This is a genomic window from Alsobacter sp. P4_H11 (assembly GCF_056400925.1).
The window spans coordinates 449706-562048 of record NZ_JBFUKI010000001.1; the positions used below are offsets into that span (position 1 = coordinate 449706).

Genomic DNA, 112343 nt, shown 5'->3' on the forward strand with positions numbered 1-112343 from the left:
CGCCGGATCGGGCCCGCAATCAGTCGCGGTGCGGCCGGAGCGCATCGCCTTCGCGTCGGGATCGGCGGGCGTGTCCGGCCGGGTGACCATGCGGGTGTTCCAGGGGCTGCACTGGCTGCTGCAGGTCGACAGCGAGGCTGGGCCGCTCACGCTGGTGCGCCCCAATGACGGCTCGCCGGTCCCCGCCGAAGGCGAGGCGGTCGCCCTCACCTTCTCGACGCAGGACGTCGCCCTGCTGCCGGCAGGGGGCACGGCGTGAGCGAGCGTCCGAAAGCCGCGCCCTACCTGCTGGCCGGGCCGACCGCGCTGGTCTTTCTCGGGCTGGTGCTGATCCCGCTCGCCATGACGGTGCTGCTCTCCTTCTACGATTGGGGCCAGTACAAAGGCATCGTGCCGGAGTGGACGCTGAAGAACTGGCGCGAGATGGTCGCGGACGACTATTTCGCCAGCGTCTTCCTGCGCACGTTCCGCATCGCCATCCTGGTCACGCTGGCCTGCGTGGCGATCGGCGTCCCCGAGGCCTACATCCTCAACCGCCTGAGCCCGGGCTGGCGCAGCGTCTCGCTGCTCGCCATCCTGGGGCCGCTGCTCGTGTCCGTGGTGGCGCGCACGCTGGGCTGGGCGCTGCTGTTCGGCTCCACCGGCGTGGTCAACCAGGGCCTCATCAAGCTTGGCCTCATCGCTACGCCGCTGCCCTTCATGTTCACCGAGACGGGCGTGATCGTCACGCTCACGCACGTGCTCGCGCCCTTCATGGTGCTGGCCGTCTGGGCGGCGCTGCAGCGGCTCGACCCGCAGGTCGAGAACGCCGCCGGCTCGCTCGGCGCGTCGGCGTTCACCACCTGGCGGCGCGTGATCCTGCCGCAGATCGTGCCGGGCGTCCTGTCCGGCTCCGTGATCGTCTTCGCGCTCGCGGCCAGCGCCTTCGCGTCGCCCGCCATCATCGGCGGCCGGCGGCTCAAGGTCGCCGCCACGCTGGCGTATGACGAGTTCCTGAACACTCTCAACTGGCCGCTCGGCGCCGCCGTCGCCACGCTGCTGCTGGTGGCGCTGGTCGCGATCATCGTGGGCTCCAACCGGCTGATTGAGCGCCGCTACGCGCAGGTGTTCGAATGAGCCGCAACGGCGCCCTGGCGACGGCCTTCCACCTCCTGTTCGTCACCTTCATGCTGGCGCCGCTCGCCATCGTGTGCGCGGTCGCGTTCACGCCGGAGGGCTACCTGTCGCTGCCGACGCACGGCTTCAGCCTGCGCTGGTTCCGCCAGATCCTGGCCTATCCGGAATTCCTGCGGGCGTTCTGGACCAGCCTTTGGCTGGCGGCCCTGTCGTCCACCATCGCGATCGCCCTGTCGGTCCCGGCCGCGCTCGCCATCGCGCGCTACCGGTTCCCCGGCCGCGAGGCGCTGACGGCGCTGTTCCTGTCGCCCCTGATGGTGCCGCACGTGGTGCTCGGCATCGCGTTCCTGCGCTTCTTCACCCAGGTCGGGCTGGCGGGCTCCTTCACCGGGCTGGTGCTCAGCCACGTGATCGTCGTGATCCCCTTCGCGCTGCGCCTCGTCTTGGCGGCGTCCTACGGCATCGATGCGCGCATCGAGCATGCCGCCGTGTCGCTCGGCGCCGGCCCGATGACGGTGTTTCGCCGCGTCACCATCCCGCTGATCCTGCCCGGCGTCGTGTCCGGCTGGATGCTGGCCTTCATCAACTCCTTCGACGAAGTCACCATGACGGTGTTCGTCGCCTCCCCCGCCACCGTCACGCTGCCGGTGCGCATGTTCCTCTACATCCAGGACAACATCGATCCGCTGATCGCCTCCGTCTCGGCCTGCCTCATCGCCCTCACGGCCGTGATGCTGCTCGTGCTGGACCGCATCTTCGGGCTCGATCGTCTCTTTGTCGGAGCCGGAAAGGGCTGACCTGCCGTGTCCCTCACCACCCCTCAATCGGAACCTGACGTCGTCGTCATCGGCGGCGGCCTCGTCGGCGGCGCCATGGCGTATGGCCTGGCCCGCGCCGGCGCGCGGGTCTGCGTGCTCGACGAGGGCGATCTCGCCCTTCGCGCCTCGCGCGGCAACTTCGCGCTGGTCTGGGTGCAATCGAAGGGCATGGGCATGCCCGAATACGCCGCGTGGTCGAAGCGCTCGGCCGACGCCTGGCATGAGCTCGCCGGCCTGCTGCGCGAGGAGGCGGGCATCGACGTCGCCCACAGCCAGCCGGGCGGCTTCACGTTGTGCCTGTCGGACGCCGAGCTCCAGCAGCGCGTCGACGGCATGACGCGCCTGCACAACCAGATCAACATGGTGGAATACGGCTATGAGGTCCTCGACCACGCCGAAACCAAGCGCCGCCTGCCCGACATCGGCAAGGACGTGGCGGGCTCCATCTACAGCCCCATCGACGGCCACGTGAATTCGCTGCGCCTGTTCCGGGCCCTGCACGAGGCGCTCCAGCGCCGCGGCGCGGACTACCGGCCCAACTGCGCCGTGGACGCCATCACGCCCGAGAACGGGGGTTTCCGCGTCACCGGCCCGTGGGGCGAGATCCGCGCGCCCAAGGTGGTGCTGGCCGCCGGCCTCGGCAACGCCCGGCTGGCCCCCATGGTGGGGCTGAACGCGCCCGTGAAGCCCAGCAAGGGCCAGGTGATCGTCACCGAGAAGACTGCGCCCTTCCTGCACAATCCCATGGTGACGGTGCGCCAGACCGACGAGGGCGGCGTCATGATCGGCGACAGCCAGGAGGACCTCGGCTTCGACACCGTCGTCACCCAGCCCATCATCTCGCTGATGGCCGAGCGCGCCGTGCGGATGTTCCCGCGTCTCGCCGGGCTCAACGTCGTGCGCACCTGGTCGGCGCTGCGGGTCATGAGCCCGGACGGTTTCCCGATCTACGAGCAGTCCACGGCTCATCCGGGCGCCTTCGTTACGACCTGCCACTCCGGCGTGACGCTCGCCGCCAACCACGTGCTGACGCTCGCGCCCGCCATCCTGGCCGGCGCCCTGCCGGACGCCGTCGCGCCCTTCAACGCCCGGAGGTTCCATGTTCCGGCCCATGCTTGACCCCGGCGCGCCCGCCGGCGCCCAACTCCGCTTCACGTTCGACGGCGCCGCCATGACGGCCCGCGCCGGCGACACCGTCGCGGCGGCGCTGCTCGCCAACGGCGTCGCGGTGAACCGGGAGACGCCCGTGTCGGGCGCCCCGCGCGGCGCCTATTGCATGATGGGCGTCTGCTTCGAATGCCTGGTGGTGATCGACGGCGTCGGCAACCGGCAGGGCTGCCTCGTCCCGCTGGAGGACGGCATGCGCATCGAGACGCAGCACGGCGCCCGCCAGGCCGAATACAGCGAGGAGACCGAGGCATGAACCGCATCGACGACGTCGCGGGCCTGCGCGACGCTTACGACCTCGCCGTCGTGGGCGCCGGGCCGGCCGGCCTCGCGGCGGCCGCTACCGCGAGCGAGCTCGGCCTCTCGGTTCTCCTCGCCGACGAGAATCCCGCTCCCGGCGGCCAGATCTACCGCAGCGTCACCACGACCCCCGTCCAGCGCCGCGCCGTGCTGGGCGAGGACTACTGGGCCGGACAGGCCGTGGTCGATCGCTTCGGTCGCAGCGCCGCGGATTACGCCCCGCGCACAACCATTTGGACGGTTGGCCGGACCGAGCTGCTCGCCGGCGGCGACGGCTTCGAGGTCGGCCTGTCGGCCGGCGGGCAGGCCCGCCTCGTCGATGCGCGGCGCGTCATCCTGGCGACCGGCGCGCTGGAACGGCCCATGCCGATCCCCGGCTGGACGCTGCCCGGCGTCATGACGGCCGGCGCGGCCCAGATCGCGCTGAAGAGCTCCGGCCTGGTGCCTGACGGGCGCGTTGTTCTCGCCGGCTGTGGCCCCCTGCTCTATCTGCTGGCCTCGCAGCTCGAGGCCGCCGGCGCGAATATCGTCGCCGTGCTGGACACGAGCGATCGCCGCAACGCGCTGGCTGCCGCCGCCGCGGTTCCGGACTTCCTCCGGTCGCCCTATCTCGCGAAGGGCCTGCGCCTCGTGCTGAACGTCCGCCGCAAGCTGCGCTTCGTAGGCGGCGTCACCGGCCTGCGCGCCGAGGGCGACGGCCGCGTCCAGCGCGTCGTGGTGGAGCGCGGCGCCGCGCGCGAAACGCTCGCCTGCGACATGCTGCTGCTGCACCAGGGCGTGATCCCCAACCCCAACATGACCAGCGCGATCGGCTGCGAGCAGGCGTGGGATGACGAGCAGCGCTGCTGGACGCCCAAGCTCGACCCCTGGTTCGGCGCGAGCGTGCCGGGGATCGCCATCGCGGGCGACGGTGCCGGAATCGGCGGCGCCGAAAGCGCGGCGCTGCGCGGCGAGGTCGCGGCGCTGGATGCCGCGCATTGCATCGGCCGCGTCGACGAAGCCGAACGCGACCGCCGCGCCGCGCCGGTCCGCGCCGCGCTGCAAAAGTCGATGCGCGGCCGCCGTTTCCTCGACCTCATGTATCGCCCCGCCGCGCCTTTCCTGGCGCCGCAGGACCCCGCCACGATCGTCTGCCGCTGCGAGGAAGTCACGGCCGGCCAGCTCCGCGACACGACGCGCAGGCTCGGCGTCCAGGGCCCCAACCAGATGAAGACCTTCCTGCGCTGCGGCATGGGGCCCTGCCAGGGCAGGCTCTGCGGCTCCACGGTCACCGAAATCATCGCCGAGGAGCGCGGCGTCAGCCCGGCCGAAGTCGGCGCCTACCGGCTTCGCCCGCCGGTGAAGCCCATTACGCTGGGCGAACTGGCCAACCTCCCCAAGAGCGACGCCGCCGTGAAGGCGGTCTGCCGCTGATAACCCTCAAAGGACACCATCGATGACCATCAAGCGCGCCATCCGCACCCCCATCATGCACCGCGTCGTCGAGGCGAACGGCCTCGTCTTCGTCGGCGGCACGATCGCGGACGACACCACCGCCTCCATGGGCGGCCAGACCGAGCAGATCCTCGCCAAGATCGACGGCTACCTGGCCGAAGCCGGAACCGACCGCACCCGCCTCGTGGCGGCCACGATCTTCGTAACGGACCTCGGCAAGAAGAAAGAGATGGACGCCGCCTGGACGGCCTGGCTTGCGCCCGAAAACCTCCCCGTGCGCGCCACCGTCGGCGTGGCGGACCTGGGTGGCGGCGCGCTGATCGAGATCGTCGTCACGGCCGCGAAGGCGTGACTCAGGCCGGAAATCGGTCACACCCTCCCGCCATCAACCCAGTCGCCGTGGCTCAACACTCTCCGTCATCCCCGGCGGCGCGCAGCGCCGGGAAGGGGATCCAGGGGTGCGCGCCTTTGCTCTGGATTCCCTTCCCGACCTACTCCGCAGGTCGCCAGGGATGACGGCGAGGGCGGCAAACGTTCGCTGGAGGCAGCTGGTCGCATCCCCCCGTCATTGCGAGCGCCAGCGAAGCAATCCAGTCTGCCGCCGGGCCTATAGACTGGATTGCATCGCCTCCGGCTCGCAATGACGGCGAGGCCGTCTAGGCCACGGCGTTAAGCCGCCCGCCGAAGCGCTTGCCCGAACAGTCCCACCGTCGCTTCACCGTCATCCACGGGCGTGACCCGGGGGTCCACGCGCCGGGCTCCCGCGTGGATGGCCGGGACAAGCCCGGCCACGACGGAGAGATGCGGTACTTTTCAGCAAGCGAGAAGATCGTCCATTCTGGACCCCACCAAGCGTTGCTGGGCAGGTCTCCGAAACGACCGCCATCCAGAACGCAGCCGACCACCTGAAAGGAGGCGCCGATGGGCTCTCGCACGCTCGTGTTCTACGGATCCTACCGCTCGGACCGCGCCGGCATCCGGCTCGCCGACTACATCGTCCGGGGCCTCGCGGCGCGCGGGGGCGAGGTCGAGCTCATCGACGCCAAGGCGGTAAACCTGCCCATGCTGGATCGCATGTACAAGGAATACCCCGCCGGCGAGGCGCCGGCCGCCATGGAGGAGCTCGCCGAAAAGATCCGCGCGGCCGACGCCTTCGTGTTCGTGACCGGCGAATACAATTGGGGCGTCCAGCCGGGCCTCAAGAACCTCACGGACCACTTCCTCGAGGAGTGGTTCTGGCGCCCGGCCGCCGTCGCCAGCTATTCGGCGGGCCGCCTCTCCGGCGCGCGCTCGAACTCCGCCTGGCACGCGACCCTGTCCGAGATGGGCATGGTGGTGATCTCCAGCAGCCTCACGGTCGGGCCAATCGGCGAGACGCTGGACGCGCAGGGACAGCCCACCGGCAAAGCCGGCCAGTCGCTGGACCGCGCATTCGGGCGTTTCGCGGATGATCTCGACTGGTGGACGGAGGCGGCCCGCGCCCAGCGCGAGCGCCGCAAGCCGCCCTACTGATCCACGCCGCCGCTATAGCCTGACCGACCTCACAGATCGTCGAGCATCAGGTCCGGGTGCGTCGACAGGAGCCCCTGCGCGGTGTCGAGCACGATGCTCAGATGCTCGGCCAGCATGGCCTCCGCCCGCGCGGGATCGCGCGCCCGAACGGCGTCCAGAATGGCGCGATGCTGGGCGACCAGCAGCGCCACCGGCGTGACGTTCGGCAGGCTCAGAAAGCGGATGCGATCGAACTGCGCCTTCTGGTTTTCGACCACGGACCAGAGGTCGCCGAGCCCCAGCGCGTTCGCGATGGTGCGGTGAAACGCGTCGTCGGCGTCGGTAAAGCGCTCGGCGTCGCCGGCCGCCTCTTCCTGCGCGGCGATAGCGTCCTCCAGCACCCGCACGGTCTGGTCGGAAATCCCCTGCTCGGCCGCCTCGCGGATGATCGCGAGCTCGAGCGCATTGCGGACGAAGCGCGCGCGCTTCACGGCGCGTAGCGAAATGCGGGTCACGAACGTGCCGCGCTGCGGCAGAACCTGGATCAACCCGTCATCCACGAGGCGGACGATGGCCTCGCGCACAGGCGTCCTGCTGGTCATGAACCGCAGGCCGAGGTCCTTCTCGGAAAGCTGCTCGCCGGGGCGTAGCCGCAATCGGATGATGTCGCGCCGGATCGTCGCGTAGATCTCGGAGGCGCTGGCGGGCTCCGAGCCCGGTCGAAACAGCAGAGCCTTGCCTTGCAACGCTTTCCTCCGAACGGCCGCCGCTCACGCACGGCTTGCGCCGTATTCTTGACAGAACATGACTAGCATACAAGTATGCCGGTCGCCAGACGAACCCAGTTTCTGGGTGTCGTAGACGCTATCAAGAGCGCTGCCGAAGCCGCGCATATCCCGGGAGGATGACCTTGGCTTTCAAGATGAACCGCGCCGTCGCGCTGATCGCCCTGAGCTGGCTGGCGGCGACTCCCGCCCAGGCCCAGGAAGCCGTGCCCACCAACAGCCCGCGCGTGCAGGCCATCCAGAAAGCCGGCGCCCTGCGGGTCGGCGTGCTCGCCAATCCGCCGTGGCTGGTCGAGAACACCACCGGCGGCGGCGAGCAATGGTCCGGACCCGGCTGGACGCTCGCCAAGGAATACGCCCGCCTGCTCGGCGTGAAGCTGCAGCCCGTGCCGGTCTCGCACGAGACCAAGGTGCCGGTGCTGGCCGCCAACCAGGTCGACATGACGATCTCGCCCTTGTCGGTGACGCCGCAGCGCCTGCAGGTGATCGACTTCATCACCTACGCGTCCACCAGCCTTTGCGTGTTTGGCCGCGCCGACAATCCGAAGGTCGCCAACGCTAAGAGCATCGACGAATTCAACCAGGAAGGCGTCGTGGTCGCCTACTACACGGGCGGCGGCGAGGAGCATTGGGTGAAGACCCGCTTCCCCAAGGCCACCCTGCGCGGCGTCTCGACGGCCGGCACCGCCGCGCCGGTCGAGGAGATCATGGCCAAGCGCGCCGACATCACCCCCATCAACCGCATCCCGTGGGTGGCGTTGAACAAGAAGGTGAAGGGCCTCAAGGCCTTGCCAGAGGGCAACAACTGCCAGGACAGCAAGGAGATGGGCACCGACATCGGCTCCGCCATCGACAAGAACCAGCCGGAGTTCCTCGCCTGGCTCAAGGCCGTCGAGACCCGGATGCAGAAGGATCTCACGGCCGAGGAAACGGCCATGATCGAGAAGATGTAACCAGCCTGTTTTCGCGCCGCCGGCCCAGCGCCGGCGGCGGCTCCCCCCGGTCTGAACAGCCCCCATGGATCTCGACTTCTCCCCGCTTCTGGACAGCTGGCGCTTTCTCGCGTCCGGCCTCGGCCTGACGCTGGCGCTCTCGGCCGCCGCCGTGCTGTGCAGCTTCGCGGCCGGCTTGCTGGTGGCGCTCGGCCGGCTCTACGGGCCGCGCTGGCTCAGCGTGATCCTGGTCTTCTACATCGACTCGATGCGGGCCATCCCGGTCTTCGTCGTGCTGGTGTGGATCTACTTCGCGGTGCCGATCCTCACCGGCCACACCTTCGCGCCGTTCTGGGCGGCGCTCACCGGCATCACCATCCATGTCGCCGCCTATGTGGCCGAGGTGGTGCGCGCCGGGCTCACCTCCATCCGCCGCGGCCAGGCGCAGGCCGGCTACGCGCTCGGCATGTCCACCGCGCAGGTGCTGCGCGTGATCCTGCTGCCGCAGGCGATCGTGCGCATGATGCCGGCCTTCGGCTCCATCGTGTCGGTCACCATCAAGGACACCGCCATCGCGGCCGTGATCGCGGTGCCTGAACTGATGCGCCAGGCCGAGACGCTGGCCGGTCAGACCTACCGGCCCATCGAGATCTTCACCACCGTGATGCTGCTCTACTTCGTGATCATCTTCCCGATCACCCGGCTTATCGACCGCTTCTATGGTCGCGTCGCGCATCTGGGCCGGTCATGAACCTCGATTGGTCCATCGTCTGGAGCAGCCGCTGGCTGCTGCTGGAAGGCGCGGCCCTCACGGTGCTGCTCACCGCACTCACCATGTTGATCTCGGTGCCGGGCGGCATCGTGCTGGCGCTGATGCGCGGCTCGCGTTTCAAGCCGGTGTCGCTGTTCGCGACCGGCTTCGTCGAGCTCTTCCGCAATCTGCCGCTGCTGCTGCTGGTCTACTGGGCCTTCTACGTGATGCCGGTGCTCACCGGGCTCGCGCTGTCGCCCTTCGTCACCGGCCTCACGGCGCTCTGCCTCAACGTCTCGGCCTATAACTCCGAGACCTTCCGCTCGGGCATCGCGTCCATCCGCAAGGGCCAGGGCGAGGCCGGGCTGGCGCTGGGCATGAGCCGCTCGCAGGTGTTCCGCGAGATCATCCTGCCGCAGGCCTGGCGGCGCGTGCTGCCCGTGCTGGCCAGCACCTGGGTGTCGCTGTTCAAGGACACCTCGCTGGTGTCCGTGATCGCGGTGGGCGAGCTCGCTCACACGGCCATGCAGATCCGCTCGCAGAGCTTCCGCGTGCTGGAGATGCTCACCGCCATGGCGGCGATCTACTGGCTGATGGGCTACCCCCAGGCCAAGCTCGTCGACTGGATCCATCGCAAGTACGGAGTGCGGGAATGACCGCGGAGCCACGCAAGAACGCCGACCGCGCGCCCATGCTCGTCTACAAGGACGTGCGCAAGCGCTACGGCTCGTTCACGGCGCTGGACGGCGTCAGCCTCCATGTGAACCCCGGCGAGGTCGTGTGCCTCATCGGCCCCTCGGGCTCGGGCAAGTCGACGCTCCTGCGCTGCACCAACGGGCTCGAGACGTTGGACGGCGGCGAGGTGCTGTTCGAGGGCAAGCCCCTGCCCAAGAGCGACGTCGAGATGCGCGGCGTGCGCCAGCGCATGGGCATGGTGTTCCAGAACTTCGAGCTCTTCCCGCACAAGACCGCGCTGGAGAACGTCGCCACCGGCCTCATCACCGTCAAGAAGATGCCAGCCGAGGAAGCCAACCGCCGCGCCATGGCGCTGATGGCCAAGGTCGGCCTCGCGGACAAGACCGCCAACTACCCCTCCAACCTCTCCGGCGGCCAGCAGCAGCGCGTCGCCATCGCGCGCGCGCTCGCGATGGAGCCGCACGTGATGCTGTTCGACGAGCCGACCTCGGCGCTCGACCCCGAGACGGTGGGCGAGGTGCTGAACGTCATGCGCCAGCTCGCCCTCGAGGGCATGACGATGATCGTCGTCACCCACGAGATGAGCTTCGCGCGCCGCGTCGCCAGCTGGGTGGTGGTGTTCGAGAAGGGCAAGCTGCTGGAGGAAGGCCCTCCCGCGCAGATCTTCGATGCGCCGCTGAAGGAGCGCACGCGCGACTTCCTGAGCCATCTCGGCTGGGACGGCTGACGCCGCCCTAGTAGGTCGCCCGCCCGCCCGAGATGTCGAAGACGCCGCCCGTGGAGAACGAGCAGTCGTCCGTGCACAGCCACGCGACCAGCCGCGCCACTTCCTCCACCTCGACGAAGCGCCCGGCCGGGATGCGGCCCTCGATCTCGGCCCGGCGCTCGGGCGTCAGGAGCTTCGCCATGGCGGTCTCGGCCGCCGCCGGCGTCACCGCCGTGACGACGATCTTCTCGCGCGCGGTTTCCTTGGCGAGCGTCTTGGTGAGCGCCAGCAGCGCCGCCTTGGAGGCCGCATAGGCGCCGGCGAGCGGCATGCCCTCCTTGCCCTGGATCGACGACATGTTGACCACGTGCCCGCGCATCGGCGCGGCCTCCTGCGCCAGCATGCGCGCCACCACGGCGCGCGCGACCAGGTAGGAGCCCACGAGGTTGACCTCCAGCACGCGCCGAAAATCCGTCGGCGTCGTCTCCCAGATGGGCTTCACCTCTCCCAGCACGCCCGCATTGTTGACCAGCGCGTCGATGCGCCCGCCCTCCGCCACCGCGGCGACGGCGCGCTCCACCTGCGCGTCGTCGGTGATGTCCACCACACGGGCCGACACGCGCTGGCCGCCGAGCTCGGCGCAGGCGGCCGCGAGCGCCGCGTCCTGCAGGTCCCAGAGCTCCACCGAGGCGCCGCCAGCCAGCAGCGCCCGCGCGATGCCGACGCCGAAGCCGCCGGCGCCGCCCGTCACGATGGCGCGCTTGCCTTTCAGATCGTAGGCGTTCACCGGATCAACCCGCCGTCCAGGGCGTCTTCAACCGGCAATATTCCAGCCGGTAGATCCCCACGACCGGCGCGCCCCGCACCGCGTCGCCGAGCGCCCCGAGCGCCGCGTCCACGCCGGCCCGCACATCCGCGGGCCCGCAGCCTTCCACCAGCACGGCCCGCTCGGGCGCGGCCAGGATGTCGGTCCGGTCCCGGCTCTCCGCCGTGCGCTCGCCGCTCGCCGACGCGTCCGTTAGGCACAGATGCGCGCCCGTCACCCGCGGCATCGCGGCGACGCGCGGCAGGACCTCCTCGGCGAGCAGCCGCTCCACCTGCGCCCGCCGCTCGTCCGCGATGTCGAAGCGCAGCGTCGCCAGCATGCCGCCCTGCCCCGGGCCAAAGCTGGCGCGCACCCGCGTCAGCGCCCGGGAAGTGTTGCGGAACGCCTGCGTGGCCGATTTCGTCCACGGCGTCGGCGCGTTCAGGCGCTGGAGGTAGTCCTGCCCCACCAGCACCTGCGGGGTGTCGGTCTCGTAGAGCGTGAAGAACTCCGGCGCGGTTGCGGCGTCGTCCCGAATATAGCGTCGGCCGCGCCGGAACCCCGGCGTCCCGACGCGCTCGGGCATGTGCTCGCCCAGGTGCCAGGCGTAGAACTCGTCCCGGCCCTCCGGGGCGATGTCGTTCCAGATCAGCACCGCGCCTTCACCCGCCAGCATCGGCGTCCTCCCTCACTGGCCGTCGCGTCACGAGCCGCTCTTGGCGGCGAACTCGTTGGTGAAGAACGCGTCCGCGGCCTTGTCCGTCTGCAGGTCCTGGTACTGCTTCATCAGGTCCACGGTGTCCTGCCAGTCCTTCAGCGCGAACTGGCCCATGGGCAGGGACTTGGACGCCTCCGACGTCATCAGGCCGATGCCGGCCTTCAGCTGCGCCATCGCGAGATCGGCCTCCATGTCGGCCTTCACCTTCTGGCCGGCCTTGATCGAGGCCTCCGGCTCCTTCACGGCGGCCTGGAAGCTGCGCACGGTCGCCTTCACGAAGCGGCGCACCAGGTCCGGGTTGGATTTCAGCGTCTCCTCATTGGCCACGATGGTGAGCCCGACCGTGTTCACGCCGTTGGCCGCATAGCCGAAATCCACCAGCGGCACGCCCTGGCGCGGCAGCGTGATCGACTGGTTGTCGAGGCCGGCCATCAGGCCTTCCGCCTTCTTCTCGGCGACCGCCACCATCTTGCCCGCGCCCTCGACGCGCAGCACCTTCACCTTGGAGCCGTCGACGCCGTTGCGGGCGAACAGCGCCGGCAGGAGCTGCAGGCCGGCCTCGCCCGGCGCGCTCGCGACCGTCTTGCCCTCGAAATCCTTCAGCGTCTTGATGCCCGAATCCGCCCGCGCCGACAGCGCATAGGGCGACGAGTTCGTCACCGCCATCACGGCCCGCACCGGCGCGCCCTTGGTGACGCCCGCCACCACCGAGCCGCCATCCGCCAGCCCGAAGGTGTCGCCCTTGGCGCCCACGGTCTGCACCGCCCGCACCGAGCCCTGGCCCTCGCCGATGGTGAGGTCGATGCCCTCCTCCTTGTAGTAACCGCGCTCCACGCCGAGGTAGAACGGCGTGTGGAAGCCATACGCGATCCAGTTCAGCCGGAACGTGACCTTGTCCTGCGCGGCGGCGGGCGCGGCCGTCAGCAGCGTGGCGGCCAAAAGGCCCAGAATGGTTGAGCGCTTCATGTGATCCTCCCCTTGGTGTTGGTCACGGATTGCCGGACAGCTCCGGCTCCGTGCTTCGGCGCGAGACGTGCCACGGGATGGCGATGCGCTCCACGGCCTCCACGGCCGCATAAAGCGCCAGGCCCATGATGCTGATCACCAGGATGGTGGCGAAGGCCATGGGGGTGTCGAGATTGTTGGAATAGCCCACCAGCAGGTAGCCGAGCCCCCGGTCGGACGCGACGAACTCGGCCACCAGCGCGCCGGTCGCCGACAGCGCGGCCGACACCTTGAAGCCGGTGAACAGCGTCGGCAGCGCATGCGGCAGCTGCACCTTCCAGAAGATGCGCCCCGGCCCGGCGCCGGTCGCGCGGGCGAGATCGAGGATGTCGGTGTCCACCGAGCGGAACGCCGAAACCGCGCTCACCACGATCGGGAAGAACGAAAGCAAAAAGACCAGCAGCACCTTGGGCAGGAGCCCATAGCCGAACCAGATCAGGAACAGCGGCGCCACGGCGATCTTCGGCACGATCTGGAGGAACACGATCACCGGGTAAAGCGTCTCGCGAAACCCCTGGGAGAACGCGACCAGCAAGGCCAGCAGCACGCCCACCGCCACGGCGAGCACATAGCCGATCAGCATCGGTTGCAGCGTCGCCAGCGCCCCATCCAGCACGGTCGGCAGGCGGGCGAACATCTGCGTCATCACCACGGAAGGCTTGGGCAGGATGTAGGGCTTCACGCCCAGCGCCAGCACTGCGAGTTCCCAGACGGCGAAGATCGCCGCGAAGGTGGCGACGACTTTCCAATGGTCGAGCACGATCCGGCGCACGGCGCCCATCCGGCATCCTCCCTGCCCCGCTGTGCCGCGGGATCCATGACGGTGGCGAGTTGACGCCGACCCGTCCGACTTTCTACATTGAACATCGTTCCACAAAGAACAGGGTTCGGCAACATGCGGGTTGTAAAGTCGCAGCTGCACAGCGCGCTCGACCTGATCGAGGCGCTCTCGCGCTCGTCGGCGCCCTGCGGCGTGTCCGATCTCGCGGGCCAGCTCAACCTGCCGAAAAGCGGCGTCCACCGCCTGTTGGGCCAGCTCGTCGAAAAGGGCTGGGCCGAGCAGGACCCGGTGACCCAGCGCTATCGCCTGTCGCTGCGCTTCGCCCTGATGGGCAAGCGCATGCTGGCCGAGGCGCGGATCGAGGACATCTGCCAGCCCATCCTCGACGCCGTCGCGCGCGAAACCGGCGAGCTGGTGCGGCTGTCCTGCGTGCAGGACCGGCGTCTTGCCTGGTTGGGCTCGGCCCAGGGCGCGCCGCCCGGCCTCATGTATGCGCCGTCGATGACGGGCCGCATTCCCCTTCACGCCACCGCCAACGGCAAGGCCTGGCTCTCCACGCTGCCCGAGAAGGACGCTGTCGGCATCCTCCTGCAGGAAGGCCTGACCGACACCGGCGCGAGCGGCCCCAACGCCATCCGCGATCTCGATGGCCTCGTGAGCGACCTGCGCCGCACCCGCGAGAGCGGCTGGGCCATCGCCCTGGAGGAAGCCGAGGCCGGCATCGTCGCCATCGCGGCCCCGATCCTGCCCGATGGCGAAACCGCGATCGGGGCGGTCAGCGTCGCCGGCCCGGTGCAACGCATCCCGCCGGAGCGTCACGAGCGGCTCGCCGGACGCATCCGCGCGGCGGCGGCCGAGCTCGCCGAACGCTGGCCCATCCCCGTTCTGTCCCCCTCGGCCCGGAGAACCGCCTGATGTCGATCAGCCTGCGCAATGTCGGCAAGACCTACCGCCGCGGCGGCATGGCCACGCATGCGCTCGACCGCGTCGATCTCGACATCGCCGAAGGCGAGTTCGTCGCCATCGTGGGCCCGTCCGGCTGTGGGAAATCCACATTGCTGCGGCTCCTGTCGGGGCTGCTGCCGGCGAGCACGGGCGAGATCCTGGTGAATGGCGCGCCCGTGACGAAGCCGAGCGGCGAAATGGGCATCGTCTTCCAGGCGCCGGTGCTGCTGGATTGGCGCAGCGTGCGCGACAACCTCCTGTTCCAGGTCGAGATGCGGGGCCTCAAGAAGGCCGACTACACGGCCCGTGCGGACGATCTTCTGCGCCGCGTCGGCCTGGCCGAGTTCGCCGATCGCTACCCCTACGAGCTCTCCGGCGGCATGCGGCAGCGCTGCGCCATCGCGCGTTCGCTGATCCACGATCCCGTGATGCTGATCATGGACGAGCCTTTCGGCGCGCTCGACGCGCTGACGCGCGAGCAGATGCGGCTCGATCTCGAAGCGCTCTGGATGGCGACCCGCAAGACCGTGCTGTTCATCACGCACTCGATCGACGAGGCCGTGCTGCTGTCGGATCGCGTGGTCGTGATGAGCCCCCGCCCCGGCCGCATCGAGCGGATCATCCCGGTCGCAATGCCGCGCCCCCGGGGTCTCGAGGGCCGAAAGAGCCCCGAATTCATGCGGATCTCGGACGAGATCACCGACATCTTCCTGTCGCGCGGCGTCCTGACGGCCGGCGTCGGGGCTGGGCCGTGACCGGGCTCGACGACGAGGCGCGGCCGATCTTCGACGAGGTCGCGGCCGTGCTCGCCGGCGTCCCGCCCGAGCGTCTGGACGCCCTCGTGGAAGGGATTGCGGCCGCAAGGACCTGCGCGCTCTACGGCCAGGGCCGCACAGGGCTCGTCATGCAGGCGTTCGCGATGCGGCTGCACCACCTTGGCGTCGCCGCCCATGTGGTCGGGGCCATGAACGCCCCGCCGCTCGGGCCGGGCGACCTTTTCCTCGTCAACGCCGCCAAGGGCGACCTTCCGACCGGTCTCGCGCTGATCGCATCCGCCCGGCGCGCCGGCGCGCGCATCGCGTTGTTCACGGCGGCGGTCGACAGCGAAGCGGCGCGCGACGCCGACCATGTGATCCCGATCCCGGCCGGGATGGGCGGAGCCGCCGCCCCGTCCAACCTCGCGATGGGCGGAACCTATGAGTTCGCCTTGCTCACCGTGACGGAACTGATCGTGCTGCGGCTCATGAAGCGCCTCGGCGTCACCGAAGCCGCCATGTGGTCTCGCCACGCCAATCTGCTGTAACGGCGTCTCGGGCTTAAACAACCCTGGCCGGCTGAAGCGTCTTCACCAGAACGACAAAAGCCGTCCCGCGCCCCAGGCGAGGAATCCGACCCAGCACACCACCGCAACCACGCAGGTCCCGCCCAGCGACACGGCCACAACGGTGTCGCTCACCTCCACGGGCGGGCGGTCATCATCTTTCGCGGCGGAGAGCAGGTCGGCGCGGATCATGGCGAGATGGGCCCTGTTGAATGGGCGGGTGCTCCAATCGTGCGCCGACCCTATTAACGCAGACTTAACGAATCAACGGCGCTTCGCTGGCCCATTCGGGCTAACCCTTTCGCTCCACAGCAGGGCGTACTTAGGTTCAAAAGCAACTTTCTCGTAACTTGCATTCGGCGCCGCGACTCCGGCAATTTTAATCATGTTCGCGACAATCCAGCGTTCGGATTAATCCAGATTGAATCTGATTTGATTTCACTTCGCGTATAAAGCATGGATGTCATCGCTGAACTGAAGCGATGTTTTCGTCCCAGCGTCTTGGGGGACCTATGTGGTACCCAATACTGGATCTCCTCAGCCTCGCTATCTTTGTCGAGATCGCTGCGCGTGCGCCTCTCGTCGAGGAATGGTGACGGGCCGCTTACGCCTTAAAGGCTCGGCACGGTCGCCTTTTCCCGTGGATAACGCAGGGACGCCAACGGGAGGCCGCCCGCCCCGTTGGGCGAGCGGCGTTGTTTAACGCAGCGATTAATGAGCCGACGGGTAGTCGCTGTAGCCCTTCGGTCCCGGCGTATAGAACAGCTTGTCGTTGGGGGTCGCGAGCGGCGTCCCGTCCCGCATGCGCTCCACCAGATCGGGATTGGCGATAAAGGGCCGGCCGAACACCACGGCCTGGACGAGCCCGGACTGCAGCGCGGCTTCGCCCGTTTCGGCCGTGTAGCCGCCCGCCGCCAGCATTGGCCCCTTGATGCGGGCGCGCAGCGCCTGCAGGGCCGCGTCGGGATCCCCGGCATTGTTCAGCGCCGCCGCGAACGCGTCGGCCTTCATCACGTGCACATAGGCCATGTCGGCCGTCGGCAGCGCATCCAGGAGCGCCAGGTGCGTTTCCAGCGGGTTCGCGTCCACGAGGTCGTTGAACATGTGGCCGGGCGAGATGCGAATGCCGGTGCGGTCCGCCCCGATCGCAGCCGCGACCGCCTGAGTGGTCTCGACCACGAAGCGGATGCGCCCGCTCACCGAGGAGCCGTAGCCGTCGGTGCGCTGGTTCGTGTTGCTGCTCAGGAACTGGTTCAGCAGGTAGCCATTGGCGGCGTGCAGCTCGACGCCGTCGAAGCCGGCCGCGATCGCGTTGCGGGCCGCCTGCGCGAACTCCTCGATCAGCCCCGGCAGTTCGGCCGTCTCGAACGCGCGCGGCGCCGGATAGGGCTGCATCTGCTTCTGGTCGGTCCACATCGTGCCGGCCGGCGTGACCGCGGAAGGAGCAACCGGCTCGTCCGGGATCTGGCGGTTGAGAGGATGCGCGATCCGGCCCGCATGCATGATCTGCAGCACGATCTTGCCGCCTCGGGCATGCACGGCGTCGGTGACCTGCTTCCAGGCCGCGATCTGCTCGGGCGTATGAATGCCGGGCGTGCGGCAATAGCCCTGGCCGGCGAAGCTGGGCTGCGTGCCTTCGGCGATGATGAGGCCCGCCGAGGCGCGCTGGGCGTAGTAATCCACAACGTGGGGCTGCGGCACGCCCATGGCGTCGGCGCGCTGGCGCGTCAGCGGCGCCATCACGATGGAGTTCGCCAGGCGCAAGGCGCCGAGTTGGGTAGGGTTGAAGAGAAGAGTCATCTGGGAAATCCGGTTTCGTGAGCACGACAGCGTCACGCCCCGCATCTATGCGCTTTGCCCGGGCTTTGTAGGCCGCCGCGATGACGATGCCGTGATGGCGGCGCTTCCGCTTGGCGGCGCGAGGCGCATCAACGGACGCGTTTCCCATTTGCCCCCGGACCTGATACTAATCCCATGAGCCTTGCGGCCGACGTCTGGTCGGCAGCCTTGGCATGATTTCGAGCGTGTGCGCTTGCCAGGGCCGCCCAGGCGAACCAACCGGCCGCAGCAAGCGCCGCCACCCCGCGCATCACGCGCATGAACGATTTGGAGCACCATGACTGCCTTCAAGGCGCCGCGTCTGCAGGACCGGCTCAAGCAGGCCGATTCAGCCCGCCAGGCGGCGGCGGCCGCCTTCCGCGAGCGCGCGGCCGCGAGCGGCCCGGCGCAGGCCGAGCGGATGGAAAAGCAACGCGCCGTGACGGAGGCCCGCGAGGCCCGCGCGGCCGAGAGGGCCGCCCGCAAGGCGGTCGAACAGGCCGAGCGCCAGCAGGCCCAGGCCGCCGAGGCGGAAGCCAAGCGCGCCGCGGCCGAAGCCAAGGTTCTGGCCGACGCCGAGCAGGCTGCGGCGCAGAAGGCCGAGCGCGACCGGCGCTACGCCGCGCGCAAAGCCCGTTCGAAATGATTTCGGGGTCACGCCGGCAAGCCGAGAGAGGGATCTCATGAACACCAAGAACAGCTCCCCGCAGGACGCCAAGCAGAGGGCGGGTCGCGCCTTCGAGAAGGCCGCGCAGCGCAAGAGCGAGAGCGACGTGCGGGTCGAGGAGCAGCGCAAGGCTGATCTCTCGCTCGCCGCCAAGATTAAGGGCCTGCGCGAGCTGCGCATGCAGCGCGACGCCGCCCAGGCCGAGGAAGCCGCCAACGCTCCCCCGCCCGTGAAGGTGGTGAAGAGCCGCAAGAAGGCGCCGGTCGCCGAGTAAGGCTCCGCCGCCAGTCGGCCCCGCGCCGGCAACGCTCAAGCTCAGCCATGAAAGAAGCCGCCTCGCCAGGGCGGCTTTTTTCGTTGCCGGGCCGACACTTGCGGCCTTTTCGCCTCGCCGGCCTGGAGAGTTCAACGATCGCCGGGCGGGTAGGAACCAAGTGCCGAACTGGTTTGTTTGCAACCGTGCGCTGACGCCCGAAACGCCCTGTGCAGGACCAACCGTGCCGCAACCCTCTCCCCGTACGCCCACCGGAATCGAAGGGCTCGACGCCATCCTGGGCGGCGGCCTCACGGCGGACCGCCTCTATCTGGTGGAGGGCACTCCCGGCACCGGCAAGACCACCCTGGCCCTGCAGTTCCTGCTCGAGGGCCACCGCCTGGGCGAGCGCGGCCTCTATGTCACCCTTTCGGAAACCGCCAGCGAGCTGCGCGCCGTCGCGGTCACGCATGGCTGGGACCTTGAGGGCGTCGAGCTCGTCGAGCTCGTGCCCGAGCTGGAGCTCGACCCCGACTACGAGCAGACGCTGCTCCATCCCTCCGAGGTCGAGCTCGGCGAAACCGTGCGCGGCGTCATGGAGCGCTTCGAGCAGTTCAAGCCCAAGCGGCTCGTGCTCGACAGCCTGTCGGAGCTGCGCCTCCTCGCGCAAAACCCGCTGCGCTACCGCCGCCAGATCCTGGCGCTGAAGCAGTTCTTCGCCACCCGCTCCTGCACCGTGCTGGTGCTGGACGACCGCACCTCCCAGCCCGGCGACCTCCAGCTCCACAGCATCGCGCATGGGGTGATCTCGCTGGACCAGTCCGCCACCGGCTTCGGGGCCGAGCGGCGGCGCCTGCGCGTCATCAAGATGCGCGGCCTGAGCTACAGCGGCGGCTACCACGACTTCGCCATCCGCACCGGCGGCATGGCGGTCTATCCCCGCATGGTGGCGTCCGAGCACCCCGGCGCGGTCCCGCAGCAAAAGGTCACGACGGGCGTCCCGGCGCTCGACGACCTGCTCGGCGGCGGCCTCGTGGCCGGCACCACGACGCTGCTCAGCGGCCCCGCCGGCGTCGGCAAGACCACGGTGGCGGTGCGCTGCATGGTCTCGGCCCTGCAGCGCGGCCACAAGGCCATGTATTTCCTGTTCGACGAGCGCCTGCCCACCCTGCTGGTGCGCTCCGCCGACCTCGGCATGGACCTGCAGCCCTTTATCGACAGCGGCGCGCTCACGATCCGGCAGATCGACCCGGCCGAGCTGTCGCCGGGCGAGTTCGCGGTCTCGGTGCGCCGCTGCGTCGAGGAGAACGGCGCCAAGGTGGTGCTGGTGGACAGCCTCAACGCCTACCTGCAGGCCATGCCCGAGGAGCGGCACCTGACGCTGCAGATGCACGAGCTCCTGACCTATCTCGGCCAGCAGGGCGTGCTCACCATCATGATCCTCGGCCAGCACGGCCTCGTCGGCGACATCCGCTCCGACATCGACCTCAGCTACCTTGCCGACACCGTGCTGCTGCTGCGCTTCTTCGAGGCCGACGGCGAGGTCCGCAAGGCCATCTCGGTGATCAAGACCCGCACCACCGACCATGAGCGCACCATCCGCGAATTCGTGGTGGACCGCCGCGGCCTGAGCGTCGGCGATCCCCTGCGCCAGTTCGCGGGCGTGCTCAGCGGCGCGCCCGAATACCGCGGCGATCCAGGCCCCCTGCTCGGCCCCACCGCACAGGCGGTCGCGCACGCGCTCGGCCAGGGCGCCAACGGCGTCGACGATGAGTGACACCCGCGTTCTGGTTCTCGCCCCGATCGGCCGCGACGCCGTGGTCGCGGTGGCGCTGCTGGGCCGCAACGGCCTGCCGGCCGACGCCGTCGAGGACCTGCCCGAACTCACCCGCGAGCTCGCCCAGGGCGCGGGGGCGGCCGTAATCGCCGAGGAGGCGCTGTCGGCCGACGGCCTTGACGACCTCGTCAGCTGGCTCGATGGCCAGCCGCCCTGGTCGGACTTCCCCCTGATCGTGCTCGCCAACGGCCACAAGGGCGTGCGCTCGCCAAGAGCCTTCGAGCGGCTGGACCGGCTGCGCAACGTCGTGCTGCTGGAGCGCCCCCTTCACGCCGAGAGCATGGTGCGCGCCGTGCGCTCCGCCCTCAACGCCCGCCGCCGCCAATACGAGGCGCGCGACCACCTCGCCCGCTCGCGCGAAGAGCTGGAGCGCCTCGTGATCGAGCGCACCCGCGAGCGCGAGGAGGCCTTGGCGCTGCTGCACGAAGCCCAGAAAATGGAGACCATCGGCCAGCTCACCGGCGGCGTGGCGCATGATTTCAACAACCTGCTCACCCCCGTGATGGGCAGCCTCGACCTCCTGCGCCGCCGCCTCGGCGACGATCCCCGCTCGCAGCGCCTGATCGAGACCGCCCTGCAGGCGAGCGGCCGGGCCGCCACGCTGGTGCAGCGGCTCCTCGCCTTCGCGCGCCGGCAGGATCTCCAGCCCCGCGCCGTGGACGTCGGCGAGCTGCTCGCCGGCATGGAGGACCTCGTCCGCCGCTCTATCGGCCCCACCATCGAGGTGGTGGTGCGCGCGCAGCCCGATCTCCCCTCCGCCCGGGTCGACCCCGGCCAGCTCGAGCTCGCGATCCTCAATCTGGCGATCAACGCCCGTGACGCCATGCCGAACGGCGGCGTGCTCACCGTCGAGGCCTCGTTCTGCGCCAAGGACGACCCGCACCCGGCCCGCGTGGCCGCAGGCCCCTATGTCCGGATTTCGGTGTCGGACACCGGCGAAGGCATGGACCAGGCGACGCTGCGCCGCGCCGTGGAGCCGTTCTTCTCCACCAAGGGCCTTGGCAAGGGCACCGGCCTCGGCCTTTCCATGGTGCATGGCATGGCGGCGCAGTCTGGCGGAGACCTGCAACTCGCCAGCACTCCTTCGGTGGGCACCCGCGCCGATCTGCTGATCCCCGTGGCGGACGAAGTCGCCGCGCCCGCCGAGAAGAACCACTACGACGCGGTCGCGGCGGTCCGCCCCGGCACGGTGCTGCTGGTGGACGACGAGGACCTCGTGCGCCGCGGCACGGCAGAGATGCTGATCGACCTCGGCTATTCGGTGATCCAGGCCGGCTCGGGCGCGGAGGCGCTGCGCGTGCTGCGCGCCAAGGACACGGCCGTCGACATGCTGGTGAGCGACTACCTGATGCCGGCCATGAACGGCGCCGACCTCGTGATGGAGGCCGCCAAGCTGCGCCCCGGCATCGCGGCGTTGCTGATCACCGGCTACGCCAACCTCACCCAGGGCCTCGGCAACGAATTGCCTCGCCTCGCCAAGCCCTTCCGCCAGGCCGAACTCGCGGCCCGCATCGCCGAGCTCCTGGCCGGAAAAGCCAGCGAAGCCCCCATGGCCGCGCAGGCGAGCGCCTAGACCACCCAGCGGACGCCTCGGCCTCCCCTTCCCGGGCGACCTCCGCCGGGTTGGCGCGACCGCGCTGGAAAGCGTCGGCCTCGCGGGAGCGCGCGCCAGCCCGGCGTGGAGCATGGAGATTGGCCGTTCGCGCGTGGCGAAACTCCCCGGCCCGCGACGCGGTGCGCCTATTTATCCGTGTCGCGCCCATGCACATCCGGGTAGAAGCGGGCGGCCGCGCGAGCGGATTCGAGGTTCAGGCATGAAGTTTTCCGCCCTCACCCTTTTGCGCCAGGCGCTCAGCGGCAACACCGGCTGGCCCGAGCAATGGCGCTCCCCGGAGCCGAAGGCGAGCTACGACGCCGTGATCGTCGGCGCCGGCGGCCACGGGCTGGCGACGGCCTACTACATGGCCAAGGAACACGGCATGCGAAACATCGCCGTGGTCGAGAAGGGCTGGCTCGGCGGCGGCAACACCGGGCGCAACACCACCATCATCCGCTCCAACTATCTCTGGGAGGAGAGCCAGGGCCTTTACGAGCATTCGCTGAAGCTCTGGGAGGGCCTCTCGCAGGAGCTCAACTACAACGTCATGTACTCGCCCCGCGGCGTCATGATGCTGGCCCACAACACGCACGACGTGCAGGTCTTCAAGCGCCACGTCCACGCCAACCGGCTGCAGGGCATAGACAACGAGTGGCTGACGCCCGAGCAGGCGAAGGATTTCTGCCCGCTCCTGAACATCTCGAAGGACATCCGCTACCCCATCATGGGAGCGGCCCTGCAGCGGCGCGGTGGCACCGCCCGGCACGACGCCGTGGCGTGGGGCTACGCCCGCGGGGCGAGCGCAATGGGCGTCGACATCATCCAGAACTGCGAGGTCACGGGCATCGACCGCGACCCGAGCGGCGCGGTGTCGGGCCTCCAGACCAGCCGCGGGCCGATCAGGACGAAGCGCGTCGGCGTGGTCGCGGCCGGCCACACCAGCGTGGTGATGGGCATGGCGGGCGTGCGCATGCCGCTGGAAAGCTACCCGCTGCAGGCGCTCGTGTCGGAGCCCGTGAAGCCCGCCATGTCCTGCGTGGTGATGTCCAACACCATCCACGCCTACATGTCCCAGTCCGACAAGGGCGAGATGGTGATCGGCGCCGGCACGGACGCCTACACGTCCTATTCGCAAACCGGCGGGCTGCACATCTCCTCGCACACGTTGGACGCCATCTGCGAGCTGTTCCCGCCGGTGCGCCGCCTGCGCATGCTGCGCAACTGGGGCGGCATCGTCGACGTCACGCCGGATCGCTCGCCCATCATCGGCAAGACGCCCGTGCCGGGACTGTTCGTGAATTGCGGCTGGGGCACCGGCGGCTTCAAGGCGACGCCGGGCTCCGGCAACGTCTTCGCCCATACGGTCGCGACCGGCGAGCCTCACCCCATCAACGCCGGCTTCACGCTGGACCGTTTCCGCACCGGCCGGCTCATCGACGAAGCCGCCGCCGCCGCCGTGGCCCACTGAGGCGCACCCATGTTGCTGATCAACTGCCCCTATTGCGGCATGGACCGCCCCGAGCTGGAATTCCGCTACGGCGGCGAGGCGCACGTGGCGCGCCCGCTCGACCCCTCGTCCGTGTCCGACCAGGACTGGGCCGAGTACCTCTATTTCCGCTCCAACCCGCGCGGCGTCCACGCCGAGCGCTGGCGCCACACGTCGGGCTGCGGCCGCTTCTTCAACGCCATCCGGCACACCGTGACCGACCGCATCCTCGCCACCTACAAGGCCGGCGAGCCGAAACCCGACCTCGCCACGCTGACTGGGGAGGCCGCCCGATGAGCGCCTCTCCAAACACCTTTTTGGCCCACTTCCCCATCTCTCCGTCATCCCCGGCCGGAGCGGCGAAGCCGCGCAGGGGAAGGGGATCCAGGGCAACCGCGCCCATGGCCCCTGGGTCCCCTTCCCGACCTGCTACGCAGGTCGCCGGGGATGACGGCCGAGAGAGTGGCGCATCGTCTGTAACGAGGACCGCTGGACCGCGCGAAGCGCGCACCCTCCCCTCGAGGGGGAGGGTCGCCGCGCAGCGGCGGGGTGGGGTGCAGCCGGGCGAAAGCCGCGATAGCGCCGCCGCCCTTCTTCGGACGAGCAGCCCGTCCCCTGCGTCACCCCAACCCGCCGGCCTTCGGCCGTCGACCCTCCCCCTCAAGGGGAGGGTGAACGCGCAGCCATCCCGGCCATTCGAGAACGTGCGATGACGCAGCCTTTCCGGACCGCAGCGGGCGGCCTTGTTGATCGCGCGCGCGCAGTGCGCTTCACCTTCGACGGCAAGAGCTACACGGGCCATGCGGGCGACACGCTCGCCTCCGCGTTGCTGGCCAACGGCGTCGCCCTCATGGGGCGCTCGTTCAAGTACCATCGCCCGCGCGGCGTGCTGGGCGCGGGGGCCGAGGAGCCGAATGCGCTCGTGAGCGTGTCGCGCGGCGGCGGGCGCCATACGCCCAATCTGCGCGCCACGCAGGTGGAGCTCTATGACGGCCTCGTCGCCGAGAGCCAGAACCGCTGGCCCTCGCTGGCGTTCGACGTCGGCGAAGTGAACAATCTCGTGCCGCCGGGCGTGTTTAGCGCCGGTTTCTACTACAAGACATTCATGTCCCCGGCCGGCGCCTGGAAAGGCGTCTACGAGCCGTTCATCCGCAAGGCGGCAGGCCTCGGCGTCGTCCCGACGGCGCCGGACCCCGACCATTACACCCACCGCTACGCCTTCTGCGATGTGCTCGTGGTGGGCGCCGGCGCGGCCGGGCTCGCGGCGGCGTTGGCGGCGTCCGAAGGCGGCGCCAACGTGATCCTGTGCGACGAGAACCCCGCCATGGGCGGCGGTCTCCTCGACGAGCCTGACCTTGCCATCGACGGCCAGCCCGCGGCCGCCTGGGCGGCGCAGGCCGTCGCCACGCTGGCGACCCGGCCCAACGTCACGCTGCTCACCCGCACGCAGGCCTTCGGCTACTACGCCCAGAACTTCGTCGGCCTCGCCCAGCGCCTGACCGACCATCTCGCCGCCCTGCCCGCCCACGCGCCGCGCGAGCGGATGTGGAAGCTGCGCGCCGGCAAGGTCGTTCTGGCGACTGGCGCCATCGAGCAGCCGCTGGTGTTCCCGGACAACGACCGGCCCGGCATCATGCTGGCCGGCGCGGCCCGCACCTACCTGACCCGCTACGGCGTGAAGCCCGGCGACCACGCGGTGGTCTTCACGGTTGATGACAGCGGCTACGCGGCCGCAATCGATCTCGCCCGCGCGGGCGTTTCCATCGGGGCCATCGTGGACGTGCGTCCCGAACCCGGCGAAGCCGCCGCGCTGGCCGCCAACGCGGCGGCGCTGCGGGTGCTGAGCGGCGCCGTGATCACCGGCGCGAGCGGTCGCCTGCGGGTTTCCGCTGCGGAGATCGGCAAGCTGGCCCCGGACGGGACCGTCCGGCCCGTGGAGCGCATCAGCTGCGATTGCGTGCTGATGGCGGGCGGCTGGGTTCCGGCCGTGCACCTGTTCTCGCAGTCACGCGGCAAGCTGCGCTTCGACGAGGCCCGGGGCATCTACCTGCCGGGCGAACCCGCTCAGGCGCAGATCTCCGCCGGCGCCTGCAACGGCAGCTTCGGCATCGCGGCGGCGCTGGCCGAAGGCTCCGCCGCCGGCGCCGCCGCCCTGGACCGCGAGCCTCCCGGCTCGCATGGCTGCATGGCTTCAGGAAAGGGCGAGCCTGAAGGCTCGCAGGCCGGCTGGGTCGTCTCCGGCGATATCGCGCCGGTCGGCGGCGGCTTCCAGGGCGCGGTCCCGCATCACCGCAACCCGCAGACCGTGAAGGCCTTCGTCGACTTCCAGAACGACGTCACCGCCAAGGACATCCGGCTCGCCGTGCGCGAGGGCTTCCGCTCCATCGAGCATGTGAAGCGCTACACCACCAACGGCATGGCGACCGACCAGGGCAAGACCTCCAACATGAACGGGCTGGCGATCGCGGCCGGCGCGCTGGACAAGCCCGTGCCGCAGGTCGGCCTCACGACGTTCCGGGCGCCCTACACGCCCGTGACCTTCGGCAGCTTCGCAGGCCATTCGCGCGACCACCTGTTCGACCCCGTGCGCAAGACCGCCACGCATGCCTGGGCGCAGGCCAACGGCGCGGTATTCGAGGATGTCGGGTTGTGGAAGCGGGCCTGGTATTTCCCCAAAGCCGGCGAGGACCTGCACGCCGCGGTGGCGCGCGAGTGCCGCACGGTGCGCGAGACCGGCGGCGTTTTCGACGCCTCGACGCTGGGCAAGATCGAGATCGTCGGCCCCGACGCGGCCGAGTTCATGAACCGGCTCTACACCAACCCCTGGACCAAGCTGGAGCCCGGCCGCTGCCGCTACGGCCTGATGCTGAACGAGCAGGGCTTCGTGATCGACGACGGCGTGATCGGCCGCCTCGCGCCTGACCGCTTCCACGTCACCACCACGACGGGCGGCGCGCCGCGCGTGCTGGCCCACATGGAGGACTACCTCCAGACCGAGTTCACGGATCTCGAAGTCTGGCTCACCTCCACGACCGAGCAGTGGGCCGTGATCGCCGTGCAGGGCCCCAACGCCCGACGCGTGCTGGAGCCGCTGGTGGAGGGGATCGACATCAGCCGCGAGGCGATGCCGCATATGAGCCTGCGCGAGGGCCGCATCTGCGGCGTGCCCACGCGGCTGTTCCGCGTGAGCTTCACGGGCGAGCTCGGCTTCGAGGTCAACGTACCGGCCGACCATGGCCTCGCCGTCTGGGAGGCGATCTGGGCCGAGAGCCAGCGCCACGGCATGGCCGCCTACGGCACCGAGAGCATGCACGTGCTGCGCGCCGAGAAGGGCTACATCATCGTCGGCCAGGAGACGGACGGCACCGTCACGCCGAACGACCTCGGCCTCGACTGGGCCATCGGCAAGCTGAAGCCCGACTTCGTCGGCAAGCGCTCGCTCACCCGCCCCGACATGCTGAAACCCGACCGCAAGCAGCTCGTCGGCCTGCTCACGGCCGACCCGGCCGTCGTGCTGGAGGAAGGCGCGCAGATCACCGCCGAGGCGACGCCCATCCGCGGTCGTCCGGCGCTGGGCCACGTGACGTCGTCCTACGCGAGCCCGGCCGCCGGTCGCTCGATCGCGATGGCGATGGTGTCGGCGGGCCGGTCGCGCATGGGCGAGACGGTGTTCATTCCGATGCCGTCCGGCCCGATCGCAGCCGTGATCGCCGAGCCGATCTTCCACGACAAGGACGGGAGCCGCCTCGATGGCTGACCAGACTGCAGCCGCCCGCCGGACCTCCCCCTTCGCCGAGTTCCCGGCCGACTGGGGCCCAATGATCGGCGGCGTGCGCCTGTCGGACGGCGGCCCCGCCGCCCGCTTCGTCCTGCGCGGGTCGGAAGCCGTCGCGGCCGCCTCCGCCGCCTTCGGCGTCGCGATCCCGACCACGCCCCTGCGCGCCGCCGCGGGCGCCGGCCGCGCCGCGCTCTGGCTCGGGCCCGACGAATGGCTGCTGCTCGGCCCCGCCGCCGAGGTGGAGGCGATCGCGGCCACGCTGGGCGCGGCGCTCGCCGGCCTCCCGCACAGCCTCGTGGACGTGTCGCACCGGCAGACCGGCCTCGTGCTGGAAGGCCCCGGCGCGGCGCTCGCCCTGAACGCCGCCGTGCCGCTGGACCTGTCGCTCGCCGCGTTCCCTGTCGGCATGGCCGTGCGCACCATTTTCGAGAAGGCCGAGATCGTGCTGTGGCGCACCGATCCCGAGCGCTTCCACGTCGAGGTCTGGCGCTCCTTCGCGCCCTATGTGCGGGAGTTGCTGGACATCGTGCGCGGCGAAAACGCCGTCGCGTAGCCTACGCCGGCGCCAGCCCCGCCCAGGGCCGAGCCGCGGCGTCGCGCTGGCGGAAGGCCTCGATGGCGGGGCGCTCGGCCAGCGTCAGATCGATGTCGTCCCAGCCGTTGAGAAGCTGCGTCTTCCACACCGGGTCGATCGCGAAGGACACGACGAGGTTGCCGGCCGTCACCGTCTGCGCCGCGAGGTCGACGCGCAGCGGCCGGCCCTCCTGCACCCAGGCGGAGCCCAACAGCGCCTCGGCATCCTCCTCGGACACGCGCGCCGGCAGGAGCCCGTTCTTCACCGCGTTGGACGCAAAGATGTCGCCGAAGCTCGGCGCCAGCACGCAGCGCAGGCCGAAATCCGCCAGCGCATACACGGCCGCCTCGCGCGACGAGCCGCAGCCGAAATTGCGCCGCGCGACCAGCACGGCCGCGCCCGCCCGGCGCGGATCGTCCAGCGGGTTGGCGAGCGGCCCATCCGGCCCTGCCCGCATGTCGTGCAGCAAGAACGGCCCATACCCCTCCGAGCGCGGCCGCTTCATGAACCGCGCCGGGATCAGCTGGTCGGTGTCCACATTGGCGAGCGCCAGCGGAATGGCGGGCGTTTCCAGCGCGTCGAACGGCTTCATCCCAGTGTCTCCCGCCCGGCCAACAGCGCACGCGCATCCGTCAGCCGCCCCGTCACGGCCGCCGCCGCCACCATGGCGGGCGACATCAGGTGCGTGCGCGATCCCGGCCCCTGCCGGCCCTTGAAATTGCGGTTGGTCGTGGAGGCGCAGCGCTCGCCGGCCGGCACGATGTCGCCATTCATGCCCACGCACATGGAGCAGCCCGATTCCACCCACTCCAGCCCGGCCTCGCGGAAGATGCGGTCGAGCCCCTCCTCCTCAGCCTGGCGCTTCACAGCCGAGGATCCCGGCGACACCAGCCCGGGCGTCGCCGCCCTGCGTCCCGCCAGCACGGCCGCGGCGGCGCGCAGATCCTCGATCCGGCTGTTGGTGCAGGAGCCGATGAACACCCGGTCGATCCGGATTTCGTCCAGCCGCATGCCGGCCCGCAGGTCCATGTAGGCGAGCGCGTCGCGCACAGCCTGCGCCCGGCCCTCGTCGGCGATGCGCGCCGGGTCCGGCACGGTCGCGTCGATGGGCGCGGCATGCTCGGGGCTCACCCCCCACGTCACCGTCGGGGCGATCTCCGCGCCCGCGAACGAGGCCTCGCGGTCGAAAACCGCGTCCGGGTCGCTCGCCAGCCTGCGCCAGTCCTCGGCGGCCGCGTCGAAAGCCGCGCCCTGCGGCGCGAACGGCCGCCCGCGCAGCCACGCGAACGTGGTCTCGTCCGGCGCCACCAGCCCCAGCCGCCCGCCCGATTCGATGGAGAGATTGCACAGCGTCATGCGCCCTTCCATCGAGAGCGCCCGCACGGCCGAGCCCGCATACTCGATGGCGCAACCCTGCGCGCCGTCCGCTCCGATGCGCGCGATGATGGTGAGCGCCACATCCTTGGCGGTGATCCCGGGCCCGAGCGGCCCATCCACGCTGATGCGCATCTGCTGCGGCCGCTTCTGCCACAAGGTCTGCGTCATCAGCACATGCGCGACCTCGGACGCCCCGATGCCGAACGCGAAGGCCCCGAACGCCCCATGCGTGGAGGTATGGCTGTCGCCGCACACCACCGTCAGCCCCGGCAGCGTCAGCCCCTGCTCGGGGATCGCCACATGCACGATGCCCTGGCGCGGGTCCCGCAGCCCGATCAGCCGAACGCCATGCCGGGCCGTGTTGGCCGAGAGCTGGTCCAGCATGCGGGCGATGTCCGGATTGGCGACGCCGCCGTCCCGCCCGCGCGTCGGCGCGTAATGATCCGCGATGCCGAAGGTCAGCTCCGGATGCGCCACCCTGGCGCCGCGCTTCGCCAACTGGTCGAAGGCGTGGAAGCTGCCCTCATGCAGGAGGTGCCGGTCGATCCACAGCAGCGAGGTCCCGTCCTCGCGCGTCGTGATCGCGTGCGCGTCCCAGAGCTTGTCGATGATGGTTCGGTTTTCGGGGACGATCCGGGCCAAGGGAGCTGCCTTTTTCACCGCCATGACGCTGCCCGCCAAACGGGCTTGACGGCTCCATGTTGTATCATACTGTAGACAATTAGAAGTTCTATCGTGAGGCAATCTTGGCTGGCGTGGACGTGCCCAAGGCCCGACAGGTGTATCTGGTGCTGCGCGAGCGGATCGCCAGCGGCGGCCTGCATTCGGGCGACGTCCTGCCGGGCGAACAGGCGCTCGCGGCCGAGCACAATGTTTCGCGGATCACGGTCCGCAAGGCGCTGGCCGAGCTGGAGCGCGAGGGCATGGTGGATCGCCGCCGCGGCGCCGGCACCTTCGTGCGCCTAGCGGCCGCGCCCAAGCCCGTGGTCGCCGACATCGCGGACGTGCTCAGCAATCTCGTCGCCATGGGGCGCGGCACGGACGTGCGCCTGCTCGCCTTCGGGTATGGCGAGCCGGCCCCGGCCGTCGCCGAAGCGCTGCGGCTCGCGCCCGGCGAACGCGCGCAACGCTCCGTGCGGGTGCGCATGGTGGACGGCGAGCCTTTCTCGCACCTCACCACCCATGTGCCCGAGCGCATCGGCGTCACCTATTCGGAGGCCGAGCTCGCATCCCGCCCCCTGCTCGCCTTGCTGGAGCGCTCCGGCGTCGAGGTCGACCGCGCCACGCAGGAGATCGGCGCAGTTCTGGCGACCCCCGACGTCGCGGCGGCGCTCAATGTCGACATCGGCTCAGCCCTGATCGCGCTCACGCGCGTCGTCTACGACGCCGAGGGTCGGGGCGTGGAGCACCTGGCCGCGCTTTACCGGCCGGATCGCTACGCGTTCCGCATGGATCTGGAGCGCACCGGAGCGGACGGGGGCCGGCGCTGGTCGCCCGCCACGGGCGAAACGCAATCAACTAAGCGTGGCCAAAGCGCCCGCAAGCACGAGGGGAAGGCACAATGACGAAGCTCATCAAGGGGTTGACGCGACGCGACGCACTCAAGGCCGGGGCGGCCTTCGCCGGCGCTCTCGCGATGCCGGGCCTCGTGCGGGCGCAAGGCGCCGCCGTGAAGGTCGGCGTGCTGCAGCCGCTCACCGGCGCGCTCGCCTTCGACGGCCAGGCCGGCCAGCTCGGCGCCGAGCTCGCCATCAAGGCCATCAACGCGGCCGGCGGCGTCAAGTCGCTCGGCGGGGCCAAGCTCGAGGCCGTGATCGGCGACGCCCGCTCCACCCCGGAGGGCGGCACGAGCGAGGTCGAGCGTCTCGCCGCTGAAAACGTCAGCGCCATCGTGGGCGGCTTCGCCAGCCCCATCTGCCTCGCAGCCACGCAGGCCGCCTCGCGCTACGACCTGCCCTACATCGTCGATGTCGGTGTCAACGACCAGATCGTCAGCCGCGGCCTCAAGAACACGTTCCGCTTCGCGCCGGGCTCCTCCATCGTCAGCGCCCAGGCGCTGGACAACCTCGTGAAGCTCAACGACGCCGCCGGCAAGCCGATCAAGACCGTGCTGCTCGTGCACGAGGACGGCCTCTTCGGCTCGGGCCTCGCCAAGCTCCTGCAGGCCGAGCTGCCCAAGCGCGGCTTCGAGGTGATCGACACCATCTCGCACCCCACCCCGGCGCGCGACATGTCGAACATCGCCCTGCAGATCAAGGCCAAGAACCCGGATCTCGTGATCCCGTCGAGCTACTACGGCGAGTTTGTGCTGCTCGCCCGCACGATGCAGCAGCAGCGCATCAAGCCGAAGGGAATCTACGCGGTGCTGAACGGGGCGGCCTCCAACTACCGCTTCGTCAAGGAATTCCCGGACGCGGCGCAGTACGTCATCGACACCAACCACTGGTACGACCCGCGCAACGCCGTCGCCATCGCCCTCAAGAAGGAGGTCGACGGCATGGGCAAGTTCTTCACCTACAACGTGGCGCTGAACTACTCCGCCATGCTGCTCCTGGCCGACGCCATCGAGCGCGCCGGCTCGCCCGACCGCGCCAAGATCATCGCCGCGCTGGAGAGCTCCACGTTCGACAAGCACATCATGCCGTATGGCCCGACCAAGTTCGTGAACGGCCAGAACACGGGCGCGGCCCCGGTGAACACCCAGGTCCAGGGCGGCGACATCAAGGTGATCTTCCCCGAGAAGTTCGCCGACGCCAGGGCCGTGTTCCCGGTCCCGGCCTGAACACACCCCACCCCGTCATTGCGAGGAGCGAAGCGACGAAGCAATCCAGGCGCCGGGCGTCAAGCGGGGCGCCCAAAGGCCCAGCATCAGCTGGATTGCTTCGCTCCGCTCGCAATGACGGCGGGGTACGGCAGCCCTTGCACCTGACCCGCCGTCATCCCCGGCGACCTGCGCAGCAGGTCGGGAAGGGGATCCAGGGGCAAAGGCGCTCACTCCTGGATCCCTTTCCCGCGCCTTCGGCGCGCCGGGGATGACGGAGGGAGTTGTGCCTCTTGCGACCGAATCGATGACGGCAGTGAACCGGAAGCCGACACACAGGACACGCATGTTTTCGCCCGAGATCGTCATCGCCGCCTTGCTCAACGGCCTCCTCACGGGGGCGGTGTACGCCCTCGTGTCGGTGGCGCTGACGCTGGTTTATGGCGTGCTGCACATCATCAACTTCGCGCATGGGGCGATCCTGACGGCCGCGATGTTCGCGGCGTTCTTCGCCCATCAGGCCGGGATCGACCCGCTGATTGCGGTGCTGTTCATCGCGCCCGCGTTCTTCGCCCTCGGTTACGCGGTGCAGCGCTGGATCATCGGGCCCGCCAGCCATGGCGAGGACCGCAACATTCTCCTCGTGACGCTCGGCCTCTCTATCGTGATCGAGAACGTGCTGCTGGCCGCCTTCCGGTCCGACACGCGCAGCATCGACGTGCCCTACGGGTTCTCCTCCGTCGACCTCGGCTTCGTGTTCCTGCCCATGCCGCGCGTGATCGCGTTCGGGGTGACCTGCGTGGTCGCGGCCCTGCTCTGGGGTTTGCTCACCCGCACGGACACCGGCAAGGCGATCCGGGCCGTCGCCAAGGAAAAGCTCGGCGCGTCGCTGGTCGGCATCGACGTGACCCACATCTACGCGGTGACCTTCGGCATCGGGGCGGCCTGCCTCGCGGTGGCGGCCTGCGTGCTGCTGCCGAGCTATTACGTCAACCCGCGCGTCGGCACCGCCTATGTGCTGGTCGCCTTCACCGTGGTGGTGCTGGGCGGCATGGGCTCTGTGCCGGGCGCGCTGATCGGCGGGCTCTTCATCGGCGTCGTCGAGAGCCTGTCGGGCCTCTATTTCGGTGAGAGCCTAGGCCAGCTCGGCATTTTCCTGATCTTCATCCTGGTGCTGCTGGTGCGACCCACGGGCCTGTTCGGAGCCCGCGCATGACCGACCCAGTAAACACGAGCCCCCGTACCTCGCTGTTGGCCGCCTACGGCCCCATCGTGGCCGTCGCGCTGCTTCTGGCGATGCTGCCGCTGGCCACCACCGCCAACACGGTGCTGAACGCCATGGTGCTGGCGCTGCTGATCGCGCTCGCCGGACAGGGATGGAACATCCTGGGCGGCTATGGCGGACAGTTCTCGTTCGGCCACGCGGTGTTCTTCGGCACGGGCGCCTATGCGGTCGCGCTGCTGCAGAGCCAGCTTGGGCTGAACGCCTACCTGGCTTTCGCCGCCGCCGTGGCGATCGGCGCGGCAGTGGGGGCCGCCATCGGCTTTCTCTCCTTCCGCTCCGGCCTGCGCGGCTCTTACTTCGCCCTCGTGACGCTCGCCTTCGCGGAGGTGTTCCGCATCGTCGCCAACGCGTCGCCCTGGACGGGCGGCGCCTCCGGGGCGCTGATCAAGCTCGACATGCGGCCCGAAAACTTCCAGTTCGCCAGTCGGGCGACCTTCTTCTGGATCGCGCTCGCGCTCGTCACGGCCGCGCTGGTCGCCACCCGGATGATGGAGCGCTCGCGCTTCGGCGCCTATCTTGTCGCAATCCGCGAGAACGAGGACGCCGCCAAGGCGCTCGGCGTCAACACCTTCCGGGTGAAGCTGCAGGCCATCACGGCCTCGGCCGCCGTCACGGCGGCGGCCGGCGCCTTCTACGCGCAATACTTTCTTTTCGTGGACGCCAACATCGCCTATGGCACCTGGATCTCCGTGGAGGCGCTGCTCGTCCCCATCGTGGGCGGGCTCGGCACCGTGCTCGGACCGCTGATCGGCGCGCTGGCGCTGCATGGGCTGGCCGAGGTCACCAAGGCGCTGGCCGGGCGCCTCCCCGGCGCCGACCTGGCGCTCTATGGCGCGCTGCTGGTGCTCGCCATCGCGTTCGCGCCCAACGGCGTGCAGGGGCTGTTCAACCGGCTCAAGGGCGGCTTCTGGACCCGGAGGCCCGCATGAGCGCGCCGCTGCTCCAGGTCGAGGCCGTGTCGAAACGCTTCGGCGGGTTGCTCGCCGTCGACGCCGCCTCGCTCGTCGTGGAGGCCGGCGGCATCACCGGGCTGATCGGTCCCAACGGGGCCGGCAAGACCACGCTGTTCACGCTGGTGTCCGGCTTCGAGACGCCGACTGCAGGCCGCATCCTGTTCAAGGGGCGCGACATCGGCGCGCTCGCGCCGCACGAGCGCGCCGCGCTGGGTGTCGCCCGCACCTTCCAGATCGTGCAGCCCTTCGCGGGCCTGAGCGTGCGCGAGAACATCGCGGTCGGCGCGCATCTGCGCCACCCCCGGCGCAACGACGCGCTGGGCAAGGCCGAGGCGGTTGCGCAGCGCGTCGGCCTCGCCGACCGGCTCGACGCGCCGGCCTCCGGCCTCACCGTGGTGGGCCGCAAGCGGCTGGAGCTCGCCCGCGCGCTCGCCACCGAGCCCGAACTGCTGCTGCTCGACGAGGTGCTGGCCGGCCTCAACCCGTCCGAGGTGCGCGACATCGTCCCGATTATCCGCGACCTGCGCCACAGCGGCGTCACCATCCTGATGGTCGAGCACGTGATGCAGGCCGTGATGAGCCTTTGCGACGCCGTCTATGTGCTCGCCCAGGGCCGCATGATCGCGCAAGGCCCGCCCGCCGCCGTAACGCGCGACCCCGCCGTGATCGAGGCTTATCTCGGCCATGGCGCCGCCGCCCGCCTCGCCGCCCGGGAGGCCGCCCATGGGTGAGGCGCTGCTTTCGGTGCGCGGGCTCGTGGCCGGCTATGGCCAGACGCAGGTGCTGCGCGGGCTCGACCTCGACGTCGCGCCGGGCGAGATCGTCGCCGTGCTGGGCTCCAACGGCGTCGGCAAGACCACGCTCAACAAGGCGCTTTCGGGCGTGGTGCGCGCGCAAGCCGGCGAGATCCGCTTCGGCGGCGAGCGCATCGACGCCCTGGCGCCGCCCGCCATCGTGGCGGCCGGGCTGATCCATGTGCCCGAAGGCCGGCGCATCTTCCCGGACATGAGCGTGCAGGAAAACCTGGAGCTCGGCTCGTTTCGCCGCGGCAAGCCCAACCGGGCCGCCAACCTGGAGCGCGTCTACGCCACCTTCCCGCGCCTGCGCGAACGGCATGGCCAGAGCGCCGGCACGCTGTCTGGCGGCGAGCAGCAGATGCTCGCCATCGGCCGCGGCATGATGGGCGAGCCGCGGCTGCTGATCCTCGACGAGCCCTCGCTCGGCCTCTCGCCTCTCCTCGTGGAGGAGATGTTCGCGCTGATCGGTCGCCTCAACGCAGACGGCCTCGCGATCCTGCTGGTGGAGCAGAACGTCATGCAGTCGCTCGCCGTCGCGACCCGGGCCCATGTGCTCGAAAACGGCCGGATCGTGCTCTCCGGAACCGGAGCCGAGCTGGCGCAAAATCCTGATCTCGAAAAAGCTTACCTGGGAATGTGACCATGACGGATGAACCCGCGCCGTCCCTCAAAGGCCGGCTCGCCCGCGGCGGCATCGTGGTCGCGCCCGGCGTCTACGACGCGCTGACCGCCTCGCTGGCCGCCGACGCCGGCTTCGACGCGCTCTACCTCTCGGGCGCGGCGATCGCCTACACCAAGCTCGGCCAGCCCGACATCGGCCTCGTCTCGATGAGCGAGGTCGCCGACACGCTGGCGCATGTCTGCGAGCGGGTGCGCACGCCCGTGATCGTGGACGCCGACACCGGCTACGGCAACGCCCTCAACGTCCAGCGCACCGTGCGCCTGTTCGAGCGCGCCGGCGCGGCCGCCATCCAGCTCGAGGACCAGACCTTCCCCAAGCGCTGCGGCCACCTCGCCGACAAGGGCCTGGTGCCGACCGGCGAGATGGTCGGCAAGATCAAGGCCGCGGTGGACGCCCGCGCCTCCGCCGACACGCTGGTCATCGCCCGCACGGACGCGGTCGCGGTGGAGGGCTTCGACACCGCGATCGCACGCGCCGGAGCTTATGCTGAGGCCGGCGCCGACATGCTCTTCGTCGAAGCCCCCCGCACCCGCGACCAGCTCGGCGCCGTCACCAAGGCGCTCGGCGGCCGCGCGCCGCTCATGGCCAACATGGTGGAAGGCGGCCAGACGCCCATCCTCTCCGGCCCCGAGCTGGAGGCGCTGGGCTTCGCCCTGGTGATCTTCCCGGGAGCCATCGTGCGGGCGCTCGCCCGCGCCGCGCAGGATTTCTACGGCGTGCTGCGCCGCGACGGCACCACGGACAATTTCCGCGACCGCATGTTCGACTTCGCGGCCATCAACCGCATCGTCGGCACTGACGCTACCCTGGCCCGCGGCCGCCGCTACGAGGACCCGGCATGACGCTCGATCCCGTCACGCTCGCGGTGCTGAAGGGCCGGCTGGAGCAGATCGCCGACGAAATGGACGCGACGCTCTACCGCTCCGCCTTCAACCCCATTATCGCCGAGGCCCGCGACGCCTGCCACGGCCTCTACCACCCGCACACCGGCGCGACGCTCGTGCAGGGCACGACCGGCCTGCCGATCTTCGTCGGCGCCATGGCGTTCGCCGTGAAGGCCGTAATCGACAAGGTCGCGCGCGAGGGCGGGCTCGCCGAGGGCGACACCTTCCTGTTCAACGACCCCTATGACGGTGGCACCCACCTCAACGATTTTCGCCTCGTCCGCCCGGTGTTCCGCCGCGGCGAGCTCTTCTGCTGGCTCGCCTCCGTCGGCCACTGGCTCGATATCGGCGGCAACGTGCCGGGCGGCTTCAACGCCCGCGCCACCGAGAGCTTCCAGGAGGGCGTGCGTTTCCCCCCCGTGAAGCTCATCGCGGCCGGCCGCTTGAACCACGACATCCTCGCCATCCTGGCCGCCAACAGCCGCGTGCCGCGCTCCAACGAGGGCGACCTCAACGGCCAGCTCAACGCGCTGGATCTCGGCGAGCGCCGCCTCGCCGGCCTGCTGGACGAATATGGCGAGGACACCGTCGACGCCGCCTTCGCGGCCTTCACGGGCCGCGCCGAAGCGCTGATGCGCGAAAACATCGCGGCCCTGCCGGACGGGACGATCAGCTTCGAGGACTACCTCGACAACGACGGAGTCACGGACGAGCGCCTCACGATCGCGCTCGACCTCACGGTCGCGGGCGACCGCATGACGCTGGACTTCTCGCGCTCGTCGCCTGCCTGCGCCGGCCCGCTTAACATCGCGCGCTCCACGGCCGTCGCCTGCTGCTACGTCGCCCTGAAGCACGTGTTTCCGGACGTGCCCGCCAATGCCGGCTGCATGGCCCCGATCAGCTTCGTGATCCCGGACACGACCCTCCTCGGCGTCAGCGCCCCCAAGCCGGTGGGCGGCTACACCGAAACCATCTTGCGCGTCATCGGCGTCGTGTTCGGCGCGCTGGCCAAGATCATGCCCGACCGCGCCACGGCCGCGCCCTTCGGCACCATCAACGCGCTGTCGCTGGCGGGCCATCGCCAGAATGGCGCGCGCTGGGTCATGTTCTCGTTCTTTGGCGGCGGCCTCGGCGGCAACCCGGAGACGGACGGCCTCAACCATGGCAACAACCCGATCTCGATGGCCACCATCCCGCCGGCCGAGATCCTCGAGGCTTCCTACCCGGTGCTGTTCACCCAATGGGCGCTGCGCCCCGACAGCGCCGGCGCCGGCCTGCATCGCGGCGGCCTCGGCGCCGTCTACGAGATCGAGGCGCTGGCGCCCTCCGGAGCGGACGTGTTCCTGCTCGGCGAGCGCGGCCGCTTCGCGCCCTTTGGCGTCAATGGCGGCGGCCCGGCCGCCCTGAACCGCTTCCATTGGCAAACCGCGGACGGCGAAGCCTCCCCGCCCCTCGCCTCCAAGGTCACGGACGTCAAGATCGCCCAGGGCCAGCGCGTGCGCCTCGAAACCCCCGGCGGCGGCGGCTGGGGCGACCCCCTCGCCCGAGACCCCGCCCGCGTCGCCTACGACGTCCGCCTCGGCTACCTCTCGACCGAAGCCGCCCGCGCGGACTACCGCGTGGCCGTCTCGGAAGCCGGCGTCCTCGACGCCGACGCCACCCAAGCGCTCCGCGCCGGAAGCGCCGCATGAGCACCCTCTCTTCCCACCCCCACAAACCCCTCATCCTGAGGAGCATCGCCCCTTGGCGATGCGTCTCGAAGGACGAGGAACTCCAGAACGCACGACCCGCCAGCTTCCTGGACCCCCTCGTCCTTCGAGACGCAGGCCCAAGCGGGCCTGCTCCTCAGGATGCAGGACGTGGGTGCATGGCCAAACCTCTGCCTGACGCCTTCTCTCCTCCGTCATCCCCGGCGGCGCGAAGCGCCGGGAAGGGGATCCAGGGCCGCCGCGCCCATGGCCCCTGGATCCCCTTCCCCTCCGCGCCTGCGGCGCTTCGGCCGGGGATGACGGCGCTGTTGGCGCCAAACTCTGATCCACCGGACTGCATCGAATTCGCCAGCAAGATGCGTACGGATCTTGAAACTCGGCCATCTCCCCGCTTGCGCTCGCTCTCTCCTCCGTCATCCCCGGCGGCGCGAAGCGCCGGGAAGGGGATCCAGGGCCGCCGCGCCCATGGCCCCTGGATCCCCTTCCCCTCCGCGCCTGCGGCGCTCCGGCCGGGGATGACGGCGCTGAGAACACGAAACCTCATGGACCACGCCCGATGACCGCCACCACCACCCCGCGCGGCGCCATCGTGGGCGTCGATGTCGGCGGCACCTTCACGGATCTGTTCTATTTCGACGAGGCCGCGCGCCGCTTCGCCACCGCCAAGGCGCCGTCCAACCGGGGCGACGAAGCGGTGGGCTTCATCGAGGGGCTGAGGCGTCTCGGGCCCGTCTCCGCACTGGGCTCCATCGTGCACGGCACCACGGTGGGCACCAACGCGTTGCTGGAAAGGAAGGGCGCACGCATCGGCGTCATCACGACGCGCGGCTTTCGCGACGTTCTGGAGATGCGCCGCCGCGATCGGCCGCGCACCTGGGGCCTATGGGGCGATTTCACCCCCGTGGCCGACCGCGACATGCGCATGGAGGTCGACGAGCGCACCCTGGCGGACGGGACCATCCGCGAGGCGCTCGATCCAGCGCAAGTCCGCGACGTCGCCCGGGCGCTGCTCGCCAAGGGCGCGCAGGCGGTCGCGGTGGTGTTCATCAACGCCTACGCCAACCCGGCCAACGAGCGCGCCGCCGCAGCGGCGCTGCGCGAGATCTGGCCCAACGACGACATCTCGATCTCGTCCGAAATCCTGCCCGAGATCCGCGAATTCGAGCGCACCTCCACGACGGCGCTGAACGCCTACTTGCAGCCCGTGGTGGGCTCCTACCTCGGCAAGCTCACCGACGCGCTGGCGGCGGACGGGTTCACCGGCCAGTTCCACATCGTGCAAAGCAATGGCGGCGTGATGTCCACCGCCACGGCGCGGCGCCTGCCGGTGCGCACGGCCCTGTCCGGCCCGGCGGCGGGCGTCATCGCGGCCGCCGCCATCGCGCGCGCGGCCGGTTTCCCCAACGTCATCACGGGCGATCTCGGCGGCACCTCCTTCGACGTGTCGCTGATCGCGGGCGGCGAATCCACGTTGGCGGCGCAGACCACCATCGACTTCGGCATGGTGGTGCGCACGCCCATGATCGAGATCACCACCATCGGGGCCGGCGGCGGCTCCATCGCGCAGGTCGACAAGGGCGGCCTGTTGCAGGTCGGCCCCGAAAGCGCCGGCTCGCGCCCCGGCCCGGTCTGCTACGGCCAGGGCAACACGCGCCCCACCCTCACGGACGCCAACGTCGTGCTCGGCCGCATCAACGCCGAGCGGCCCATCGGCGGCAAGCTGGAGCGGCTCGACGTGGAGGCCGCCCGCGCGGCCATCCTGGAGCATGTCGGCGCGCCGCTCGGCCTCGGCGTCATGGAGGCGGCCGAAGCCGTGCTGCGCATCGCCAACGCCCGGCTGGCCGGCGCCATCCGGCTCGTCTCCATCGAGCGCGGGCACGATCCTGGCCGCTTCGCCATCATGCCCTTCGGCGGCGGCGGCGCGCTGCATGCCGGCGCGCTGATCGGCGAGGTCGGCCTCTCGGGGGCGGTGGTGCCGCGCTTCCCGGGCATCACCAGCGCGCTCGGCTGCGTGATCGCCGACTTGCGGCACGACCAGGTGCTCACCGTGAACCTCGACCTCGCCGGCCTCGACGCCGCCGCGCTGGACGCCCGCATGGCGCAGGCCGGGCGCGAAGCCCGCGCCGTTGTCGACGACGCCGGTATCGCGGTGGAGCGCGTCGACGTGCTCTACGAGCTCGACATGCACTACGGGGGCCAGACGCACACGGTCTCGGTCCCCCTCCCGGTCACGCTGCGCGACGGCGCGACCGGCGTGTCCGAAGCGATCGTCCGCGAGGCTTTCGAGACCGCCTACCAGAAGCAGTTCAGCCGCCTCCTGCCCGGCATCCCGGTCCGCATCGTCTCCCTGCGCACCGCCGCTGTCGGCCGGCGCCCGCCCTTCGACCTCGCCGCGCTCGCGCCCGACCCCGGTCTCACGCTGGACGCCGCCCGCCGCGGCTCCCGCCCGGTCTGGTTCGCGGGCGGCTGGCGCGACGCCGCCATCTGGTCGCGCCTCGACCTGCCGGTCGGCGCCGTGATCGAGGGCCCGGCCGTGCTGGAGCAGCCCGACGCCACCACGGTGCTCGACCCCGGCCTCAGCGCCAGGGTGGACGGGCTCGGCAACCTCATCGTCGGGAGGGGGAAACCGTTATGAATCCTGCGCCACTCTCGAAAGCCGACGGCGAAGCGATCCGCGCTAGCCTCTTTCGCATCGAGGACGAATTCAAGTGTTTGGCGGAGGTTGCCGAGCGCGTTGGCGACAAACGCCTGTTACGCGCCGTCGGGCTGGTCATGTCCAACCATATTGGCTGCCTCGACTATGAAGCCCTGCCAATCCTCATGAGGATCTGGCCGGATCTGTTCACGAAGGACACTTTCTTATTGGGCGATGGATTCGAACAATGAGCCGTGAGATCAACCCGCTCTCCTGCGCCGCCCTGCTGATCTGCGACCTGCAAAACGACTTCATCCACCCGCAGGGCGCCTATGGCCGCGCCGGCCAGACCGCCCCCGAGATCGCGGCCCTTCCGGCGCGCGTGAAGCCGCTCGCCGACCTCCTGCGCCGCGCAGGCGGCTGGATCGTCCAGACCCAGTTCACGCTCGTGCCCGCCAAGGGCGGCGAGCCCATGATCAGCCCGCATCTGCGGGAGCTTCGCCCCTTTCTGCGCAAGGGCGATTTCGAGCCCGGCGCCTGGGGCCACGCCCTGGTGGACGAACTCGCGCCGGCCGACCTCAGCGTCGAGAAGATCGCCTATTCGGCCTTCTACATGACCCGCCTCGAATGGGTGCTGCGCAAGGCCGCCATCGAGAAGCTCTATGTCTGCGGCATCGTCACCAATGGCGGCGTCGCCTCCACGGTCCGCGACGCCCATGTGCGCGACTTCGCCACCGTGGTCCTCTCCGACGGCTGCGCGGCCTTCTCGCCCGCCACCCACGACACCGCCATAGCGGCGCTCCGCCCGGTGTGCCGCGTGGCGTCGATCGCGGAAGCCATGGCGGAGCTCGGCGGAGAATGAACGCGGTTCTAAAAACGTCCAAGCATCTGAATTCAGCGCCGCAGCGCATTCCCCTCCCCCTTGTGGGGAGGGGCTAGGGGTGGGGGTCTTGCGAACGCGCGGGAAAGCCCGGCCAAACACCAAGGCCGAGACACCCCCACCCTCACTCCCTCCCCACAAGGGGGAGGGAAGCTCATCGAGCCTAGCCGCACGAAGGCAGGCAACCGCACTAGCATGGAAAGAGCCAGCCCATGAGCCGGGTTGAGCCCGCCTCCGGCGTTTCCTTTGACGCCCACGCGCCCGTGCTGATCGTCGGCGCCGGGGCGGCGGGGTTGTGCGCGGCTCTGGCCGCCACGGAGGCCGGCGCCGAGGTGGTGGTGCTGGAGCGCGATCCGCTGCCGCGCGGGTCCACGGCGCTGTCGGCAGGGCTCATCCCGGCGCCGGGCACGCGTTTCCAGCGCGATCACGGGATCACGGACAGCGCCGAGCTTTTCGCGGCCGATATCCAGCGCAAGAACGGCGGCGAGGCCGATCCCGTGGCGGTCGCAACCGTCGCGCAGGCCGCCGCGCCTGCGATCGAGTGGCTGGCGGACCGCTACGCCCTGCCCTTTTCGCTGGTGCATGATTTCGACTACCCGGGCCATTCGGCCCGCCGCATGCACGGCCTCCCGAGCCGCTCTGGCGCGGAACTGGTCGACCGCTTGCGCGAGGCCGCCGAGGCGGCCGGCGTCCCGATCCTCGCAGACGCGACCGTCACGACGCTGTTCGCCGACCCGGACGGCGCCGTGCGCGGCGTTTCGCTGGAGCGGCCGGACGGCACGACCGAGCGCATCGGCTGCGACGCCCTGGTGCTCGCCTGCAACGGCTATGGCGGCAATCCCGAGCTAGTGCGCCGCCACATCCCCGAGATGGACGGCGCGCTCTATTTCGGCCACCCCGGCAACCGCGGCGACGCGGTGCTGTGGGGCGAGGTGCTGGGCGCGGAGCTGCGCTTCCTCGGCGGCTACCAGGGGCACGGCTCGGTCGCGCACCCGCACGGCGTCCTGATCAGCTGGGCGGTCATCATGGAGGGCGGCTTCCAGGTGGACGCCGCCGGCCGGCGTTTCTCCGACGAGAGCCACGGCTATTCGGAGCAGGCCGCGACGGTCCTGCGCAAGGCCGGCGGCGTAGCGTTCGACATCTTTGACGCGCGGATCGCCGCCGTGGCGCGCCAGTTCGAGGATTTCCGCCAGGCCGAGGCCGCCGGCGCCGTGCTGGCGGGCGACACGATCGAGGAGCTCGCGGCCGTCGCGAAGCTGCCGGCGGATGCGCTTGCGGCGGAGCTGGAGGCGGTGGAGAGGCTGAAGGCGGTGGGCGGCGTCGATGCTTTCGGCCGCAGCTTCTCCGGCGTGCCGGCGCTGCGCCCGCCGTTCCGGGCCGTGCGGGTGACGGGCGCGCTGTTCCACACCCAGGGCGGCCTCGTCGTGGACGCATCGGCCCGGGTGCTGCGCCGGGAGGGAGGCGCGCTGCCGAACCTTTTCGCGGCCGGCGGCGCGGCGGCCGGCGTGTCCGGGTCAACGGCCGCCGGCTACCTGTCGGGCAACGGCCTTCTCACGGCCGTGACGCTGGGCCGGATCGCGGGCGCGACGGCGGGGCGCTTTGCGCTTGCGGCTGACGCGCCGCCGCGCCAAGGCTAGGGTCGACCATGCGCGAGCGCGCCCCGAGAGAGCCGAAGCCGATCCATGCCGGACGATATCCCATCCAGCCCGCCATCCCTGATCGCCCGGATCGATGACCTCGAGGTCCGCGCCGCCTACCAGGACCAGGTGATCGAGGACCTGAACAAGGTCGTGCTCGACCAGTGGACCGCGCTGGAGCAGATGCAGCGCCGCATGGCCGCGCTGGAGGATCGCCTGCGCGAGGTCCAGGCCAGCGTCGGCGCGGACGGGCAGGACGAGCCGCCGCCCCCGCATTATTGAGGCCGTACGCCGGGAGATCAGCATGGGACCGCTGCACGGCCTGAAGATCGTCGAGATGTCGAGCATCGGGCCTGCCCCTTATTGCGGCATGCTGCTGGCCGACATGGGCGCTGAGGTGATCCGCATCGACAGGCTGGAGGCTGCGGACCTCGGCTTTCCGGTGGAGCCGCGCTTCGACCTCCTGAACCGGGGCAAGCAGGCCGCCGCCGTGGACGTGAAATCGCCCGACGGCGCAGCGCTCGTGCTCGACCTCGTCGGCCGCGCCGACGCGCTGATCGAGGGCTTCCGGCCCGGCGTGATGGAGCGGCTTGGGCTGGGGCCGGACGCGTGCCTCGCCGCGAACCCGCGCCTCGTCTATGGCCGCATGACCGGCTGGGGCCAGACGGGGCCGCTCAGCGGCGACGTGGGCCACGACATCAACTACATCGCGCTCTCGGGCGTTCTCCATGCCATCGGGCCCGCCGAGGGGCCGCCCGTGCCGCCCCTCAACCTCGTGGGCGATTTCGGCGGCGGCGCGCTCTTCCTCGCCATGGGCATGCTGGCCGCCCTCCTGGAGGCGCGCAGCTCGGGCGTCGGCCAGGTCGTCGACGCCGCCATGGTGGACGGCGCCGCCAGCCTCATGACCATGCATCACGGCTACGTCCAGGCCGGCCTCTGGACCGACCGCCGTGGCGACTGCCCCCTCGGCGGCGCCGCCCCCTGGTACTCCACCTACGAAACCCTCGACCGCAAACACGTCGCCGTCGGGGCGATTGAGGGGAGGTTTTATCGGGCGCTGGTGCGCGGGCTCGGGCTGGAGGGCGCGGAGCTGCCGGGGCAGCATGAGCGGGCGCGCTGGGGCGAGTTGCGCGCGGCGTTCGCGGCCGTGTTCGCGACGCGCACGCGCGACGCGTGGGCGGACGCGTTTGCGGGCTCGGACGCCTGCGTGACGCCCGTGCTCGACGGCGCGGAGGCGGCGGCGCATCCGCACGCCCGGGCGCGCGACGCCTTCGTGGACGCGGGCGACGGCGTCCGCACGCCCGCGCCCGCGCCGCGCTTCAGCCGGACGCCCGGGCGCATCGCCGGTCCGCCCGCCGACGCGCGCACGCACACGCGCGAGAGCCTGCGCGCCTGGGGGCTGGCGGACGCTCGCCTGGACGCGCTCGCGGCGGCAGGCGCGATCGCGCCCTAGCGCACGGGCGCGCCCAGGTTCCCGATCAGCTGCCCGCGCGCCACATAGGCGTGCTCGGTCTGGCGCAGCACGTAGCCGGGCGTGGGCGCCCGGATGACGCGCGGCGCCGGGTCCGCGCCCGCCGTCGGGTGCACCAGCGCGACCACGTCGTCCGCGCCCACCCGCGCGCCCAGCGGCACGCGGTGCTCCACGAGCCCGGGCGCGTCCGCCACATACTGGCCCTCGGGCCCGGCCGTCACGTGCACGCCCCCGAACCGCGCGGGCGCCGGCGCCCCCGCCAGCGCGCCATACGCCCCCAGCGCGCGCCTGAGCCCCTCCTCCATGATCTCCAGCTCGGAGGTTTTGAGGCGGCCGCCGCCGCCTTCCACTTCGATGGAGGCGAGGTTCGCCTCCTTGGCGGCCCCGCAGGCGGTTTCGCGGATGCCGTCCACATGCTGGACGAACTCGTAGCCCCAGGCCTCCATGAGCGTCGTGAGCGCGGCCTCGTCGACCTTGCTGGTGGGCGTCGTGAAGCCGAACACCATCGGCACCACCGAGACGTCTCGACCGCCGGCATGGACGTCGATCAGGAGGTCCACGGCCGGAAACAGCGTGCCCGTCGCGAAGGCGGCGAGCTTCTCGGTGGGGGTGCCCTGCGGGTTGCCGGGAAACACCCGGTTCATGTTCTGGCCATCGAAGGGCGACAGCCGCTTGCCGGTCTCGGAAGCCGGGAAGTTGATGGACGGCGCAATGATGATGCGGCCGGTCACGTCCTCCGGCCGGATCGCGGCGGCGAGGCGCCGCAGCGCGATCTGCGCCTCGTACTCGTCGCCATGGACGCCGCCGAACAGCAGCACGGACGGGCCCGTCCCGTTGTTAATGCAGCACAGGACGTCGCCCGAGACGCCGTCCAGCGGGCCCACGAGGGGGCCGAGGTCGTAGAACGCCTTTCCAGGGCGGGCGGGATCGAATTCGGCGAGCATGACATGCCTTTCTGGTCGCGTTTTACCGGCCCGCGACGCTGTGCGTCGCGGGTTCGGGTCGAGTTGGCGGGTGGAAGCCGCTCAGGCGGCGCGGCTGACCTCGGCGGCCTGCAGCAGCGCGGCCGGCTTGTGGAAGCGCGTGGGCGAAAACACCTCGAGCGCCTCGGGCTTGGAACCTGTCACGATCCAGTCGGTCATCAGCTTGGTGAAGCCGAGCGAAATCGCGAAGCCATGCCCGGACCAGGCGTAGCCGTAGAGCGTGTTGGCCAGCGCCTCGGTCTGGCCGATCAGCGGGATCTGGTCCGCCGCAACGGTCTCGATCCGCGAGGCGTCGGCCTTCATGAAGGTCGAGTGGTCGATGAACGGGAAGGTCATGATCGCGTCCGTGACGTTCTGCGTCATGGAGCTCAGCGAGCCCTTCCAAAGCCCCTCGGGCGTATGCGCCACATGGGCGCCGCCCGACAGCATCAGCGTGCCGTCCGGGATCTGCTTCACGGCAAGGCGCCGGTGGGCGTGCGAGATCAGGTGGTTGATCTTCTTGTTCAGCGGGTTCGACACGTAGTGCATCTGCGGCATGAGGTTCCACACCGGGCTGAACTCGTGCGGCTTGAAGATCGGCTGCAGCAGCGTCTGCGCGCCCGCATTGGCGACGATCACCAGCCGTTCGCCGACCGGGATCACTTCGCCGCCGGCCAGCCGCACGCCGGTGGCGACGCCGCGCCCATGGAGGATCTCCTCCACCTTGGCCTGGGTGCGGATGGTCACGCCGGCCTTGGCGGCCTCCTTGGCGAATTGCTGGGTCGCGAAGGTGTGGTCGCCCACGCCGTCATTGGGGCAATACACCGCGCCGATGATCCCGGCGGCGAGCTCGGGCTCGCGCGCCAGCGTCTCGTCGCGCGACCACACCTCGGACGGGGCGCCGAGGCCGGACTGGGCGGCCGCCATGGCGTGCATGCGACCCATCACCTCGTGCTCGCGGTGGCCGTACGGGATGTCGAACACCTTGATGCCGCCGATCCGGCGATAGCCCACTCCGCCCTCGAAGGCCTGCTGGTAGTGGCTCCAGAGCTCGAGCGAGAGCGCGCAGACGGGAAGCTCGCGGAAGTCGCGGCCATTGGCGCGGACGCCGCGCTCGCCGGGACCGCCTGAGGCGCCGCCCGCGATCTCGCCGGCCTCGAGCAGCGTCACGCTCTTGCCCGCCTTGGCGAGCTGAAAGGCGAGGCTCGTTCCGTAGATGCCGCCGCCGACGATGACGATCTCGGAGGCCTGGTGTGTGCTGGACATCGGTTGGACCCTTTATGCTGAACGGGATGCCGGACGCGCCGGAAGCGCGTCGGCGAAGTGGCAGGCAGCTTGGCTGGCGCCGCCCGGCGCCGGCATGGGGGAAGGCTGGTCTTCCACGCAGCGCCGCGGCAGGCGGCCATGCGGGGTGTCGACCGCGGCGCCGGGCGAGCGCGCCGCAAGGAGCCGCGCGGCGGGGCAGCGCGTGTGGAAGCTGCACCCGGTCGGAACCGCAAGCGGGCTCGGGATGGAGCCCTCCAGCACGGCCCCGGCCGCCGCGCCGTGGTGGGAGGACGCCGCCATCAGGCTCTGCGTATAGGGGTGGCGCGGCGCGCCGCACACATCCTCGACGACGCCCTGCTCCACGAAGCGGCCGAGATACATGACGCCGACGGAGTCGGCCATGTGCTCCACCAGCCCGAGATCGTGCGTGATGATGATGAAGGTGAGCGAGAGACGCTGCTTCAGCTCCATCAAAAGGTTGATGATCTGGGCCTGAACGGAGACGTCCAGCGCGCTCACGGGCTCGTCGAGCACCAGGATCTCGGGCTCGCAGATGATGGCCCGCGCGATGGCGGCGCGCTGGCGTTGCCCGCCCGACAACTCGTGCGGGTAGCGATCGAGATGGGCGGCGTTGAGGCCCACCAGCGCCATCACGTCCGCAATCCGGGACTTGCGCGCATCGCGGCCGGGATGGAGGCCGTGCACCTGCAGGGCCTCCTCCAGCGTGTCGAACACCGTCATGCGCGGATCGAGCGAAGCGCGCGGATCCTGCAGCACGAGCTGGATCTTGCGCCGCAGCCCGCGCAGGGCTGCGCCGTCGAGCCCGGCCACCGCCGCGCCGTCCACCCGCACCTCGCCGGAGGTTGGCTGCAGAAGGCCCACCAGCAGGCGGGCGAGCGAGCTCTTGCCCGACCCGGACTCGCCCACGATCGCAAAGCAGCTGCCGCGCGGAATGCGGAACGAAACCCCGTCCACCGCCCGCGCGACCGGCGCGGGCGCTCCGCCAAACAGGGGGCGCCGCCCGACGAAGTGGCGGGAAACATCGGACACCGCAACCGCGTCGTCCGGCCGAGGCAGGTCGATGGACAATGCCGCGCTCATGCCCGGCCCTCCTCGGCGAAATGGCAGGCGACTTGGCGACCGTCGACCGGGCGCGCCGGCGGTTCGTGGGCGACGCATTCGGGACGACCGCGCGTGCGCTCGCAACGCGGCCGAAACGCGCAGCCGCCCGGCAGAGAACCCACCATGGGGGGCTCGCCCGCGATGGCGGGCAGCGGCGCGCCGCGGCGCGAGCCGCCCGGAACGGCGGAACGCAGCGCCTGGGCGTAGGGGTGGAGCGGGCTGCGCAGAACGGCCGCCGCCTCGCCGGCCTCCACCAGCGCGCCCGCATACATCACCGCAACGTCGTCGGCGAAGCGGGACACGAGGTTGAGGTCGTGGGTGACGATCAGGATCGCCATGCCGCGGCGGCGCTGGATGTCGCGCAGCAGCGCCAGGATCTGCTGCTGGATGGTGACGTCGAGCGCGCTGGTGGGCTCGTCGGCAAGCAGGAGCTGCGGGTCCTGCGCCAGCGCGATCGCGATCACGATGCGCTGCTTCATGCCGCCCGAGAACTGGTGCGGATACATGGCCAGCCGCCGCTCGGGGTCGGAGATGCCGACGTCTTCGAGAAGCGCGACGCAGCGCGCCCGCACGGCGGCGGCGTCGAGATCGGTCCCGATCCGGACGGCCTCGGAAAGCTGGGCGCCGACCGTCAGCACCGGGTTGAGCGCGCTGGCGGCGTCCTGGAACACGACGCCGATCTTGCGGCGGCGCAGCTCCATCAGGGCGGCGGGCGAGAGCCCGACCGCCGAGGAGCCGCCGACCGCGATCGAGCCTTCCACGACCGCCACCTGGGCCGGATTGGCCAGCGTCGCGATGGCGCGCAGCAGCGAGGTCTTGCCCGAACCGGATTCGCCCACCACCGCGAGCGTGCGGCCGGCCTGCAGCGTGATGTCGACACCGCGCACGACCTCCAGCAGGCCGGCGGGCGTGCGGAACGCAAGGCGCAGCCCGCGCACCGACAGGGCCGGAACGGCGTCGCCCTCCCCGGCCGCCGCGCCGAGCGGCGCGACCCTGGGGCGGCGCAGCCGGTCGAGCCAGGAGCGGCGCGGCGCGGCGCCCCGGCTGGTCGGATCGTAGACGGTGCGCAGCGCATCGCCGAGCAGGTTGAAGGCGAGCGCCGACCCGGCCAGGAACAGCCCCGGGAAAGTCGCCAGATGCGGGTGGCTGCGAATGTAGGAGCGAGCCTCGCCCAGCATTGTGCCCCATTCGGGGAATGGCGGCTGCGTGCCGAGCCCAAGGAATCCGAGGCCGGAAGCCGACAGCAGCGTCGAGGCGAACAGGAGCGTCGAGAGCGTCAGCAGCGTGCCCGAGATGTTGGGCAGCACATGGCGCAGGATGATGCGCGACGGCCGCGCCCCGAGCGAGGACAGGCCCTCCACATAGGGCTCAGCCAGGATGCTGAGCGTCACGGCCCGCGCCGTGCGGGCGAAGATCGGGATCGACACCACGCCGACCGCGATGATGACGTTCTGCGTGTTGGCGCCCAGGATGGCGACGATCGCGAGCGCGAACACGATGTCGGGGAAGCTCAGCATCACGTCGATGGCGCGCATCACCACGACGTCGAACCAGCCGCGCCGCCAGGCCGCGAGCACGCCCAGCGGCACGCCCACCAGAAACGCAAAGGCGACGCCGCCGACGCCCACCCCCAGCGTGGCGCGGGCGCCAAGGAGGATGCGGCTGAACACGTCCCGGCCGAGCTGGTCCGTGCCGAACCAATGCAGGGCGGATGGCGGCTTCAGCGTCTGGGCGAAGTTCTGCTTGAACGGATCGAGCGGCGCCAGCATGGGGCCGAACACGGCCAGCAGCAGGTAGCCGAGCACCAGCGCGAGGCCGATCGCGCCCTTGGGCTGCGAGACGATGCGGCGCAGCGTCAGCCAGCGCGAGCGCGGCGCCCGCGCCTCGGCGCGCTCGGGCGTCGCGCCCAGCGCCATGGAGTCCACCGCGGCCGTCATGCGGCCCTCCTTTCCTCGCGGGTGCGGGGATCGAGCCACTGGGTCAGCAGGTCGGTGGCGAGGTTGATGAGCACGAAGAAGATCGCGAACATCAGGATCGTGTACTGGACGACCGGGTAGTCGGCGCGCGACACGGCGTCCACCAGCAGGCGGCCGACGCCCGGAATGCCGAACACCGTCTCGGTGACCACCGAGCCGCCCAGCATGCCGCCGAACTGCACGCCCGCGACGCTGACGGCCGCGACGAGCGAGTTGCGCAGCGCGTGCGAGACGATGACGCGGGTTTCGCTGAGCCCCTTGGCGCGGGCAGTGTCGAGGTAGTCCTTGCTCATCGCCTCCAGCAGGCTGGCGGTGATCAGGCGGCTGAACATCGCGGTGGGGCGTGTTGCGACCACCAGGATGGGCAGCACGAAGTGCATGGGCGTGGACGCGCCGGCGGCCGGGACCCAGCCGAGATACACGGCGAAGAACCAGATGCAGAGGAGCCCGAGCCAGTAAATCGGCATCGAAATGCCGGTCAGCGTCAGCACGGTGATGACCGCCTCGGCGAAGCCGCCCTGGCGCAGCGCGCAGACGACGCCCGACACCGTGCCGACCACGAGCCCGAGCGCCAGGCCCCCGATGGCGACGATCAGCGTGTTCGGGAGCCGCTCGGCGAGCTCCACCGCGACCGGCCGGTGGGTGCGGAAGGAAGTCGCGATCGACGGGTCCCACAAGCCCTTCAGAAACAGGCCGTAGCGGGTCAGCAGGGGCTGGTTGAGCCCCAGAAACTCGCGGATGCTTTGCACCTCGGCGTCGGTCGCCGCCGGCCCGGCCAGCATCTGGGCCGGGTCGCCGGGGATCATGTCCATGAAGAAGAAGACCAGCAGGGACACGACGAAGAGGGTCGGAAGGGCCTGGGCCAGGCGTCGGGGGATGAACATGGCCGTCTCCGTTGCGGGAGGGCTATTTCAGGGTGACCTTGTCGAACACCAGCGTCTCGTTGGGCTGCACTTCCAGGCCCTGCACCTTGTTGGACACGCCGAGCGCCTGGGTCTGGTACCAGAGGAAGATGAAGGGCTGCTCGTTCCAGACGATCTCCTGGACCTCGCCATAGATCTCCTTCTGCTTCGCCGGATCGGTGACGCGCCGGCCCTCGGCCAGGAGGTCGTCGACCTTGGGATTGCTGTAGCCGGTGCGGTTGGCGCCGACGCCGGTCTTGAACAGACGGAACAGCGTGTAGTCCATGCCCGCGGTGGCGCGGCCCACCATGCCCATGTTGTCGGTGCGCTGGGCGGGATCGAGCCCGATCACCTTGCTCCAGGTGCCGCGGTCCACCACGTTGGCGGTGGCCTTGACGCCGATGTTCTCCAAGGAGCCCGCGATGGCCTGGCAGACCTGCGCGTCCTTGATGTAGCGCCCGTTGGGGCACGTCATGGTGAGCTGCAGAGCGCCCGGCTTGTAGCCGGCTTCGGCGAGCAGCTTTTTCGCGCCTTCGGGGTCGAACTTGATTGGCGGGAAGGTGCGGCGCAGCTCGTCCTGCGTGCCGGGGCCGACCATGCCGACGGACGGCGTGCCGAGGCCGCCCAGGATGCCCTCCGCCATGCCCTGGCGGTCGATGGCCATGTTGAGCGCCTTGCGGACCTTGGCGTCCTGGAGCGGGCCGCGCAGCACGAGCTCCATGTTGATGGAGAACATGCTCGGCGGGTTAATGACCTTGGCGGTCTTCAGGGCGTTGATGGCCGGCATGGACTCGGGCGGCACGCGCTCCACCACGTCGACGCCGCCGGTTTCCAGCAGCGCCATGCGTGCGCCGTCCTCCGGCGCGACCGTGAAGTCGATGGCCTTGAGGGTGGCCGGGTAGTCGCCCGAATAGGTCGGGTTGGGGACGAGGCGGAAGCTCTCGCCGCCGATGAACTTCTCCACCATGTAGGGGCCGCTGCCGACCGGCTTGCGGCCATATTCGGCGCCCATCTGCGCGACCGCCTTGACGTTGACGATGCTCGCGGCCGTGTTGGCCAGCAGCATCAGCACGTGGCCGTTGGGCTCGGACAGGTGGAACTCCACGGTGTCCTCGCCCACCGCCTTGGCGGAGCCCAGCGAGGCGTAGAGGCCGCGATAGATGGAGCCGACCTTCTCGTCGAGCAGCCGGTTGAAGCTGGCCGCCACCGTCTCGGCGTTGAGCGGGTCGCCATTGCTGAATTTCTTTCCGGTCTTGATCTTGACCGTGAAGACCTTGCCGTCGGCCGAGAAGCCGTAGTCGGTCGCGAGGTTCTTCTGGATGTTGTTCTTGGGGTCGAGCCGGAAGAGCCCCTCCAGCACCGCGAGATCCACCGCATTGGCGACCGGCAGGTCGTTGAAGGCGGGATCGAAAGTGGCCGGATCGGCCCCGATGGCGACCCGCAGCACGCCCTCCGGCGCCGCCATCGCGGCCGTGGAGCCCAGAACGCCCGCCACGACGGCGGCGTATCGAACAAGACGCAGCTTCTCCATAGCCGTGGTTCCCCAATGCCTGTCGGTTTCGATTGTCCGCGGGGGATCAGCACTGCGCGAACCCCGGTGAATGCCCCCGGCGGCGCGGTTCTCAGCCTGAATGGGCGCTGGGGTGGGGCCGATCGATCAGGGCCGTCTTCCAGCGACACCATCAGGAGATACGAAAGGCGCCATTGCCTCAAATCACTAATTCGCCGATCTTCATTACCTGCGGTTATGGCGAGGCGGCATGAACTACCGTCAGGTCGAGGTGTTCAAGGCCATCATGGACAGCGGCTCCGTGACGGGCGCGGCCGCGATCCTGCGCATCTCGCAGCCGGCCGTCACCCAGGCGCTGCGGCTGCTGGAGCTCGACCTGGGGCTGCAGCTCTTTATCCGCACCACCAAGGGCATCGCCGCCACCGACGAGGCCCGCGCGCTCTACGGCGAGGTGGAGCGCACCTATTTCGGCATGCAGAACCTGAAGCGCTTCGCCGGCGGCCTGCGCGACCGCAAGCAGGGGCGCGTGGTCGTCACCGTGATCCCGACGCTCAGCGTCGCTTGGCTGCCCCTGATGGCGGCGCGCTTCGCCAAGACGCATCCGGGCGTGACGCTGTCGCTCTACTCGGACAACTCCGCCGACGCGGTGCGGCTGGTGGGATCGGGCGAGATCGACATCGGCATCGCGCAGATCCGCAGCGAGGAGACCAACCTCGCCCGCCGCAAGCTCTTCGACCTGGAGGGCTTCGCGGCGCTTCCCGCCGGCCACCGCCTCGCAGCGCAGCAAAGCGTATCCCCGGCCGACCTCGCGGGCGAGCCGATCATCTCGCTCGGCCCCGCCGACGAGTTCCGCCGCCGCCTCGCCGCCGCCATGGAGGCCGCGGGCGCGCGCTACAGCTCGGTAATCGACGTCAGCCTCGGCCTCACGGTCTGCGCGATGGTGGAGCACGGGCTCGGGGTCGGCGTGGTGGATTCGGAGACCGCGCGCCTGCGGGCGGATTCGGGCGTGATCTTCCGCCCCTTCGCGCCGCGCCTGGCGGTGCCGATCTACATGTTCCGGCAGCGCCACCGACAGGCCAGCGGCGTCGCTGAGGCTTTCAGCGCCAGCCTCCAGCCGCCGCCGCCGTTCCGGCCCTGACCCGCTCAGCCGGTCAGGCGCGCGATTGCCCCCTCGAGGTCGGCGATGCCGTAGGGCTTCATCAGCAGCAGCATGCGGTCGTCCAGCACCAGCCGCTCGTCAGGCTCCAGCCCCGTGGCGACGATGATCGGCATGCGCGGATGCAGGGTGCGGACGGCTTCCAGAAACGTCTCGGCCCGGATTTCATCCGCGAGGCCGAGGTCGGAGATCACGAGGTCGATCGGCTCGCCGCGGATCACCTCCAGCGCCTCCGCGATGGTGTCCGCCTCGACAATGCGGTGGCCCAGATCCTCCAGGCTCGCCGAAATGTTCACTGCAATGTGCGGATCGTCCTCGATCACCAGGATACGCATGGCGCCGGCACTCCCAACGAGCCCGATCGTAGCATGAAGGCGCGTGGGAACGAAAAGATGCAGACTCCAGCGTCGTAACGCCGTGCGCGACGCTCACCGAAAACGTGAGCCGATCCTGAGAAGATATTGATCTGAAACGAAGTGGCGGGAGAGACGGGGCTCGAACCCGCGACCTCCGGCGTGACAGGCCGGCGCTCTAACCAACTGAGCTACTCCCCCGCGGGGCGGACCGTCGAAGTGGTCCGCTGCGGTGGCGCTGAATTACGGGACGGCCTCCCCCCTGTCAACAGGCCAGACGCGAATTTCAGCCCACCACCGGCGGCGCCGCAGCCGCGGCCGAGCCCGAGCCGTTCGGGTATAATGAATGACTTGTTGGATTTCCCGGAGTTTGCAACGCCCGCAAGGCGTTCAGGATCACGGCGACATCGATCGCCTCCTGCAGCAGCGCGCCTTGCAGCGGCGTGAGATAGCCGAGGCTGGCGGCGATCATGCCCGCCACAGACAGGCCCATGCCGACCCAGACGCTCTGCAGCGCGATTCGGCGGGCGCGGCGCCCGATGCGCACGGCGGTCGGCAGCCGGGCGAGATCGTCGACCAGGATCACGGCGTCGGCCGCTTCCGAGGCGGCCGCCGCGCCGCGCGATCCCATTGCGACGCCGACGTCGGCCGCCGCCAGCGCGGGCGCGTCGTTGACGCCGTCGCCCACCATCACGGAGACGCCGTGGGCGGCCTCCCGGCCCACTGCCGCGACCTTCTCGGCCGGGCTCGCGCCGGCCAGCACGAGATCGATCGGCAGGCCCCGCACGGCCGCCCGGGCGACAGCCTCGGCGTCTCCCGTCACCAGCACGATGCGGCGCACGCCCTCGGCCCGAAGCGCCGCCAGGGCCTCGGCGGCTTCCGGCCGCACGATGTCCTGGAGCGTGATGGCGCCCGCCATCCGGTCGCCCAGGCCCACATAGGCGGTCATGCCGCGCTCCTGCCCGTCGCGGCGCCGCTGCGTCGCCCAAGCGCTGTCACTCACGGCTCCGGCGACGTGCTCGAAGGAGCCGACCGCCACCTGCCGGTCGCCCACCCAGCCGGTCAGGCCGGCGCCATGCGTCTCCACCACGTCCCGGGGCAGCGCCAAAGCCCCCTGCCCGCGCGCATGGTCGGCGATGGAGGCCGAGACGCCATGCCCCGAGCCTTGCGCCAGGGCGCCGGCGGCGGCGAGCACCTCCTCGGCCGAATGGCGCCCGTCGGTGTCCACCGCCACCACTTTCGGGGTCCCGACGGTGAGCGTGCCGGTCTTGTCGAACAGCAGCACCCGGGCCTGCCCGAGGCGCTCCAGCACGCCGGCGTTCTTGATCAGCACGCCCGCCCGCGCGCAGCGCGACATGCCGGCCACGATCGCGACCGGAACGGCCAGGATCAGCGGGCACGGGGTCGCGACCACAAGAACGGCCAGCACGCGCAAGGCGTCGTGGCTGACGAACCACGTCGCCGCCGCCAGCCCGATCGTCAGGGCGAGAAACAGCAGCGCGTAGCGGTCGGCCAGCCGCGCCATGGGGGCGCGCGACGACTGGGCGCTCGCCACCATGCGGACGATGCCCGCATAGGCGCTCTCCGACGCGCGGCGTCGCACCTCCAGCGCGAAGGCGCCGCCCGCGTTTGAGCAGCCGCTCATGACGTCCTCGCCGGCCATGATGCGGACCGGCAGCGATTCGCCCGTCATGGCGGATTGGTCGACCAGCGCTTCGCCGGACGCCACAACGCCGTCTGCCGGCGTCACCTCTCCGGGCCGCACCAGCAGCCGGTCGCCGGGCTGGACGCTCTCCAGCGGCACGGACACGAGCTCCTCGCCCTCGTAGCGCAGGGCGGTGCGCGGCGCGCGCGCCAGAAGGGCCGTCATGTCCCGGCCGGCGCGGCGCTCCGCAAAGGCCTCCAGCATGTTGCCGCCGGCATACATTAGCGCCACCACGGCGGCGGCCAGCATCTCGCCGAGCGCGAGCGCGCCGCTCATCGACAGCGCGGCGACGATGTCGAGCCCAAACTCGCCCCGGCGCAGGCTGGACAGAATGGAGGCGACGAGCCCCGCCAGGATCACGGCCGCGCCGGCCGCCCACAGGATGGCGGCCCAGTCCGGTCGGCCCAACGCCGCGCAGCCGAGGCCCGAGCCCAGGCCCAGCAGCGCGATCGCGAACAGGAATCGTTTGAGTGTGTCGTCAGCCAAGGGCGTTCTCCGTGGCCCTTTTCTGGACCACGGGGCCGGGTGGCGCATTGTGCGGGATCAACCGAGGAAGGGCTGCCTCATATTCCGAGCGGAGCCTTATTGCGCCTCGCCCTGATCCCTGGCGACCTCCGCAGCTCGCCACTTCGCGACGCGCGAACCCATCCACCATCATAGCGAGCCGGAGGCCAAGCGCTCCAGTTTCAAAGCCGGTTCTTCAGGGTGGACTGCTTCGCTGCGCCCGCAACAACGGAAGGGTTTCACGAATCACGAGCGCTCAACGCCGTTCCGGAGAGGTCGAAGTCTTCCAGCGTCTGCATGTCGCGGCCGAACCAGGCGCGGATCCCGGCCTTGCGGCGACCGAGATAACGCGGCTCGCCGTTCTCCAGCACCATCGGCAGGTCGTGGCCGGGCACCAGGATGGTCCCGGGGCGCTCGCGCCAGCGGTCCCAGATGGCCGCGATGCTGGCCCCGCTGACGGCTGCGTCGTAGGTCATGTCGGTGTCGCCCGACAGGAGCTCGGCCCGGTTCTTGGCCGCGTCGCCGGTGAAGACCACGTCGCGCTCGGGCGTGCGCCAGTGGAACACGAGGCAGCCCGGCGTGTGGCCGGGCGCGAGGTGGGCGGTCATGCCGGGGAACACCTCGGCGCCGTCCTCCACTTTCTCGCAGGTCGGCCAGTCGTCCAGCGTGCGGACATAGAGCTCCGGCACCGGCGTCTCGCCCCAGGGCTGTTCCAGCGCCCATCCCATCTCGGCCGCGCCGACGACGATCCGGGCCTGGCGAAACAGCGTCCAGTTCACCGAGTGGTCGAAATGCGAGTGCGTCAGCAGCAGGTCGGTCACGTCGGCGGGCCGCAGCCCGCGCTGGGCGAGCTGGTCGATCACGAACTGGCGCATGCCGAAATTGCCGGCGTCCACCAGCGCGACCCGGTCGCCCGACCGGATCAGCGCCACTGTACTCCAGCCGAGCCCGCCATGGCAGGTCGACTTGCCGGGAAAGCCGCTCACCAGCAGGTCGACCGGCATCGGGGCTGAGGGGTCGATGAGGCTCATGCGATGGTCCCGCCGGATCGGTTCGTCATGGTGCGGAGGTCCGGCCGAACAGGAACTCGACCGTTTCCATCGCGTCCAGCGGCGGCAGCTCCACCACGCAGTAGTCCCCGCGCCGCTCCACCGCAATCTCGCGGTCGGCGAACACCAGGCGGGCGGTCCGCCCGGTGAAGCTTTCCGGCGCCCGGACCTCTAGCTTCAGTCCGTGCAGCGGCGTCAGTTCCTCGATGATGCGCCGCTGGCCGGTGTTGAAGCTGCCGGGGGCCGAGAAGTTCACCAGCGAGACCACGAGCCGGTCGTCGCGCTCGTGCACGGCGAGGTCCACCAGCCCGGGCCCTTGCAGGCGCGCCACGTCCTTGAAGCGCGGCGCGCTTTTCACGGCGTTGCCGATGAGGCGAAACAGGTCGCGCAGCCCATAACGGAAGCCGATCGCGTCCGGCTGCCATGGGAAGTGGATCAGCCGGCCGGACCCCACCGGACGATCAATCAGCATGGGATAGTCGGTGACGTGCTCGATCACGTTGAACTCCGGCACGCTGATGCCGCTGCCGACCTCGCCCTCCACCGGCGGGATCAGCGTGATGGGGGCCACCCTGTCGTCGGCGCCGGGCGCGCGGCTGAACACGATGTCGCCCGCCACCGGCAGGAGGTCGGTGCCGTCGAAGCCGGCCATCAGCGGGTCGGCCGGGTCGCGGATCGCCGCATAGGCGGCGCGCAGGCCCTTCCAGGCGACGCCGGTCGCGGTCACGCCGGCCAGGCGCTCCAGCAAAGGCGTGGCGTGGGGCGCGCCGAGTTCGTCCGCCTCGCCGGTGCGGAAGGTCGACACCACGAGGCCGCCCGCGCGGGCGAAGGCCTCCACCGCCTCGCAGGCGGCGGCCGACAGGCACGCCACGTTGGGCAAAACGACCGTGCTGTACCCGTTCAGCGCATCCGCCGTGATGCGATGGTCGGACAGGATGTCGAACGGGATGCGCCGATCCATCATGGCGTTGTAGGAGCCGCGGAAGTGGTCGAGATAGCGGAAGCTCGGGTCCTTGTGGCCGTAGTTGTCAAGGCTGTGGCGGGAGAACACCAGCGCGACCTCGGCGGACGAGCGGTTGCCCAGGTAGGTTTCGCGGTTGGCTTTGAAGCGCGCCATCAGGTCGCGCAGGCTGTCGAGGCCGCGCCGGTCGAAGTGGCGCTCCTGGTAGCCGGTGACGTGGATCCACGGCATCACGCCCTGGGCCATGATCTGCCCGGCCCACATCCGGTTCTCGGCCGCCGGCACCGCATAAAAGCGCCACCACGGCAGGAAGTAGCTCACCGTGATGCCGCCGCCCTTCTCGGGCGCGAGCGAACGCATGTAGCGCGCCTCCAGGCCGGGCCAGAACATGTTGGTGTAGCGGCGCTGCGCCTCCAGCACGATCGCGTCCTGAAACGGCTCCGTGTAGTCGAGGTCCCAGCCGCCGACGCGCGAGTGATCCCAGCTTTCGGCCACCTGGCTCAGCGGAATCCAGGCGCTCTCGGGCCGCACGCGGTTCTTCAGCGCCTGAACTTCCGCGTTCCACTCGGCGATGCACTCGTAGCGCCACTCGTTGTAGCGCCTCCAGGTTTCGTCGGCCCAGTTCTCCACCGGGATCGCCTGTCCGGTGCGGGCGCGGAACTTCGTCTGGCAGGCGCCGCAATGGCATTGCGCGGTGTGCCAAGGCGCGAATTGCGCCGCGTTGGCCCACACGGCGTCGAATGGATAGCGCGTCAGCATCTCCTCCAGCACGCGCATCATGAAGTCGCGGTAGTAGCCGCCGTTGGGGCAGGTCACGAAGTGGCCGTGCACCGCCACGGGCTTGCCGTCGCGGTCCTGCACGAACCATTCGGGCCGTTCCTCATAGAGCGCGCGCGACGCCATGGAGGGATCGATGCGGGCGATCGGCCGGATGTTGCGCCGCTTCAGCGCCGCGATCAGCTCGGCCGGGATGTCGCGGTCGCCCAGCCCCTCGGCCCGGGGGTGATGCTTGATGGCCGTAGGGTAGAACGCCACGATGCCGCCGACCGAGAAGCCGAGGCCGTCGAGCGAGAACGACTGGGCGAAATCCGCCATCTTCTCGACGTCCCAGGTGGCGGCGTCGGTCTCGCGCAGCGTCATGATCATGACGAGCGCCTGCTTGAGCCAGGTGTGATCGATGGGTGCGGTCATGGCTTACCTTGGAGATTGGCTGCGCGGCGCCGACGGCGCGAAAGCGCGGCGGATCGAGGCGGCGGCGGCGGTCAGGCCGCCGCGCCGGCGTTGAGGATCGGGTCGGAGGCCAGCAATTCGCGCGTGTAGGCGTGCTGGGGGTTGGTGAAGATCTGCCGTGTCGGCCCCTGCTCGACGATCACGCCCTTGTGCATCACGAGCACGCGGTCGGCGAAGCTGCGCACCACCGGCAGGTCGTGGGCGATGAACAAATAGGACAGGCCAAACTCGTCCTTCAGGCTCTGCAGCAGCGCGATCACCTGCGCCTGCACGGAGACGTCGAGGGAGGACACGGCCTCGTCGCAGATGATGATCTCGGGCTTCAGGGCGAGCGCCCTCGCGATGGCGATACGCTGGCGCTGCCCGCCCGAGAACTGGTGCGGATAGCGCGCCGCGTGGTCGCGCTGCAGGCCGACCTGCACCAGCAGGTCGCCGACGCGCTCGTCCCACTGCTCGCGCGGCAGCACATCGCGATGGATCATCCAGGGCTCGGCGATGATGTCGCGCACGCTCATGCGCGGATTGAGCGAGGCGGTGGGATCCTGGAACACCATCTGGATCTGGCGCTGCGCCACGGGCCGCGCGGCGGCGTCATGCACGAGGCTGCGATCCCGATAGAACGCGTCGCCCGCGGTGGCCTGCTCCAGCCCGATCAGGGTGCGCACCAGCGTCGACTTGCCAGAACCGGACTCACCGACGATGCCGAGCGTTTCGCCGCGCCCCAGCGTGAACGACACGCCGTCCAGCGCCAGCACGGGCGGCCTTGCGGCGCGAAACAGCCCGCCGGGGCTGTCATAGCGCTTGGTCAGCTTCTCCACGCGCAGCAGCGTCTCCCGCGCGGCGACGACCGGCTGCTCCGGGAAGCCGTGACGTCCCGGAACCGAGTCGAGCAGGCTTCGCGTGTAGGCGTGCTTGGGAGCGGAAAACACCTCCCGCACCGGGCCGGTCTCGACGATGCGGCCGCCCTGCATTACGGCGACCCGGTCGGCCATCTCGGCGACGACGCCGAGATCGTGCGTGATCATCAGCAGGCCCATGCCCCGCTCGCGCTGCAGGTCCTTCAGCAGGCGCAGGATGCGGGCCTGCACGGTGACGTCGAGCGCCGTGGTGGGCTCGTCGGCGATCAGCAGGTCCGGATCCAGCGCGATCGCCATCGCGATCATGATGCGCTGGCGCTGGCCGCCCGAGAACTGGTGCGGATAGTCGTTGAAACGCGCCTGTGCGTCGGGCAGCCCGACGCGCTCGAGCAGCTCGAGCGCCTTGGCGTCGGCGGCCCCACGCTGGCCGTGGGACCGGAACGTCTCGGCCACCTGCCAGCCGACCGGGTAGACCGGGTTCAGGGCCGCCAGCGTGTCCTGGAACACCATGGCTATGCGCGAGCCGTTGATCTCGCGCTGGCGCTCGGGAGTCGCGCGCAGCAGGTCCTCGCCGCAATACAGCACCTCGCCGGAGGTGATGCGGCCGGGCGGGCAGTCGATCAGCCCCATCAGGGCGGACGAGCTGACGCTCTTGCCCGACCCGCTCTCGCCCAGGATGGCGAGCGTCTCGCCCTTGTGGATGCTCCAGGACACGTCGCGCACGGCGTGGACGACCTGGTCCTGCGTGTGGAACTCGACCGACAGATTGCGGACGTCCACGAGGCGGCTCAACCCGTCAGACATTGGACGACCTCCGTTCTTCGAGGCGCCAGCGCTGAACCGGATCGGAAACGATCCTGACCCAATTGGCGAGCAGATTCAGAGACATGGCCGTGAGCGTGATGGCGAGGCCGGGCCAGAACGCTACCCACCAGGCGGTGCGGAGGTAGCTCTGCCCCTGCGCCACCATCGCGCCCCAGGTGAACTCCGGCGCCTGGATGCCGAGGCCAAGGAAGCTCAGGCTCGATTCCGACAGCATCACGAAGGCGAATTCGAGCGTCGCGATCGTCACCAGCGTCGGCGTCACGGTGGGGCGGATGTGGCGCCAGACGATGCGCCCTGGCGATGCGCCCATCACACGCGACGCCACCACGAAGGTGCGCTCGCGGATCTCCAGCACCTCGGCGCGCGTGGTGCGCAGGTAGATCGGGATGCGGGTGATCGCCAGCACCAGCACGACGTTCAGCACGCCCGGCTTCATCACGTAGAGCACGATCATGGCGAGCAGCAGCGACGGGAAGCTCATCAGGATGTCGGCGACCCGCATGATGACGCCGCTGGTCCAGTCGTTGCGGTAGCCCGACACGAAGCCGAGCGCCGAACCCACCAGCAGCGAGCCGAGCACCGCGCAGCCGGCGAGCAGCATGGTGTTCTGCGCGCCCACGATGATGCGCGCCAGGATGGAGCGGCCGAGCGAGTCGGCGCCCAGAACGTAGAGCCAGCCATACTGCGTGGAGAGCGGCGGCGCGTTGCGCGCCATCAGGTTGATCTTGGTCGCGACCGTTCCGAACAGCCAGGGGCCGAAACAGGCCGCCAGCAGCACGAGGAGCAGGAACAGCACGGCCGAGAACGCGAACTTGTCGCGCCAGAGCAGCAGCAGCGACTGGCGCCAGAACGGGGTCTCGCTGGCCGGGATGGTGGGAACCGCCATGGTCATCCGGCCCTCACGCGTGCTTGATGCGGGGATCGAGCCCCGCATAGGCGAGGTCGATCACGATGTTGAGGAGAAAAATCGCGCCGGCGGTCACGATCACGCCGGCCTGGATCACGGCAAAGTCGCGGTACTGGATCGACTCGATCATCAGCCGGCCGATGCCCGGCAGGCCGAAGATCATCTCCACCACGACGGCGCCGTTGATCATGCCGGAGGCCTGGTCGCCCGCCACCGTGATGATCGGCAGCATGGCGTTGCGCAGGGCGTGCACGAAGACGATGGCGCGTCCGCTGACGCCCTTGGCGCGGGCTGTCTTCACATAGGCGGAGGACAGCGCGCTGATCATCGCGCCGCGTACGACCTGGGCAAGCAGTCCGCAGGGGCGCACCGCCAGCACCAGCACGGGCAGGATCCAGAAAGTGACGTCGCCCGAGCCGGACGTCGGCAACCACCGCAGCCACACGGCGAAGATCAGCACGCTCACCAGCGCGAGCCAGAAATTCGGAAGGCTCGCGCCGGCCAGCGACAGCACGTTGACGAAGCGGTCCAGCGCGCCGTTGGGGCTGCGGGCCGCGAGCGATCCCGCGACCACGGCGACCACGAGCGCCACCGTCATGGCGCTGCCGGCCAGGATCAGCGACGTCGGGAAGGCCGCCAGGACGAGGCTCAGCGCCGGCTGCTCCAGCCGCAGCGAGCGACCGAAGTCGAGCCCGCCGAGGTTGGCGACAAAGCGCCCGAACTGCACCAGCAGCGGATCGTCGAAGCCATTGGCCTTGGAGAACGCAGCCCGCACGTCGGCCGGCGCGTCGATCGGTAGATAAAGATCGGTCGGGTTGCCGGTGAGCCTCGCCAGAAAGAACACGAGAATGACCAGCCCGATCATCGAGATCGCGCTGTGCAACACTCTGGTGGCGACATATCCGTTCACGGGACCCTCCCGACGTCTTTGGTTGCGACGGCGGCGCGCCGCTGGCGACGCGCCTCCCCTCGCCTTACTTGGTTTCGCGATACTCGCCCGAGCGCTTGTGGATCTCGGCGCGTTCGGCCGAGGTCTCCCATTGCTGGGCGTATTCGCTCTTCTCCCAGGCCTCGAGGTCCATGAGGCCGATGCCCATGCCGAAGCCGGGCTCGCTCGTGTAGGTGTTCACCATGAAGGCGAGCCACTTGCCGTCCGGGCTGACGTTGGAGTTGCTGGCCCGCCAGGGCGCGCGGTCGAACATGCGGGTCATCCGCACCTTGCGGCCGGAGCCGTCGAGCTTCAGCTTCCACAGGTCGATGGGCGGGAACTGGTCGACGAAGTCGCAGGACGACTCCAGGCAGATGTGCTCGTTGTCCGGGAAGATGCCCTCGGGCTCGTTATGGGTGAGCGGCTCGTCGATGTAGGTGCGCACGTCGAGCGTCTTCAGGTCGATGCCGCGCGTCTGGGTCTTCCAGGTGGTGCTGCGGTCACGCGGGCCGATGTACTCGGCCATGATCACTTCCGTGTCGTTGTTGCGGAAATCCTGCGGCTCAGGGCGGCGCAGGCCGGTGGGCGAGCGGTAGATCGGCCGCGTGGCGCCGAGCTCGGCGCCGTTCGGGCCGTATTCGAGCTCGGTGACGTAGCACTCGAAGTCCTCGAAGGCCCCGAGCCGGGGATCATGCTCGCCGTGGCGCGAATAGGTGATGCGGTCCGCAATGGCGGAGACGCCGATTCCCTCGAACAGGCGCAGTCCCATCGGCCGCGGCGGCCGACTCGCGTCCTTGTCCATGTACCAGAGCTCGGACTCCACGTAGCGGCTGACGTGGTGATGCTTGAACTCCTTGGGGCCGATCAGCAGGTAATCGCCATTGCGCAGAAACAGCACGCGCAGGAACGAGTGGTGCTCGCCCAGCCCGCCCGTGAGGTTGCGGATCTCGCGCGTCTCGAGGTTGACCTCGTGAACGTCGCCATAGGCCTTCTCGACGAAGGCGATGCGCTTGCCGTCCGGCGACCAGTAGGGCCGCGCGCCGTAGTTGCAGACCTTCAGGTGAAATGGCGGCGGGTTATTGAGGATGTGCTCGCCCTCGTACGGCGTGTTGTCCCATTTGAAGATCGGCATGCGCGCGCCCTCTCGACGCCGCCCGCAAGGCGCGGGCGGCCGGTTGGTGGGGATAAAGAAACGTCGGCGTCTACTTGAACGAGATGGCGCTCAGCTCGAGCTTGCCCTCGGTGGTGAAGTCCGGCGTGTAGCTCACGCGCTTCCCAACGCGGATATAGCTGACCATGTGGAACAGCATCACGTCGGGGACGACATCCTGCTGGATCTGTCGGTTCGCCTGCTGGAACAGGTCGCGGCGCTTGTCGCCGGTGGCGACCGAGGCTTCCTGCAGCAGCTTGTCGAGGTCGGGGTTGAAGATATTCGTGAGCCCGCCGCCGGACGTGTAGTAGACGATCATGGTGTAGAACGCGTCGCCGGCTACGTTGTCGTGCAACTCGTGCACCATGGTGGGGCCGCGGTCGGCAGGATAGGGCTTCCGCCGGATGGCCGAGTGCTGGATCTTGTCCACCAGCGCGATCTTCACCTTGAGGCCGATCTCCTGCCAGCTCTGCGCCATGGTCTCCAGCAGCTCGCTGAGATTGGCCTGCATGAACTCGCTGCCGTAGACGGTGATCTCCTTGTCCACCGGCACGCCCGCGGCGCGGGCCTCGTCCACCAGCGACTTGGCCTTCTTGGGGTCATACGGCCAGGGTTTCAGTGAGGGATCGTAGCCGTTGACGTTGGGCAGCATGAACTGGCTGGCCGGCACGGCGAGCGGGCTCACGACTGTGCCCAAAAACGCGTTGCGGTCGATCGCAAGGTTCATCGCCTTGCGCACGCGCACGTCGTTGAGCGGCGGTTTGTCCATGAAGAAGCGCACCCGGCTGGTGTCGGCGTTGAGGTAGCCGATGTCCGTGTCCTTGTTCACGGCGTCCTGCGGGGCGATCTGGAGCGCGATGTCGGCCTCTCCCACCTGCACCATGGATGCGCGGAGCGCCGGCTCGGAGCGCCACACATAAGTGGCCTTGGCGACCTGGGGCTTGTCGCCCCAGTAGTCAGCGAAGCGGGTGAGCACGAGACTCTGGGCCGGATCCCAGCTGGTGAACTGGTACGGCCCGGTGCCAACCGGCTTGCGCGAGGCTTCCTTCATGGAGGTGCTGGGCGCCGTCATGCCGGTCTGCGCCAGCGTCAATGGCATCAGCGGCATGGGCTCGCTGGTGACGATCTCGACCGTGGTCTTGTCCACCGCCTTGGCCTGGATCTTGGTGGCCCCGAAGCTGCGGATCATGTCGCGGCAAGCGAGCTCAGGCACGAACTGGCGGTTCAGCGCCGTGACGGCCGCGTCGGCGTCAAAAGCTGTTCCGTCGTGGAACTTGACGCCAGACCGCAGCGTGATGCGCCACTTCTTGGGATCGACCTGCGTCCACTCGGTGGCGAGGTTGGGCATCGGCTTGCTGGTCTTGGGGTCAAGCTTCAAAAGGGTCTCGACCACGTTGCCCTTGAGCACGAGCCCGATATAGCCGGTGGAGTTCATGTGGCAGGGCTCAACCACGTCCACGGCCGACGATAGCACGATCTTGACGTCGCGGGAGGCGTCCTGCGCCTGCGCGGCGCCGCCCATGGCCATCAGAGCTCCGACGGCCAGGCCGGCCGCCCTTGCGATCCTCGTCATTGCGCTTCTCCTCCCCTTTTGTTCGGCTTGTTGCGTTTTGCCGTCTTGATCTCGTCTCTCAGGCTGCGCTCACCGTCCGGTTTGCCCGGGCGAGCCAGGCGCGGCTGATCTCGACGCCCCAGCCCGGGCCGTCCGGCACCGCGATCGCGCCATCCACCACCCGGAAGGGGTCGGTCTCGAACAGGCCGTCCAGCCAGGGCGCGGCTTCGATGCTCAACTCCATGAAATGGCCCGCATTGGGCAGCGCCGCCTGCAGGTGAACGGTGAACACCGACACCAGCGAACGGTTCGCCGCATGGGGCGTGCACGGCAGCCCCGCGTCCTCGGCCATGCGGGCGACCCGCAGCGCGCGGCAGATTCCGCCGACGTAGCAGATGTCCGGCTGAACGATGTCGGCCGCGCCCATGCGGATCATCCGACGGAATTGCGCCAGGTCGACCTCCTGCTCGCCCTGCGACACCGGAATGTCGAGGGCGGCCGCAACCTCGGCGGTCCACTCCAGCTCCGGATAAGGGCACGGCTCTTCGAAGTGGCCGACGTGGTGCTGTTCCAGCATGCGGCCGACCTCGATGGCGCGCGCCGGGCCGTAGCCGCTATTGGCGTCGCACAGCAATTCGCAGCCGTCCCCAATGGCACGCCGAACCGCGGGCACAATGGCTTCGGTGCGGCCGGGCCAGCGGTCGACGTCGTTCCCAAAGTTGTCGCCGATGCGGATCTTGAACGCCGCGAAGCCCTGCTCGCCCTGGAGGCGCGCCAGCCGTTCGGCTTCCGCCTCCGGGGTGATGTCGCGCCGCATGCTGGAGCCGTAGACGGCCTGTCGCGTCTTCGTTGCGCCCAGCAGGCTGGCGACGCTGCGCCCCTCTCGGCGGCCCTTCAGGTCCCACAGGGCCGTGTCGACGCCCGCGATGGCGCGGCACGTGTAGGAGCCGGGAAACTTGTGCGCGCCGGTCCAGCAGCGGTCCACTATCGCGTCGATGTCGTCGGCGTCCGCGCCCAGCGCCACCGGGGCCATCTGGCGGTGCAGGATCGCCGAGGTGATGTCGGCGTTGTACGGCGCGACCTGGCCGAAGCCCTGCAGGCCGTCGTCGGCGGTCACGCGCACGATGCTGATGAATTCGGTGGAGTAGGTCTCCACGCTAACGATCTTCGGCATCTCATCCCTAAGAACTGCGAGCCCGATGGCCGGGCTTCTTGGGGAGGAATGCTACGCCCACACTTTTTAGTTGATAAGACGACAAAGACTCGTTTCATTCGAGACGAAAAGTATCGGATCAGGCCCTTGGATAAGCTCCGCGACGTTGAGACATTTGTTGCGGTGGTGGAGGCGGGCAGCTTCGCGGGCGCGGCGTCGGCAACCGGCGTCACGCCCGCCATGATCGGTCGCAGGATCAGCCAGATCGAAAAGCGGCTCGGCGGCGAGCTCCTCCGGCGCAGCACGCGGCGGCTCACGCTCACGCCGGCCGGCGAGCGGTATCACGACCACGCGCGCGCGATGCTGGAGCGCCTGAGAACGGCCGAGCGCCTCGCCAGCGACGGCCGGGACTACGCCACCGGCAAGCTGATCGTCTCCTGCCCATCGGGGTTTGGCCGACGCCATGTGGCCCCGATCCTGATGGAGTTCATGCGAGCCAATCCCGATCTCAATATCTCGCTGAACCTCAGCGATCGTGTGATCGACCTGGTGCGGCTCGGCTACGAGATCGGCATCCGCATGGGTCCGGTGCTCGACCCCAATTTGGTGGTGACCCGCCTCGCGCCGAGCCACATGGTAGCCTGCGCGTCGCCCGGCTACATCGCCCGCCATGGCTCTCCCACCAGCCCGGAGGATGTCGCGCACCACAACTGCCTGGCCTTCAACGAGCATGGCGGCCAGCTGCGCGGCTGGCAGTTCCGCAACGGCCACGCCGCAATCTCGGTAAAACCCACCGGAACATTGTCCAGCAACGACGGCTCTATGCTGGCCCGCTGGGCGATCGAAGGGCTTGGGATCGCGTGGCGGCCCCATTGGGAGGTCGCCCCCGCGTTGGCGAACGGCGCGCTGGTGCGGATCCTGGAGGATTTCACCGCGCCCGACTACGACATCGTCGCCGCCTACCCGCAGCAGCAGCCGGTTCCGGCCAAGATCAGGCTCTTTATCGCATGGTTGCGGCAGGTCTACGCCCGACCGGGCTATTGGGAGGCGTGAGGTGAACCGCTTCAAGGAGATCAGCGCCTTTGTGGCGGTCGCCACCGAAGGCTCCATGGCCCGGGCGGCGCTCAAGGAAAAGGTCACGCCCGGCATGCTGGGCCGGCGCATCGACAGCCTGGAGCGGCGTCTAGGGGTAAAGCTGCTCCACCGCACGACCCGCCTCCTGACCGTGACGGAGCCGGGGCGTTTGTTTCTGGCGCACTGCGCCGAGCTGCTGAGCGAACTCGAGCTCGGCGAAAATGAGCTTTTTCCGGACGCCTCCGATGTCGAAGGCCAGTTGCAGGTGCTGGCTCCGCCTTTCTTCGGCCGCGAGCACGTCGCCGCCCACGCGGCCAGCTTCATGGCGCGCTACCCGGCCGTGCAGCTCTCATTCAACCTCACCAACGATTATCCGGATCCGGTGCAGGAGAACTATGACCTCTGCATCCGCATCGGCAACGTCATCGACCCAAACTTCGTGAGCACGAAGCTGGTGTCGAACCGGCGGCTGGTCTGTGCGACGCCGAACTATTTCGCCACACGAGGCCGTCCGCAGACTCTGGAGGATCTCGCCAACCACAACTGCCTCGCCGTGAACCTGCAGGCGGACCGTCACCGTGACTGGCTGTTTCAGCAGAACGGCAAGCTCGTGTCCGTGAAGGTCGACGGCAACATGGACTGCAGCGATGGCGAGGTTCTGGTTCGCTGGGCGCTCGACGATCTTTGCCTCGCTTGGCGCTCCACCTGGGAGGTCGGCCCCCGGCTCGCCTCGGGCGAACTCGTCAGCGTGCTCGATGAGTTCGCCCTACCGAGCTTCGACATCACGGCCGTTTTCCCCCGCAATCGGCCGAGCCGGCTGCCGAAGCTGTTCATCGCGCACCTCAAGGATGTCTACGAGCAGCCGTCCTATTGGGGCCACGCCCACGGCTGAGCCCGCACGCGACGGCCCGGCGTCGTTTCATTCGGGATCGGGCCCGTTTGCCGGCTTGAGCCGGTCGGCCTCGACCAGGCGCTTGAAAAACTGGTGGGCGGTGAGGGACTCGAACCCCCGACATCCTCGGTGTAAACGAGGCGCTCTACCAACTGAGCTAACCGCCCTGAGACGCGCCGCGATGGGGTGCGTCCGACGAGCCGTGCAGGCTCGGCTTCTTATGGCAACCTGGCGGGAGGCTTGCAAGCGCTCGCCGGTGGGCTGCGGCGGGTTCCAGGGCGCGACGTCGCCGGCCCTGCCCCGAAACGCAAACGGGCCGGCGCAAGGCCGACCCGTCGCGAAGCGGCGGAAACGCCGCGAGGCGGCTTAGCCGTTGAGGGCGGCCTTGAGGCCGGCGCCGGCCTTGAACTTCGGAGCCTTCGACGCCTTGGTCTTGATGGTCTCGCCCGTGCGCGGGTTGCGCGCCTCGCCGGCGGGACGATCGGTGACCAGGAAGGTGCCGAAGCCGACCAGACGGACTTCGTCGCCGCCCTTGAGCGAGGTCGTGATCGCCTCCAGCACGGCGTCGACGGCCGCGGTGGCCTGGTTCTTGTTGAGGTCCGCCTGCTCCGCGACGGCGGCGACGAGTTCGCCCTTGTTCATCGGTTTCTCCTCTGAATCCTGCTTGCCGCCGAATCTGGCGACGCCCGGCAGGTTTTTTCAGTTCGCCGCCCACCGCGCAAGGCATGAACGGGGAAAACCCAGAGTTTCTCTCGAAAATTCACGTAATAAGGGCCCGCAAGCAGGCTTGCGGGCCCTCAAATATCAACTCACCTACGGAGCAATGGCGCTTAGTGGGCAACCATCCCGGAAGTGTCCTCCTCGCCGGCGGGCTTGGCCCGCACCGCGGTGAGGTCCTCTTCCCACGAGATCGCCTGCGGCTGGCGCACCAGGGCGTGGCGGATCACCTCGTCCATGCGGGCGACCGGCACGATCTCCATGCCGTTCTTCACGCTGTTCGGGATGTCGGCCAGATCCTTGGCGTTCTCCTCCGGGATCAGCACCTTCTTGACGCCGCCGCGCAGCGCCGCGAGGAGCTTCTCCTTGAGGCCGCCGATCGGCAGCACCCGCCCGCGCAGCGTCACCTCGCCCGTCATCGCGATGTCGTGGCGCACCGGGATGCCGGTGAGCACGGACACGATGGCGGTCGCCATGCCGATGCCGGCCGACGGACCGTCCTTCGGGGTCGCCCCCTCGGGAACGTGGACGTGGATGTCGCGCCGGTCGAACAGCGGCGGCTCGAGGCCGAAGTCCACCGCGCGCGAGCGGACGTAGGACGCCGCCGCCGAGATCGACTCCTTCATCACGTCCTTGAGGTTGCCCGTCACGGTCATCTTGCCGCGGCCGGGCATCATCACGCCCTCGATGGTCAGCAGCTCGCCGCCCACCTCGGTCCAGGCCAACCCGGTGACGACGCCGACCTGGTCCTCCTCCTCCGTCTCGCCGTAGCGGAACTTGGGAGCGCCGAGGAATTCGGGCAGCGTCTCGATGTCGACGAGCACCGTCTTCTTCTTCGACAGCATGATCTCCTTCACGGCCTTGCGGGCCAGGTTCTGGAGCTCACGGGTCAGGTTGCGGACGCCCGCCTCCCGCGTGTAGCGGCGGATGAGCATCAGCAGGGCTTCGTCGTCGATCGCCCACTCCTTGTCCTCCAAGCCGTGCTTCTTCACGGCCTCGGGGATCAGGTGGCGCTTGGCGATCTCCAGCTTTTCCTCTTCGGTGTAGCCAGCGATGCGGATCACCTCCATGCGGTCCAGCAGCGGAGGCGGGATGTTGAGCGTGTTGGCGGTCGTCACGAACATCACGTTCGACAGGTCGTAGTCGACCTCGAGGTAATGGTCGTTGAACGTGCTGTTCTGCTCAGGGTCCAGCACCTCCAGCAGCGCCGAGGACGGATCGCCGCGGAAATCCATGCCCATCTTGTCGATCTCGTCGAGCAGGAAGAGCGGATTCTGCGTCTTCGCCTTGCGCAGCGACTGGATGATCTTGCCCGGCATGGAGCCGATATAGGTCCGCCGGTGACCACGGATCTCGGCCTCGTCGCGCACGCCGCCCAGCGACATGCGCACGAATTCGCGACCCGTCGCCTTGGCGATCGACTTGCCGAGCGAGGTCTTGCCGACGCCGGGAGGACCGACGAGGCACAGGATCGGACCGGTCAGCTTGTTCGAGCGGCTCTGCACCGCAAGATACTCGATGATCCGCTCCTTGACCTTGTCCAGGCCGTAGTGCTCGGCGTCCAGAAGCTCCGACGCGTGGGCGAGGTCCTTCTTGACCTTGGAGCGCTTGCCCCAGGGCAGAGACAGGATCCAGTCCAGGTAGTTGCGGACCACGGTCGCCTCGGCCGACATCGGCGACATCTGGCGGAGCTTCTTCATCTCCGCCTGCGCCTTGTCGCGGGCTTCCTTGGTCAGCTTGGTCTTCTCGATGCGATCCTCGAGCTCGGCGAGTTCGTCCTTGCCGTCCTCGTCGCCCAGCTCCTTCTGGATCGCCTTCATCTGCTCGTTGAGGTAGTACTCGCGCTGGGTCTTCTCCATCTGGCGCTTGACGCGCGAGCGGATGCGCTTTTCCACCTGCAGCACGGAGATCTCGCTCTCCATGAAGCCGAGAACCTTCTCGAGCCGCTTGGAGACCTCGGTGATCTCGAGCACGTCCTGCTTGTCCGTGATCTTCACGGCCAGGTGCGACGCGATCGTGTCCGCGAGCTTGGAATAATCGTCGATCTGTCCGACGGCCGCGACGACCTCGGGCGAGACCTTCTTGTTGAGCTTCACATAGCTCTCGAACTCGGAGACGACGGAGCGCGCGAGCGCCTCGGCCTCGATCTTGTTCGGGATCTGGTCGGCCAGGGCCTCGGCCTCGGCCTCGTAATAGTCTTCCGAGCGGACGTATTCGCGGACCTTGGCGCGGCCCACGCCCTCGACCAGCACCTTCACGGTGCCGTCGGGCAGCTTAAGCAGCTGCAGGACGCTGGCCAGCGTGCCGATGGAGTGGATCGCATCGGTGGCCGGATCATCGTCGGCGGCGTTCTTCTGGGTCGCGAGCAGGATCAGCTTCTCGCTCTTCACCACTTCCTCGAGAGCCTTGATGGACTTCTCGCGGCCGACGAAGAGCGGCACGATCATGTGCGGGAAGACGACGATGTCGCGCAGCGGCAGCACGGGGAAGGAATCGACCGAACCCGGCTCGATCTGCGGACGCTGTCTGGAAGTCGTCATGGACAGGGTAATCCTTTCTGGTGCGCTCGCGAGGGCTCCCGACGGGCAACCCGGCGAACGAGAGAGCGGCGGAACCTTGGGAAATGTCCCGTCGCCGCGCACCCGGCTCCTCCAGGCTCAACCCCCACGGAGGGGAAGACCCTGTTTGGCATGAGCGAACCGGCTGTTGTCGTTGGCTCTCAGATGGTTGTGCAAGATCCCATCTTCAAGCTTCAGGGGAGCCCTGGCGCAGTGCGCGCCAGGTATCGTTTGCGTGATCGTCCGGACGCGCGATCAGGCGCTGGACGCGGCCTGCTCGTTGTTCTTATCCGAGTAGATATAGAGCGGACGCGCCTTGCCTTCGATGACCTCGGGGCCGATCACCACCTGCTCGCAGCCCTCGAGGCTGGGCAGGTCGTACATCGTCTCCAGCAGGATGCCTTCCATGATGGAACGCAGGCCGCGGGCGCCGGTCTTGCGCTCGATCGCCTTCTTGGCGATCAGCGACACGGCCTCGTCCGCGAAGGTGAGCTCGACGTCCTCCATCTCGAACAGGCGGCCGTACTGCTTCACCAGGGCGTTCTTCGGCTCGGTGAGGATCTTCTTCAGCGCCGGCTCGTCCAGGTCCTCGAGCGTCGCGATCACCGGGAGGCGGCCGACGAACTCGGGGATGAGGCCGAACTTCAGCAGATCCTCGGGCTCGACCTCACGGAAGATCGCGCCGGTGCGGCGGTCGTCCGGGGCCTCGACCTTGGCGCCGAAGCCGATCGACGTGCCCTTGCCGCGCGCCGAGATGATCCGCTCCAGCCCCGAGAAGGCGCCGCCGCAGATGAACAGGATGTTGGTCGTGTCCACCTGCAGGAACTCCTGCTGCGGATGCTTGCGGCCACCCTGCGGAGGCACGGAGGCGACGGTGCCTTCCATGATCTTCAGCAGGGCCTGCTGCACGCCCTCGCCCGACACGTCGCGCGTGATGGACGGGTTGTCCGACTTGCGGGAGATCTTGTCGATCTCGTCGATGTAGACGATGCCGCGCTGCGCCCGCTCGACATTGTAGTCGGAGGCCTGGAGCAGCTTCAGGATGATGTTCTCGACGTCCTCGCCGACATAGCCGGCTTCCGTGAGGGTCGTCGCGTCCGCCATCGTGAACGGCACGTCGAGGATGCGGGCGAGCGTCTGGGCCAGCAGCGTCTTGCCCGAGCCCGTCGGGCCGCAGAGCAGGATGTTGGACTTGGCCAGCTCGACGTCATTGTGCTTCGTCGCGTGGTTCAACCGCTTGTAGTGGTTGTGCACCGCGACCGAGAGCACCTTCTTGGCGTGGTCCTGCCCGATGACGTAGTCGTCCAGGACCTTGCGGATCTCCTTCGGGGTCGGAACCCCGTCGCGGGACTTCACCAGCGAGGATTTGTTCTCCTCGCGAATGATGTCCATGCACAGCTCGACACACTCGTCGCAGATGAACACCGTCGGACCCGCGATGAGTTTGCGGACCTCGTGCTGGCTCTTGCCGCAGAACGAGCAGTACAGGGTGCTCTTGGAATCACCGCTGCCGACTTTGCTCATGGCGAACCTCCACTCGATCGAGAGCCGGACGGCAGCCGCGCGACTCGTTCGATCAGGTTATGGGGCGCAAGGTGAAGAAACTGTAGTCCCCTCACCCTCCGTCCCTTGGGACAGATCCCCGTCTGACACCGAAACCGTGACGGATTCGGGACCAAGCCTGTCGATGCAAACATGGCGCCGTCCGGGGATCAATAGGCTGCATCCCGGATGCGGGATGCGGCCCGCGGAACGAAAACAGGCAGTTCGGCCTGTCTGTTCCATGGGTTAGAGGCCGTATGCACGGTTTGCGCGCATCCGGCATGCGCCGCGAAACCGCGGCGTTGTGTCGTGAATGTGACGATGGGCCTCAATGCCGTGAGGCCGTCGTCTCAAGGTGGGAGCCGCGCCGGCTCCGCTCAGACCGCATCGACCGGACGCTTCTCCATCACCTGGTCGACGATGCCGAACGCCTTCGCGCCCTCGGCGGTCATGAAGTTGTCGCGCTCCAGCGCGCTCTCGATCGCCTTGTAGTCCTGGCCCGTGTGCTTCTCGTAGATCTCGTTGAGGCGGCGCTTCAGCCCCTCGACCTCGCGGGCGTGGATCAGGATGTCGGTGACCTGGCCCTGGTAGCCGCCGGACGGCTGGTGGACCATGATGCGGGCGTTGGGCAGCGCGAAGCGCATGTCCTTCTCGCCGGCCGCCAGCAGCAGCGAGCCCATCGAGGCCGCCTGGCCGACGCACAGCGTCGAAACGGCCGGGCGAATGAACTGCATCGTGTCGTAGATGGCGAGGCCCGAGGTCACGATGCCGCCGGGCGAGTTGATGTAGATCGAGATTTCCTTCTTCGGGTTCTCGGACTCGAGAAACAGCAGCTGCGCCACCACGAGGGACGCCATGTTGTCCTCGACCGGCCCGGTCAGGAAGATCACGCGCTCGCGCAGGAGGCGCGAGTAGATGTCGAAGGCCCGCTCGCCGCGGTTCGACTGCTCAACGACCATCGGCACGAGCATGTTGTTGTAGACTTCGATCGGATCGCGCATGGCCGGCTCATTTCGATGGAGAAAGGAAACAGGAGGGTGGCCGGTTGCCCGGCGACGCACCTGAACATAGTGATCCGCGCCGCCCTCGCAAAGGGGTCCGCGCTAATCCGGTGAACGAAGCGTGTCACGCGAAACAGGCGGCCGTGGGGCCGCCTGCCTGGAGAGCGTCGCTGCGTCGCAGACTTACTCGGACGCGTTAGTGACCGGCGTCTCGGCCGCCGGCTCGACGTCAGCCTTCTTCTTGGCGGCGCGCGCCTTCTTGGGCTTGTCCTCGGAAGCGGCCGCCGCGGAGGGCTTACCCTCCTCGTCCTCGGCCATCAGCTCTTCCTTGGTGACCTTCTTCTCGGTCACGTTCGCGGTCTCGAGAATGTGGTCGATGACCTTCTCCTCGAAGATCGGCGCGCGGATCTCGGCCAGCGCCTGCGGGTTCTTCCGGTAGAAGTCCCACACCATGCGCTCCTGGCCCGGGAACTGGCGAGCCCGCTCCACGAGGGCGCCCGACACTTCGTCGTCGGTCACCTGCACCTGGGCCTTCTCGCCGATCTCGGCCAGCACGAGGCCGAGGCGCACGCGCCGGGCCGCGATCTTCTGGTACTCGGCGCGAGCCTCTTCCTCGGTGGTCTCTTCATCCGCGAAGGTCTTGCCGGACTGCTGCATGTCCGTCTCGACCTGGCGCCAGATGTTGTCGAACTCCTGCGTCATCAGGCTGGGCGGCAGGTCGAACGTGTACTGCCCGTCCAGCGCGTCGAGGAGCTGGCGCTTCAGCTTGCGGCGCGACACGGCCGTGTAGTCCTTGGCGATGGCCTCGCCGAGCGCGGTCTTCAGCGCCGCGAGGTCGTCCATGCCGAACTGCTTGGCGAACTCGTCGTCGATCGTCACCTCGGAGGGAGCCTGCACGTCCTTCACGGTAGTCGCGAAGGAGGCTTCCTTGCCGGCGAGCTGCGGCGCGCCGTATTCGGCCGGGAACGTCGCCGTGATGGTGAGCTGCTGGCCGGCGGTGGCGCCGATCAGCTGGTCCTCGAAACCGGGGATGAAGCCGTTCGAGCCGATGTCGACCGGAATGTCCGTGCCGGCCCCGCCCTCGAACTCGGTTCCGTCGATGGAGCCGACGAAGTCGACGATGACGCGATCGCCCTTCTCGGCCTTCGCGCCCTCACCCTTCGTGGCGAACTGGCGGTTCTGCTGGGCGAGCCGGTCGAGCGCCTCGGAGAGCTCGCTCTCGGGCACGTCGAAGACTTCGCGGGTCACCGCGAGGCCGGAAAAGTCGGCGATCTCGAACTTCGGCAGGACTTCCAGCGCGACCTTGTAGGACAGGTCGCCCTTGGCCTCCATGGCGGCCTCGACCTCTTCCTTGTTCTCAGGGAAGACGATCTGCGGCTCGAGCGCCAGCTTCAGGCCCTGGTCCTCGACGATCTTGCGGTTCGTCTCGTTGACGAGGTTCTGCAGCACGTCGGCCATCACCGAGCGGCCATAAACGCGGCGCAGGTGGCCCACCGGCACCTTGCCGGGGCGGAAGCCGTTGATGCGGACCTTGTCCTTCATCCCGACGAGTTCGTTGGTGAGGCGTTCCTCGAGATCCTTCGCCGGGAGTACGACGGTGAACTCGCGCTTCAACCCCTCCGACAGTGTTTCCGTGACCTGCATAGCGTGACGTGCCTTCGAGCGTGAAAAGGGAGCAAGGGAACGCGGAGCGTGGGCGTGAGCCCGGGTTTGATCCTCAGCCGCGCTGCGAAGCGCGTTCGGCGGCGACCTGGTGCGGGCGGAGGGACTCGAACCCACACGACTTGCGTCACCGGAACCTAAATCCGGCGCGTCTACCAGTTCCGCCACGCCCGCATGAGGGCAACCGCGCCCCACCGCGGAGCATTTGCCCCACGGGTGCGGCTCTATAGCATGCGCGGCGACGGGCGCCAGCGAAAAGTAACGCCCGCCAAGGAGCCGCCCCGGAACGCCTTGAAGCTGGCAGGCGCCGCCGCGGCGGCGGGCTCGCCCAAAGGCTCTCTCGCGATTCACGCGCAGCCATGGCACAAGATCTCCGGGCGCGCCCGCCCGCAGGATGCGTAACACTTCGATGATCGACCCGGCTTCCGGTCTGCTTTTGTCACGGCGCACTCTCGTCCAGGCCGCCGCCGCCGCCATCGTGACCCCGCTGGCCGCCACAGCCGCGCTGGCGCAGGCGGCCGCGCCCGCCCCGAGCGCGACCTCCCGGGCGGATGGGCTCCCGACCACGCTGCTGGAGGCCAAGCCCGCCGTGGCCGAGCTGCAGCCGGGCGCCGCCACGGATGTGTGGGGCTTCGGCGGACGCACGCCCGGTCCCGAGCTGCGCATCCGCAAGGACGAGCCGTTTCGCGCCAAGCTGGTCAACAGCACGCCCCAGCCGCTCTCCATTCATTGGCACGGCATGCGGATCGCCTCCGAGATGGACGGCGTCGCCGGTCTGACGCAGGAGCCGGTCCCGCCCGGCGCGACCGCCGACATCGCCTTCACGCCGCCGGACGCCGGCACCTTCATCTATCGCCCGCTGGTGCCCGGCCTCACTGCCGAGGCGGCCGAGCGCGGCCTTTCTGGCGTCGTGGTCGTGGAGGACCCGGCTGCCCAGCCGGTCGACCTCGACCGCGTTTGCGCCGTGGATGACTGGCGCCTCAACGAGCAACACCAGCTCGATGGCTTCGGGTCGGTCGAGGACCGCGCCGGCTATGGGCGGCTCGGCAACCTGCTCACCGTCAACGGCGTGCGCGCGCCCGAGCGCATCACCGTGGCGCCGGGATCGCGGGTGCGGCTGCGCCTCGCCAATCTGTGCAACGCCCGGGTGATGCGAATCCGCTTCGACGGGCTGAAGGCCTATGTGTCGGCCGTGGATGGCCAACCCACCGACACCTTCGAGCCGCTGCGCGCCAGCCTGCCCTTCGCGCCCGGCAGCCGCTACGACATCGTGTTCGAGGCGGGCGCGGCCGGCAGCTCGGGCGCGGTGGCGGCGTCCATTGGCCAGGGTTTCCCGCTGGTGGAGATCAAGGTCGAGGGCGAGCCCATCAATTTTCGCCGGCCCGTGCTGCCGCCCCTGGCGCCGCTGGGCGATAACCCGCGCCTGCCGCCCGCCATCCAGCTGCAGAAGGCGCAGCGCGCCGACGTCACCATCGCGGGCGGCGCCAGGCTGGGCGCCGACGGCCGGCCGGCTTATGCGGGCGACCCGGCCCGGATCTGGACGATCAACGGCGTCTCGGGCGCGATCGGCCCGGAGAAGAACGCCGCCAAGCCGCTCCTATCCGTGCGCCGCGGAACGCCGGTCGTGCTGGCGATCGCCAACAAGAGCCCCTTCCCGCAGGTGATGCACCTGCACGGGCACAGCTTCCGCCTGCTGCATCCGCTGGACGACGGCTGGGAGCCCTATTGGCTCGACACCGTGATCGTGCCGGAGGGCCAGACCGCCCGCATCGCCTTCCTGGCCGACAACAAGGGCCGGTGGCTGCTGGGCTCAACGATCCTGGAGCGCCTCGACAGCGGCCTCTCGGCCTGGATCGACGTGACCTGAAGCGCCCTCCCCCACGCTTGTGGGTGAGCCGCCGCGCCGCTATAAGCCCGCCACCGCACGGATTTCCGCCGCCACCGGCGCGCGGCCCCAGCCACTTTGGAGAGACACATGGCCCTCGAGCGCACCTTCTCGATCATCAAGCCGGACGCCACCAAGCGTAACCTGACCGGCTCGGTCAACGCCGTCATCGAGAAGGCCGGCCTGCGCATCGTCGCGCAGAAGCGCATCCAGATGACCCGCCAGCAGGCCGAGACCTTCTACGGCGTCCACAAGGACCGCCCCTTCTTCGGCGAACTGGTCGACTTCATGATCTCGGCCCCGGTGGTCGTGCAGGTGCTGGAAGGCGAGAACGCCATCGCCAAGTACCGCGAAGTGATGGGCGCCACCAACCCGGCCAACGCCGCCGAGGGCACCATCCGCAAGCTCTTCGCCAACTCGGTCGGCGAGAACTCCGTGCACGGCTCGGACGCGCCCGAGACGGCCGCGGTCGAGATTGCGCAGTTCTTCGCCGGAAACGAAATCGTCGGTTGACGTGACACGCGCCGTGCAACTGACGGTGCGTTGATCGAATCGCCACGCGATCCGGAGATGGCGGGGTTCCTGACGGAGCTCCGCCATGTTCATCAAAACCGACGTCGAAGCTCTCCTGCGCAGGCTTTTCGCGACCTTGCCGCTGAAGAGCGACGTCGAGCGCGCACCGCCGCCTTCCGCAAGCTTGCCGCCAGGTTTCGCGACGCGCCTCGCATGGGTCGATCCGGCCCAAGACTGCTCCAACGAAGCTGAAATCGGCCCGTTGCTGGAGGACCTGCGAAGCTGGTCCGTCGCCATGGCGTGGAGCAGCCGACCCAGCCGGGCCGTGCTCGAATACGTCCTCCTGGCCGTCGAGGGCCGCCTGGACGAGACGGAGGGCGACGCGCTCTCGCCGGTTCGCCGGCAAGCCATTCTGGCGACCTGCCGCGACGAGGCATGGCGCATCATCATGGACATTCGCCGGGCTGCGTGATGTGTTCGGCGGGCAGCGAAACTGGCCCCCGACATGAATGCTCCCACGTCCATCCACCGCAAGAACGCCGTTTGCCCGCATGATTGCCCCTCCGCCTGCGCGCTGGAGGTGGAGATCATCGAGGGCGCCAGAGTCGGCCGCGTCTATGGCTCGGCGGAGCAGCGCTACACGGCGGGCGTGATCTGCGCCAAGGTCGCCCGCTACGCCGAGCGGGTCTACCATCCCGACCGCGTCACCCACCCGCTGCGCCGGGTCGGCCCCAAGGGCTCCGGCCAGTTCGAGCGAATCTCGTGGGACGAGGCGCTCGACGTCGTGGCGGCGAAGTTCCTGGAAGCCGAGCGCGACTTCGGCGCGGAATCGGTCTGGCCCTACCACTACGCCGGCACGATGGGCCTGGTGATGCGCGACGGCATCAAGCGGCTCACCAACGTGAAGCGCTACTCGGGCTTCTTCTCCACTATCTGCATCAATCTTGCCTGGCCGGGATACATCGCCGGAACGGGCAAGCTCGCCGGGCCCGATCCGCGCGAGATGGCCGTCTCCGATTGCGTCGTGATCTGGGGCACCAACGCGGTGGCCACGCAGGTCAACGTGATGACGCACGCCATCAAGGCCCGCAAGGAACGCGGCGCCAGGATCGTGGTGATCGACGTCTACCGCAACGCCACCATGAAGCAGGCCGACATGGGCCTGTGCCTGAAGCCCGGCACCGACGGCGCCCTCGCCTGCGCGGTGATGCACGTGCTGTTTCGCGACGGCATGGCGGACTGGGACTACCTGCGCGAATACACCGACGCGCCCGAGGAGCTGCGCGACCATCTGGCGAGCCGGACGCCGGCCTGGGCGGCCGCCATCACGGGCCTGTCCGTGGAGGAGATCGAGAACTTCGCGCATCTGGTGGGGCGCACGCCCCGCACCTATTTCCGCCTCGGCTACGGCTTCTCGCGCCAGCGCAACGGCGCGGTGAACATGCACGCCGCCTCCTGCATCGCGGCCGTGACGGGCGCGTGGAAGCACGAGGGCGGCGGCGCCTTCCACAACAACGGCGCGATCTACCATTGGCGCAAGTCGATGATCGAGGGGCTGGACGCCTACGACCCAACTGTTCGCAAGCTCGACCAGTCCAAGATCGGCCGCATCCTCACCGGCGACCCCGAGGCGTTGAAGGGCGGCCCGCCCGTGAAGGCGCTGCTGGTGCAAAGCACCAACCCGGCCGCGGTGGCGCCCGAGCAGGGGTTCGTGAAGGCCGGCTTCGCCCGCGAGGACCTGTTTGTCTGCGTGCACGAGCAGGTGATGACCGAGACCGCGAAGCTCGCCGACATCGTGCTCCCGGCCACCATGTTCATGGAGCACGACGACCTCTACCAGGGCGGCGGGCACCAATACATCATGCTCGGCCCGAAGCTGGTCGACCCGGTTGGCGAGTGCCGCTCCAACCATGACGTGATCTCGGCCATCGCCGAGCGCGTCGGCGCGAAGCACGAGGGCTTCGACATGAGCCCGCGCGAGCTCATCGACTGGACGCTCCGGAACTCCGGCTGGGGCACGCTGGCCGACCTTGAGGCTGGCAAGTGGATCGACGCGCAGCCGAGCTTCGAGCAGGCACATTACCTGAGGGGCTTCAGCTGGCCGGACGGCAAGTTCCGCTTCAAGCCGGACTGGCCCAAGGTGCCGTTTTCGAATGACGGGCCCATGGGGCCGATCGACTCGATGCCCCGCATGCCGGACCACTGGGCAGTGATAGAGGAGGCGACGGAACTCTACCCGTTCCGGCTCGCCAGCAGCCCGGCGCGCAACTTCCTGAACACGAGCTTCAACGAAACCCCAACCTCGCGCGCCAACGAGGTGAAGCCGACCGTGATGATCCACCCGGCGGACGCGCAGGCGCTGGGGGTCGCGGACGGCGAGATCGTGCGCCTCGACAACGAGCGCGGGACCATCCTGATCGCCGCCAAGCTGTTCGAGGGCGTGCGGCGCGGCGTGCTGATCGCCGAATCGATCTTCCCGGACAGCGCTTACCCGGACGGCAAGGGCATCAACCACCTCACGGGCGCGGATGCGCCGGCGCCGTTTGGCGGGGCCGCGTTCCACGACAATCACGTGCGCGTGTTGAAGGCTTGATTTTCGCGTCTCACCTGCGAAGGGTGGCGCACGTACCTGCCTTAGGGGATTCTCCGCATGCGCTCCGCTCTGCTCGCCGTCGCGTTTTCGCTCGCCGCCTCCACGATCGCGCTGGCGGGCGCCTCGTCCTCGAACTTCGGCGAGCCGCAGCCGGACCCCAAGACCGCCAAGATGACGCGCTACGAGGCGAAGCTCTGGGTGTTCGACGGCTGCCTGATCAGCCAGTCGCGCCTGCAGGGCACGACCCGCGAGGCCGTGCATTCGCCGTGCAGCTGCTACTCCACAAAGACCATCGACCAGATGACCAAGGCGGAGTTCGAGTTCTTCAAGGCCAAGAGCTACTTTGACGATTCGAGCCGCGAGAAGGGCTACCGCAACCTCGACGCCTGCAAGCTCAAGCGCCCGAGCTGAGGCGACGCCCTCACGCCGTCATCCCCGGCGGCGCGTAGCGCCGGGAAGTGAATCCAGGGGCGAAGGCGCTCACCTCTGGATCCCCTTCCCGACCTGCTGCGCAGGTCGCCGGGGATGGCCGGGAGCAAGGTCCGGCTAACCAGCGGACCTAACCAGTCACGAAATCCACGATCAGCTTGATGTTGAGCGCCACCAGCACGGTGGCGATCAACGCCGCCGACGCGGTGAGCCAGCGCGGCGCGACCAGCGCGCCGAGCTTGCGCCGTGAGGCCGTGAACATCACCAGCGGCACCACCGCGAAGGGCAGCTGAAGGCTCAGCGCCACCTGCGAGAGGATCAGCAGCTTGCTGGTGCCGCTCTCGCCATACCAGATCGTCACCACGGCGGCCGGCACGATGGCGATGAGGCGCGTCACCAGCCGCCGCAGCCACGGCTGTAGCCGGATGGCGATAAAGCCCTCCATCACGATCTGGCCCGCCATCGTGGCCGTCACGGTGGAGTTCAGCCCGCACCCGATCAGCGCGATGGCGAACAGCGTCGGCGCGAGCGCGCTGCCGAGGATCGGGTTGAGCAGCGTGTGCGCGTCGCCGAGCTCGGCCACGTCGTGGCGACCCGTGGTGTGGAAGGCGGCGGCCGCCAGGATCAGGATCGAGGCGTTGATCGTCAGCGCGAACATCAGCGCCACGGTCGAATCGATGGTGGCGAATTTCAGCGCCTCGCGCCGGTCCTCCACGGCCGTCCCATAGGCGCGGGTCTGCACGATGCCGGAGTGCAGATAGAGATTATGCGGCATCACGGTCGCGCCGATGATGCCGAGCGCGAGGTAGAGCATGTCCGGGTTGGTGACGAGGTCCGTGGTGGGCGCAAAGCCCTTCACGACGGCCGACCAGTCCGGGTTAGCCATGATGATCTGCAGCCCGAAACACGCCGCGATGATGAGGAGGATGCCGATGATGAAGGCCTCCACCACCCGGAAGCCGAGCTTCTGCAGGTAGAGCACCAGGAACACGTCGAGGGACGTGAGCAGCACGCCGAGTTCCAGCGGGATCCCGAACAGCAGGTTGAGGCCGATCGCGGTGCCGATCACCTCGGCGAGGTCCGTCGCCACGATGGCGAGCTCGGCCATGATCCAGAGCACGAAGGCGACGGGCTTGGGATAGGCGTCCCGGCAGGCCTGCGCGAGATCCCGCCCCGACCCGATCGCGAGCCGCGCCGCCAGCGACTGCAGGACGATGGCCATGACGTTCGACAGCAGCGCCACAAACAGCAGCGCGTAGCCGAACTTGGAGCCGCCCGCGAGCGAGGTCGCCCAGTTGCCCGGGTCCATGTAGCCGACCGCGACGAGGTAGCCCGGGCCCATGAACGCGAAAAGGCGGCTCCAGTACGAGCCGCCTTTTTTCACCGACACGGTCGCGTGCACATCCGCAAGCGAAGCTTCGCCACGGCCGAGGCGCCAATGGCCATGGCTGGGTTCGATGTCGGAAACGCGCTGGTCCATGCAAAGCAACTCCGCGGCGCGCAAAACGGCGCCGTCGGGAGAACATGGGTCAGTTGCGAATGATTGGCAAGTGCAGAACGCGCGATCGCGCGCCCTGCGACAATCACTGCGCGGCGAGGGCCTCCGCCTTGTCGGACGCCTGCGCCTGCGCTTCCACGACGGCCAGCGCGGTCATGTTCACCACGCCGCGCGCCGTCACCGAGCTGGTGAGGATGTGCGCCGGCCGGGCCGGGCCGATCATGATCGGACCCACCGGCAGCGCATCGGCCAACATCTTGGTGAACTGATAGGCCGCATTGGCGGCGTCCAGATTGGGGAACACCAGGATGTTCGCCTCGCCCTTCAGGCGCGATTGCGGCAGCTTGCGCTCGCGCACGTCCTGCGACAGCGCCGTGTCGCCCTGCATCTCGCCGTCCACCTCCAGATGAGGCGCGCGCTGCTGGATCAGCTCCAGCGCGAGGCGCATCTTGCGGGCCGACGGCGTGTCGGCCTCGCCGAAATCGGCGTGGCAGACCAGCGCGATCTTGGGCTCGATGCCAAAGCGCGTGACATGCTGGGCGCACAGCACCGCCGTCTCGGCGATCTCCTCGGCCGTCGGGTCCGGCCGCACATGCGTGTCGGCCAGGAAATAGTGGCCCTTGGAGGTGATCATCAGCGTCATCGCCGAGAGCCCCTTCACGCCTGGCTCGATCCCGACGATGTCGCGGATGAGCCGCAGCTTGGACTGGAAGCGCCCTTCCAGGCCGCAGATCATCGCGTCGGCCTCGCCGCGCACCACCGCCAGGCTGGCGATCACGGTCGTGGAGGTGCGCACCAGCGTGCGCGCCGCGTCGGGCGTGATGCCGCGCCGGCCGCCGACTTCCACCAGCGTGGCGACGTAGTCGCGATAGCGCGGATCGTCCTCGGGATTCACGACCTCGACCGTGGTGCCGAGGGCCAACGAGAGGCCGTAGCGCTTGCAGCGCGTCTCGATCACGGCCGGGCGGCCAACCAGGATCGGGATCGCGATCCCCTCCTCGATGGCGACCTGCGCGGCGCGCAGCACCCGCTCGTCTTCGCCATCCGCGTAGATCACACGCTTGGGCGCTTCCTTGGCGGCCGTGAAGATCGGCTTCATCACGAAGCCGGAGCGGAACACGAAGCGCGACAGGCGCTCCTCATAGGCCCGGAAATCCTCGATCGGCCGCTTGGCGACGCCGCTGTCCATGGCGGCCTTGGCCACCGCGGGCGCGATGCGCAGGATCAGGCGCGGGTCGAACGGGCTCGGGATCAGCGACTCGGCCCCGAAGGTGGTGACCTCGCCCCCATAGGCGCGCGCCACCACGTCGGACGGCGCCTCGCGGGCGAGCTTGGCGATGGCCTCCACGGCGGCCTGCTTCATGGCCTCGTTGATGGTGGTCGCCTCGACGTCCAGCGCGCCCCGGAAGATGTAGGGGAAGCACAGGACGTTGTTGACCTGGTTGGGATAATCCGACCGGCCGGTGCAGATCATGGCGTCCGGGCGAACCGCCTTGGCCTCGCCGGGATCGATCTCCGGGTTCGGGTTGGCGAGCGCCAGGATCAGCGGCTTATCGGCCATCTGCTGCACCATGGCGGTCTTCAGCACGCCGCCGGCCGACAGGCCGAGGAATACGTCCGCGCCCGGGATCACTTCCGCGAGCGTGCGGGCGTCGGTCTTCTGCGCGAAGATCGATTTCCACCGGTCCATCAACGTCGGGCGGCCCTCATAGACCACGCCCTCGATGTCGGTGATGAAGATGTTCTCGCGCCGCGCGCCCATCGAGACGAGCAGGTTGAGGCAGGCAAGCGCCGCCGCGCCGGCGCCGGACGTGACGATCTTCACCTCCGGCAGCGTCTTGCCGGCGATCTCCAGCGCGTTCACGACCGCGGCCGCCACGATGATGGCGGTGCCGTGCTGGTCGTCGTGGAACACCGGGATCGCCATGCGCTCGCGCAGCTGCGCCTCGACCTCGAAGCACTCGGGCGCCTTGATGTCCTCGAGATTGATGCCGCCGAAAGTGGGCTCCAGCGCCGCCACCACGTTGACGAGGCGCGTCACGTCCTTTTCGTCGACCTCGATGTCGAACACGTCGATGCCGGCGAACTTCTTGAACAGGACCGCCTTGCCCTCCATCACGGGCTTGGAGGCGAGCGCGCCGATGTCGCCGAGGCCGAGCACCGCGGTGCCGTTGGTGACCACCGCGACGAGATTTTGGCGGGCCGTGAGCTCGGCCGCCTGGGACGGATCGGCCGCGATGGCCTCGCAGGGGGCGGCCACGCCGGGCGAATAGGCGAGCGCGAGGTCGCGCTGGTTGCCGAGCGGCTTGGTGGCCTGGATCTCCAGCTTCCCGGGCTTGGGCAGCCGATGGTAGACGAGAGCGCCCGAGCGCAGATCATCCGACATGGTGGACATGTTCGAGGCCATGGACGCCCTCTTCCCTTCCGTCAGCCGCGCTTTTCGCAGCCCCATTTGGAATCGACCCTAGCGCGCCGGGAGCGGCCGGTCACGCCGTCGTGAAGATCGAACACCTGTTCCCGCGCGTGCGGAATTCCGGCGGCTAGATCTTCACGGCGCCGCCGCGCAGCGCATCGCATGTCGCGACCACTTTGGCCACATCCGAACTTTGCAGGGCGGGAATGAGCTTGGCGATGGCCTCCCGGTCGAGCTCCCACCAGCGCATCCGCAGCAGGGCCGCGATCTCGTCCTCCGAAAAACGCAGCCGGATCAGCTTGGCCGGGTTGCCGCCCACGATGGCGTAGGGCGGCACGTCCTTGGCCACCACCGCCCGCGCGGCCACGATCGCCCCGTGCCCGATCGTGACGCCGGACAGGATGGTCGCGCCCGAGCCGATCCAGACATCCGCCCCGATGCGCACGTCGCCCCGGCTGGAATGATAGTCGGCGTCAGCCGGCGCCTCCGGAAACAGGCTGCGCATGCCCGAGAACGGATAAGTGGTGACCCAGTCGGTGCGGTGATTGCCGCCCAGAAAGATCTGGATGTTGTCCGCGAAGGAGCAGAACGGGCCGATGGAGAGCCCGGCCCCCTCCCCCCAGTCGCGCACCCGGATCTTGCCGTAGCTGTAGTCCGCGATTTTCCACCCACGCTTCGTGGCCTTCGGCTCGAGGTGGATGCGCGTGAGATTGTGCGGATTGGACCAGCGGGCGATGAGCTTACGCATTCATTCCAGCCCCTCGCGCCCAAGCGCCGTTTCGCCCCGCAGCCAGGCGAGCGCGCCGGCGGCCGAGCCTCCGTAACGCTCCACGAGCGCGCGGCGGAACACAAGGGCGCTCAGCGCCGCTTTGGGCAGGTTCACGGCGAGCGTGCCCCGCGCCGGGTCGGGCAGCCGGTATTTACGGCTCACATAGGCGCGCGACCACGCCATGTGCCAGCGGGCGCGAAACACCCGCCCGCGCTTCGTCGCCGTGGAGCCGCCACGCTCGTGCCGCGCCACGGCGCCGTGCACGTGCACCAGCGCTTGGCCGGCGTCGGCCAGCCGGCGGCAGAGGTCGTCATCCTCGTAGAACAGGAAGAGGTTCTCGTCGAAACCGCCGATCGCCAGAAACGCGTCGCGCCGCGCCAGCAGCGATGCGCCCGACAGGAACGGCGTGCAGCAGTCCCCCTCGGGCAGCGCGAGCCTGCCGCCGGGGTTTTGGAGATAAGGCGCGAGCAGCGACGTCGCCTGGAAGAAGAAGCGCCCGTCCGGCTCGATGATTCGCGGCGCGAGCAGGCCCGCATCCGGCCAGCGCTCGGCGGCGGCGACCAGGGTCGCGACCGCGCCGTCGTCGTAGACGAGGTCCGGATTGGTGAGCAGGCAATACGGCGTCGCGGCGGCGCGCACGCCGATGTTCATGGCGCGGCCGAAGCCCTCGTTGCGGGCGTTGCGGATCACCCGCGCGCCGAGCCGCTCGGCCAGTTCCGGCGTGCCGTCGCGGCTGGCGTTGTCGACCACGATGATGTCGACGCCCTCGCGCTTCAGCGCCGCGAGGCAAGCCGGCAGCACGCGCGCGCTCTCGAACGTGACCACGACGGCGGTGACTGTAGTCACAGGGGCTGCCCTCCCTCTCGCAGCCGCGTGAAGTCGCCCTGCCTTTTGGCCGTCATCCCCGGCCGGAGCGGCGCAGCCGCGGAGGGGAAGGGGATCCAGGGGCCACAGCCGGAGCGTTGGAGCGCGGCGCTACGCTGCGACCCGCATGCGCCTTTAAAACGGCGATAGTCCGATCTGTGGCGGCAGCCGCCCCTGGATCCCCTTCCCGGCGCTGCGCGCCGCCGGGGATGACGGAGAGAATGGCGCACGGATGATGACCCGCGCGATCTTTCACTTCTCCGGCACGTTCAGGCGAATGTGCAGTTCGCGCAGCTGCTTGGGGCTGGCCGCGTTGGGGGCGCCCATGAGGAGGTCCAGCGCCTGCTGGTTCATCGGGAACAGCGCCACCTCGCGCAGGTTCTGCGCGCCGCAGAGCAGCATCACGATGCGGTCGATGCCGGCCGCCATGCCGCCATGCGGCGGCGCGCCGTACTGGAACGCCCGGTACATGCCGCCGAAGCGCTCCACCACGGTCTCCTCGCCGTAGCCGGCGATCTCGAAGGCCTTCACCATCGCCTCGGGGCGGTGGTTGCGGATGCCGCCCGACGCGATCTCGAAGCCGTTGCAGGCGATGTCGTACTGGAACGCCTTGATGGTGACCGGGTCCTGCTTCTCCAGCGCCTCCAGCCCGCCCTGCGGCATCGAGAAGGGATTGTGCGAGAAGTCGACCTTCTTCTCGTCCTCGTTCCACTCGAACATCGGGAAGTCGACAATCCACGCCAGCGCGAACTGGTTCTCGTCAACGAGGTTGAGGTCGAACCCGACCTTGTTGCGGGCGAGACCCGCGAATTTCACGAACTTGTCCGGGTCGCCGGCCACGAAGAACGCCGCGTCGCCGTCCTTCAGGCCGAGCTGCGCCGCGACCGCGGCGGTGCGTTCCGGGCCGATATTGTTGGCGATCGGGCCCGCGCCGGCGCCTTCCCGCCACATCACGTAGCCCAGCCCCGGCTGGCCCTCGCCTTGCGCCCATGAGTTCATGCGGTCGCAGAAGGCGCGGCTGCCGCCGCCCGGGCCCGGGATTGCCCAGACGCGGTTCTTCGGGTCCTCGAGCATGCGCGCGAAGACCTTGAAGTTGGAGCCGCGGAAATGCTCGGACACGTCCTGCATCTCCAGCGGGTTGCGCAGGTCCGGCTTGTCGGAGCCGTATTTGCGCATCGCGTCCGCGTAGGGAATGCGCGGCCAGGGAGCCGGCGTCACGCGCTTGCCCTTGCCGAACTCCTCGAACACGCCGCCGACCACCGGCTCCACGGCCGCGAACACGTCGTCCTGGGTGACGAAGCTCATCTCGAGGTCGAGCTGGTAGAACTCGCCCGGCAGGCGGTCGGCGCGCGGGTCCTCGTCGCGGAAGCAGGGCGCGATCTGGAAGTAGCGGTCGAAGCCCGCCATCATCAGGAGCTGCTTGTACTGCTGCGGCGCCTGCGGCAGCGCGTAGAACTGGCCCGGATGCAGCCGCGACGGCACCAGGAAGTCGCGCGCGCCCTCCGGCGACGACGCCGTCAGGATCGGCGTCTGAAACTCGTTGAAGCCCTGGCGCTTCATGCGGGTCCGCAGCGAATCGATCACCGCGCCGCGGGTCATGATGTTGTCGTGCAGGCCCTGCCGGCGCAGGTCCAGGAAGCGGTACTTGAGCCGCGTCTCTTCCGGATAGGGCTGGTCGCCGAACACCTGCAGGGGCAGCTCGGCCGAGGGGCCCAGCACCTCAATCTCGGTGACGAAGATCTCCACCGCGCCGGTCGGCAGCTCGGCATTGTCGGTGCCCTCAGGGCGCTTGCGGCACTTGCCGTCGACGCGCACCACCCACTCGGCGCGCAGCCGCACGGCGTCCTTGAAGGCCGGCGAATCGGGATCCACCACGCACTGCGTCATGCCGTAATGGTCGCGCAGGTCGATGAAGAGCAGCCCGCCATGGTCGCGAATGCGATGGCACCAGCCGGAGAGGCGAACCTCGGCGCCGACGTCGCTCTCCCGGAGCGCGCCGCAGGTGTGGGAGCGATAGCGGTGCATGGGACTGTCCTGATCGGCGTGGGCCACGGGGGCCGGCGCAAGAACTGAAGCCGGGTCGCGACCCGGAATTGTGAGGCGGAAAAACCCATAGCCCCCCGCCTTTGTCAAGGCGAGCGCCCGTCCTGCACTGGCGCCTCGGCCCGGGGTGCGCTAACAGGGCCAGCCATGCCTTTGATCACCACCACTGAAGCTCTCGAATCCGCCTGCGCGCGTCTCGCCAAGCATCCGTTCGTCACCTTCGACACGGAATTCATGCGCGAGACGACGTATTACCCGAAGCTCTGCCTCATCCAGCTCGCGAGCCCTGACGAGGTCGTGCTGGTGGATCCGCTCGCGCCCGAGCTCGACCTCTCGGCGTTTCTGGCGCTGATGCGCAATCCCGCGGTGGTGAAGGCCGTGCATTCCGGCCGGCAGGACCTCGAGATCCTGTGGAACATGGACGGCTGCATCCCGGTGCCGCTGTTCGACACCCAGGTCGCCGCCATGGTGTGCGGCTATGGCGACAGCGTCTCGTACGAGCAACTGGCGCATGACCTCGCCAAGGCGCGGATCGACAAGTCCTCGCGCTTCACCGACTGGTCGAAGCGCCCGCTCTCCGAAGCGCAGCTCGTCTACGCGCGCTCGGACGTCACCCATCTGCGCGACGTCTACCTGGAGCTCGTGAAGAAGCTCGAGGAATCGGGCCGCACGCACTGGCTCGCGAACGAGATGGAGGTCCTGACCTCCCCGGCCACCTACCAGGCTCATCCCGAGGACGCCTGGCAGCGCCTGCGCGGCCGCGTCCGCAAGGCCAAGGAGCTGGGCGTGCTGATCGAGCTCGCCGCCTGGCGCGAGCGCGAGGCGCAGAGCCGCGACGTGCCGCGCTCGCGCGTGCTGAAGGACGACGCCGTGATGGACGTCGTCACGGCCGCGCCGCGCACGCCCGAGGCGCTGGGCCACCTGCGCTCCATCCCGTCCGGCTTCGAGCGTTCGCGCGCTGGCGGCGACATCGTGGCGGCCGTGCAGCGCGGCCTCGACCGCGATCCCAAGTCCCTGCCGCCGCTGGAGCGCAACGGCCGGCGCAGCTTCAACCAGGCCACCGTCGAGCTGCTCAAGGTGCTGCTCAAGATGACCTGCGAGCAGGAGGGCGTGGCCGCCAAGATCGTCGCCACGGTGGATGACCTGGAAGCCATCGCGTCGGACGACGCCGCCAAGGTGCCCGCCATGCAGGGCTGGCGGCGCGAGCTGTTCGGCGAGCGCGCGCTGGCGCTGAAGCACGGCCGCCTTGCGCTTGCGATGGACGACGGCAAGGTTGTGAGCGTGCCCCGGCACGTCTGACCAGAACGCAAGATAGAAAATATCTTTAAGCAATAATTAGCCATGCCGGCCGAAACTCGTCAGAGTTTCGGCGAAGGGGCATGGCCATGTCGATGCACAGCCACGATACGACGCGCTCGCGCGACCGGGAGGTCAGCAATCTCCTGCACCTCTGCGTCGACATGGCGCTCGCCATCACGTGCGAGAGTTGCGGCGCCGCCTGCACGCGCACCGGCGCCTGGCTGGCGGCGCATCCCACCTTCATGTGCGGCCGCTGCTTTCAGGACAACAGCCTCAAGCTCAACGCCCTGATCCAGGCCGTGCAGACCGCCGACGAGGAGCCGAGGGAGGCGCCTCGCATCCTCGCCGAGGCGTTACCGCCGCTCCGACCGCTGCGCGGTCACTGACCGACCTGGAACTTCGGCGTTCGCCCGATCACTCGCGCGAGGGCCTTCAGCCGGTTGAACAGCCGGTCGTTCGCAAGTGCGGCGAGGTCGCGGGGCACGTCCACCTGCAACTGGCCGTGTGCGCAGTGCAGTGGCGTGCGCGGCAGCACGCTCGGCATGCCGGCCGAGATCAGGTAGGCCACCCGCATGGCAGCGCCGAGGATGCGGGCGCGGTCGATCATGCGAGGCGACGCCAGCTCGCGCAGGCGCGGGCTGACCTGGTCGTCCGAAAGCCCGAGATGCCGGTAGGCCACCGCCAGCGCCAGATAGGCTCGTCCGGGATGGTCGACCCCCGCGAAGCCCGCATGCGCGATGATGTTGAGCGACTGCTCGCCCCGGTAGTCCGGATGCGCGCGCCAGCCGATGTCGGCCAGGAGGCAGGCGGCGTGGCGCAGGCGCTTGTCCTCGGCGTTCTCGTCCAGGCTGGTGGAGGCCATGAAGCGGTCCGTCCAGGCGCACAGCTCCTCGCCGTGGCGCGGCGAGCGCGAGCGCAGCACGTTGAGCTCGCGCGCCATGGCGAGCAGCGGGTCCTCGGCGCGCTGGGCGTCGTCGAGCTGCTCGAACAGCAAGCCCTCGCGCACGCCCATGGCCGAAACCACGACCTCGCTGGGCTTGGCCATGCGGATGATCTGCTCCAGCACCAGCGCCCCATAGGCGAGCAGCGGACGCCGCGCGGCCGAGATGGATTCGATCGAATCCAGCGTCTCGGCCTCGACGCGCTCCACCAACCGGGCGAAGTCCACCGCGTCGCGGGCCGGGATGACGTAGTTGTGCATCACGTGCAGCGGGTAGCCGCGCTGCTTCATGTGCAGCCGCGCCAGGGCGCGCCAGGTGCCGCCGACCGCGTAGAACGCCCTGCCTTTCGCGGCCTCGATCTGCGGCAGGCCCTCGAAGGCGTCGCGCACCAGCTTCACGGCCTTCTTGACGCTGCCGCCCGAGCGATCCTGCAGCGCGAGTCCGCCAAGCGGCAGGGTGACGCCGGAGCCGAGCTTCTGCCCCTTGACCTCGATGAGCTCCAGCGAGCCGCCGCCAAGGTCGCCCACCACCCCGTCCGGCTTCCAGATGCCGGACGCCACGCCTAGCGCCGAGAGCTTCGCCTCGCGCTTGCCCGAGATCAGCTCCACCGGCTGCCCGGTGACCTGCTCGCAGCGCGCCAGGAACTCCGCCCCGTTCGCGGCGTCGCGCGCCGCCGCGGTGGCGAGCACCCGCACCTCCTCGATGTTCATCACCTGGCAGAGCACCCGGAAGCGGGCAAGCGCCGACAGCGCCTTCTCCATCGCCTCGGAGGCGAGCTTGCCGGTGGTCAGGACGTTGCGGCCCAGCCCGCAAAGCACCTTCTCGTTGAAGATCGGCGTCGGCGACCGCGTCTGCCCCTCATAGGCGACGAGGCGCACCGAGTTCGAGCCGATGTCGATGATGGCCACCGGCGCCCCGACTTTGAGGCGACCTTGTGCGTGTTCCGGCATCTGGGTCCTATGGTTCAGAGATCTGACGCGCCGGCGAGAACCGATTCGAGCCGAATCCGCTGCGCCGCGAGGCTCTTCGGGCTCGAACTCTTCAGCGACTTGCCGCGGCCGGACAGGCTCGGGTTGGTCATGAAATAGCGATGGGCGTTGAACGGCGTCTCGCCCTCGGCCGGCCGAATACGCTGGCTTGAGCCATCCGGCAACACCGTCCAGCTTTGCTCGTTGTCAAGAAAATTGGCGAGCATGATCTGGTCCAGCACCTGCTGGTGCACGGTCGGGTTCAGGATCGGCGTCATGGCCTCGACGCGGCGGTCGAGGTTGCGCTGCATCAGGTCGGCGGACGAGATGTAGAGATGCGCCTTGGGATGCGGCAGCCCGTGCCCGCCCCCGAACGCGTAGATGCGCGAATGCTCCAGGAAGCGCCCGACGATCGATTTCACCCGAATGTTGTCCGATAGCCCCGGCACGCCCGGCCGCAGGCAGCAGATGCCACGCACGATCAGGTCCACCTGCACGCCCGCCTGGCTCGCCTCGTAGAGCGCGTCGATGATTTGCGCGTCCACGAGGGCGTTGCACTTGCCCCAGATCGCGCCCGGGCGGCCGGCCTTCACATGCGCGATCTCGTCCGCGATGTGGGCCAGAAGCTTCTTCTTGAGCGTCAGCGGCGACACCGCCATGCGCTCCAGCTCCGCCGGTTCGGCATAGCCCGTGATGAAGTTGAAGATGCGCGCCACATCCCGGGCGATCACCGGATCGGCCGTGAAGAAGCTGAGGTCCGTATAGATGCGCGCCGTGATCGGGTGGTAGTTGCCGGTGCCGACATGGCAGTAAGTGACGAGCTGGCCGCCTTCACGCCGCACCACCATCGACAGCTTGGCGTGGGTTTTCAGCTCGATGAAACCGAACACCACCTGCACTCCGGCCTTTTCGAGGTCGCGCGCCCAGCGGATGTTCGCCTCCTCGTCGAAGCGCGCCTTGAGCTCCACCAGCGCGGTGACGCTCTTGCCGGCCTCGGCGGCTTCGGCCAGCGCCTTGATGATCGGGCTGTCGGAAGACGTGCGGTACAGCGTCTGCTTGATGGCCACGACGTTGGGGTCGCGCGCCGCCTGCGCGAGGAACTGCACCACGACGTCGAAAGACTCGTAGGGGTGGTGGACGATGAGGTCCTTCTGCCGGATCGCCGCGTAGCAATCGCCGCCAAGGTCACGGATGCGCTCGGGAAAGCGCGGGTTGTAGGGCGTGAACTTGAGGTCCGAGCGCTCCAGCCCCACGAGCTGCGAGAGATCGTTCAGCGCCAGCATGCCCTCGGTGAAGAACAGCTCCTCGCTCTGGACGCCGAACTCGCCGGCCACGAACTGGCGCAGGTTCTCGGGCATCGAGGCCTCGACCTCGAGGCGGATCACCGAGCCGCGGCGGCGCTGCTTCAGCGCCGTCTCGAACACCCGCATCAGGTCCTCGGCCTCTTCCTCGACCTCGATGTCGCTGTCGCGGATGACCCGGAAACCGCCGAGGCCGCGCACCGAGTAGCCCGGGAAGAGCCGGCCGATGAACAGCGCGATCGCCTGTTCGAGGGCTATGAAGCGCACCGCGCCGGTTTCGGCGAGATCCGGCAGGCGGATGAAGCGATCGACCTTGTTGGGCACCCGGATCAGGGCGTTCAGCAGACGGCCGTCCGTGGTGCGGACGAGCTCCAGCGCGAGCGAGAAGCCCAGATTCGGGATGAACGGGAACGGGTGCGCGGGGTCAACCGCGAGCGGGGTCAGAACCGGGAACACGTGGTGAAGGAAGAAGTCCTCCAGCCAGCTCTTCTCGTTGCGGGTGACCTCCGGCCCATCCACCAGGACGATGCCGACCTCGAACAGCGAATCGCGCAATTCGCGCCACCGCCGCTGCTGGTCGCTCGCCAGCGCGGTCACGGCCTCGCCGATGCGGGCGAGCTGCTCGGCCGGCGTCAGGCCGTCCTGCGACAACTGCATGATGCCCGACTTGAACTGCCCGCGCAGGCCCGCGACCCGGACCATGAAGAACTCGTCCAGATTGTTGGCCGAGATCGACAGGAAGCGCAGCTGCTCCAGCAGGGGGTGGTTGAGGTTCGAAGCCTCCTCGAGCACCCGGCGGTTGAAATGCAGCCAGGAAAGCTCGCGATTGATGAAGCGCTCCGGCGTGCCCAGCAGGGCGGACGGCTCCGGCAGGTTCTCCTGCTTGGCGGCCGGCATACGGCCGGCCCGGGCGGGCTGTTTCGGCGTGGCGGGCTGCTTGACGGGCGCGGCCGGCTTTTCGGCCAGGCTCGGCTTTGCGCCGTCGGCCGCCTTGGCGGGCGTCGGCTTGGGGGCGTCGGGCTTCGCCGCAGCCTTGTTTGGCGCGAGCTTGGCGGACGCAGCCTTAACGGGCGCAGCCTTGGCCGACGCAGCCTTGCGCGCCTTGGGTGCGGGCTCGGGACCGCCGATCTCGACCGTTTCGGCCGGAGCCGCAGCCTGAGCCTTCGCCTTCGCGGCGGCCTGTTCGTCTTTCACGTCCACGCGCCGGCTCCTGGATCCAAGCTTCACGATCGCCACAGCTTCTCCCAAGGCTCTACGACATTTCGACGACAGGCAACCGAGGGCATATGGGTCAAAGCGTTGGATCGCCCTCCCCGTTCCGCAGAATCTCGGCCGCCAAGGGCCGCGTGATGCGCCGCCCGCGGGCCAGCCCCTCGCGGTCGAGCGCTTCCACAACGGCCCGCGCGGCCGCGATCGATCGGTCGATGCGCAGGGCCAGAAACTCTACCACCGAGGTGTCGACCACAATCTGGCGTTCCAGGAACATCTTCACCAGCACGGCGCGCACCAGCGCATCGTCTGGCTCGCCCAAGGTCACGGACGGGGCGAGCCGCAGGCGCGACAGAATGTCGGCCGTTTGCAGCCGCCAGTCTCCCGGCGGCGTCCGGGCCGTGAGCAGCAGGAAGCAGCGGCGCTCGCGCGCCATGTTCAGGAGGTGGAACAGCGCGTCCTCGTGGCCTTCGGCCTGGTCGCAATCCTCCACCACCAGCGCGCCGGCCGACACGAGATGCGGCACGTCGCCGACCCGCAGCCGATCGCGCGGGACCGTCCACGCATGGCTGCGCGCGGCCCAGATGGTGGCGAGGTGCGTCTTGCCCGAGCCCGGCGGCCCCACCATCACGAGCACCGGATCGGGCCAATCAGGCCAGCGCTCCAGCGCCTCGAAGGCGGCCTCGTTGGAGGCGCTGACGAGGAAGTCCTCGGCGTCGTGCTGCGTGTCGACCGGCAGGTCGAGCGCGAGCTGGCGGGGCTTGTCGGCCACCGCTCAGGCGTCCGGCGGCAGGCCGCCGCTGGGCGTCTTCACGCCCGTGTAGATCGGGCTCGCCAGGTACTGCTTCAGCCCGAAGCGCGCCAGCACGCCCACGGTGGCGGCGAGCGGCACCGCCAGCAGCAGGCCGACGAAGCCAAACAGCGCGCCGAACGCGAACAGGGCGAACATCAGCCACACCGGATGCAGCCCCACCGCCTGGCCGACGAGCTTGGGCGACAGGATGTTTCCCTCCAGGAACTGCCCGGTGAAGAACACCGCCAGCACCGCGCCCACCATCACCCAGTCCGGCCAGAACTGCACGACCGCGACCGAGCTCGCCAGCACCAGCCCGGTGAGCGAGCCCACATAGGGGATGAACGAGATCAACCCCGCCAGCATGCCGATCAGGAAGCCGAAATTCAGCCCGCATAGCGTCAGCCCGATGGCGTACCAGGCTCCAAGCAGCAGGCACACGAGCGACTGGCCGCGGATGAACCCGCCGATGGCGTCGTTGATCTCGGTGGCGAGCTCCCGGACGGTGGCGCGGTGGCGGGGCGGCGTCCAGCCGTCCACCTTGGCGATCATCCGGTCCCAGTCGACCAGCAGGTAGAAGGCCACCACGGGCGTCACCACCAGCAGCGACACGACGCCGACCAGCGTCTGGCTGCCGCTCCACAGCGACTTCAGCACGTCGCCGCCCCAGGCCACGCCCTTGCCGATCACGTCGCCGAGCGAGCCCTGGATGTCGGCCGGCTGCACGCGATGGCCCAGCTTCTCCAGCCAGGGCGAGCCCTTCTCGACCACGAGCTGCTGCAGCCGCTGCGCGTAGCCCGGCACCTTGGCGGCGAAATCCGCGAGATTGCTGGCCAGCAACGGCGCGAGCAGCAGCAGCCCGAGCACGAACACCAGCACGAACACGCCGAGGATCACCACCGTCGCCCACAGGCGGCTGAAGCCGACGCGCTCCAGCCTGTCGGCCAGCGGATCGAGGAAATAGGCGAGCGCCAGCCCGGCCACGAAGGGCAGCAGGATGCCGCTGAACACGTAGAGGCAGAGCCCGACCACGCCGAGCGCCGCCAGCCAGAAGGCGATCTGGCGCCCGAGCGGCAGAGGTCGGTCCTCAGCCGCCGCGACCGCGGCAGGTTCCCGCCGGATCTGGATGTCCGTCACGACGCCATGTGCTTCAACCATCGGGCGAGATAGGCGCCCGCCGAGATCGTCGTCAAGCCGGCGACCACCAAAGCGCCCGCATAGATCAAGGAGGCCTGCTGCAGCCCGTAGGCCAGCGAGCCGAGGATCAGGGCCGCGAACACGATTTGCGCCAGCGTATTGGCCTTGGACACGAAGGACGGGTTGATGGCGATCGGCTTCTCGAGCAGCCAGGACAGCACCACCGCGCCCATGATCATGATGTCGCGCGACACCACCACGATGGCGAGCCAGGGCGGCAGCTGCCCGACGATGGAAAGCGACACGTAGATCGACACCAGCAGCGCCTTGTCGGCGAGCGGGTCCATATAGGCGCCGAGCTCCGAGCGCATGTCGAAGCGCCGCGCGATCCAGCCGTCAATGCCGTCCGACACCCCCGCCAGCACGAATCCCGCAAAGGCGAGCTTCCACTCGCCCTGCCCGATCATCGCGACCACGAACGGCACCAGGAGAAAGCGGCCGATGGTGATCAGGTTGGGGATGTTCACGACGGTCATGATGGAAGCTTAAGCCAGACGCGCCTGCTTCGCGAGCCGGCGAGGTTCAGATATGAACGGCGGAGCGCCATTTCATGGGCGCCGCGGCGGCCTGCCCCTTGCCAGTGCGCGCGGGGAAGCTTACTCCGCCCGCACACGGAGATTTTTCATGCCGAGCAACGAGACCAAGGGTCTCACCTACGCGCAGTCCGGCGTCGACATCGACGCCGGCAACGCCATGGTGGAAGCGATCAAGCCGCTCGTGCGCGCCACGGCCCGGCCCGGCGCGGACGCGGTGATCGGCGGCTTCGGCGGCCTGTTCGACCTCAAGGCCGCCGGGTTCAAGGACCCGGTGCTGGTGGCCGCCAATGACGGCGTCGGCACCAAGGTCAAGATCGCGATCGAAACCAACAAGCACGACACCATCGGCGTCGACCTCGTGGCGATGAGCGTGAACGACCTGATCGTGCAGGGCGCCGAGCCGCTGTTCTTCCTGGACTACTTCGCCACCGGCAAGCTCGCCCCCAACGTCGGCGCGGAAGTGATCGCCGGCGTCGCCAAGGCCTGCAAGGAAGCCGGCTGCGCGCTGATCGGCGGCGAGACCGCCGAGATGCCCGGCCTCTACAACGAGAACGACTATGACCTCGCGGGCTTCGCGGTGGGCGCGGCCGAGCGTGGCGCGCTGTTGCCGCGGCCGGACATCGCGGACGGCGACATCCTGCTGGGGCTGCGCTCCTCGGGGCTGCATTCCAACGGCTTCTCGCTGGTGCGCCGCATCGTCGACCTGAGCGGCCTGCCTTGGGAGGCGCCCGCACCCTTCGAGCCCGACTGCCCGATCGGCGTGGCGCTGCTGGAGCCGACCCGGCTCTACGTGAAGCCGGTGCTGGCCGTCCTGCGCGCAACCACGGGCGTGAAGGCGCTGGCGCACATCACGGGCGGCGGCTTCACGGACAACATCCCGCGCGTGCTGCCGGAGGGCCTCGCGGCCGTGGTCGACGCATCCGCGATCCCGGTGCTGCCGGTGTTCAAGTGGCTGGCCGCCGTAGGCGACGTCAGCGACGTCGAGATGCTGCGCACCTTCAACTGCGGCATCGGCATGGTGGTGGTGGTCGCCGCCAACGAGCTCGAGCCCGCGCTGGCGGCCTTCCGGGCCGTGGGCGAGAAGCCCGTGCAACTCGGCAAGCTCGCGCCCCGCAAGGATGGCCAGGCGGTCGTCTACAAGGGCAAGCTCGACCTGGCGCTGGAGCCCAAGTGAGCCTGCCCACCCGCCGCCGCACCGCGATCCTCGTGTCGGGGCGCGGCTCCAACATGGCGGCGCTGATCGAGGCGGCGCGCGATCCGGCCTATCCGGCGCAGATCGTGCTGGTGCTGTCCAACCGTCCGGACGCAGGCGGCCTCCAGCGCGCCGCAGAAGCCGGCATCGCCACCGCGGTGGTGGACCACAAGGCGCATGCGAGCCGGGAGCTGTTCGAGGACGCCATGCAGGCGGAGCTGGACGCCCACGGCGTCGAGCTCGTGTGCCTGGCGGGCTTCATGCGCATTCTCACGGCCGGCTTCATCGCCCGCTGGGAGGACCGGCTGATCAACATCCACCCGTCGCTGCTGCCGGCGTTCCGCGGGCTCCACACGCATGAGCGCGCGCTGGCCGAGGGCGTGCGGCTGCACGGCTGCACGGTGCATTTCGTGGTTCCGGAGCTCGACGCCGGGCCCATCATTGCGCAAGGAGCGGTTCCGGTTCTGGACGACGACAACGCCGACGACCTCGGCGCGCGCGTGCTTCAGGTCGAGCATGCGCTCTACCCGCTCGGCCTCGCCTTGGTGGCGAGCGGCCGGGCGCGGCGCGAAGGTTTGCGCGTCCATGTCGACGGCGCAAAGCCGCAGGCCCCTTTGATCAGTCCCCTCCTCGTCTAAAATCACCTTCCGGCTCAGTTCAGCCCGAGCTTCGCCACGATCCCGCCGCGATGCGGCGCGTTCCTTCACATCAACTGCTTGCAATTGCAGGATGATTCGGGTTCGCACATGGACAGGCGCTGGTCTGCTCTCGCAATGCTCCTCACCGTCGTGGCTCTGCTGCTCGGCACGGGCATGACCGCCGTCGCCGCATGGCGCATCGGCGTCCAAGCGGAAGGCCGCTTCATCATCACCACCACGGCGGATTGGAACGACACGCTTCAGCGCGTCGCGTCCTCGACCTTCCGCGACGCGCCCGACCCGCTGTCGCGGTGGTAGTAGAGCAGGTCGAGCTCCGGCGCGGCCGCGCCGAGCCCGGTCAGCAGCGCGTGAACCTGGCCCCGGTGGTGGGTCTGGTGGTTGAAGAAGTGGTCCAGCGCCGGCGCCAGCGGCTGCTCGAAGACCTCGGCGGTGCTCACGCGTGAGTACCGGATGGCGCCGGCGAGATCGGCGTCGCTCAGCTTGTTTGCATAGGCGACGATGCGCGCATCCTCCGCCGCGCGGGCGGCCCGCAATTCGGCCAGACCCTCGAACAACACCAGATCCAGGCGCTTGTAGGTCTCGCCCTCCCCGGTGAAGCGCCGCATCCAGATGCGGTCCGTCACCAGAAGATGGTTCAGCGTGCCGTGGATCGAGCGAAAAAATGCGCCGCGGTCCGCCCGGTAGTCGGCGTCCGACAGGGCCGCGGCCGCGTCGTACACCCTGGCGTTGGCCCAGGCGTTGTAGCCCGCGAGCGTGGCGTAGGGTCGATACATGGGGCTGGCTCCTTTTCGGGAAGCATAGCGGCTTCGCGTCGGCGAACGCTACCGGCTCAGCGCGGCTTGATGCGCCCGAGCACCCGGATCGGGGCATCGGCCGCGGCGGGCGCGGCGATCACCACCATCTCGCCGGACGCCGGGAATACGCCCGTCAGCGCCGTGACGTTGACCTGGTGGGTGACCACCACGACAGTCCGGCCGGCCATCCCGGAGAGCGCGGCCCGCATGTCGCGCAGATGCGCGGGCTCGCGCTCCGCGTTGGCGAAAAACGAATCGAACGGAGCGGAAGGCTGCACGGGCGCGACATCCAGCAGCCGGGCGGTTTCCAGCGCCCGGCACCAGCGGCTCGACAGCACGGTCACGACCGTGATGCTCCTGGACCGCAGCAAGTCCCCGGTGCGGCGCGCCTGCTCCCGCCCTTCATCGGACAGGTTGCGCTGGGTGGCGCAATCCTCGAGCACGAAGCCTGGCGGATCGCCGCCCCCTGGCGCGATGGCGTGGCGCATCAGCACGAGCGCGCCGCCGCGCCGCAAGGCCTCGAACGCGTCCTCCTCGGAGGCCGCCATCGCCGGAATGGCGGCCAGGATGGCAAGAACCGCAATGGACCAATGTCTGACGAGCGCTTTTCCAGTCATGCCGTGTATAAGCGCCCGCAGCCCGTTTGGATCAGTCGCAAGGCCCCGATGTTCACCTCCATCCTCCTCGCCTTCGACCTCGCCATCGCGATCTCGGCCCTGGCGTCCGGCTGGCTCTGGTGGCTCGCGAGCCGTCAACGCATCCGGCGCATCTCACGCCACGAGGAGCTCGACGCCGCCGACCTTAACCGGATCGTGACGGCGCTTAACCGGACCCAGATCCTGAACTCCCGCGCCGCCCTCACCACCGCGGCGGCCGCCGTTTTCGCAGTCATCCGGCTGCTGCTGAACTACCTGGCGTGAAGCCGGTCGGTCATGAGGGGCTTGGATGACGGGGGTTGAGGGTGTGATCGCCACCTCTCCCCGTCATTGCGAGCCGGAGGCGAAGCAATCCAGTCTAAAGGCCCGGCGTTAGCTGGATTGCGTCGCTGCGCTCGCAATGACGGGAGGGTGGCCCGGCGCACTGCGCTCGTCTCGACGCCTCCACGAACGGGGCGCTCCCCCTCCAACCCCTCATCCTGAGGAGCGTCGCCCCTCGGCGATGCGTCTCGAAGGACGAGGGACTCCAGCGCGCGCCATGATGCAGCCTTCTGGATCACTCGTCCTTCGAGACGCAGGCCCAAGCGGGCCTGCTCCTCAGGATGAGGGACGTTGGGGCTTGGCGGCTTGGCCATGACAAACGGAACCAAACAAAAAAGGGCGGCCCGAGGGCCGCCCTTCCGCATCTTGCGCGAAACGCGAGACAAACCGTGCAAGCGCCTTTTAGCGCTTGGAGAACTGGAAGCTCCGGCGAGCCTTCTTGCGGCCGTACTTCTTGCGCTCGACGACGCGCGAGTCGCGGGTCAGGAAGCCGACCTTCTTGAGCGCCGGGCGAAGCTCGGGCTCGAAATAGGTCAGGGCCTTCGACAGGCCGTGGCGCACCGCGCCGGCCTGGCCGGAGAGACCGCCGCCCGCGACCGTGACGACGATGTCATACTGGTCGACGCGGTTGGCGACCTGCAGCGGCTGCTGCAGGATCATCCGCAGCACCGGGCGGGCGAAGTACACGCCGAGCTCACGGTTGTTCACCGTGACCTTGCCGACGCCGGGCTTGATCCACACGCGGGCGACCGCGTCCTTGCGCTTGCCGGTCGCGTAGGCGCGACCCTGGGCGTCGAGCTTCTGGACGTGCTTGGGAGCCTCGGGGGAAGCGGTCTCGACCGCGCCCTTGAGGTCCTGCAGGGACTGGAGGGTTTCGGCCATGATCAGGCGTTCCTCGCGTTCTTACGGTTCAGCGCCGCGACGTCGAGCGTCGTGGGCTCCTGGGCGACATGGGGATGCTCCGCGCCCTTGTAGACGCGCAGGTTGCCGAGCTGCTTGCGGCCGAGCGGGCCACGGGGAAGCATGCGCTCCACGGCCTTCTCGACGACGCGCTCGGGGAAACGACCTTCGAGGATGAACTTCGCAGTCCGCTCCTTGATGCCGCCCGGATAGCCGGTGTGGTGGTAATAGACCTTCTGCTCGCGCTTGCGGCCGGTCAGAACCACCTTGTCGGCGTTCACGATGATGATGTTGTCGCCGCAATCGACGTGGGGCGTGTAGCTCGCCTTGTGCTTGCCGCGCAGCCGCATGGCCACGAGCGACGCGAGACGACCCACCACGAGGCCTTTCGCGTCGATCAGCACCCACTTCTTGTCGACCTCGGCGGGCTTGGCCGAATAGGTCTTCATGAGACAGTTCCGATCTGGGCGCGCCGACGCGAAACGCTGGCGCGGGAATGAAAACGCGGGCGACCAAGGGCCGCCCGTGCGATGGGCTGCGTATACGCGAGCACCGGCCCGTCGTCAACGCCCGATATAGCCAACATTCAGCCGAAAACGTCGCAAAAACAGAGCGGTACGGTATACGGTACTATTTTACCGCGCTAATTTCAGCGCGGCGGGATCGAATAGGTCCCTGTGACATGGGCGACGGGTTCGTCGGAGCCCTCCGACGTGATCGTCACCTCCCCGACCGCCAGGCGCTTGCCGAGCTTCAGCAGCCGGCAATCGGCAAAGAGCGCCCGCGGCTCGGGCTTGCGCAGGAAGTTGATGGAGAGGTTCGTCGTCACCGCGAGGCCAACGGGCCCGATGGCGCCCAGCACGGCCGCATACATGGCGAAATCCGCCAGCGTCATCATGGCCGGGCCGGAGATCGTGCCGCCCGGCCGCAGCTGGCTCGGGTGGTAATCCATGCGCAGGCGAGCGCCATGCGGCGGGATCTCCAGCACGTGCCAAATACGCCCATGCGTGAACATCTGCGGAAACTCGCGCTCCAGGAACGCGTCCAGTTCCGCCAGCGACATCACTGCCCGCTTCTCGCCCTGGTTCATCCCGCCCACGCTCCCGCCCACATCGTCGGCGTTTCCCGCCGCGTATCAATCGGCCTATCTATGGGCAATGATGCGCCATCGGCGCAACCGGCGGAGTCGAGGAAATGCAGGTGAGCCAAACCGCCCAACCCACGCCCGAAACCAACGTCTCGGCCCCGGTTCTGCTGCGGGCCGACACGGACAACGTTGCGCTGCTGACGCTCCACCGACCCGAGGCGCGCAACGCCCTGTCGGACGCGTTGATCGACGCGTTGTCCCGCGAACTCGACGCCATCGCGGCGGACCGGAGCATCCGCGCCGTGATCCTGAACGCGGCGCCGAGCTCGTGCTTCTCGTCCGGGCACGATCTCAAGGAAATCTCCGCCCACCGTAGCGACCCGGATCACGGCCGCGCCTATTTCGAGGACCTGCTCGGGCGCTGCGCCGCCATGATGCTGAAGATCGTGCGGCTGCCGCAGCCCGTGATCGCCGCGGTCGAGAGCCTCGCGACGGCGGCCGGCTGCCAGCTCGTCGCCTCTTGCGATCTCGCGGTGGCGGGCGAGGACGCCCATTTCTGCACCCCGGGGGTTCATATCGGGCTGTTCTGCTCCACCCCAATGGTGGCGCTGTCGCGCAACGTCGCGCCGAAGCACGCCATGGAGATGCTGCTCACCGGGGAAACCATCCCGGCGTCGGACGCCTTGCGGATGGGCCTGGTCAACCGCGTCGTCCCGGCCGGCCATGCGGTCGACGCGGCGCGGCGGCTCGCGGCCGTGATCGCGTCCAAGTCCGCGCCCGTGCTCGCGGTCGGCAAGCGCGCCTTCTACGAGCAGATCGAGATGGGCCTTTCGGACGCCTACGCGCATGCCTCGCGGGTGATGGCCGAGAACATGCTGGCCCGCGACGCCGAGGAGGGCATCGGGGCATTTCTCGAAAAGCGGACGCCCCGCTGGGAGTGACCCGGTTCCTTCGGATCGTCGGCCAGAGTTGCGCGTTGGCGTGACGTGCGCCGCCGTGACGGCGCCGCGCCCCGTGTCACGAGAGCCAGCCCCGCCGCATGGACCAGGTCGACCTCCCCCTCCATCGTCTCCCCGTTTCCGCCCCCGCCACAAACGCCCTCCCGTGGATCCAGGTCGCTCCCGGCGCGCCCTATTTCCAGACGGAGAGCGGCGCGGCCTGGCACCCGATCGGCGCGAACGAGGCGATCTCCTGGGCCGAGCTCGACGGGCTCTTTCGGCGGCGCGACCTGCCGGCGGTGGACCGCTATCTCGCCGACCTCGCCCGGCAGGGCGTCACGGTGCTGCGCTTGATGCTCGAATACGCGCAGGTGCGGCACCGCTATTTCGAGCGACCGGTCGGGCGCTTCCCGCCCGCCATGGTGCAGCTCTGGGACGACATGTTCGCGCTGTGCGAGAAGCACGGCCTGAGGCTGCTGCTGACGCCGGTCGACACGTTCTGGACCTGGCTGCATTGGCGCCACCACCCCTACAACCGCCAGAATGGCGGCCCCCTGGCGGATCCGTCGCAGATCCTGCTGTGCGGCGACACGCGCGAGTTCATCAAGAACCGCCTCGCCTTCGCGGTGAGGCGCTGGGGCGGCTCCGGCGCGCTGTTCGCATGGGACCTCTGGAACGAGATCCACCCCGCCCAGGGCGGCGACGCGGCCGAGTGCTTTCCCGAGTTCATCGCCGACCTGTCGCACCACGTGCGTCGCCTCGAACTGAACCTCTATGGGCGGTCGCACCCCCAGACCGTCTCGATCTTCGGACCCGAATTCGAGTGGCGGGCGCACATGCCGCTCAAGGAGCCGATCTTCCGCCATCCCGACCTCGATTTCGCGACCGTGCACGTCTACCAGCAGGGCACCATCGACGACCCCTCCGACACGGTCGCGCCGGCGCTCGACATGGCCCGCCATGTCCGCGCGCACATCGCCGAGATCGCGGACGGCAGGCCCTATTGCGACAGCGAGCACGGCCCCATTCACAGGTTCAAGGACAAGAAGCTGAACCTGCCTGAAGCCTTCGACGACGAGTATTTCCGGCACATGCAATGGGCGCACCTGGCCGCGGGCGGCGCCGGCGGCGGCATGCGCTGGCCCAACCGCAACCCGCATCGCCTCACCGACGGCATGCGCGCCGAACAGGGCAAGCTCGCCCGCTTCCTGCCCGAAATCGACTGGCTGAGCTTTCGTCGCGAAGCCATCGACGTGGAAGCCGCCGCCGAGGGCGCCGTCCACGCCATGGCTTGCGGCGACGACCGCCAGGCGCTCGTCTACCTGCTGCGCGGCGACGCGCTCGGCCCCGACGGCAGGCTCGACCGCGCCGCGCCCGCGCTGGCGGTGGACGTCTCCGTGCCGGGGCTCGCGGACGGCCGCTACCGCGTCACCCTCTGGGACACGGTGGCGGGCGAACCGCGCGAGCACGTTTCCGCCACAAGCCATGGCGGGGTGCTACGCGTCGCCGTGACGGCGTTCCGGACGGACCTGATCCTGGCGATTCGCCCCGCAGCGTGACGCGCCTCTTTCGATGGCGCCGCGCCCGCCGCTGGTGTAACTCTCGGCCATGACGCACGACAGCTACCCCGACGACCTGATCCGCGGCATTCTGCACAACGTGAAGACCATCGCGCTTGTCGGGTTTTCCAACAATCCGGCCCGCCCGAGCTGGATCGTGACGAAATACCTCATCGAGCGCGGCTACCAGGTGGTCCCGGTCAATCCGGGCATCGCCGGCCAGACGGTGCTGGGCCAGCTCGTCTACGGCTCGCTGAAGGACATCCCCTTCCCGCTCGACATGGTGGAGATCTTCCGCAACTCCGAGGCCGCCGGCCCGATCACCGACGAGGCGCTGGCGCTCGATCCCCTGCCCCGGGTGATCTGGATGCAGCTCTCGGTGCGCAACGACGAAGCCGCCGCCCGCGCCGAGGCGAAGGGCGTCACCGTGATCATGAACCGCTGCCCCAAGATCGAGTTCGGCCGCCTGTCGGGCGAGATCGGCTGGAACGGCATCAACTCGCGCATCCTGTCGTCCAAGCGCGCCGTGATGGCCGAGAAGGGCTTCCAGAAGCGCACCCTTGGCCCGCCCGGCGTGAACCCGTTTGGGACGCGCCGCTGAGCCTCAGAAATGCGCGCCGCGGATGACCTGGACGTCCGAAACGGCGACGATCGCGATCCGGTTCGCGAGGTAGGCCGACACGGCGTCCAGCGTCGGATCGAGCCGCGTCGCATCGAGGATGCACAGCACCGCCACCATGCGGCCGGCGCTGGTGACCTGCCCGGCCTCGTCCCACGGCCCGTGCCGGCCGCTGCCCGCCAGGGCCGGCAACACCGTGTAGCCGGTCGCCTGCAGGCGATCGAGGATCGCCAGAACGCCATTCAGCGCCGGCGCCTCGATGATGATCTCGATCTTCTTCTTCGCGTGCATGTCCATGGCGGGCCTCACGGGCTGACGCTTCGGGCCAGCAGCAGATAGAGCGGCAGGCCGATCGCGAGATTGAACGGAAAGGTGACGCCGAGCGAGAGCGTCAGGTAGATCGCGGGCTCGGCCTGCGGCAGCGCGATCCGCATGGCGGCCGGCGCGGCGATGTAGGAGGCCGACGCCGCCAGCGTGATGAACAGCATCGCGCCGCCGGTGGAGAGGCCGAGGCCCGCCGCGTTGGCGGTCGCGATGGCGGCCGAGATCAGCGGCATCCCGATCCCGAACAGGATCAGCGGCGCGGTCAAAAACCGCCGCGCCCGCGACAGGCCGCGTCCGGCGACGAGCCCCATGTCGAGCAGGAAGAGGCACAGCAGCCCGCGGAACAGGTCCACGAACAAGGGCGAGATCGGCTTCACGCCGGCCGGCCCGGCGATCCACCCCACCACGAAGGAGCCCACCAGCACCACCACCGAGCCGTTCAGCCCCGCCTCGCGCAGCAGGTGGCCGACCGAGCCGGTGGCGGCCTCGGGCGCGGCCCGCCGGGCGATCAGCAGCGCCGCCATGATGGCCGGCGTCTCCATCACGGCCGCCACCGCGACCATGTAGCCTTCCGAGCCGAGCCCCGCCCGAGACAGCGCATCCAGGGCGGCCGCGAAGGTCACGGCCGAGATGGAGCCGTAATGAGCCGCGACCGCTGCCGCGTCGACCGGCCCGAGGCGGCTGATCAGGCGCAGCAGCCCATAGGCGAGGACCGGGATCAGAAACGACAGCGCCGCGCCGGCCAGCACCGTCCAGAGCAGCTGCGGCTGCAGCCCCTGGCGGGAAACCTCCACGCCGCCCTTGAGGCCGATCGCCATCATCAGGTAGATCGCCAGCGCTTTCGCGACGGCTTCAGGGAAGCTCAGGTCCGAGCGCGCCAGCGCGGCTCCGACGCCGAGCGCAAAAAACAGCACCACCGGCGACAACAGGTTGCCGACGGCCAGATCCAACGCACCCATGTATGAAAACCCCCTGCCCAGCTGCAGCCACAGCTAGCGCAAGCGGCCCTCTATTCAACATTTATTTTCGTGAAATAAATACATTTTCCGACTGGATGATTGTGAGCCGATTTAGCCGATTCAGAACGTGTATTTGCAACCGGCCCGCGCGTTGACGCTGTTGGGTTCGTTCGGTAAAAAGAACAGCAATCCACTTTCCAAGAACGTCGCGGGCTCGCCCGCGCTCCTGCACGAGGACACGCCCATGACCGAGCCCAAGGCTCCCGGCTTCGCCACGCTCGCGATCCACGCCGGCGCGGCGCCCGATCCGGCGACCGGCGCGCGCGCCACGCCGATTTACCAGACCACGTCCTTCGTGTTCGACGACGTCGACCATGCCGCCTCGCTCTTCGGCCTGCAGGCTTTCGGCAACATCTACTCGCGCATCGGCAACCCGACCTGCGCGGTGCTTGAAGAGCGCGTCGCCGCGCTGGAAGGGGGCACGGCCGCGCTCGCGGTGGCGTCCGGCCACGCGGCCGAATTCCTGGTGATGCACACCCTGATGCAGCCGGGCGACGAGTTCATCGCCTCCAAGAAGCTCTATGGCGGCTCGATCAACCAGTTCAACCACTCGTACAAGAACTTCGACTGGCGGGTGAAGTGGGCCGATCCGGACGACCTCTCGAGCTTCGAGGCCGCGATCACGGAGAAGACCAAGGCGATCTTCATCGAGTCGATCGCCAATCCGGGCGGCGTCGTCACGGATATCCAGGGCATCGCGGACATCGCCCACAAGGCTGGCGTGCCGCTCATCGTCGACAACACGATGGCGACCCCCTATCTGATCCGCCCGTTCGAGCACGGCGCCGACATCATCGTGCACTCGGCCACCAAGTTCCTGGGCGGCCACGGCAATTCCATCGGCGGCCTGATCGTCGACGGCGGCAAGTTCGACTGGCTGAAGTCCGGCCGCTACCCGATGCTGTCGCAGCCGCGCCCGGAATATGGCGGCATGGTGCTGGGCGAGACCTTCGGCAATTTCGGCTTCGCGATCGCCTGCCGCGTGCTCGGCCTGCGTGACCTCGGCCCGGCCCTGTCGCCGTTCAACGCCTTCATGATCCTGACCGGCATCGAGACGCTGCCGCTGCGCATGCAGCGCCACTGCGACAACACCCTCAAGGTCGCCCAGCACCTGCAGCGCCACCCCAAGGTCGCGTGGGTCAGCTATCCGGGGCTGGAGGGCGACAAGTATGGCGCGCTCGCAAAGCGCTATTCGCCCAAGGGCTCGGGCGCGGTGTTCACCTTCGGGCTCAAGGGCGGTTACGACGCCGGCGTCGCGCTGGTCTCCAACCTCAAGCTGTTCTCCCATCTCGCCAATATCGGCGACACGCGCTCGCTGGTGATCCACCCGGCTTCCACCACCCACCGCCAGCTCACCTCCGAGCAGCAGACGCAGGCTGGCGCCGGCCCGGAGGTCGTGCGCCTGTCGATCGGCATCGAGGACGTCGAGGACCTGATCGCCGACCTCGACGAGGCGCTGGCGGCGAGCTGAGGTGAGCCACGTCGCTCAGGACAGTTGAGGTCTAGAGCGCGCAAGACACCCTAAACCCCTCATCCTGAGGAGCAGGCCCGCTTGGGCCTGCGTCTCGAAGGACGAGGGCTCCAGAAGGCTGGATGATCGAGCGCTCTGGAGTCCCTCGTCCTTCGAGACACATCGCCAAGAGGCGATGTTCCTCAGGATGAAGGCATGGTGGTGATTTGGACCAGTGCCGGCCCGCTTGCGCACCAAAAAGCCAGCCCGTCAGGCTCGCGTCAGGCGCCAGTGCACCGCCGCCATGCCGAGCACCAGCATCGCGAAGGCCTGGTGGGCGAGCCCAAGCGACAGCGGCACCATGGCGAGCAGGGTCACGATGCCGAGCGCGGCCTGAGCCACAGACAGGCCAGCGATGGCGCTGGCGCGCCGCGCCGCCGGCGTGCCCGGCTGGACCCGCCGCGTCGCCCAGACCTGCCACAGCGTCAGCGCCAGGAGCGCATAGGCAGTCATGCGGTGGTGGAACTGCACGGTCAGCGGATTGTCGACAAGGTTCTCGAACCACGGCGTCTGGATGAACAGGCCGGATGCGGGCGGGATGAAGCTCCCGTCCATCAGCGGCCAGGTGTTGTAGGTGAGCCCGGCCTTGGAGCCCGCCACGAGGGCGCCGAGCGCGATCTGGAGAACCACCAGGACCAGCGTCGCCGTCGCGAGCCCGCGCACGATCGGGGTCGCGGGCTCGTTCTCGCGCCGCTTGAGGCCGGCCGCGACCGCCACCAGCCCGGCGAAGATCACGCTCGCGGTTGTGAGGTGCAGCATCAGCTTCAGCGGCGCTACGGCGGTCATCCCGGGCTTCAGGCCGGACGCCACCATGATCCAGCCGATCGCGCCCTGCAGGCCGCCCAGCAGCCCGAGCGCGGCCACCTTCAGGGCGAGCCGCCCGCGCAGAACGCCCGCGGCGAAGAACCCGAGGAAGCCCAGGCCGAACACCAGGCCGATCGCCCGGCCGAGCTGCCGGTGGGACCATTCCCACCAGTAGATCTCCTTGAACTCGCCGAGAGTCATGCCCTTGTTGACGAGCTGGTACTGAGGGATCTGCCGGTATTTCTCGAACTCGACCGCCCAGGCCTGCTCGGTCAGAGGCGGCACGGCCCCGGTCACCGGCTTCCACTCTGTGATCGACAGGCCCGACCCGGTGAGCCGCGTCGCGCCGCCCACCACCACCATGCCGAACACCAGCGCGGCGATGACGTACAGCCAGATCCGCACCGGCTGAAGCCGCCGCGTCGCCGCGTCGGGGCGCAGGGCGGCCTCCGCGCGGTCGAAGTCGTGGTCCGTGGCCGAAACCGACATCATCATTATCCATCCATCGGGCATGCCGCCGCGGCGAAACGCGCAAGGGCGCAGGCTTGATCGCCCGGTCGCGCCGACACATAGTCCGCGCCGCTTGGGCCCACAATGGCCGCGTCGCCGCAGGCGCCGCCGGATCGAGGATCGGAATCAACATGCGCCGACGCACGCGCAAATTCATCGGCGCCGTCGCCATGCTGTTCTTCGTGTGCTTTTACGCGCTCGCCGTGATGGCTCTGGCGCAAGGCGCGATCCAGGACGCGGGCAAGCTCGCGCAGGCGATCTTCTACGTGGTGGCGGGCATCGGATGGATCATCCCCTTGATGCCGCTCATCAAGTGGATGGAGCGCCCCGACCCCGAGGATGCCTGAGCGCAAGTCCGGGTACGCGCGTCGCGACGAAACGGTGCGGGCTCCACATCCCACTCGCTGACGCTGGGGGCCTCTCAACGCCCCTCATCCTGAGGAGCAGGCCCGCTTAGGCCTGCGTCTCGAAGGACGAGGGGTCCAGAGCGCTCAATCGCCGTGCGAGCTGGAGTCCCTCGTCCTTCGAGACGCATCGCCAAGGGGCGATGCTCCTCAGGATGAGGGATTTGAGATCAAAAGGCGCGTTTGAACACCTGAGCGCGGTCACGCGACGTTCAGCCGGCGTCCCTTGTTCCACAGCTGGAACGGGATGCCCGACAGCAGCGCGCCAAATTGGCCGACATGCTGGAAATTGCCGTTCAGCGACACGCGAGGCAGCGCGGTGAGATGATCACGGTGCTCGGCAAACAGCATGCCGGGCCGCGTCGTGACGGCGCTGCGGAACCCGAGCTCGCGCGCCATCGCGAATTCGCGGACGCCCGCTGAAGTCGGATCCCCGACCGGATAGGCCAGGTGCCGCACCGGGACGCCGAGTTCGCGCTCGATCGCGGCGCGCGAGTCGGCGATCTCGGCGCGAGCCACGGCCGCGTCGTGCTTGGCCAGCATCGGGTGCGTCATCGTGTGCGCGCCGATCGTGATCAGCGGATCGGCGGCGAGCCGGCGCAGGCCGTCCCAATCGAGGCAGAGCCGTTCGGTGGTGGCGAGGCTGTCGACCCCATGGCCGGCTGCGAGCTTGGCGATGACAGCGTGCATGTCCGCTTCGGGCAGCCCCCGCAGCCGCCAGTAGAGCGCGTCGAATGCCGCCGCCTTGGCGGCCGGATCCCCCGTCGCCATCGCGAACGGCCCATCCGGCAAGTCGGCCCGGAGCTGGTCAGCCCGCGCGATCGCTTCCTCAAGGTCGCACCACCACAGGCCGGCGCTGCGTTCCGCGAAGCCCGGCGTCACGAACACGGTGGCGGGCGCTCCATGCCGGCGAAGCACCGGCAGGGCATGGTCGAGATTGTCCCGGTAGCCGTCGTCGAACGTGATCGCCAGCAGGGGTTGTTCGGCGACGCCTGCCTCGACCGCGTCGACTGCGACGTCGAGACTGGCGATCCGGAAGCCGAGCGCCCTGGCGCGCGTCAGCGCCGCATCCAGAAAGTCCGGCGTGACCTCGAGCAGGCGGTTGGGCGCGAACGGCCGCTCCGTCCAGGGCCGCACGTGGTGCAGCATCAGGATGCCGCCCAGCCCGCGCGCGCCCGGCAGGGTCCACCGCCCGGCTCCAACGGCGGCGAGGCCATTCAGGGCCGCCTGGAAGATCCGGTACTTCAGCCCCACCGTGGAATCCTCGATCCGTGGCAATTCCGCCCGTCGCGCAAGTCATCGTTAATGGCTGGCTGTTAAACTTGACTTAAAGGTTTCGTTGACCATTCCGCGGTCGGTCGGCCATTTTGCAGAGCAATCGAGAGATAAGCGCCGAAATGTCCGCCGCACTGGACACCCCTTTTGCGACG

At 69.1% G+C, this 112343-nt stretch carries 106 protein-coding genes and 3 tRNA genes (2 of these 109 cut by a window edge); 57 read left to right on the forward strand and 52 right to left on the reverse strand.

Annotated features, from left to right (window positions below; translation table 11 throughout):
• The 8 genes from AC1DSZ_RS02030 to AC1DSZ_RS02065 all read left to right on the forward strand — a co-directional run.
• Positions 1–259, forward strand: partial view of an ABC transporter ATP-binding protein gene (locus AC1DSZ_RS02030; protein ID WP_476836725.1) — the 3' end only. 794 nt of this gene lie to the left of the window's left edge; 259 of the gene's 1053 nt are visible here — the last part of the coding sequence; the start codon falls outside the window, past its left edge; the stop codon is at positions 257–259.
• Positions 260–285: 26 nt separating this feature from the next.
• Positions 286–1116 carry an ABC transporter permease gene (locus AC1DSZ_RS02035; protein WP_476836992.1) on the forward strand — a complete coding sequence of 277 codons (831 nt, stop codon included), beginning with the start codon at positions 286–288 and terminating at the stop codon, positions 1114–1116.
• Positions 1113–1913: an ABC transporter permease gene (locus AC1DSZ_RS02040; protein WP_476836726.1), complete on the forward strand. Its 801-nt coding sequence runs from the start codon at positions 1113–1115 to the stop codon at positions 1911–1913. Before AC1DSZ_RS02035 ends, AC1DSZ_RS02040 begins: the two co-directional genes overlap by 4 nt.
• 6 nt (positions 1914–1919) lie before the next feature.
• Positions 1920–3053: an NAD(P)/FAD-dependent oxidoreductase gene (locus AC1DSZ_RS02045; protein ID WP_476836727.1), complete on the forward strand. Its 1134-nt coding sequence runs from the start codon at positions 1920–1922 to the stop codon at positions 3051–3053.
• The gene (locus AC1DSZ_RS02050) at positions 3034–3357 is read left to right on the forward strand and encodes a (2Fe-2S)-binding protein (RefSeq protein ID WP_476836728.1); all 324 of its coding nucleotides are present in this window, start codon (positions 3034–3036) and stop codon (positions 3355–3357) included. Before AC1DSZ_RS02045 ends, AC1DSZ_RS02050 begins: the two co-directional genes overlap by 20 nt.
• Entirely contained in the window at positions 3354–4814 is a 1461-nt protein-coding gene (locus AC1DSZ_RS02055; RefSeq protein WP_476836729.1) for an FAD/NAD(P)-dependent oxidoreductase, read from the forward strand. The genes AC1DSZ_RS02050 and AC1DSZ_RS02055 overlap by 4 nt, the downstream gene beginning before the upstream one ends.
• 22 nt (positions 4815–4836) lie before the next feature.
• Positions 4837–5187 carry a RidA family protein gene (locus tag AC1DSZ_RS02060; RefSeq protein WP_476836730.1) on the forward strand — a complete coding sequence of 117 codons (351 nt, stop codon included), beginning with the start codon at positions 4837–4839 and terminating at the stop codon, positions 5185–5187.
• A gap of 569 nt (positions 5188–5756) precedes the next feature.
• Positions 5757–6347 carry an NADPH-dependent FMN reductase gene (locus AC1DSZ_RS02065; protein WP_476836731.1) on the forward strand — a complete coding sequence of 197 codons (591 nt, stop codon included), beginning with the start codon at positions 5757–5759 and terminating at the stop codon, positions 6345–6347.
• 29 nt (positions 6348–6376) lie between these two features.
• Here the strand turns inward: AC1DSZ_RS02065 and AC1DSZ_RS02070 are convergent, their stop codons facing one another.
• Positions 6377–7072 carry a GntR family transcriptional regulator gene (locus AC1DSZ_RS02070; RefSeq protein ID WP_476836732.1) on the reverse strand — a complete coding sequence of 232 codons (696 nt, stop codon included), beginning with the start codon at positions 7070–7072 and terminating at the stop codon, positions 6377–6379.
• Between the two features lie 164 nt (positions 7073–7236).
• Between AC1DSZ_RS02070 and AC1DSZ_RS02075 the strand changes: the two genes are divergently transcribed.
• The 4 genes from AC1DSZ_RS02075 (at position 7237) to AC1DSZ_RS02090 (ending at position 10217) form a co-directional block, all read left to right on the forward strand.
• Entirely contained in the window at positions 7237–8064 is an 828-nt protein-coding gene (locus AC1DSZ_RS02075) for a substrate-binding periplasmic protein (protein ID WP_476836733.1), read from the forward strand.
• A 64-nt stretch (positions 8065–8128) separates the two neighbouring features.
• Complete coding sequence (locus AC1DSZ_RS02080; protein WP_476836734.1) at positions 8129–8794, forward strand: amino acid ABC transporter permease; 666 nt, start codon at positions 8129–8131, stop codon at positions 8792–8794.
• A complete protein-coding gene (locus tag AC1DSZ_RS02085; RefSeq protein ID WP_476836735.1) occupies positions 8791–9450 on the forward strand; it encodes an amino acid ABC transporter permease in 660 nt (219 codons plus the stop codon). The genes AC1DSZ_RS02080 and AC1DSZ_RS02085 overlap by 4 nt, the downstream gene beginning before the upstream one ends.
• 35 nt (positions 9451–9485) lie before the next feature.
• Positions 9486–10217, forward strand: a complete 732-nt coding sequence (locus tag AC1DSZ_RS02090) for an amino acid ABC transporter ATP-binding protein (RefSeq protein WP_476836993.1) — start codon at positions 9486–9488, stop codon at positions 10215–10217.
• 7 nt (positions 10218–10224) lie between these two features.
• On the opposite strand, the gene AC1DSZ_RS02095 is transcribed toward AC1DSZ_RS02090, so the two are convergent.
• The 4 genes from AC1DSZ_RS02095 to AC1DSZ_RS02110 are packed head-to-tail and all read right to left on the reverse strand — an operon-like array spanning position 10225 to position 13505.
• Positions 10225–10983 (reverse strand): SDR family NAD(P)-dependent oxidoreductase, encoded by a 759-nt coding sequence (locus tag AC1DSZ_RS02095; protein WP_476836736.1) that lies wholly within the window; start codon positions 10981–10983, stop codon positions 10225–10227.
• Positions 10984–10987: 4 nt separating this feature from the next.
• Positions 10988–11677: a hypothetical protein gene (locus AC1DSZ_RS02100; protein WP_476836737.1), complete on the reverse strand. Its 690-nt coding sequence runs from the start codon at positions 11675–11677 to the stop codon at positions 10988–10990.
• A 27-nt stretch (positions 11678–11704) separates the two neighbouring features.
• The gene (locus tag AC1DSZ_RS02105; RefSeq protein WP_476836738.1) at positions 11705–12685 is read right to left on the reverse strand and encodes an ABC transporter substrate-binding protein; all 981 of its coding nucleotides are present in this window, start codon (positions 12683–12685) and stop codon (positions 11705–11707) included.
• 22 nt (positions 12686–12707) lie between these two features.
• Positions 12708–13505 carry an ABC transporter permease gene (locus tag AC1DSZ_RS02110; RefSeq protein WP_476836739.1) on the reverse strand — a complete coding sequence of 266 codons (798 nt, stop codon included), beginning with the start codon at positions 13503–13505 and terminating at the stop codon, positions 12708–12710.
• A gap of 114 nt (positions 13506–13619) precedes the next feature.
• On the opposite strand from AC1DSZ_RS02110, the gene AC1DSZ_RS02115 reads away from it, so the two are divergent.
• The 3 genes from AC1DSZ_RS02115 to AC1DSZ_RS02125 are packed head-to-tail and all read left to right on the forward strand — an operon-like array spanning position 13620 to position 15753.
• Positions 13620–14420 carry an IclR family transcriptional regulator gene (locus tag AC1DSZ_RS02115; RefSeq protein WP_476836740.1) on the forward strand — a complete coding sequence of 267 codons (801 nt, stop codon included), beginning with the start codon at positions 13620–13622 and terminating at the stop codon, positions 14418–14420.
• On the forward strand, positions 14420–15205 hold the full coding sequence (locus AC1DSZ_RS02120; protein WP_188518089.1) for an ABC transporter ATP-binding protein: 786 nt from the start codon (positions 14420–14422) through the stop codon (positions 15203–15205). The genes AC1DSZ_RS02115 and AC1DSZ_RS02120 overlap by 1 nt, the downstream gene beginning before the upstream one ends.
• Positions 15202–15753 (forward strand): SIS domain-containing protein, encoded by a 552-nt coding sequence (locus tag AC1DSZ_RS02125; RefSeq protein WP_476836741.1) that lies wholly within the window; start codon positions 15202–15204, stop codon positions 15751–15753. The genes AC1DSZ_RS02120 and AC1DSZ_RS02125 overlap by 4 nt, the downstream gene beginning before the upstream one ends.
• Before the next feature lie 42 nt (positions 15754–15795).
• On the opposite strand, the gene AC1DSZ_RS02130 is transcribed toward AC1DSZ_RS02125, so the two are convergent.
• Both AC1DSZ_RS02130 and AC1DSZ_RS02135 read right to left on the reverse strand, forming a co-directional pair.
• A complete protein-coding gene (locus AC1DSZ_RS02130) occupies positions 15796–15963 on the reverse strand; it encodes a hypothetical protein (RefSeq protein ID WP_476836742.1) in 168 nt (55 codons plus the stop codon).
• A gap of 519 nt (positions 15964–16482) precedes the next feature.
• The gene (locus AC1DSZ_RS02135; RefSeq protein ID WP_476836743.1) at positions 16483–17571 is read right to left on the reverse strand and encodes an alkene reductase; all 1089 of its coding nucleotides are present in this window, start codon (positions 17569–17571) and stop codon (positions 16483–16485) included.
• A 316-nt stretch (positions 17572–17887) separates the two neighbouring features.
• Here AC1DSZ_RS02135 and AC1DSZ_RS02140 point away from each other — a divergent pair, with 316 nt between their 5' ends.
• The 8 genes from AC1DSZ_RS02140 (at position 17888) to AC1DSZ_RS02175 (ending at position 27760) form a co-directional block, all read left to right on the forward strand.
• Positions 17888–18235, forward strand: coding sequence for a DUF6481 family protein (locus AC1DSZ_RS02140; protein ID WP_188518093.1), 348 nt, complete (start codon positions 17888–17890; stop codon positions 18233–18235).
• A gap of 37 nt (positions 18236–18272) precedes the next feature.
• Complete coding sequence (locus tag AC1DSZ_RS02145; RefSeq protein ID WP_188518094.1) at positions 18273–18530, forward strand: hypothetical protein; 258 nt, start codon at positions 18273–18275, stop codon at positions 18528–18530.
• A 223-nt stretch (positions 18531–18753) separates the two neighbouring features.
• Complete coding sequence (locus AC1DSZ_RS02150; protein ID WP_476836744.1) at positions 18754–20286, forward strand: ATPase domain-containing protein; 1533 nt, start codon at positions 18754–18756, stop codon at positions 20284–20286.
• Positions 20279–21919, forward strand: a complete 1641-nt coding sequence (locus AC1DSZ_RS02155; RefSeq protein ID WP_476836745.1) for an ATP-binding protein — start codon at positions 20279–20281, stop codon at positions 21917–21919. The genes AC1DSZ_RS02150 and AC1DSZ_RS02155 overlap by 8 nt, the downstream gene beginning before the upstream one ends.
• Positions 21920–22160: 241 nt before the next feature.
• Entirely contained in the window at positions 22161–23411 is a 1251-nt protein-coding gene (locus AC1DSZ_RS02160) for a sarcosine oxidase subunit beta family protein (RefSeq protein WP_476836746.1), read from the forward strand.
• Between the two features lie 9 nt (positions 23412–23420).
• Positions 23421–23726: a sarcosine oxidase subunit delta gene (locus tag AC1DSZ_RS02165; protein WP_476836747.1), complete on the forward strand. Its 306-nt coding sequence runs from the start codon at positions 23421–23423 to the stop codon at positions 23724–23726.
• A 412-nt stretch (positions 23727–24138) separates the two neighbouring features.
• Complete coding sequence (locus tag AC1DSZ_RS02170; RefSeq protein ID WP_476836748.1) at positions 24139–27186, forward strand: sarcosine oxidase subunit alpha family protein; 3048 nt, start codon at positions 24139–24141, stop codon at positions 27184–27186.
• The gene (locus AC1DSZ_RS02175) at positions 27179–27760 is read left to right on the forward strand and encodes a sarcosine oxidase subunit gamma (RefSeq protein WP_476836749.1); all 582 of its coding nucleotides are present in this window, start codon (positions 27179–27181) and stop codon (positions 27758–27760) included. Before AC1DSZ_RS02170 ends, AC1DSZ_RS02175 begins: the two co-directional genes overlap by 8 nt.
• A gap of 1 nt (position 27761) precedes the next feature.
• Here the strand turns inward: AC1DSZ_RS02175 and leuD are convergent, their stop codons facing one another.
• The gene (gene leuD / locus AC1DSZ_RS02180; protein ID WP_476836750.1) at positions 27762–28373 is read right to left on the reverse strand and encodes a 3-isopropylmalate dehydratase small subunit; all 612 of its coding nucleotides are present in this window, start codon (positions 28371–28373) and stop codon (positions 27762–27764) included.
• On the reverse strand, positions 28370–29824 hold the full coding sequence (leuC, locus tag AC1DSZ_RS02185) for a 3-isopropylmalate dehydratase large subunit (protein ID WP_476836751.1): 1455 nt from the start codon (positions 29822–29824) through the stop codon (positions 28370–28372). Before leuC ends, leuD begins: the two co-directional genes overlap by 4 nt.
• 89 nt (positions 29825–29913) lie before the next feature.
• Here leuC and AC1DSZ_RS02190 point away from each other — a divergent pair, with 89 nt between their 5' ends.
• From AC1DSZ_RS02190 to AC1DSZ_RS02255, 14 genes are all read left to right on the forward strand, one after another.
• Positions 29914–30723, forward strand: a complete 810-nt coding sequence (locus AC1DSZ_RS02190) for a GntR family transcriptional regulator (protein ID WP_476836994.1) — start codon at positions 29914–29916, stop codon at positions 30721–30723.
• Entirely contained in the window at positions 30720–31940 is a 1221-nt protein-coding gene (locus tag AC1DSZ_RS02195; protein ID WP_476836752.1) for an ABC transporter substrate-binding protein, read from the forward strand. Before AC1DSZ_RS02190 ends, AC1DSZ_RS02195 begins: the two co-directional genes overlap by 4 nt.
• Before the next feature lie 325 nt (positions 31941–32265).
• The gene (locus tag AC1DSZ_RS02200) at positions 32266–33135 is read left to right on the forward strand and encodes a branched-chain amino acid ABC transporter permease (RefSeq protein WP_476836753.1); all 870 of its coding nucleotides are present in this window, start codon (positions 32266–32268) and stop codon (positions 33133–33135) included.
• The gene (locus AC1DSZ_RS02205) at positions 33132–34133 is read left to right on the forward strand and encodes a branched-chain amino acid ABC transporter permease (RefSeq protein WP_476836754.1); all 1002 of its coding nucleotides are present in this window, start codon (positions 33132–33134) and stop codon (positions 34131–34133) included. Before AC1DSZ_RS02200 ends, AC1DSZ_RS02205 begins: the two co-directional genes overlap by 4 nt.
• Positions 34130–34888 carry an ABC transporter ATP-binding protein gene (locus AC1DSZ_RS02210; RefSeq protein WP_476836755.1) on the forward strand — a complete coding sequence of 253 codons (759 nt, stop codon included), beginning with the start codon at positions 34130–34132 and terminating at the stop codon, positions 34886–34888. Before AC1DSZ_RS02205 ends, AC1DSZ_RS02210 begins: the two co-directional genes overlap by 4 nt.
• Positions 34889–34892: 4 nt before the next feature.
• Complete coding sequence (locus AC1DSZ_RS02215) at positions 34893–35594, forward strand: ABC transporter ATP-binding protein (protein ID WP_476836995.1); 702 nt, start codon at positions 34893–34895, stop codon at positions 35592–35594.
• 2 nt (positions 35595–35596) lie between these two features.
• The gene (locus AC1DSZ_RS02220; protein WP_476836756.1) at positions 35597–36478 is read left to right on the forward strand and encodes an isocitrate lyase/PEP mutase family protein; all 882 of its coding nucleotides are present in this window, start codon (positions 35597–35599) and stop codon (positions 36476–36478) included.
• Entirely contained in the window at positions 36475–38211 is a 1737-nt protein-coding gene (locus AC1DSZ_RS02225) for a hydantoinase B/oxoprolinase family protein (RefSeq protein WP_476836757.1), read from the forward strand. Before AC1DSZ_RS02220 ends, AC1DSZ_RS02225 begins: the two co-directional genes overlap by 4 nt.
• A 574-nt stretch (positions 38212–38785) precedes the next feature.
• Positions 38786–40864 (forward strand): hydantoinase/oxoprolinase family protein, encoded by a 2079-nt coding sequence (locus AC1DSZ_RS02230; RefSeq protein ID WP_476836758.1) that lies wholly within the window; start codon positions 38786–38788, stop codon positions 40862–40864.
• Positions 40861–41115 carry a hypothetical protein gene (locus tag AC1DSZ_RS02235; protein WP_476836759.1) on the forward strand — a complete coding sequence of 85 codons (255 nt, stop codon included), beginning with the start codon at positions 40861–40863 and terminating at the stop codon, positions 41113–41115. The genes AC1DSZ_RS02230 and AC1DSZ_RS02235 overlap by 4 nt, the downstream gene beginning before the upstream one ends.
• The gene (locus AC1DSZ_RS02240) at positions 41112–41726 is read left to right on the forward strand and encodes a cysteine hydrolase family protein (RefSeq protein ID WP_476836760.1); all 615 of its coding nucleotides are present in this window, start codon (positions 41112–41114) and stop codon (positions 41724–41726) included. The genes AC1DSZ_RS02235 and AC1DSZ_RS02240 overlap by 4 nt, the downstream gene beginning before the upstream one ends.
• A 230-nt stretch (positions 41727–41956) precedes the next feature.
• A complete protein-coding gene (locus AC1DSZ_RS02245) occupies positions 41957–43381 on the forward strand; it encodes an FAD-dependent oxidoreductase (RefSeq protein ID WP_476836761.1) in 1425 nt (474 codons plus the stop codon).
• A 45-nt stretch (positions 43382–43426) separates the two neighbouring features.
• The gene (locus AC1DSZ_RS02250) at positions 43427–43663 is read left to right on the forward strand and encodes a SlyX family protein (protein WP_476836762.1); all 237 of its coding nucleotides are present in this window, start codon (positions 43427–43429) and stop codon (positions 43661–43663) included.
• Between the two features lie 22 nt (positions 43664–43685).
• Positions 43686–44834: a CaiB/BaiF CoA transferase family protein gene (locus AC1DSZ_RS02255; RefSeq protein WP_476836763.1), complete on the forward strand. Its 1149-nt coding sequence runs from the start codon at positions 43686–43688 to the stop codon at positions 44832–44834.
• On the opposite strand, the gene AC1DSZ_RS02260 is transcribed toward AC1DSZ_RS02255, so the two are convergent.
• From AC1DSZ_RS02260 to AC1DSZ_RS02285, 6 genes are all read right to left on the reverse strand, one after another.
• Entirely contained in the window at positions 44831–45796 is a 966-nt protein-coding gene (locus AC1DSZ_RS02260) for a M14 family metallopeptidase (RefSeq protein WP_476836764.1), read from the reverse strand. The genes AC1DSZ_RS02255 and AC1DSZ_RS02260 overlap by 4 nt on opposite strands.
• An 81-nt stretch (positions 45797–45877) precedes the next feature.
• Positions 45878–47080, reverse strand: coding sequence for an NAD(P)/FAD-dependent oxidoreductase (locus AC1DSZ_RS02265; protein ID WP_476836765.1), 1203 nt, complete (start codon positions 47078–47080; stop codon positions 45878–45880).
• A gap of 12 nt (positions 47081–47092) precedes the next feature.
• Positions 47093–48181 carry an ABC transporter ATP-binding protein gene (locus AC1DSZ_RS02270; RefSeq protein WP_476836766.1) on the reverse strand — a complete coding sequence of 363 codons (1089 nt, stop codon included), beginning with the start codon at positions 48179–48181 and terminating at the stop codon, positions 47093–47095.
• A complete protein-coding gene (locus AC1DSZ_RS02275; RefSeq protein WP_476836767.1) occupies positions 48178–50139 on the reverse strand; it encodes a dipeptide/oligopeptide/nickel ABC transporter permease/ATP-binding protein in 1962 nt (653 codons plus the stop codon). The genes AC1DSZ_RS02270 and AC1DSZ_RS02275 overlap by 4 nt, the downstream gene beginning before the upstream one ends.
• Positions 50136–51062, reverse strand: a complete 927-nt coding sequence (locus tag AC1DSZ_RS02280) for an ABC transporter permease (protein WP_476836768.1) — start codon at positions 51060–51062, stop codon at positions 50136–50138. The genes AC1DSZ_RS02275 and AC1DSZ_RS02280 overlap by 4 nt, the downstream gene beginning before the upstream one ends.
• 22 nt (positions 51063–51084) lie before the next feature.
• Positions 51085–52611, reverse strand: a complete 1527-nt coding sequence (locus tag AC1DSZ_RS02285; protein ID WP_476836769.1) for an ABC transporter substrate-binding protein — start codon at positions 52609–52611, stop codon at positions 51085–51087.
• 229 nt (positions 52612–52840) lie between these two features.
• Here AC1DSZ_RS02285 and AC1DSZ_RS02290 point away from each other — a divergent pair, with 229 nt between their 5' ends.
• Positions 52841–53728 (forward strand): LysR family transcriptional regulator, encoded by an 888-nt coding sequence (locus tag AC1DSZ_RS02290; protein WP_476836770.1) that lies wholly within the window; start codon positions 52841–52843, stop codon positions 53726–53728.
• Positions 53729–53733: 5 nt separating this feature from the next.
• Here the strand turns inward: AC1DSZ_RS02290 and AC1DSZ_RS02295 are convergent, their stop codons facing one another.
• The 11 genes from AC1DSZ_RS02295 to AC1DSZ_RS02345 form a co-directional block, all read right to left on the reverse strand.
• Complete coding sequence (locus AC1DSZ_RS02295; RefSeq protein ID WP_476836771.1) at positions 53734–54081, reverse strand: response regulator; 348 nt, start codon at positions 54079–54081, stop codon at positions 53734–53736.
• A 142-nt stretch (positions 54082–54223) separates the two neighbouring features.
• Positions 54224–54300 (reverse strand) — tRNA-Asp (locus tag AC1DSZ_RS02300).
• Between the two features lie 85 nt (positions 54301–54385).
• The gene (locus AC1DSZ_RS02305) at positions 54386–56290 is read right to left on the reverse strand and encodes a heavy metal translocating P-type ATPase (RefSeq protein ID WP_476836772.1); all 1905 of its coding nucleotides are present in this window, start codon (positions 56288–56290) and stop codon (positions 54386–54388) included.
• Positions 56291–56547: 257 nt separating this feature from the next.
• The gene (locus AC1DSZ_RS02310; RefSeq protein ID WP_476836773.1) at positions 56548–57339 is read right to left on the reverse strand and encodes an MBL fold metallo-hydrolase; all 792 of its coding nucleotides are present in this window, start codon (positions 57337–57339) and stop codon (positions 56548–56550) included.
• 25 nt (positions 57340–57364) lie between these two features.
• Positions 57365–59509: a beta-galactosidase trimerization domain-containing protein gene (locus AC1DSZ_RS02315; protein WP_476836774.1), complete on the reverse strand. Its 2145-nt coding sequence runs from the start codon at positions 59507–59509 to the stop codon at positions 57365–57367.
• Between the two features lie 71 nt (positions 59510–59580).
• Positions 59581–61209: an ABC transporter ATP-binding protein gene (locus AC1DSZ_RS02320; RefSeq protein ID WP_476836775.1), complete on the reverse strand. Its 1629-nt coding sequence runs from the start codon at positions 61207–61209 to the stop codon at positions 59581–59583.
• Complete coding sequence (locus AC1DSZ_RS02325) at positions 61202–62122, reverse strand: ABC transporter permease (RefSeq protein ID WP_476836776.1); 921 nt, start codon at positions 62120–62122, stop codon at positions 61202–61204. The genes AC1DSZ_RS02320 and AC1DSZ_RS02325 overlap by 8 nt, the downstream gene beginning before the upstream one ends.
• 7 nt (positions 62123–62129) lie before the next feature.
• Entirely contained in the window at positions 62130–63047 is a 918-nt protein-coding gene (locus AC1DSZ_RS02330; RefSeq protein ID WP_476836777.1) for an ABC transporter permease, read from the reverse strand.
• Between the two features lie 64 nt (positions 63048–63111).
• The gene (locus AC1DSZ_RS02335; protein ID WP_476836778.1) at positions 63112–64197 is read right to left on the reverse strand and encodes a hypothetical protein; all 1086 of its coding nucleotides are present in this window, start codon (positions 64195–64197) and stop codon (positions 63112–63114) included.
• A gap of 70 nt (positions 64198–64267) precedes the next feature.
• Positions 64268–65788 (reverse strand): ABC transporter substrate-binding protein, encoded by a 1521-nt coding sequence (locus tag AC1DSZ_RS02340; RefSeq protein ID WP_476836779.1) that lies wholly within the window; start codon positions 65786–65788, stop codon positions 64268–64270.
• Between the two features lie 58 nt (positions 65789–65846).
• Positions 65847–66941 (reverse strand): mandelate racemase/muconate lactonizing enzyme family protein, encoded by a 1095-nt coding sequence (locus AC1DSZ_RS02345; RefSeq protein WP_476836780.1) that lies wholly within the window; start codon positions 66939–66941, stop codon positions 65847–65849.
• A 126-nt stretch (positions 66942–67067) separates the two neighbouring features.
• Here AC1DSZ_RS02345 and AC1DSZ_RS02350 point away from each other — a divergent pair, with 126 nt between their 5' ends.
• A complete protein-coding gene (locus AC1DSZ_RS02350; protein WP_476836781.1) occupies positions 67068–67973 on the forward strand; it encodes a LysR family transcriptional regulator in 906 nt (301 codons plus the stop codon).
• Between the two features lies 1 nt (position 67974).
• A complete protein-coding gene (locus AC1DSZ_RS02355; RefSeq protein WP_476836782.1) occupies positions 67975–68886 on the forward strand; it encodes a LysR family transcriptional regulator in 912 nt (303 codons plus the stop codon).
• Between the two features lie 91 nt (positions 68887–68977).
• On the opposite strand, the gene AC1DSZ_RS02360 is transcribed toward AC1DSZ_RS02355, so the two are convergent.
• The 7 genes from AC1DSZ_RS02360 to AC1DSZ_RS02390 form a co-directional block, all read right to left on the reverse strand.
• Positions 68978–69053: transfer RNA gene (locus tag AC1DSZ_RS02360), tRNA-Val, on the reverse strand.
• 199 nt (positions 69054–69252) lie between these two features.
• The gene (locus AC1DSZ_RS02365; RefSeq protein WP_188518121.1) at positions 69253–69528 is read right to left on the reverse strand and encodes an HU family DNA-binding protein; all 276 of its coding nucleotides are present in this window, start codon (positions 69526–69528) and stop codon (positions 69253–69255) included.
• Positions 69529–69716: 188 nt separating this feature from the next.
• On the reverse strand, positions 69717–72143 hold the full coding sequence (lon, locus tag AC1DSZ_RS02370; protein WP_476836783.1) for an endopeptidase La: 2427 nt from the start codon (positions 72141–72143) through the stop codon (positions 69717–69719).
• A gap of 273 nt (positions 72144–72416) precedes the next feature.
• Positions 72417–73685, reverse strand: a complete 1269-nt coding sequence (gene clpX / locus AC1DSZ_RS02375; protein WP_476836784.1) for an ATP-dependent Clp protease ATP-binding subunit ClpX — start codon at positions 73683–73685, stop codon at positions 72417–72419.
• Between the two features lie 395 nt (positions 73686–74080).
• Positions 74081–74704: an ATP-dependent Clp protease proteolytic subunit gene (locus AC1DSZ_RS02380; protein WP_188518124.1), complete on the reverse strand. Its 624-nt coding sequence runs from the start codon at positions 74702–74704 to the stop codon at positions 74081–74083.
• 183 nt (positions 74705–74887) lie between these two features.
• Positions 74888–76348, reverse strand: coding sequence for a trigger factor (gene tig, locus AC1DSZ_RS02385; protein ID WP_476836785.1), 1461 nt, complete (start codon positions 76346–76348; stop codon positions 74888–74890).
• A 107-nt stretch (positions 76349–76455) separates the two neighbouring features.
• Positions 76456–76540 (reverse strand) — tRNA-Leu (locus AC1DSZ_RS02390).
• A 235-nt stretch (positions 76541–76775) separates the two neighbouring features.
• Between AC1DSZ_RS02390 and AC1DSZ_RS02395 the strand changes: the two genes are divergently transcribed.
• The 5 genes from AC1DSZ_RS02395 (at position 76776) to AC1DSZ_RS02415 (ending at position 81768) form a co-directional block, all read left to right on the forward strand.
• Complete coding sequence (locus tag AC1DSZ_RS02395; RefSeq protein WP_476836786.1) at positions 76776–78233, forward strand: multicopper oxidase family protein; 1458 nt, start codon at positions 76776–76778, stop codon at positions 78231–78233.
• Between the two features lie 108 nt (positions 78234–78341).
• Complete coding sequence (ndk, locus tag AC1DSZ_RS02400) at positions 78342–78764, forward strand: nucleoside-diphosphate kinase (RefSeq protein ID WP_188518126.1); 423 nt, start codon at positions 78342–78344, stop codon at positions 78762–78764.
• 85 nt (positions 78765–78849) lie between these two features.
• Positions 78850–79236 carry a hypothetical protein gene (locus AC1DSZ_RS02405; RefSeq protein WP_476836787.1) on the forward strand — a complete coding sequence of 129 codons (387 nt, stop codon included), beginning with the start codon at positions 78850–78852 and terminating at the stop codon, positions 79234–79236.
• A 33-nt stretch (positions 79237–79269) separates the two neighbouring features.
• Positions 79270–81357, forward strand: coding sequence for a molybdopterin oxidoreductase family protein (locus AC1DSZ_RS02410; RefSeq protein ID WP_476836788.1), 2088 nt, complete (start codon positions 79270–79272; stop codon positions 81355–81357).
• A 57-nt stretch (positions 81358–81414) separates the two neighbouring features.
• Positions 81415–81768 carry a hypothetical protein gene (locus tag AC1DSZ_RS02415; RefSeq protein WP_188518129.1) on the forward strand — a complete coding sequence of 118 codons (354 nt, stop codon included), beginning with the start codon at positions 81415–81417 and terminating at the stop codon, positions 81766–81768.
• 148 nt (positions 81769–81916) lie between these two features.
• Here the strand turns inward: AC1DSZ_RS02415 and AC1DSZ_RS02420 are convergent, their stop codons facing one another.
• From AC1DSZ_RS02420 to aspS, 5 genes are all read right to left on the reverse strand, one after another.
• Positions 81917–83266, reverse strand: a complete 1350-nt coding sequence (locus tag AC1DSZ_RS02420; protein WP_476836789.1) for an Nramp family divalent metal transporter — start codon at positions 83264–83266, stop codon at positions 81917–81919.
• A 103-nt stretch (positions 83267–83369) separates the two neighbouring features.
• Positions 83370–85691 (reverse strand): NADP-dependent malic enzyme, encoded by a 2322-nt coding sequence (locus AC1DSZ_RS02425; protein WP_476836790.1) that lies wholly within the window; start codon positions 85689–85691, stop codon positions 83370–83372.
• A 133-nt stretch (positions 85692–85824) separates the two neighbouring features.
• Positions 85825–86445: a CatB-related O-acetyltransferase gene (locus AC1DSZ_RS02430; RefSeq protein WP_476836791.1), complete on the reverse strand. Its 621-nt coding sequence runs from the start codon at positions 86443–86445 to the stop codon at positions 85825–85827.
• The gene (locus tag AC1DSZ_RS02435; protein WP_476836792.1) at positions 86446–87312 is read right to left on the reverse strand and encodes a glycosyltransferase family 2 protein; all 867 of its coding nucleotides are present in this window, start codon (positions 87310–87312) and stop codon (positions 86446–86448) included. It abuts the gene before it with no gap.
• Between the two features lie 270 nt (positions 87313–87582).
• Complete coding sequence (gene aspS, locus AC1DSZ_RS02440) at positions 87583–89355, reverse strand: aspartate--tRNA ligase (RefSeq protein ID WP_476836793.1); 1773 nt, start codon at positions 89353–89355, stop codon at positions 87583–87585.
• 165 nt (positions 89356–89520) lie between these two features.
• Here aspS and rnd point away from each other — a divergent pair, with 165 nt between their 5' ends.
• Both rnd and AC1DSZ_RS02450 read left to right on the forward strand, forming a co-directional pair.
• Positions 89521–90672, forward strand: coding sequence for a ribonuclease D (gene rnd, locus AC1DSZ_RS02445; protein WP_476836794.1), 1152 nt, complete (start codon positions 89521–89523; stop codon positions 90670–90672).
• A gap of 86 nt (positions 90673–90758) precedes the next feature.
• A complete protein-coding gene (locus AC1DSZ_RS02450; protein ID WP_476836795.1) occupies positions 90759–91058 on the forward strand; it encodes a hypothetical protein in 300 nt (99 codons plus the stop codon).
• Here AC1DSZ_RS02450 and ppx read toward each other — a convergent pair.
• From ppx to AC1DSZ_RS02475, 5 genes are all read right to left on the reverse strand, one after another.
• Entirely contained in the window at positions 91052–92563 is a 1512-nt protein-coding gene (ppx, locus tag AC1DSZ_RS02455) for an exopolyphosphatase (protein WP_476836796.1), read from the reverse strand. The genes AC1DSZ_RS02450 and ppx overlap by 7 nt on opposite strands.
• A 14-nt stretch (positions 92564–92577) precedes the next feature.
• Positions 92578–94779, reverse strand: coding sequence for an RNA degradosome polyphosphate kinase (locus AC1DSZ_RS02460; RefSeq protein WP_476836996.1), 2202 nt, complete (start codon positions 94777–94779; stop codon positions 92578–92580).
• A gap of 394 nt (positions 94780–95173) precedes the next feature.
• Entirely contained in the window at positions 95174–95863 is a 690-nt protein-coding gene (locus AC1DSZ_RS02465; protein ID WP_476836797.1) for an HdaA/DnaA family protein, read from the reverse strand.
• 3 nt (positions 95864–95866) lie between these two features.
• On the reverse strand, positions 95867–97042 hold the full coding sequence (locus AC1DSZ_RS02470; protein WP_476836798.1) for an AI-2E family transporter: 1176 nt from the start codon (positions 97040–97042) through the stop codon (positions 95867–95869).
• Positions 97018–97557, reverse strand: a complete 540-nt coding sequence (locus AC1DSZ_RS02475; protein WP_476836799.1) for a CDP-alcohol phosphatidyltransferase family protein — start codon at positions 97555–97557, stop codon at positions 97018–97020. The genes AC1DSZ_RS02470 and AC1DSZ_RS02475 overlap by 25 nt, the downstream gene beginning before the upstream one ends.
• A 148-nt stretch (positions 97558–97705) precedes the next feature.
• Between AC1DSZ_RS02475 and purM the strand changes: the two genes are divergently transcribed.
• The 3 genes from purM to AC1DSZ_RS02490 all read left to right on the forward strand — a co-directional run bounded on the left by purM (position 97706) and on the right by AC1DSZ_RS02490 (position 99765).
• Positions 97706–98791 (forward strand): phosphoribosylformylglycinamidine cyclo-ligase, encoded by a 1086-nt coding sequence (purM, locus tag AC1DSZ_RS02480; RefSeq protein ID WP_476836800.1) that lies wholly within the window; start codon positions 97706–97708, stop codon positions 98789–98791.
• Between the two features lie 2 nt (positions 98792–98793).
• Entirely contained in the window at positions 98794–99447 is a 654-nt protein-coding gene (purN, locus tag AC1DSZ_RS02485; protein WP_476836997.1) for a phosphoribosylglycinamide formyltransferase, read from the forward strand.
• 135 nt (positions 99448–99582) lie between these two features.
• Complete coding sequence (locus tag AC1DSZ_RS02490) at positions 99583–99765, forward strand: hypothetical protein (RefSeq protein WP_476836801.1); 183 nt, start codon at positions 99583–99585, stop codon at positions 99763–99765.
• On the opposite strand, the gene AC1DSZ_RS02495 is transcribed toward AC1DSZ_RS02490, so the two are convergent.
• Together AC1DSZ_RS02495 and AC1DSZ_RS02500 are read right to left on the reverse strand one after the other, a co-directional pair.
• On the reverse strand, positions 99708–100241 hold the full coding sequence (locus tag AC1DSZ_RS02495) for a DinB family protein (protein WP_476836802.1): 534 nt from the start codon (positions 100239–100241) through the stop codon (positions 99708–99710). The genes AC1DSZ_RS02490 and AC1DSZ_RS02495 overlap by 58 nt on opposite strands.
• A gap of 56 nt (positions 100242–100297) precedes the next feature.
• Positions 100298–100879, reverse strand: coding sequence for a histidine phosphatase family protein (locus AC1DSZ_RS02500; RefSeq protein WP_476836803.1), 582 nt, complete (start codon positions 100877–100879; stop codon positions 100298–100300).
• 48 nt (positions 100880–100927) lie between these two features.
• On the opposite strand from AC1DSZ_RS02500, the gene AC1DSZ_RS02505 reads away from it, so the two are divergent.
• The gene (locus tag AC1DSZ_RS02505; RefSeq protein ID WP_476836804.1) at positions 100928–101182 is read left to right on the forward strand and encodes a hypothetical protein; all 255 of its coding nucleotides are present in this window, start codon (positions 100928–100930) and stop codon (positions 101180–101182) included.
• A gap of 459 nt (positions 101183–101641) precedes the next feature.
• Here AC1DSZ_RS02505 and rpsI read toward each other — a convergent pair whose 3' ends face one another.
• From rpsI to AC1DSZ_RS02520, 3 genes are all read right to left on the reverse strand, one after another.
• Positions 101642–102121, reverse strand: a complete 480-nt coding sequence (gene rpsI / locus AC1DSZ_RS02510) for a 30S ribosomal protein S9 (protein ID WP_188518144.1) — start codon at positions 102119–102121, stop codon at positions 101642–101644.
• A 2-nt stretch (positions 102122–102123) separates the two neighbouring features.
• Complete coding sequence (rplM, locus tag AC1DSZ_RS02515) at positions 102124–102588, reverse strand: 50S ribosomal protein L13 (RefSeq protein WP_188518145.1); 465 nt, start codon at positions 102586–102588, stop codon at positions 102124–102126.
• A gap of 200 nt (positions 102589–102788) precedes the next feature.
• Entirely contained in the window at positions 102789–103229 is a 441-nt protein-coding gene (locus tag AC1DSZ_RS02520) for a PaaI family thioesterase (protein WP_476836805.1), read from the reverse strand.
• Between the two features lie 104 nt (positions 103230–103333).
• On the opposite strand from AC1DSZ_RS02520, the gene AC1DSZ_RS02525 reads away from it, so the two are divergent.
• The 3 genes from AC1DSZ_RS02525 (at position 103334) to AC1DSZ_RS02535 (ending at position 106324) form a co-directional block, all read left to right on the forward strand.
• Positions 103334–104167 (forward strand): enoyl-CoA hydratase, encoded by an 834-nt coding sequence (locus tag AC1DSZ_RS02525; RefSeq protein WP_476836806.1) that lies wholly within the window; start codon positions 103334–103336, stop codon positions 104165–104167.
• Positions 104168–104265: 98 nt separating this feature from the next.
• Positions 104266–105723, forward strand: a complete 1458-nt coding sequence (locus AC1DSZ_RS02530; protein WP_476836807.1) for a glycoside hydrolase 5 family protein — start codon at positions 104266–104268, stop codon at positions 105721–105723.
• 49 nt (positions 105724–105772) lie between these two features.
• Positions 105773–106324 carry a CoA-binding protein gene (locus AC1DSZ_RS02535; RefSeq protein WP_476836808.1) on the forward strand — a complete coding sequence of 184 codons (552 nt, stop codon included), beginning with the start codon at positions 105773–105775 and terminating at the stop codon, positions 106322–106324.
• A 3-nt stretch (positions 106325–106327) separates the two neighbouring features.
• Here the strand turns inward: AC1DSZ_RS02535 and AC1DSZ_RS02540 are convergent, their stop codons facing one another.
• Both AC1DSZ_RS02540 and AC1DSZ_RS02545 read right to left on the reverse strand, forming a co-directional pair.
• Positions 106328–106639 (reverse strand): P-II family nitrogen regulator, encoded by a 312-nt coding sequence (locus AC1DSZ_RS02540; protein ID WP_476836809.1) that lies wholly within the window; start codon positions 106637–106639, stop codon positions 106328–106330.
• 8 nt (positions 106640–106647) lie between these two features.
• Positions 106648–107625 (reverse strand): sodium-dependent bicarbonate transport family permease, encoded by a 978-nt coding sequence (locus AC1DSZ_RS02545; protein ID WP_476836810.1) that lies wholly within the window; start codon positions 107623–107625, stop codon positions 106648–106650.
• Between the two features lie 244 nt (positions 107626–107869).
• Here AC1DSZ_RS02545 and AC1DSZ_RS02550 point away from each other — a divergent pair, with 244 nt between their 5' ends.
• Positions 107870–109156: an O-acetylhomoserine aminocarboxypropyltransferase gene (locus AC1DSZ_RS02550; protein WP_476836811.1), complete on the forward strand. Its 1287-nt coding sequence runs from the start codon at positions 107870–107872 to the stop codon at positions 109154–109156.
• 249 nt (positions 109157–109405) lie between these two features.
• Here AC1DSZ_RS02550 and AC1DSZ_RS02555 read toward each other — a convergent pair whose 3' ends face one another.
• Positions 109406–110488, reverse strand: coding sequence for a COX15/CtaA family protein (locus AC1DSZ_RS02555; RefSeq protein ID WP_476836812.1), 1083 nt, complete (start codon positions 110486–110488; stop codon positions 109406–109408).
• A 152-nt stretch (positions 110489–110640) separates the two neighbouring features.
• On the opposite strand from AC1DSZ_RS02555, the gene AC1DSZ_RS02560 reads away from it, so the two are divergent.
• Complete coding sequence (locus AC1DSZ_RS02560) at positions 110641–110856, forward strand: DUF2842 domain-containing protein (protein ID WP_476836813.1); 216 nt, start codon at positions 110641–110643, stop codon at positions 110854–110856.
• 258 nt (positions 110857–111114) lie between these two features.
• On the opposite strand, the gene AC1DSZ_RS02565 is transcribed toward AC1DSZ_RS02560, so the two are convergent.
• Entirely contained in the window at positions 111115–112191 is a 1077-nt protein-coding gene (locus AC1DSZ_RS02565) for a polysaccharide deacetylase family protein (protein WP_476836814.1), read from the reverse strand.
• A 119-nt stretch (positions 112192–112310) separates the two neighbouring features.
• On the opposite strand from AC1DSZ_RS02565, the gene AC1DSZ_RS02570 reads away from it, so the two are divergent.
• Positions 112311–112343: the 5' end (the start) of a GNAT family N-acetyltransferase gene (locus tag AC1DSZ_RS02570; RefSeq protein ID WP_476836815.1), read on the forward strand. The gene runs 1149 nt beyond the window's last position; the window shows 33 of its 1182 coding nt (coding positions 1–33); the start codon lies at positions 112311–112313; the stop codon falls past the right edge of the window.

Coding starts and splice junctions, on each gene's coding strand:
- AC1DSZ_RS02040 (WP_476836726.1), top strand. CDS start 1,113: ATGAGCCGCAACGGCGCCCTGGCGACGGCCTTCCACCTCCTGTTCGTC.
- AC1DSZ_RS02050 (WP_476836728.1), top strand. CDS start 3,034: ATGTTCCGGCCCATGCTTGACCCCGGCGCGCCCGCCGGCGCCCAACTC.
- AC1DSZ_RS02055 (WP_476836729.1), top strand. CDS start 3,354: ATGAACCGCATCGACGACGTCGCGGGCCTGCGCGACGCTTACGACCTC.
- AC1DSZ_RS02060 (WP_476836730.1), top strand. CDS start 4,837: ATGACCATCAAGCGCGCCATCCGCACCCCCATCATGCACCGCGTCGTC.
- AC1DSZ_RS02065 (WP_476836731.1), top strand. CDS start 5,757: ATGGGCTCTCGCACGCTCGTGTTCTACGGATCCTACCGCTCGGACCGC.
- AC1DSZ_RS02080 (WP_476836734.1), top strand. CDS start 8,129: ATGGATCTCGACTTCTCCCCGCTTCTGGACAGCTGGCGCTTTCTCGCG.
- AC1DSZ_RS02085 (WP_476836735.1), top strand. CDS start 8,791: ATGAACCTCGATTGGTCCATCGTCTGGAGCAGCCGCTGGCTGCTGCTG.
- AC1DSZ_RS02090 (WP_476836993.1), top strand. CDS start 9,486: ATGCTCGTCTACAAGGACGTGCGCAAGCGCTACGGCTCGTTCACGGCG.
- AC1DSZ_RS02100 (WP_476836737.1), bottom strand. CDS start 11,677: ATGCTGGCGGGTGAAGGCGCGGTGCTGATCTGGAACGACATCGCCCCG.
- AC1DSZ_RS02105 (WP_476836738.1), bottom strand. CDS start 12,685: ATGAAGCGCTCAACCATTCTGGGCCTTTTGGCCGCCACGCTGCTGACG.
- AC1DSZ_RS02110 (WP_476836739.1), bottom strand. CDS start 13,505: ATGGGCGCCGTGCGCCGGATCGTGCTCGACCATTGGAAAGTCGTCGCC.
- AC1DSZ_RS02115 (WP_476836740.1), top strand. CDS start 13,620: ATGCGGGTTGTAAAGTCGCAGCTGCACAGCGCGCTCGACCTGATCGAG.
- AC1DSZ_RS02120 (WP_188518089.1), top strand. CDS start 14,420: ATGTCGATCAGCCTGCGCAATGTCGGCAAGACCTACCGCCGCGGCGGC.
- AC1DSZ_RS02130 (WP_476836742.1), bottom strand. CDS start 15,963: ATGATCCGCGCCGACCTGCTCTCCGCCGCGAAAGATGATGACCGCCCG.
- AC1DSZ_RS02135 (WP_476836743.1), bottom strand. CDS start 17,571: ATGACTCTTCTCTTCAACCCTACCCAACTCGGCGCCTTGCGCCTGGCG.
- AC1DSZ_RS02140 (WP_188518093.1), top strand. CDS start 17,888: ATGACTGCCTTCAAGGCGCCGCGTCTGCAGGACCGGCTCAAGCAGGCC.
- AC1DSZ_RS02145 (WP_188518094.1), top strand. CDS start 18,273: ATGAACACCAAGAACAGCTCCCCGCAGGACGCCAAGCAGAGGGCGGGT.
- AC1DSZ_RS02155 (WP_476836745.1), top strand. CDS start 20,279: ATGAGTGACACCCGCGTTCTGGTTCTCGCCCCGATCGGCCGCGACGCC.
- AC1DSZ_RS02160 (WP_476836746.1), top strand. CDS start 22,161: ATGAAGTTTTCCGCCCTCACCCTTTTGCGCCAGGCGCTCAGCGGCAAC.
- AC1DSZ_RS02165 (WP_476836747.1), top strand. CDS start 23,421: ATGTTGCTGATCAACTGCCCCTATTGCGGCATGGACCGCCCCGAGCTG.
- AC1DSZ_RS02170 (WP_476836748.1), top strand. CDS start 24,139: ATGACGCAGCCTTTCCGGACCGCAGCGGGCGGCCTTGTTGATCGCGCG.
- AC1DSZ_RS02175 (WP_476836749.1), top strand. CDS start 27,179: ATGGCTGACCAGACTGCAGCCGCCCGCCGGACCTCCCCCTTCGCCGAG.
- leuD (WP_476836750.1), bottom strand. CDS start 28,373: ATGAAGCCGTTCGACGCGCTGGAAACGCCCGCCATTCCGCTGGCGCTC.
- leuC (WP_476836751.1), bottom strand. CDS start 29,824: ATGGCGGTGAAAAAGGCAGCTCCCTTGGCCCGGATCGTCCCCGAAAAC.
- AC1DSZ_RS02195 (WP_476836752.1), top strand. CDS start 30,720: ATGACGAAGCTCATCAAGGGGTTGACGCGACGCGACGCACTCAAGGCC.
- AC1DSZ_RS02200 (WP_476836753.1), top strand. CDS start 32,266: ATGTTTTCGCCCGAGATCGTCATCGCCGCCTTGCTCAACGGCCTCCTC.
- AC1DSZ_RS02205 (WP_476836754.1), top strand. CDS start 33,132: ATGACCGACCCAGTAAACACGAGCCCCCGTACCTCGCTGTTGGCCGCC.
- AC1DSZ_RS02210 (WP_476836755.1), top strand. CDS start 34,130: ATGAGCGCGCCGCTGCTCCAGGTCGAGGCCGTGTCGAAACGCTTCGGC.
- AC1DSZ_RS02220 (WP_476836756.1), top strand. CDS start 35,597: ATGACGGATGAACCCGCGCCGTCCCTCAAAGGCCGGCTCGCCCGCGGC.
- AC1DSZ_RS02225 (WP_476836757.1), top strand. CDS start 36,475: ATGACGCTCGATCCCGTCACGCTCGCGGTGCTGAAGGGCCGGCTGGAG.
- AC1DSZ_RS02230 (WP_476836758.1), top strand. CDS start 38,786: ATGACCGCCACCACCACCCCGCGCGGCGCCATCGTGGGCGTCGATGTC.
- AC1DSZ_RS02235 (WP_476836759.1), top strand. CDS start 40,861: ATGAATCCTGCGCCACTCTCGAAAGCCGACGGCGAAGCGATCCGCGCT.
- AC1DSZ_RS02240 (WP_476836760.1), top strand. CDS start 41,112: ATGAGCCGTGAGATCAACCCGCTCTCCTGCGCCGCCCTGCTGATCTGC.
- AC1DSZ_RS02245 (WP_476836761.1), top strand. CDS start 41,957: ATGAGCCGGGTTGAGCCCGCCTCCGGCGTTTCCTTTGACGCCCACGCG.
- AC1DSZ_RS02250 (WP_476836762.1), top strand. CDS start 43,427: ATGCCGGACGATATCCCATCCAGCCCGCCATCCCTGATCGCCCGGATC.
- AC1DSZ_RS02255 (WP_476836763.1), top strand. CDS start 43,686: ATGGGACCGCTGCACGGCCTGAAGATCGTCGAGATGTCGAGCATCGGG.
- AC1DSZ_RS02260 (WP_476836764.1), bottom strand. CDS start 45,796: ATGCTCGCCGAATTCGATCCCGCCCGCCCTGGAAAGGCGTTCTACGAC.
- AC1DSZ_RS02265 (WP_476836765.1), bottom strand. CDS start 47,080: ATGTCCAGCACACACCAGGCCTCCGAGATCGTCATCGTCGGCGGCGGC.
- AC1DSZ_RS02270 (WP_476836766.1), bottom strand. CDS start 48,181: ATGAGCGCGGCATTGTCCATCGACCTGCCTCGGCCGGACGACGCGGTT.
- AC1DSZ_RS02275 (WP_476836767.1), bottom strand. CDS start 50,139: ATGACGGCCGCGGTGGACTCCATGGCGCTGGGCGCGACGCCCGAGCGC.
- AC1DSZ_RS02280 (WP_476836768.1), bottom strand. CDS start 51,062: ATGTTCATCCCCCGACGCCTGGCCCAGGCCCTTCCGACCCTCTTCGTC.
- AC1DSZ_RS02285 (WP_476836769.1), bottom strand. CDS start 52,611: ATGGAGAAGCTGCGTCTTGTTCGATACGCCGCCGTCGTGGCGGGCGTT.
- AC1DSZ_RS02290 (WP_476836770.1), top strand. CDS start 52,841: ATGAACTACCGTCAGGTCGAGGTGTTCAAGGCCATCATGGACAGCGGC.
- AC1DSZ_RS02295 (WP_476836771.1), bottom strand. CDS start 54,081: ATGCGTATCCTGGTGATCGAGGACGATCCGCACATTGCAGTGAACATT.
- AC1DSZ_RS02310 (WP_476836773.1), bottom strand. CDS start 57,339: ATGAGCCTCATCGACCCCTCAGCCCCGATGCCGGTCGACCTGCTGGTG.
- AC1DSZ_RS02315 (WP_476836774.1), bottom strand. CDS start 59,509: ATGACCGCACCCATCGATCACACCTGGCTCAAGCAGGCGCTCGTCATG.
- AC1DSZ_RS02320 (WP_476836775.1), bottom strand. CDS start 61,209: ATGTCTGACGGGTTGAGCCGCCTCGTGGACGTCCGCAATCTGTCGGTC.
- AC1DSZ_RS02325 (WP_476836776.1), bottom strand. CDS start 62,122: ATGACCATGGCGGTTCCCACCATCCCGGCCAGCGAGACCCCGTTCTGG.
- AC1DSZ_RS02335 (WP_476836778.1), bottom strand. CDS start 64,197: ATGCCGATCTTCAAATGGGACAACACGCCGTACGAGGGCGAGCACATC.
- AC1DSZ_RS02340 (WP_476836779.1), bottom strand. CDS start 65,788: ATGACGAGGATCGCAAGGGCGGCCGGCCTGGCCGTCGGAGCTCTGATG.
- AC1DSZ_RS02345 (WP_476836780.1), bottom strand. CDS start 66,941: ATGCCGAAGATCGTTAGCGTGGAGACCTACTCCACCGAATTCATCAGC.
- AC1DSZ_RS02365 (WP_188518121.1), bottom strand. CDS start 69,528: ATGAACAAGGGCGAACTCGTCGCCGCCGTCGCGGAGCAGGCGGACCTC.
- lon (WP_476836783.1), bottom strand. CDS start 72,143: ATGACGACTTCCAGACAGCGTCCGCAGATCGAGCCGGGTTCGGTCGAT.
- clpX (WP_476836784.1), bottom strand. CDS start 73,685: ATGAGCAAAGTCGGCAGCGGTGATTCCAAGAGCACCCTGTACTGCTCG.
- AC1DSZ_RS02380 (WP_188518124.1), bottom strand. CDS start 74,704: ATGCGCGATCCGATCGAAGTCTACAACAACATGCTCGTGCCGATGGTC.
- tig (WP_476836785.1), bottom strand. CDS start 76,348: ATGCAGGTCACGGAAACACTGTCGGAGGGGTTGAAGCGCGAGTTCACC.
- AC1DSZ_RS02395 (WP_476836786.1), top strand. CDS start 76,776: ATGATCGACCCGGCTTCCGGTCTGCTTTTGTCACGGCGCACTCTCGTC.
- ndk (WP_188518126.1), top strand. CDS start 78,342: ATGGCCCTCGAGCGCACCTTCTCGATCATCAAGCCGGACGCCACCAAG.
- AC1DSZ_RS02405 (WP_476836787.1), top strand. CDS start 78,850: ATGTTCATCAAAACCGACGTCGAAGCTCTCCTGCGCAGGCTTTTCGCG.
- AC1DSZ_RS02410 (WP_476836788.1), top strand. CDS start 79,270: ATGAATGCTCCCACGTCCATCCACCGCAAGAACGCCGTTTGCCCGCAT.
- AC1DSZ_RS02415 (WP_188518129.1), top strand. CDS start 81,415: ATGCGCTCCGCTCTGCTCGCCGTCGCGTTTTCGCTCGCCGCCTCCACG.
- AC1DSZ_RS02420 (WP_476836789.1), bottom strand. CDS start 83,266: ATGGACCAGCGCGTTTCCGACATCGAACCCAGCCATGGCCATTGGCGC.
- AC1DSZ_RS02425 (WP_476836790.1), bottom strand. CDS start 85,691: ATGGCCTCGAACATGTCCACCATGTCGGATGATCTGCGCTCGGGCGCT.
- AC1DSZ_RS02430 (WP_476836791.1), bottom strand. CDS start 86,445: ATGCGTAAGCTCATCGCCCGCTGGTCCAATCCGCACAATCTCACGCGC.
- aspS (WP_476836793.1), bottom strand. CDS start 89,355: ATGCACCGCTATCGCTCCCACACCTGCGGCGCGCTCCGGGAGAGCGAC.
- rnd (WP_476836794.1), top strand. CDS start 89,521: ATGCCTTTGATCACCACCACTGAAGCTCTCGAATCCGCCTGCGCGCGT.
- AC1DSZ_RS02450 (WP_476836795.1), top strand. CDS start 90,759: ATGTCGATGCACAGCCACGATACGACGCGCTCGCGCGACCGGGAGGTC.
- ppx (WP_476836796.1), bottom strand. CDS start 92,563: ATGCCGGAACACGCACAAGGTCGCCTCAAAGTCGGGGCGCCGGTGGCC.
- AC1DSZ_RS02460 (WP_476836996.1), bottom strand. CDS start 94,779: ATGCCGGCCGCCAAGCAGGAGAACCTGCCGGAGCCGTCCGCCCTGCTG.
- AC1DSZ_RS02470 (WP_476836798.1), bottom strand. CDS start 97,042: ATGGTTGAAGCACATGGCGTCGTGACGGACATCCAGATCCGGCGGGAA.
- AC1DSZ_RS02475 (WP_476836799.1), bottom strand. CDS start 97,557: ATGACCGTCGTGAACATCCCCAACCTGATCACCATCGGCCGCTTTCTC.
- purM (WP_476836800.1), top strand. CDS start 97,706: ATGCCGAGCAACGAGACCAAGGGTCTCACCTACGCGCAGTCCGGCGTC.
- AC1DSZ_RS02490 (WP_476836801.1), top strand. CDS start 99,583: ATGCTCCTCACCGTCGTGGCTCTGCTGCTCGGCACGGGCATGACCGCC.
- AC1DSZ_RS02495 (WP_476836802.1), bottom strand. CDS start 100,241: ATGTATCGACCCTACGCCACGCTCGCGGGCTACAACGCCTGGGCCAAC.
- AC1DSZ_RS02500 (WP_476836803.1), bottom strand. CDS start 100,879: ATGACTGGAAAAGCGCTCGTCAGACATTGGTCCATTGCGGTTCTTGCC.
- AC1DSZ_RS02505 (WP_476836804.1), top strand. CDS start 100,928: ATGTTCACCTCCATCCTCCTCGCCTTCGACCTCGCCATCGCGATCTCG.
- rpsI (WP_188518144.1), bottom strand. CDS start 102,121: ATGGCCGAAACCCTCCAGTCCCTGCAGGACCTCAAGGGCGCGGTCGAG.
- rplM (WP_188518145.1), bottom strand. CDS start 102,588: ATGAAGACCTATTCGGCCAAGCCCGCCGAGGTCGACAAGAAGTGGGTG.
- AC1DSZ_RS02520 (WP_476836805.1), bottom strand. CDS start 103,229: ATGAACCAGGGCGAGAAGCGGGCAGTGATGTCGCTGGCGGAACTGGAC.
- AC1DSZ_RS02525 (WP_476836806.1), top strand. CDS start 103,334: ATGCAGGTGAGCCAAACCGCCCAACCCACGCCCGAAACCAACGTCTCG.
- AC1DSZ_RS02530 (WP_476836807.1), top strand. CDS start 104,266: ATGGACCAGGTCGACCTCCCCCTCCATCGTCTCCCCGTTTCCGCCCCC.
- AC1DSZ_RS02535 (WP_476836808.1), top strand. CDS start 105,773: ATGACGCACGACAGCTACCCCGACGACCTGATCCGCGGCATTCTGCAC.
- AC1DSZ_RS02540 (WP_476836809.1), bottom strand. CDS start 106,639: ATGGACATGCACGCGAAGAAGAAGATCGAGATCATCATCGAGGCGCCG.
- AC1DSZ_RS02545 (WP_476836810.1), bottom strand. CDS start 107,625: ATGGGTGCGTTGGATCTGGCCGTCGGCAACCTGTTGTCGCCGGTGGTG.
- AC1DSZ_RS02550 (WP_476836811.1), top strand. CDS start 107,870: ATGACCGAGCCCAAGGCTCCCGGCTTCGCCACGCTCGCGATCCACGCC.
- AC1DSZ_RS02555 (WP_476836812.1), bottom strand. CDS start 110,488: ATGTCGGTTTCGGCCACGGACCACGACTTCGACCGCGCGGAGGCCGCC.
- AC1DSZ_RS02560 (WP_476836813.1), top strand. CDS start 110,641: ATGCGCCGACGCACGCGCAAATTCATCGGCGCCGTCGCCATGCTGTTC.